Annotated in this window: 84 protein-coding genes, 1 tRNA gene and 1 riboswitch (1 of these 86 running past the window's edge); of the genes, 43 read left to right on the top strand and 42 right to left on the bottom strand. The window is 67.5% G+C overall.

The genetic code is table 11. The features are described from left to right. Positions 1 to 862 precede the first annotated feature (862 nt). Positions 863 to 2851: a M23 family metallopeptidase gene (locus GWI72_RS19810; RefSeq protein WP_161678129.1), complete on the top strand. Its 1989-nt coding sequence runs from the start codon at positions 863 to 865 to the stop codon at positions 2849 to 2851. A 165-nt stretch (positions 2852 to 3016) separates the two neighbouring features. Here GWI72_RS19810 and clpB read toward each other — a convergent pair whose 3' ends face one another. From clpB to GWI72_RS19780, 6 genes are all read right to left on the bottom strand, one after another. After that, complete coding sequence (clpB, locus tag GWI72_RS19805) at positions 3017 to 5614, bottom strand: ATP-dependent chaperone ClpB (RefSeq protein ID WP_161709738.1); 2598 nt, start codon at positions 5612 to 5614, stop codon at positions 3017 to 3019. 365 nt (positions 5615 to 5979) lie between these two features. Further along, a complete protein-coding gene (locus GWI72_RS19800) occupies positions 5980 to 6915 on the bottom strand; it encodes a DUF4167 domain-containing protein (protein ID WP_161709737.1) in 936 nt (311 codons plus the stop codon). Between the two features lie 426 nt (positions 6916 to 7341). Further along, positions 7342 to 8187: a peptide chain release factor N(5)-glutamine methyltransferase gene (gene prmC / locus GWI72_RS19795; protein WP_161678123.1), complete on the bottom strand. Its 846-nt coding sequence runs from the start codon at positions 8185 to 8187 to the stop codon at positions 7342 to 7344. Continuing rightward, positions 8187 to 9260, bottom strand: a complete 1074-nt coding sequence (gene prfA, locus GWI72_RS19790; RefSeq protein WP_161678121.1) for a peptide chain release factor 1 — start codon at positions 9258 to 9260, stop codon at positions 8187 to 8189. Before prfA ends, prmC begins: the two co-directional genes overlap by 1 nt. A 57-nt stretch (positions 9261 to 9317) precedes the next feature. Beyond that, positions 9318 to 11585, bottom strand: a complete 2268-nt coding sequence (gene ptsP / locus GWI72_RS19785; RefSeq protein ID WP_161678119.1) for a phosphoenolpyruvate--protein phosphotransferase — start codon at positions 11583 to 11585, stop codon at positions 9318 to 9320. Positions 11586 to 11658: 73 nt separating this feature from the next. Further along, positions 11659 to 12909: an aspartate kinase gene (locus GWI72_RS19780; protein WP_161678117.1), complete on the bottom strand. Its 1251-nt coding sequence runs from the start codon at positions 12907 to 12909 to the stop codon at positions 11659 to 11661. A 227-nt stretch (positions 12910 to 13136) separates the two neighbouring features. Here GWI72_RS19780 and ubiG point away from each other — a divergent pair, with 227 nt between their 5' ends. Together ubiG and GWI72_RS19770 are read left to right on the top strand one after the other, a co-directional pair. Next, positions 13137 to 13907: a bifunctional 2-polyprenyl-6-hydroxyphenol methylase/3-demethylubiquinol 3-O-methyltransferase UbiG gene (ubiG, locus tag GWI72_RS19775; protein ID WP_161678115.1), complete on the top strand. Its 771-nt coding sequence runs from the start codon at positions 13137 to 13139 to the stop codon at positions 13905 to 13907. Positions 13908 to 13921: 14 nt separating this feature from the next. Further along, positions 13922 to 14611 carry an alpha/beta fold hydrolase gene (locus GWI72_RS19770; RefSeq protein ID WP_161678113.1) on the top strand — a complete coding sequence of 230 codons (690 nt, stop codon included), beginning with the start codon at positions 13922 to 13924 and terminating at the stop codon, positions 14609 to 14611. 91 nt (positions 14612 to 14702) lie between these two features. Here the strand turns inward: GWI72_RS19770 and GWI72_RS19765 are convergent, their stop codons facing one another. After that, positions 14703 to 16460, bottom strand: coding sequence for a PHA/PHB synthase family protein (locus GWI72_RS19765; RefSeq protein WP_244314433.1), 1758 nt, complete (start codon positions 16458 to 16460; stop codon positions 14703 to 14705). A gap of 448 nt (positions 16461 to 16908) precedes the next feature. Between GWI72_RS19765 and GWI72_RS19760 the strand changes: the two genes are divergently transcribed. Next, on the top strand, positions 16909 to 17598 hold the full coding sequence (locus GWI72_RS19760; protein ID WP_161709735.1) for a phasin family protein: 690 nt from the start codon (positions 16909 to 16911) through the stop codon (positions 17596 to 17598). A gap of 222 nt (positions 17599 to 17820) precedes the next feature. Here GWI72_RS19760 and GWI72_RS19755 read toward each other — a convergent pair whose 3' ends face one another. The 4 genes from GWI72_RS19755 to GWI72_RS19740 all read right to left on the bottom strand — a co-directional run bounded on the left by GWI72_RS19755 (position 17821) and on the right by GWI72_RS19740 (position 20371). Then, positions 17821 to 18345 carry a DUF1178 family protein gene (locus tag GWI72_RS19755; protein WP_161709734.1) on the bottom strand — a complete coding sequence of 175 codons (525 nt, stop codon included), beginning with the start codon at positions 18343 to 18345 and terminating at the stop codon, positions 17821 to 17823. Positions 18346 to 18360: 15 nt separating this feature from the next. Further along, positions 18361 to 19191, bottom strand: coding sequence for a carbon-nitrogen hydrolase family protein (locus tag GWI72_RS19750; protein ID WP_161709733.1), 831 nt, complete (start codon positions 19189 to 19191; stop codon positions 18361 to 18363). A 9-nt stretch (positions 19192 to 19200) separates the two neighbouring features. Further along, positions 19201 to 19458 carry a glutaredoxin 3 gene (grxC, locus tag GWI72_RS19745; RefSeq protein ID WP_161709732.1) on the bottom strand — a complete coding sequence of 86 codons (258 nt, stop codon included), beginning with the start codon at positions 19456 to 19458 and terminating at the stop codon, positions 19201 to 19203. A 121-nt stretch (positions 19459 to 19579) separates the two neighbouring features. Continuing rightward, positions 19580 to 20371, bottom strand: a complete 792-nt coding sequence (locus GWI72_RS19740; protein ID WP_244314432.1) for a ComF family protein — start codon at positions 20369 to 20371, stop codon at positions 19580 to 19582. Positions 20372 to 20794: 423 nt separating this feature from the next. On the opposite strand from GWI72_RS19740, the gene GWI72_RS19735 reads away from it, so the two are divergent. Beyond that, entirely contained in the window at positions 20795 to 21700 is a 906-nt protein-coding gene (locus GWI72_RS19735) for a class I SAM-dependent methyltransferase (RefSeq protein WP_161709731.1), read from the top strand. 10 nt (positions 21701 to 21710) lie between these two features. Here GWI72_RS19735 and GWI72_RS19730 read toward each other — a convergent pair whose 3' ends face one another. The 4 genes from GWI72_RS19730 to GWI72_RS19715 form a co-directional block, all read right to left on the bottom strand. Next, positions 21711 to 21932, bottom strand: a complete 222-nt coding sequence (locus GWI72_RS19730) for a Flp family type IVb pilin (protein ID WP_161678099.1) — start codon at positions 21930 to 21932, stop codon at positions 21711 to 21713. Between the two features lie 41 nt (positions 21933 to 21973). Continuing rightward, on the bottom strand, positions 21974 to 22378 hold the full coding sequence (gene mutT, locus GWI72_RS19725) for an 8-oxo-dGTP diphosphatase MutT (protein ID WP_161709730.1): 405 nt from the start codon (positions 22376 to 22378) through the stop codon (positions 21974 to 21976). A 75-nt stretch (positions 22379 to 22453) separates the two neighbouring features. Further along, on the bottom strand, positions 22454 to 23695 hold the full coding sequence (gene argJ, locus GWI72_RS19720; RefSeq protein WP_161678095.1) for a bifunctional glutamate N-acetyltransferase/amino-acid acetyltransferase ArgJ: 1242 nt from the start codon (positions 23693 to 23695) through the stop codon (positions 22454 to 22456). 206 nt (positions 23696 to 23901) lie between these two features. Next, entirely contained in the window at positions 23902 to 24765 is an 864-nt protein-coding gene (locus GWI72_RS19715) for a peptidylprolyl isomerase (RefSeq protein WP_161678093.1), read from the bottom strand. Positions 24766 to 25041: 276 nt separating this feature from the next. Here GWI72_RS19715 and secA point away from each other — a divergent pair, with 276 nt between their 5' ends. Continuing rightward, positions 25042 to 27831, top strand: coding sequence for a preprotein translocase subunit SecA (gene secA, locus GWI72_RS19710; protein ID WP_161709729.1), 2790 nt, complete (start codon positions 25042 to 25044; stop codon positions 27829 to 27831). A gap of 304 nt (positions 27832 to 28135) precedes the next feature. Next, the gene (locus GWI72_RS19705; protein ID WP_161678089.1) at positions 28136 to 29338 is read left to right on the top strand and encodes an adenylate/guanylate cyclase domain-containing protein; all 1203 of its coding nucleotides are present in this window, start codon (positions 28136 to 28138) and stop codon (positions 29336 to 29338) included. 170 nt (positions 29339 to 29508) lie between these two features. Here GWI72_RS19705 and GWI72_RS19700 read toward each other — a convergent pair whose 3' ends face one another. Then, entirely contained in the window at positions 29509 to 30132 is a 624-nt protein-coding gene (locus GWI72_RS19700) for a L,D-transpeptidase (RefSeq protein WP_161678087.1), read from the bottom strand. A 177-nt stretch (positions 30133 to 30309) separates the two neighbouring features. Further along, positions 30310 to 31230, bottom strand: a complete 921-nt coding sequence (locus tag GWI72_RS19695) for a sugar kinase (RefSeq protein WP_161709728.1) — start codon at positions 31228 to 31230, stop codon at positions 30310 to 30312. Positions 31231 to 31438: 208 nt separating this feature from the next. Between GWI72_RS19695 and GWI72_RS19690 the strand changes: the two genes are divergently transcribed. Next, a complete protein-coding gene (locus tag GWI72_RS19690) occupies positions 31439 to 32239 on the top strand; it encodes an alpha/beta fold hydrolase (RefSeq protein WP_161709727.1) in 801 nt (266 codons plus the stop codon). Positions 32240 to 32250: 11 nt separating this feature from the next. Beyond that, positions 32251 to 33264, top strand: a complete 1014-nt coding sequence (locus GWI72_RS19685; RefSeq protein WP_161709726.1) for a hypothetical protein — start codon at positions 32251 to 32253, stop codon at positions 33262 to 33264. A gap of 4 nt (positions 33265 to 33268) precedes the next feature. Here the strand turns inward: GWI72_RS19685 and GWI72_RS19680 are convergent, their stop codons facing one another. Together GWI72_RS19680 and GWI72_RS19675 are read right to left on the bottom strand one after the other, a co-directional pair. Then, positions 33269 to 34459, bottom strand: coding sequence for an NAD(P)/FAD-dependent oxidoreductase (locus tag GWI72_RS19680; protein WP_161709725.1), 1191 nt, complete (start codon positions 34457 to 34459; stop codon positions 33269 to 33271). A gap of 266 nt (positions 34460 to 34725) precedes the next feature. Then, a complete protein-coding gene (locus GWI72_RS19675; RefSeq protein ID WP_209000192.1) occupies positions 34726 to 36771 on the bottom strand; it encodes a methyl-accepting chemotaxis protein in 2046 nt (681 codons plus the stop codon). A 106-nt stretch (positions 36772 to 36877) separates the two neighbouring features. Here GWI72_RS19675 and GWI72_RS19670 point away from each other — a divergent pair, with 106 nt between their 5' ends. After that, positions 36878 to 37840: a DMT family transporter gene (locus tag GWI72_RS19670; protein WP_348272724.1), complete on the top strand. Its 963-nt coding sequence runs from the start codon at positions 36878 to 36880 to the stop codon at positions 37838 to 37840. Here GWI72_RS19670 and GWI72_RS19665 read toward each other — a convergent pair. After that, on the bottom strand, positions 37794 to 38690 hold the full coding sequence (locus GWI72_RS19665) for a YihY/virulence factor BrkB family protein (RefSeq protein WP_244314431.1): 897 nt from the start codon (positions 38688 to 38690) through the stop codon (positions 37794 to 37796). The two genes, GWI72_RS19670 and GWI72_RS19665, sit on opposite strands and share 47 nt — an antisense overlap. Positions 38691 to 38928: 238 nt before the next feature. Between GWI72_RS19665 and GWI72_RS19660 the strand changes: the two genes are divergently transcribed. The 3 genes from GWI72_RS19660 to GWI72_RS19650 all read left to right on the top strand — a co-directional run bounded on the left by GWI72_RS19660 (position 38929) and on the right by GWI72_RS19650 (position 41963). Further along, the gene (locus tag GWI72_RS19660) at positions 38929 to 40626 is read left to right on the top strand and encodes an acyl-CoA dehydrogenase family protein (protein ID WP_161709723.1); all 1698 of its coding nucleotides are present in this window, start codon (positions 38929 to 38931) and stop codon (positions 40624 to 40626) included. A 270-nt stretch (positions 40627 to 40896) separates the two neighbouring features. Then, a complete protein-coding gene (locus tag GWI72_RS19655; protein WP_161709722.1) occupies positions 40897 to 41475 on the top strand; it encodes an NAD(P)H-dependent oxidoreductase in 579 nt (192 codons plus the stop codon). A 98-nt stretch (positions 41476 to 41573) separates the two neighbouring features. Continuing rightward, positions 41574 to 41963 (top strand): YkvA family protein, encoded by a 390-nt coding sequence (locus GWI72_RS19650; RefSeq protein ID WP_161678073.1) that lies wholly within the window; start codon positions 41574 to 41576, stop codon positions 41961 to 41963. 19 nt (positions 41964 to 41982) lie between these two features. Here GWI72_RS19650 and GWI72_RS19645 read toward each other — a convergent pair whose 3' ends face one another. The 4 genes from GWI72_RS19645 to GWI72_RS19630 form a co-directional block, all read right to left on the bottom strand. Then, positions 41983 to 42435, bottom strand: coding sequence for a translation initiation factor IF-3 (locus tag GWI72_RS19645; RefSeq protein ID WP_161678071.1), 453 nt, complete (start codon positions 42433 to 42435; stop codon positions 41983 to 41985). Positions 42436 to 42650: 215 nt separating this feature from the next. After that, positions 42651 to 43187: an RNA 2',3'-cyclic phosphodiesterase gene (gene thpR, locus GWI72_RS19640; protein ID WP_161678069.1), complete on the bottom strand. Its 537-nt coding sequence runs from the start codon at positions 43185 to 43187 to the stop codon at positions 42651 to 42653. Positions 43188 to 43439: 252 nt separating this feature from the next. After that, a complete protein-coding gene (locus GWI72_RS19635) occupies positions 43440 to 44492 on the bottom strand; it encodes an aldo/keto reductase (RefSeq protein ID WP_161709721.1) in 1053 nt (350 codons plus the stop codon). Between the two features lie 89 nt (positions 44493 to 44581). Then, positions 44582 to 45226, bottom strand: a complete 645-nt coding sequence (locus GWI72_RS19630; RefSeq protein WP_208995992.1) for an arylesterase — start codon at positions 45224 to 45226, stop codon at positions 44582 to 44584. Positions 45227 to 45413: 187 nt separating this feature from the next. Here GWI72_RS19630 and GWI72_RS19625 point away from each other — a divergent pair, with 187 nt between their 5' ends. The 3 genes from GWI72_RS19625 to GWI72_RS19615 all read left to right on the top strand — a co-directional run bounded on the left by GWI72_RS19625 (position 45414) and on the right by GWI72_RS19615 (position 49642). After that, positions 45414 to 46127, top strand: a complete 714-nt coding sequence (locus GWI72_RS19625) for an ABC transporter ATP-binding protein (RefSeq protein ID WP_161678063.1) — start codon at positions 45414 to 45416, stop codon at positions 46125 to 46127. Then, positions 46124 to 48703, top strand: coding sequence for an ABC transporter permease (locus tag GWI72_RS19620; protein ID WP_161709720.1), 2580 nt, complete (start codon positions 46124 to 46126; stop codon positions 48701 to 48703). Before GWI72_RS19625 ends, GWI72_RS19620 begins: the two co-directional genes overlap by 4 nt. A 186-nt stretch (positions 48704 to 48889) precedes the next feature. Then, entirely contained in the window at positions 48890 to 49642 is a 753-nt protein-coding gene (locus GWI72_RS19615) for a Bax inhibitor-1/YccA family protein (protein WP_161678059.1), read from the top strand. Between the two features lie 127 nt (positions 49643 to 49769). Here the strand turns inward: GWI72_RS19615 and GWI72_RS19610 are convergent, their stop codons facing one another. Further along, on the bottom strand, positions 49770 to 50165 hold the full coding sequence (locus GWI72_RS19610; RefSeq protein WP_161678057.1) for a DUF2794 domain-containing protein: 396 nt from the start codon (positions 50163 to 50165) through the stop codon (positions 49770 to 49772). Positions 50166 to 50661: 496 nt separating this feature from the next. On the opposite strand from GWI72_RS19610, the gene GWI72_RS19605 reads away from it, so the two are divergent. After that, on the top strand, positions 50662 to 51180 hold the full coding sequence (locus GWI72_RS19605) for a GNAT family N-acetyltransferase (protein ID WP_161678056.1): 519 nt from the start codon (positions 50662 to 50664) through the stop codon (positions 51178 to 51180). Between the two features lie 163 nt (positions 51181 to 51343). Continuing rightward, positions 51344 to 51883: an inorganic diphosphatase gene (gene ppa, locus GWI72_RS19600; RefSeq protein ID WP_161678054.1), complete on the top strand. Its 540-nt coding sequence runs from the start codon at positions 51344 to 51346 to the stop codon at positions 51881 to 51883. Positions 51884 to 51926: 43 nt separating this feature from the next. On the opposite strand, the gene GWI72_RS19595 is transcribed toward ppa, so the two are convergent. Genes GWI72_RS19595 through GWI72_RS19580 form a run of 4 tightly spaced genes read right to left on the bottom strand, consistent with a single transcriptional unit; the run spans position 51927 to position 53758 of the window. Continuing rightward, the gene (locus GWI72_RS19595; RefSeq protein WP_161678052.1) at positions 51927 to 52346 is read right to left on the bottom strand and encodes a metallopeptidase family protein; all 420 of its coding nucleotides are present in this window, start codon (positions 52344 to 52346) and stop codon (positions 51927 to 51929) included. Positions 52347 to 52376: 30 nt separating this feature from the next. Continuing rightward, a complete protein-coding gene (locus GWI72_RS19590) occupies positions 52377 to 52634 on the bottom strand; it encodes a hypothetical protein (RefSeq protein WP_161709719.1) in 258 nt (85 codons plus the stop codon). Between the two features lie 3 nt (positions 52635 to 52637). Next, the gene (locus GWI72_RS19585; RefSeq protein ID WP_161709718.1) at positions 52638 to 53165 is read right to left on the bottom strand and encodes a disulfide bond formation protein B; all 528 of its coding nucleotides are present in this window, start codon (positions 53163 to 53165) and stop codon (positions 52638 to 52640) included. 14 nt (positions 53166 to 53179) lie between these two features. Next, on the bottom strand, positions 53180 to 53758 hold the full coding sequence (locus tag GWI72_RS19580; protein WP_161678046.1) for a YqaA family protein: 579 nt from the start codon (positions 53756 to 53758) through the stop codon (positions 53180 to 53182). 194 nt (positions 53759 to 53952) lie between these two features. Between GWI72_RS19580 and GWI72_RS19575 the strand changes: the two genes are divergently transcribed. The 4 genes from GWI72_RS19575 (at position 53953) to GWI72_RS19560 (ending at position 57030) form a co-directional block, all read left to right on the top strand. Next, positions 53953 to 54039 (top strand) — tRNA-Leu (locus tag GWI72_RS19575). Positions 54040 to 54182: 143 nt separating this feature from the next. Beyond that, positions 54183 to 54737, top strand: a complete 555-nt coding sequence (locus GWI72_RS19570; RefSeq protein WP_161709717.1) for a hypothetical protein — start codon at positions 54183 to 54185, stop codon at positions 54735 to 54737. A 145-nt stretch (positions 54738 to 54882) separates the two neighbouring features. Beyond that, positions 54883 to 55404: a cupin domain-containing protein gene (locus GWI72_RS19565; RefSeq protein ID WP_161678042.1), complete on the top strand. Its 522-nt coding sequence runs from the start codon at positions 54883 to 54885 to the stop codon at positions 55402 to 55404. 60 nt (positions 55405 to 55464) lie between these two features. Then, positions 55465 to 57030: a CYTH and CHAD domain-containing protein gene (locus GWI72_RS19560; RefSeq protein WP_161709716.1), complete on the top strand. Its 1566-nt coding sequence runs from the start codon at positions 55465 to 55467 to the stop codon at positions 57028 to 57030. 103 nt (positions 57031 to 57133) lie between these two features. Here GWI72_RS19560 and phnF read toward each other — a convergent pair whose 3' ends face one another. Further along, positions 57134 to 57868 carry a phosphonate metabolism transcriptional regulator PhnF gene (gene phnF, locus GWI72_RS19555; protein WP_161709715.1) on the bottom strand — a complete coding sequence of 245 codons (735 nt, stop codon included), beginning with the start codon at positions 57866 to 57868 and terminating at the stop codon, positions 57134 to 57136. Positions 57869 to 57982: 114 nt separating this feature from the next. Between phnF and phnG the strand changes: the two genes are divergently transcribed. The 10 genes from phnG (at position 57983) to phnN (ending at position 65984) form a co-directional block, all read left to right on the top strand. Further along, entirely contained in the window at positions 57983 to 58477 is a 495-nt protein-coding gene (gene phnG / locus GWI72_RS19550) for a phosphonate C-P lyase system protein PhnG (protein ID WP_161709714.1), read from the top strand. Further along, entirely contained in the window at positions 58477 to 59103 is a 627-nt protein-coding gene (phnH, locus tag GWI72_RS19545) for a phosphonate C-P lyase system protein PhnH (protein WP_161709713.1), read from the top strand. Before phnG ends, phnH begins: the two co-directional genes overlap by 1 nt. A gap of 3 nt (positions 59104 to 59106) precedes the next feature. Next, the gene (locus GWI72_RS19540) at positions 59107 to 60255 is read left to right on the top strand and encodes a carbon-phosphorus lyase complex subunit PhnI (RefSeq protein ID WP_161709712.1); all 1149 of its coding nucleotides are present in this window, start codon (positions 59107 to 59109) and stop codon (positions 60253 to 60255) included. Continuing rightward, entirely contained in the window at positions 60252 to 61193 is a 942-nt protein-coding gene (locus GWI72_RS19535; RefSeq protein ID WP_161709711.1) for an alpha-D-ribose 1-methylphosphonate 5-phosphate C-P-lyase PhnJ, read from the top strand. The genes GWI72_RS19540 and GWI72_RS19535 overlap by 4 nt, the downstream gene beginning before the upstream one ends. 8 nt (positions 61194 to 61201) lie before the next feature. Beyond that, on the top strand, positions 61202 to 61978 hold the full coding sequence (gene phnK / locus GWI72_RS19530) for a phosphonate C-P lyase system protein PhnK (RefSeq protein ID WP_161678143.1): 777 nt from the start codon (positions 61202 to 61204) through the stop codon (positions 61976 to 61978). A gap of 8 nt (positions 61979 to 61986) precedes the next feature. Next, positions 61987 to 62688 (top strand): phosphonate C-P lyase system protein PhnL, encoded by a 702-nt coding sequence (phnL, locus tag GWI72_RS19525; protein ID WP_161709710.1) that lies wholly within the window; start codon positions 61987 to 61989, stop codon positions 62686 to 62688. Between the two features lie 19 nt (positions 62689 to 62707). After that, positions 62708 to 63343: a DapH/DapD/GlmU-related protein gene (locus GWI72_RS19520; protein WP_161709709.1), complete on the top strand. Its 636-nt coding sequence runs from the start codon at positions 62708 to 62710 to the stop codon at positions 63341 to 63343. An 85-nt stretch (positions 63344 to 63428) separates the two neighbouring features. Next, complete coding sequence (locus tag GWI72_RS19515) at positions 63429 to 64157, top strand: DUF1045 domain-containing protein (RefSeq protein ID WP_161709708.1); 729 nt, start codon at positions 63429 to 63431, stop codon at positions 64155 to 64157. A gap of 24 nt (positions 64158 to 64181) precedes the next feature. Beyond that, positions 64182 to 65324, top strand: a complete 1143-nt coding sequence (locus GWI72_RS19510) for an alpha-D-ribose 1-methylphosphonate 5-triphosphate diphosphatase (protein WP_161709707.1) — start codon at positions 64182 to 64184, stop codon at positions 65322 to 65324. A 42-nt stretch (positions 65325 to 65366) separates the two neighbouring features. Then, positions 65367 to 65984, top strand: coding sequence for a phosphonate metabolism protein/1,5-bisphosphokinase (PRPP-forming) PhnN (phnN, locus tag GWI72_RS19505; protein ID WP_209000191.1), 618 nt, complete (start codon positions 65367 to 65369; stop codon positions 65982 to 65984). Between the two features lie 78 nt (positions 65985 to 66062). Here phnN and GWI72_RS19500 read toward each other — a convergent pair whose 3' ends face one another. From GWI72_RS19500 to urtA, 6 genes are all read right to left on the bottom strand, one after another. After that, positions 66063 to 69008, bottom strand: a complete 2946-nt coding sequence (locus GWI72_RS19500) for an AsmA family protein (protein WP_161709706.1) — start codon at positions 69006 to 69008, stop codon at positions 66063 to 66065. 77 nt (positions 69009 to 69085) lie between these two features. Then, entirely contained in the window at positions 69086 to 69781 is a 696-nt protein-coding gene (gene urtE, locus GWI72_RS19495; protein ID WP_161709705.1) for an urea ABC transporter ATP-binding subunit UrtE, read from the bottom strand. 165 nt (positions 69782 to 69946) lie between these two features. Continuing rightward, positions 69947 to 70690, bottom strand: coding sequence for an urea ABC transporter ATP-binding protein UrtD (gene urtD, locus GWI72_RS19490; protein ID WP_161678016.1), 744 nt, complete (start codon positions 70688 to 70690; stop codon positions 69947 to 69949). A 3-nt stretch (positions 70691 to 70693) separates the two neighbouring features. Continuing rightward, the gene (urtC, locus tag GWI72_RS19485) at positions 70694 to 71851 is read right to left on the bottom strand and encodes an urea ABC transporter permease subunit UrtC (protein ID WP_209000190.1); all 1158 of its coding nucleotides are present in this window, start codon (positions 71849 to 71851) and stop codon (positions 70694 to 70696) included. Continuing rightward, positions 71848 to 73476, bottom strand: a complete 1629-nt coding sequence (urtB, locus tag GWI72_RS19480) for an urea ABC transporter permease subunit UrtB (RefSeq protein WP_161709704.1) — start codon at positions 73474 to 73476, stop codon at positions 71848 to 71850. Before urtB ends, urtC begins: the two co-directional genes overlap by 4 nt. 314 nt (positions 73477 to 73790) lie before the next feature. After that, the gene (urtA, locus tag GWI72_RS19475; protein WP_390807073.1) at positions 73791 to 75062 is read right to left on the bottom strand and encodes an urea ABC transporter substrate-binding protein; all 1272 of its coding nucleotides are present in this window, start codon (positions 75060 to 75062) and stop codon (positions 73791 to 73793) included. Positions 75063 to 75404: 342 nt separating this feature from the next. Between urtA and GWI72_RS19470 the strand changes: the two genes are divergently transcribed. The 8 genes from GWI72_RS19470 (at position 75405) to GWI72_RS19435 (ending at position 84500) form a co-directional block, all read left to right on the top strand. Continuing rightward, entirely contained in the window at positions 75405 to 78827 is a 3423-nt protein-coding gene (locus GWI72_RS19470; protein ID WP_161709703.1) for a hybrid sensor histidine kinase/response regulator, read from the top strand. Next, a complete protein-coding gene (locus GWI72_RS19465) occupies positions 78820 to 79770 on the top strand; it encodes a response regulator transcription factor (protein ID WP_161709702.1) in 951 nt (316 codons plus the stop codon). The genes GWI72_RS19470 and GWI72_RS19465 overlap by 8 nt, the downstream gene beginning before the upstream one ends. Before the next feature lie 76 nt (positions 79771 to 79846). Further along, positions 79847 to 80236 (top strand): MbcA/ParS/Xre antitoxin family protein, encoded by a 390-nt coding sequence (locus GWI72_RS19460; RefSeq protein ID WP_161709701.1) that lies wholly within the window; start codon positions 79847 to 79849, stop codon positions 80234 to 80236. Further along, positions 80233 to 80931, top strand: coding sequence for an RES domain-containing protein (locus GWI72_RS19455; protein WP_161709700.1), 699 nt, complete (start codon positions 80233 to 80235; stop codon positions 80929 to 80931). Before GWI72_RS19460 ends, GWI72_RS19455 begins: the two co-directional genes overlap by 4 nt. A 95-nt stretch (positions 80932 to 81026) precedes the next feature. Continuing rightward, positions 81027 to 81258, top strand: a riboswitch (cobalamin riboswitch). A 35-nt stretch (positions 81259 to 81293) separates the two neighbouring features. Then, positions 81294 to 81737, top strand: coding sequence for a DUF1636 family protein (locus tag GWI72_RS19450; RefSeq protein WP_209000189.1), 444 nt, complete (start codon positions 81294 to 81296; stop codon positions 81735 to 81737). Continuing rightward, complete coding sequence (locus tag GWI72_RS19445) at positions 81734 to 82501, top strand: ABC transporter ATP-binding protein (protein WP_161709699.1); 768 nt, start codon at positions 81734 to 81736, stop codon at positions 82499 to 82501. The genes GWI72_RS19450 and GWI72_RS19445 overlap by 4 nt, the downstream gene beginning before the upstream one ends. 18 nt (positions 82502 to 82519) lie before the next feature. Next, positions 82520 to 83455, top strand: coding sequence for an ABC transporter substrate-binding protein (locus GWI72_RS19440; RefSeq protein ID WP_161709698.1), 936 nt, complete (start codon positions 82520 to 82522; stop codon positions 83453 to 83455). Continuing rightward, entirely contained in the window at positions 83433 to 84500 is a 1068-nt protein-coding gene (locus GWI72_RS19435) for a FecCD family ABC transporter permease (protein ID WP_244314430.1), read from the top strand. The genes GWI72_RS19440 and GWI72_RS19435 overlap by 23 nt, the downstream gene beginning before the upstream one ends. Positions 84501 to 84523: 23 nt before the next feature. Here GWI72_RS19435 and GWI72_RS19430 read toward each other — a convergent pair whose 3' ends face one another. The 4 genes from GWI72_RS19430 to GWI72_RS19415 form a co-directional block, all read right to left on the bottom strand. Further along, the gene (locus GWI72_RS19430; protein WP_161709697.1) at positions 84524 to 85678 is read right to left on the bottom strand and encodes a DUF1513 domain-containing protein; all 1155 of its coding nucleotides are present in this window, start codon (positions 85676 to 85678) and stop codon (positions 84524 to 84526) included. Continuing rightward, positions 85659 to 86789: an imelysin family protein gene (locus GWI72_RS19425; RefSeq protein ID WP_161709696.1), complete on the bottom strand. Its 1131-nt coding sequence runs from the start codon at positions 86787 to 86789 to the stop codon at positions 85659 to 85661. The genes GWI72_RS19430 and GWI72_RS19425 overlap by 20 nt, the downstream gene beginning before the upstream one ends. Before the next feature lie 2 nt (positions 86790 to 86791). Next, the gene (locus tag GWI72_RS19420) at positions 86792 to 88348 is read right to left on the bottom strand and encodes a di-heme oxidoreductase family protein (protein WP_161709695.1); all 1557 of its coding nucleotides are present in this window, start codon (positions 88346 to 88348) and stop codon (positions 86792 to 86794) included. A 100-nt stretch (positions 88349 to 88448) separates the two neighbouring features. Then, positions 88449 to 89735, bottom strand: a complete 1287-nt coding sequence (locus GWI72_RS19415; RefSeq protein ID WP_161709694.1) for an imelysin family protein — start codon at positions 89733 to 89735, stop codon at positions 88449 to 88451. Between the two features lie 342 nt (positions 89736 to 90077). Here GWI72_RS19415 and GWI72_RS19410 point away from each other — a divergent pair, with 342 nt between their 5' ends. Continuing rightward, a complete protein-coding gene (locus GWI72_RS19410; protein WP_161709693.1) occupies positions 90078 to 90560 on the top strand; it encodes a tellurite resistance TerB family protein in 483 nt (160 codons plus the stop codon). Then, positions 90557 to 91264: a glutamine amidotransferase gene (locus GWI72_RS19405; protein WP_161709692.1), complete on the top strand. Its 708-nt coding sequence runs from the start codon at positions 90557 to 90559 to the stop codon at positions 91262 to 91264. Before GWI72_RS19410 ends, GWI72_RS19405 begins: the two co-directional genes overlap by 4 nt. Positions 91265 to 91278: 14 nt before the next feature. Here GWI72_RS19405 and GWI72_RS19400 read toward each other — a convergent pair whose 3' ends face one another. Together GWI72_RS19400 and pyc are read right to left on the bottom strand one after the other, a co-directional pair. Continuing rightward, positions 91279 to 92040, bottom strand: a complete 762-nt coding sequence (locus GWI72_RS19400) for a TSUP family transporter (RefSeq protein ID WP_161677983.1) — start codon at positions 92038 to 92040, stop codon at positions 91279 to 91281. A gap of 344 nt (positions 92041 to 92384) precedes the next feature. Continuing rightward, entirely contained in the window at positions 92385 to 95828 is a 3444-nt protein-coding gene (gene pyc, locus GWI72_RS19395; RefSeq protein ID WP_161709691.1) for a pyruvate carboxylase, read from the bottom strand. Positions 95829 to 96570: 742 nt separating this feature from the next. Here pyc and GWI72_RS19390 point away from each other — a divergent pair. After that, positions 96571 to 99061 carry the 5' portion of a helicase-related protein gene (locus GWI72_RS19390; protein ID WP_161709690.1) on the top strand. It continues 662 nt past the right edge of the window, so 2491 of the gene's 3153 nt are visible here — the first part of the coding sequence; the start codon lies at positions 96571 to 96573; its stop codon lies off the right edge, out of view.

Raw genomic sequence — 99061 nt, 5'->3', positions numbered from 1 at the left:
AGAAAGTAGCGTACCTGCCGTAACTCTTGCTCCGCGCCAGGCCCCTCTCGAGACCCAGCCGCGCAAGAACAACGCCGGCCACGCTTCCCTTCCTTCAAAATCCTAATTGTCAAAGAACCGGGCAAAGCCCTCAACCTTTCGGGACGAACTGTCCGTGCCTCCGGAGAGGGTCTGGACTGCTCTGTCTGTCAGGCAGAACCGACGGTCAGTGGCGCGTCACCAGTTGGCAGCGCCGCCGTCGATGGGTGGGTTATACGCAGACCCCATTTCCGAGTCAACACAGATTGTCAAAAAAGATTCACATGGCGAAAAGCCGCAGAATCCGTTGCGTCCACGCGCCCTGCAGGCCTGTGGGAAACCTCGTTTTCCCGGCTTAGCCTGCAAATTTCTTTTTTGCCCCCTCCCCGTTAACCGGCCTTAATCATGCCGGAAAAGGCCGTTAGCCGGGATGTCCGGTGCCATCGGCGCCCGCATCGGCGCCCGCACCGGCACGACCGGGCTCCTCGCCCCGCAGGCGTGGCGTCCGGCGCGTCCGGTCGGCGCCAGATGGAGCCAGATGGAGCCAGATGGAGCCGGTTGACGCCGGCACCGCGGCAAGGGGGCCGCCTGACGGCACGGGGGCCATGCGGGCCCGGACCGGACAGGCCGGCCCTTGACTGACAGTCCGGCACCGGCCCGGATGCTGCAGCGTTGACCTTTCCCGGCCGAGCCTGCATTTTTGCGTCGGCCACAGGTCAGCCTGCGGTCCGCCGGTGCGACCGGACCAGAAGCGAAGAGAGAACGACAGCCCCGGCGGGCACGGGCGGACAGGGCTCCTGTCCGGCTTCACCTCCAGGGAGCTGCCATCAGGATAAGGCGATCCATGCATCTGGGCCCGTTCCAGTCCCACGCACATCCTTCCGTCGACCTGGGCGAGACCCCGCCGCTCGTCGTCTATGACGAGCGCAACGCCCTGCCCGACCGGCGCAAGGTCAGCCTGCGCTGGCTCACCGGCACGGTGCTCACCGGCCTGACCTCGGTGATGCTGATGGGGGGCGCCCTGATGGCGGCGCTTGACGGCCAGTACCGGGTCGCGGCCGCCACCAATCCCGAACCGGATCCGGCCGCGGTCGCCAGCACCCTCACCTCCGGCACCAAGGGCGACCGGGTCTCGCGCCGCTCCGCCCAGTTCACCAACCGCCAGGTGATCCCCGTCAACGTGATCACCCGCGTCGGCGACCGCGACTTCATCAAGGCCAAGCCCTATGTGCTGGTGAATGCGAGCCTTGCCAGCCGCAAGACGCCGGAGCTGACAGCCCGGATCCCGGAGTTCAACCCGCTGCAGATGTTCTCCGACGGGCAGAAGGCCGCGACCGACCGCGCGGTCTCCGACGGCATCTACTCCGCCCGCGCGGAAGGCGAGTTCAGCATCACCCAGTCCGATTTCCCCGTGAACAGCCCGATGATCGACCTCGCCCTGACGCCGGACGAGGCCGCCGTGGCCCGCGAGGTCAGCGCCTCGGCGCAGATGCTGGCAGACGACAGCATCGACATGGCCGGCCGGACCATCGTCGATCCGGGCCGGTTCGACTTCAGCCTGGCGCGCCTGTCCGACTTCGACCGGCTGCAGGTCCGCATCACCCAGGAAAACGTGTCCTTCGTCTCCAAGCAGGAAGACGAGACGGTCATGGTCGGGATCGACGAACGGATCCTGCCGGTGCTGGAAGGTCAGGACCTCAAGGACCTGCTCGTCGACAACGACGCCTCGGATGTGGAGGCGGAATCGATCCTGGCCGCCTTGCGGCACGGGGCCGGTGTCGTCGAGGTGAAGGAAGGCGAGCGCCTGCGCATCGGCATGGCGGCGGACCCCAACACGCCGGGCCGCATGCGGCCCGAGCGCGTCAGCATCTACGGCGAGCGTGATCACAAGGTCACGGTGGCCCGCGCCGACAATGGCACCTATGTGGTCGCCGCGGCGCCGACCGACGTGATGGGCGACGCCATGGCAGACGCCTTCGCCGAGGCCAGCCGGGCGGCCACCAGCACCAGCGGGTCCGTGCCCTCGCTCTATGAAGGCATCTACCTGACCGCGCTGGAGCAGGAGATCCCCGAACCGCTGATCGGCGAACTGGTCCGCGCCTTCTCCTATGACGTCGACTTCAACGCCCGCGTCCAGCCGGGCGACGCCATCGAGGTCTTCTACGGCCTGACCGAGGACGGCACCGACGAGCCGGCAGAAATCCTCTACGCCTCGCTCACCACGAGTTCGACCTTGCGCCGGCTCTACCGCTTCCGCACGCCCGATGACGGCGAGGTCGACTACTATGACGAAGCCGGACGCAGCGCCAAGAAGTTCCTGATGCGCAAGCCGCTGTCCGGCGGCGTGTTCCGTTCGGGCTTCGGCATGCGGCGCCACCCCATCCATGGCTTTGCCAAGATGCACACGGGCGTCGACTGGTCGGCATCGCGCGGCGTGCCGATCATGGCCGCCGGCAACGGCACGGTCATCAAGTCGGAATGGGTGTCCGGCTACGGCAAGCGCGTCGAGATCCGCCACGCCAACGGCTATGTCACGACGTACAGCCACATGAACGACTTCGCCAAGGGCATCGTCGAGGGCACCCGGGTCACCCAGGGCCAGATCATCGGCTACATCGGGTCGACCGGCCTCTCCACCGGCCCGCACCTGCATTACGAGGTGCTGGTGAACAACAATTTCGTGGATCCGATGCGCATCCGCCTGCCGCGCGGCCGCGTGCTGGAAGGCGAGATGCTGGCGGCCTTCGAGGAGGAGCGCGACCGCATCGACGCCCTGCTCGACCGTGGCCCGCGCAGCTCGCGTGTGGCCTCGGCCAGCACGGTCGCCCGCTGAGGGACGCCCTGCCCGCCCGCGCCTGACCCGGAATTCACACCGCAGACCGGACAGAAAAACGGCCCGCACGCGCGGGCCGTTTCCGTTTCTGCGCTCTGCTGTCGATCAGTCAGCTGTCGATCAGGCAGCTGTCAGTCAGGCAGCTGTTGATCAGGCAGCTGTCGATCAGGCCGCCACCGACTGGTCCGCCGTGCGGCTGAACAGCAGACGATCGGTTCCGGCCGAGACGGAGATGTGGTCCCCGTCCTGGATCTCGCCGGCAAGGATCTTCTCGGCCAGCGGATCCTGCACCTCCTTCTGGATCACCCGCTTCAGCGGACGGGCGCCATAGGCCGGATCATACCCCTTCTGCGACAGCCAGCCGACCGCGCCCTCGTCGAGATCGAGCCGGATCTTCCGGTCGGCCAGCAGCGACCGCAGGCGGCCGAGCTGGATCTCCACGATGGAGGCCATCTGGTTGCGCTGCAGCCGGTGGAACAGCACGATCTCGTCAAGCCGGTTGAGGAACTCGGGGCGGAAATGACCGCGCACGACCTCCATCACCTCGCTGCGGACAGCATCGGAATCCTGCCCCTCGGGCTGGCTGACGAGATACTCGGCCCCGAGGTTCGAGGTCATGATGATGAGCGTGTTGCGGAAGTCCACCGTCCGGCCCTGGCCATCGGTCAGCCGGCCGTCATCCAGCACCTGCAGCAGCACGTTGAAGACATCCGCATGGGCCTTCTCGATCTCGTCGAACAGCACGACCTGATAGGGGCGCCGCCGCACGGCTTCGGTCAGCGTGCCGCCTTCCTCGTAGCCGACATAGCCCGGAGGCGCGCCGATCAGCCGGGCCACGGAGTGTTTCTCCATGAACTCCGACATGTCGATGCGCACCATGGCCGTGTCGTCATCGAAGAGGAACGAGGCCAGCGCCTTGGTCAGCTCGGTCTTGCCGACGCCGGTCGGCCCGAGGAACATGAACGAGCCGATCGGCCGGTTCGGATCCTGCAGGCCGGCGCGGGCGCGGCGCACGGCGGTCGACACCGCATGAATGGCTTCCGCCTGCCCGACCACACGGCGGGCCAGCTCGTCCTCCATGCGCAGCAGCTTGTCGCGTTCGCCTTCCAGCATCTTGTCGACCGGAATGCCGGTCCACTTCGACACCACCTGGGCGATGTGGCTGGAGGTCACGGCCTCATCGACCATCGCCCCTTTCTGCAATGCGGATGCACCTTCGGCCAGCTTGCGCTCAAGCTCCGGGATGACGCCATAGGCAAGCTCGCCGGCCCGGGCGAGATTGCCCTGGCGCTGCGCCTTCTCGAGTTCGCCGCGCGCCTGGTCGAGCTGTTCCTTCAGCTTCTGCTCGGAGGTCAGCTTGGCCTTCTCCGCCTGCCAGCGGCCGGTGAGCTCGGCCGACGCCTGCTCCAGCTCCGACAGCTCCTTCTCGAGCTTGCCCAGACGGTCGAGCGTGGCCGCATCGCTTTCCTTCTTCAGCGCCTCACGCTCGATCTTGAGCTGGATGATGCGGCGGTCCAGTTCATCAAGCTCTTCCGGCTTGGAATCCACCTGCATGCGCAGACGGCTGGCGGCCTCGTCCATCAGGTCGATCGCCTTGTCCGGCAGGAACCGGTCGGTGATGTACCGGTTGGAGAGGGTCGCGGCCGACACGATGGCGCTGTCTGTGATGCGCACCCCGTGATGCAGCTCATACTTCTCCTTGATGCCGCGCAGGATGGAGATCGTGTCCTCGACCGTCGGTTCACTGACAAAGACCGGCTGGAAGCGACGGGCAAGGGCCGCATCCTTCTCCACGTGCTTGCGGTACTCGTCGAGCGTGGTGGCACCGACGCAATGCAGCTCGCCGCGCGCGAGCGCAGGCTTCAGCAGGTTGGAGGCATCCATCGCCCCATCCGCCTTGCCCGCCCCCACCAGCGTGTGCATCTCGTCAATGAACAGGATCACGCCCCCGGCGGCCGCCTCGACCTCCGACAGGATCGCCTTCAGCCGTTCCTCGAACTCGCCGCGATACTTGGCCCCGGCGATGAGAGCGCCGAGATCCAGGGCCAGGAGCTGCTTGTCCTTCAGCGATTCCGGCACATCGCCATTGACGATGCGCAGGGCCAGGCCCTCGGCGATGGCCGTCTTGCCAACGCCCGGCTCGCCGATCAGCACCGGGTTGTTCTTGGTGCGACGCGACAGCACCTGGATGGTGCGGCGGATCTCCTCGTCGCGGCCGATCACCGGATCAAGCTTGCCGTCACGCGCCACCTGGGTCAGGTCGCGGGCATATTTCTTCAGCGCGTCATACTGGTTTTCCGCGCTGGCCGACTGGGCGGTGCGGCCCTTGCGCAGGGCGTTGATCGCCTGGTTCAGCGCCGCCGGCGTCACGCCCGCGCGCGCCAGGATCTTGCCCGGCTCGCTGTCGGCATCCATAGCCAGCGCGAGCAGCATGCGCTCGACGGTGACGAAACTGTCGCCCGCCTTGTCGGCGAGCTTCTCGGCCTGATCGAAGAAGCGGGCCGTCGGCGCGGCCATGTAGAGCTGGCCCGAACCGCCCGACACCCTGGGCAGCTTTTCCAGCGCCCGGTCGACCTCGGCCTTGGCCTCGCGCGAACGCCCGCCCGCACGGTCGATCAGACCGGAGGCCATGCCTTCGGGATCGTCGAGGAGCACCTTCAGAATGTGGTCGGGAAGAAACTGCTGGTGTCCCTGCCCCAGCGCATAGGTCTGGGCCGACTGGATGAAGCCGCGCGCCCGCTCGGTGAATTTCTCGATGTTCATCATGACCTCCTTGCCGCCGGTCCACCCGAAGCATGGCCGGCGTATCGGACTGCGGCCCCCGGCAAGCGGGCGACCGCGCCATCCTTGCGATGGCCTCTCCGATATAGTGTTGCAAATCGACAACAAAAGGGGGAGGCCCGGCAACTCCGGATCTTTCCTAACAGCCGAGGCTCGCCTGGCGCTGGAGCGATCCCCGACCTGTGCCGCCGGAGGCGGAACAGGTCGATATGGGGCGGGGCAGTCCCGTGCCGGCGCCGGAACGACAAGACGGCGCCCGGGGACCCGGACGCCGTCTTGAGGATTGGTCGGACAGGACAGGCCGGCAAGGACGTGCCGGCAAGGGCTGGCCAGTCAGGACAGGCCGGTCAGGCGTCGCTGCCCGCGACGGCCTCGGCGTCCTTCGGACGGCGCGGGCGCGGGGCGCGGCGGACCCGCGGCTTGGCCTCGCCGGCCTCGCCTGCATCCGCTTCCGGTGCGGCGGCAACGGGCTCGACAACCTCGGCCGGTGCGGCCTCGGCCTCGTCCGCGCCGCGGCGCTGGCCACGACCCCGGGTGCCACGCAGACGGCGGCGCGGCTTGTCATCCTCGCCCCCCTCGTGCCCGGCATCGAACACCTGGTCTTCCGCCTCGTCATGGGCGACCGGGCCGCGGGTGGCCTGACCGCTCAGGTCGATCACGGGCATGCTCTCGATGAAAGGCTGCGGCGTGTCGGCGGTGACATAGTCCACCGGACGGGCCGCCCGTTCGTAGCGCTCGCCACGATCCCGGCGGTCGCGGTTGCCGCGCTCCGGACGGTCGCCACGCTCGGCACGATCGGGACGATCGCCACGCTCCGGGCGCTCGCTCCGCTCGGGGCGCTCGCCCCGGTCCGGACGCTCGCCCCGGTCGGGACGGTCACCTCGGTCGTACCGCTCGCCCCGCTCCATGCGGTCGGGACGTTCGCCGCGTTCAGCCCGCTCGGGGCGTTCCGCACGATCGGACCGTTCGGGGCGATCGATCTGCTCGAAACGCTCGCCGCCGATGTCCTCGTCGTCCTCGTCCTCATGCGCCCCGTCGAACCGCAGGCCATTGGCGGACAGCATGTTGGGTTGGGCAGCCGCAACGATGCGCAGGTAGTGCTCGGCGTGCTGGAAATAGTTTTCCGACATCACACGGTCACCGGCTGCCTGGGCATCGCGGGCCAACTGCTGGTACTTCTCCGCGATATGCAGAGCCGTCCCACGGATCTTCACGTCCGGTCCGTTCGATTCAAACGTCCGGTTAAGCGGGTTGGGTCCCTTGCGGCCACCCCTGCCACGCATACGCTGCTTGTTTTGATTTCCTGGTCTCATCCTGCCGTTATCTCTTAAGGGAACGGCGACCGGCACCCGGCCGATCAATCACGTGGCGTCGCCTGCACACCTCCGGTCGTGACCGCCATGACGACAGATCAGCGCCCGGCGGCCAAACGCCCGCCTGTTAGCAAAGCCCGATGCGACCGCTCCGTCCCGTAGAATGAGACTGCGTTCGCCATCATCTGCGACAGACCGAATGCCGGAGCTTTTTGAAATTCATCGGTTCCCAAAACGCGTCGCGATCGTTTGGCCCGATATCCCCGTCCAGGCTAGATCGCCGAGCAGGCAGTATAGTCCTGCCCCGATTGCGTCATTCCGGCTTCGGCGAGGTGAAACTAGCCCGTTCCCGGCAGATTTCCAAGCCCTTTTTCCGCACAAAAAGACCGGTTTCAGTCAGATCTTCCAGCCCAGCACAACGCGATCAAGGCCGGCCAGATCCTGAACGATCTCAATGCGTTGAAAGCCGGCTGCGGCAAACAGGCCTGCCACGGACGCACCTTGTGCGGCTCCGATCTCGCATGCCAGCAGCCCGCCGTGGCGCAGAAGGTCATGACATTGCGGCGCAAGAACACGATAGGCATCAAGCCCGTCCGCACCGCCGTCGAGCGCCAGAATCGGGTCGTGATCACGCACGCCGGGGTCCAGTGCAGCGAGCTCCGCGTGGCTGATGTAGGGCGGATTGCTGACGATCACGTCAAGCCCGGGCGCAAGCGCAGCCGCGTAGTCGCCCTGCAGGAACAGGACCCGCCCGGCGAGACCGTGCCGCAGGGCGTTGCCGCGCGCCGTCGCCAGCGCATCGGGCGACAGGTCCACCGCGAGCGCCAGTGCCAGCGGCAGCCGGCCGAGCAGCGCCAGGCAGATCGCCCCGGTGCCGGTGCCGAGATCGGCAATCCGGAGCGGGGCCTCGGGAGAGACGCGGGCCAGCACGGCCTCGACCAGGATCTCCGTGTCGGGCCGCGGCTCCAGCGTGCCGGCGGAGAGCGCAAGCTCGAGCCCGAAGAACTCGCGCCGGCCAAGGATGCGGCCGACGGGCATTCCGGCGAGACGGTGCTGCAGATGCGCCTCGGCCAGGGCCGCACCTTCCCCCGACACGGCCTCGTCGGGATCGAGCACCAGCGAGGCCGGATCGATGCCGAGGGCTGCCGCCGCCAGCAGGCGGGCGTCGAGATCCGCAGTCGGCAGCCCGGCCGCCCGGAACCGGTCGCGCAGATGGCGGTAGAGGCGACCGCGCGTCTGCATCACCCCTCCTCGGCCGCCATCAGCGTGGCCTGATGATCGACGATGAGCGCCTCGATCACCTCGTCCAGCGCCTCGCCGGACAGGATCTGCTCCAGCTTGTAGAGGGTCAGGCCGATGCGGTGATCGGTGACACGGCCCTGCGGGAAATTGTAGGTGCGGATGCGCTCGGAGCGGTCACCGGAGCCGACCTGCAGCCGGCGGGTCTCGGTGCGCTCGCTCGCGGCCTTCTCGCGCTGCGCGTCATAGATGCGGGCGCGCAAGAGCTGCAGCGCCTTCGCCTTGTTCTTGTGCTGCGACCGCTCGTCCTGGACCGCCACCACGATGCCGGTGGGCAGATGGGTGATGCGCACGGCGGAATCGGTCGTGTTGACGTGCTGTCCACCTGCCCCCGAGGCGCGGTAGGTGTCGATCCGCAGGTCGGCGTCGAGGATCTCCACATCCACGTCCTCGGCCTGCGGCAGCACGGCCACCGTCGCCGCAGAGGTGTGGATGCGCCCGCCCGATTCGGTTTCGGGCACCCGCTGCACCCGGTGCACGCCGGACTCGAACTTCAGCCGGGCAAAGACATTCTCGCCCGTCACCGAGGCAATCACTTCCTTGAAGCCGCCCACCTCGCCCGCGCTGGCCGACAGCAGCTCGACCTTCCAGCCGCGCAGGTCGGCGTATCGCTGATACATGCGGAACAGGTCCCCGGCAAAGAGCGCGGCCTCATCGCCGCCCGTGCCGGCACGCACCTCGAGGATGGCGTCGTTCTTGTCGGCCGAATCCTTCGGCAGCAGGCCGATGCGCACCGCCTGGGTCAGCTCGGCCACCCGGGCCGTGAGCGCCTCGCGTTCGGCCTCGGCCAGCTCCCGCATCTCCCGGTCACCGGCCGCCTCGGCGATCATCAGCTCGGCCCCGGCCAGCTCCTCCTCGGCCTTGCGCAGCGCCCGCACGGTGGTGACCAGCGGATCCAGCTCGGCATACTCGCGCGACAGGCGGACATAGGTCGCCGCGTCCGGATTGGACGACATGCGGTGCTCGATTTCGGCGAAGCGGACGAGAAGGGTATCGAGTTTGGCTTGCGCAAGCATGCGCGCATCTCCTTGGCCGCGCGGCCAGTCCGGCGCGGGCACAGGGTGTATGGGTGTCTAGAGAGCGACGTCCTGTTCGACGGCAAACTGGCGTAGGAACTGGCGCAGGTCCTTGTCGGGATGGCCCGGCTCGAGACGCGGCAGCAGGCGCGCCTGCAGGCGTCCGAGATCGAGGCTGCGGACCATCGCCTTGACCGGCCCCAGCGCAGCCGGAGACATGGACAGCGACCGGAAGCCGATGCCGACCAGCGCCATGGCCTCGAGCGGCTTGCCGGCAAGCTCGCCGCACAGGGTCACGGGCACATGGTGGCGGGCAGCCGCGTCCGTGATTGCCTTCAGCGCCCGCAGGAAGCCGGTGCCGAGCGTGTCGTAGCGGTCGGCAACGCGGGTGTTGCCGCGGTCGACCGCGTTGAAGAACTGGAACAGGTCGTTGGAGCCGACCGAGACGAAATCCACCGCCTGCATCAGCTCTTCCAGCTGGAACAGCAGCGACGGCACCTCGATCATCGCCCCGAGACGGATGACGTCCGGCACGCCGTGACCGTGACGGCGGGAATGGCGCAGTTCCCGGTCCACCAGCTCCTTGGCGCGATGGAACTCCTCGACCTCCGACACCATCGGGAACATGAGCTTGAGCTCACGCCCGGCGCCGGCCCGCAGCAGCGCGCGGACCTGGGTGCGCAGCAGGCCGGGACGGTCAAGACCGAGGCGCAGCGCACGCCAGCCCATCGCCGGGTTTTCCTCATGGATCGCCCGGAGATACGGCAGCACCTTGTCGCCGCCGATGTCGAGCGAGCGGAATGTCACCGGCTTGCCACCGGCCGCATCAAGCACCTGGGTGTACTGGTTCTGCTGGTCGGACAGCCGCGGGAAGGACGAGGCAACCATGAACTGCAGCTCGGTGCGGAACAGCCCGACGCCGACTGCCCCTGATTCGGACAGGTGCGGCAGGTCGACGAGCAGGCCGGCATTCATCTGCAGCGCCACCTCGACCCCGTCCTTGGTTACCGAGGGCTTGGCGCGCAGGCGCCGGTATTCCGCCTGGCGCCGGGCCCGGAACCGGACCTTCTCGGCATAGGCATCCTGCACGTCGGTGGCCGGGCGCAGATAGACCTCGCCCGAGGCCCCGTCGACGATGATCGCGTCGCCGGCATCGGCGAGGCTGACGATGTCCTGCACCTGGCCGACGGCGGCAATGCCGAGCGCCCGGGCCACGATGGTCACGTGGCTGGTGGGGCCGCCTTCCTCGAGCACGACGCCGCGAATGCGGTCGCGCCCGTAGTCGAGCAGCTCGGCGGCGCCCATGTTGCGCGCGACGATGATCGCATCCTTCGGCAGCACGCCGGTGGACGACCCGTGCTGGCGGCCCATCAGCTCGCGGATGAGCCGGTGCGCCAGGTCATCCAGATCATGCAGCCGCTCGCGCAGATAGGGATCGGTCTGGCGCAGCATGCGGGCACGCATGTCGCTCTGGACCTTTTCCACGGCAGCTTCCGCGGTGAGGCCATTGTTGATGGCCTCCTCGATCTTGCGGATCCAGCCCTGGTCATAGGCAAACATCCGGTAGGCCTCGAGCACGTCCCGGTGCTCGCCCGACTGGGCCATGTCGCCGCTGGACAGCAGGCTGTCGATGGACAGGCGCAGACGGCTCACGGCGCCTTCAAGGCGTGTGCGCTCGTGGTCCGTGTCCTCGGCGATCAGGTTGGTGACGACGACGCGCGGCTCGTGCAGCACGACGTGGCCGAGGCCGACGCCATCGGCAAGCCCCACCGCCTCGAAGCGGATCGGCCGCGACAGGTCGAGACCGGTGCCCGGCTTGGCAATGGCCTCCAGCTCGCCGGCAGCGACCATTTCCGCGATGACCATCGCGGTGGTCTGCAGCGCCTCGACCTCGTCCTCGTAATAGGTCCGGTGCGACTTGTTCTGCACCACCAGGACGCCGAGCGTCCGGCCGGCCCGCAGCACGGGAACACCGAGGAAGGAATTGTAGGCCTCTTCGCCGGTCTCCGGCAGATAGGCGAAGGCGGGATGGGCGCGGGCGTTGGGAAGGTTGAGCGGCCGCGCTTCGGCGGCGATCAGGCCGACAAGGCCCTGACCGACGCGCAGCGATGCCTGGTGCACCGCCTCGCGCTTGAGACCTTCGGTGGCATAGAGTTCCAGCACGCCGTCGGCGCGCAGGATGTACACGGAGCAGACTTCCGCGACCACGTTGGCCGCGATCAGCACCACGATCTTGTCAAGCCGCTCCTGCGCGTTGATCGGCTCCGCCATGACTTCGCGAAGCCGCCGGAGCAACAGGCGCGGACCGGCCAGATTGCTGCGCATCGTCAGCTCCGTTCCTGTCGGCGGGGCGGGCAGCCGGCGGGCATCCCCGCCAGCGCATTCCCCACGGTGAGACTTATCCGTCCAATCCGTATAGCGAATGGAGAGTCCGCACCGCAAGTTCCGTGTAGGCGGAATCGATCAGCACCGAGATCTTGATCTCGGAGGTGGTGATGGCGCGGATGTTGATGCCCTTCTCGGCCAGGCCGCGGAAACACTGGGCTGCAACGCCGGCGTGCGAGCGCATGCCGATGCCGATGACCGACACCTTCACCACATCACGGGCACCCTCGATGCCGGCATAGGCCAGCTCGGTGCGCTTGTCCTCAAGCACCTTCAGCGCGCGCTCGTATTCCGATTCGGGCACGGTGAAGGTGATGTCGGTGGTCTTGCCGTCCGGCGAGATGTTCTGGACGATCATGTCCACGTTGATGTTGGCATCCGCCAGGGGGCCGAACACGGCGCCCGCAACACCCGGCTTGTCCGGCACGTTGCGGATGGAAATCTGGGCTTCATCCTTGGCAAAGGCGATGCCGGTCACGACTTGCTGTTCCACGAGCTCATCCTCGTCGCAGATAAGGGTTCCGGGGGGCAGACCATCCTTGCCCGTCTGCGGGGCATCGGGATCATCGAAGCTGGAGCGCACGAAGGTGCGAACGCCATGCACCATGGCCATCTCGACCGAGCGGACCTGCAGCACCTTGGCACCGAGCGAGGCCATCTCGAGCATTTCCTCGAAGGCAACGCGGTCGAGACGGCGGGCCTTCGGGACAATGCGCGGATCGGTCGTGTAGACGCCGTCGACATCGGTGTAGATGTCGCAGCGATCCGCCTGGATGGCGGCCGCAACCGCCACGGCGCTGGTGTCGGAGCCGCCACGGCCAAGGGTCGAGATGCGGTTGTCGGGGGCAATGCCCTGGAAGCCGGCGATCACGGCGACCTGGCCCTGCTTCAGCCGCTCGATCAGGAAGGACCCGTCGATGTCGGCGATGCGGGCCGCGCCATGCGAGCCGTCGGTGCGGATCGGGATCTGCCAGCCCTGCCAGGACCGGGCGTTGATGCCCATCTCCTGCAGCACGATGGCGAGGAGGCCCGAAGTCACCTGTTCGCCGGAGGCGACGACCGCGTCATATTCGCGCGCGTCATGCAGCGGGGCAGCTTCCCGGCACCAGGCCACGAGCTGGTTGGTGGCGCCCGACATGGCGGAGACGACGACAGCCACCTCGTGGCCGGCATCGACTTCGCGCTTCACGTGACGGGCCACGTTGCGGATACGTTCGATATTGGCGACGGACGTGCCGCCGAACTTCATAACCAGTCGGGCCATCTGGGTCCTGGTCTTCACTCGCGAGGGCCTGTGGGCGCGGCAACCGCGCCCGGCGGATCGGGCGAAATCCATACAGCCACACGGCCCCTGCTGCAACACCGCGCCTTGACAAAGTGCCCGCGAGCGAGAAGGTCATCCGCACGGCGCAAGCCCCGCGTAAGACACCACGCAAGACAGGAAGCCGGTTCACGGCTTGCCGCAGGACATGACCGAGGAAAGGACCAGCCATGAGCCCCAATGCCAGCCCCACCAGTGCGGGCACCGTTGACGAGCGCGAGGTGGCCCGGTTTTCCGCGATGGCGGCGGAATGGTGGAACCCGGCCGGCAAGTTCCGGCCGCTGCACAAGTTCAACCCGGTGCGCCTTGCCTACATCAAGGAGCAGGTCTGCGCCCGCTTCGGCCGTGATCCGCGCGCCAGCGACGCCTTCAAGGGCCTGCGCTTCCTCGACATCGGCTGCGGCGGCGGTCTCCTGAGCGAACCGATGGCCCGGCTCGGCGCCGAGGTGACGGGCGCCGACCCCTCTGCCGTCAACATCGAGGTGGCGAAGCTGCACGCTGCCCAGTCCGGCCTGAACATCGATTACCGCGCTGCGACGGCAGAGGAGTTGGCAGCGGCCGGCGAGACCTTCGACGTGGTGCTCAACATGGAAGTGGTGGAGCACGTGGCCGACGTGCCGCTGTTCCTGGGCGAAGTGTCGCGCATGGTGCGGCCGGGCGGGCTGATGTTCGTGGCCACCATCAACCGTACGCTGAAAGCCTATGCGCTGGCGATCGTCGGGGCGGAATACGTGCTGCGCTGGCTGCCGAAGGGAACCCATTCCTATGACAAGCTGGTGCGCCCGGCCGAGATCGAGGGCCCGCTGGCGACGGCGGGACTGGAGATCCTCGACCGCAACGGCGTGACCTACAATCCGCTCACCGACACCTGGAACAGGTCGCGCGACATGGACGTCAACTACATGCTGCTGGCCGGCCGCCCCGGCACGGCCGGTCGCTGACGGGACGGCGCGAGATGGAACCGATTGTCCTCATTCCCGGTCTGCTCTGCACCGAGACACTCTACGCGCCGCAGATCGTGGCGCTGGCGGACCGGCCGGTGCTGGTCGCCGACCACCGCCGGCACGACAGCATTGCGGCCATCGCCGCCGACATCCTGGCGGTGGCGCCGGAGCGTTTCGCCCTCGCCGGCCTGTCCATGGGCGGCTACATCGCGCTGGAAATCCTGCGCGCCGCGCCGGAGCGGGTCAGCCGGCTGGCGCTGCTGGACACAAGCCCGAAGCCTGATGCGCCGGAACAGGGCGAACGCCGCCGCGTGCTGATCGAGCTGGCCGAGACGGGCAAGTTCGGCAAGGTGCCGCATCTGCTCTATCCCGGCCTTGTCGACGCCAGCCGGGTGGATGACGAGACGCTGAAGGCGACCGTTGTGGAGATGGCGCAGGAGACCGGCGCGGAGGCCTTCGTGCGGCAGCAGCGCGCCATCATGGGCCGGATCGATTCCCGCCCCTCGCTGGCCGCCATCGCCGTGCCGACACTGGTGCTGGTGGGAGACGGCGACACGCTGACGCCGCCGCAGGTTGCCCGGGAGATGCATGCGGCGATCTCCGGCAGCCGGCTCGCCGTGATCCCCGGCTGCGGCCACCTGTCCACGCTCGAGGCACCCGGCGCGGTCACCGCCGAGCTGCAGGCCTGGGCGAAGGCCTGACAGGCGCGGATCGGCAGAGGCCGATGCCCGGGTGGAAGCCCAGACCGAAGCCCAGACCGAAGCCCGGACGCAAACAGGACGTGGCGCAGGATCAGGGCATCAGCACATAGGTGCCCGGCGCCGGCCCGAGCGGCACCAGCCCGGCCTCGGGCCGGCCCATCGGTGGCGGCGCGACCTTGGCACCCGCGCGGGCCGCGAGCCAGTCGGCCCATGCCTCCCACCAGGAGCCCTCGCGCTGCTCCGAGGCCGCCAGCCAGCCGTCCGGATCGAGATGCAGCGCGTGCTGGGGCGTTGTCAGGATGCGGTAGCTCCGGTTCCTGTGCCCGGGCTCGCTGACGATGCCGGCATTGTGGCCACCGACGGTGAGCACGAAGGTCACCTCGCTGTCAGCCAGATGGCGGATCTTGAAGACCGAGCGCCAGGGCGCGACATGGTCCTGGTCCGTGCCGACGGCAAAGATCGGCGCCCGGATGTCCTCGACGGACACGGCCTGCCCCTCCACCCGGTAGCGCCCCTCGGCAAAGTCATTGTGCAGGAACAGCTGGCGCAGGTATTCCGAGTGCATCCGGAAGGGCATCCGCGTGCCATCGGCGTTCCAGGCGAGCAGGTCGAAGATCGGGGCACGCTCGCCCATCAGGTATTCATGCACCAGACGCGACCAGATGAGATCGCGGGACCGCAGCAGCTGGAAGGCACCCGACATCTGCGCCGTGTCGAGATAGCCCTGTTCCCACATCAGGTCCTCGAGAAAGGACACCTCGCTCTCGTCGATGAAGAGCGTCAGCTCGCCCGCCTCGGTGAAGTCGGTCTGGGCTGCAAACAGCGACAGGCTGGCGATGCTCTCGTCGCCGCGATGGAACAGGCCGGCCGCCGTGATCGACAGCAGGGTGCCGCCGAGACAATAGCCGGCCGCATGCAGCCGCGGCGCACCGGTAATGGTCCGCACCGCCGCCACGGCCGCCTCGACGCCCAGCCGACGGTAGTCATCCATGCCCAGATCCCGGTCCTCCGGACCCGGATTGCGCCAGGAGATCATGAACACCGTGAAACCCTGGCTGACCAGATGGCGAACCAGCGAGTTCTCCGGCGACAGGTCGAGGATGTAGTATTTCATGATCCACGCCGGGACGACCAGCACCGGCTCGGCCTTCACCGCCGGCGTCGCGGGGGCGTACTGGATCAGCTCGATCAGGTGATTGCGGTAGACGACCTTGCCCGGCGTGATGGCCAGCGTCTCGCCGGGGCGGAAGGCCTCGCTGCCGGCCGGCGGACGGCGGGTGCCGAGGCGCTCGAGATCCTCCAGGGCATGGCGGGCGCCGCGGACCAGGTTCATGCCGCCCTCGTCCAGCGTCCGGCGCAGCACGTCCGGATTGGTGGCCGGAAAGTTGGACGGGGCCACCAGATCAAGCATCTGCCGGGTGACGAAGTCCACGATCCGCTCGTGATGGGGGGACACACCCCGCACGCCGGTCATGGCGTTGGACCACCACTGCTGGGTGAGAAGGAACGACTGCGCATAGAGATTGAACGGCCAGGTGGCCCAGTCCGCGCCGCGGAAGCGCCTGTCCTGGGGCGAGGGCTCGATGCAGGCGGCGGCGGTGCCGCCGTTGGCGGCACACTCTGCTGCAAACCGGAGCAGCCGCTGCGTCGTCCGGACGGCCTGTTCCGCAAGGAGGGCCTGCTTGCCCGGCAAGACGGCAAGATGCATCAGCCAGTCGGCATAGGCCTCGGCGAGGGCACCGGGCGAGACGCCGCCGGTAACCCGGGCAAGACAGGCGCGTGTGGCGCGGTCCAGGAGCTCCGCAGTGCCGCTCTCCAGCGGTCCCTCCCCGACCGGCAGGCCAGGCAAGGCGGACAGTCCCGACAGCCCAGAGAACCCAGAGATCCCAGACAACCATGACGTCCCGGGCGCAAGGCCTGCCGGACGGCGTGAGACCGGGCGCCCGTCCGGATCGGGCCCCGGCGCGGCGGGACCTGCACCGGACGCGTGCGGACCGGACAAGTGGGACGTGGAGGAAAGCGGACTGGGGGCCGCTGGCGCTGGCAGTGATCCGGTCTGCTGTGACATCGGCTGTCTCCTTCTGCCCCACCAGGACACGCGTGGGCGCCAGTTTTTCGCACCGCAAAACCGCGCGCCATGAGCCAGATCAAACCGGGGACACGAAGGGCACGTTAGACTGGAGGCCTGACATCCTTATCATCAAAGTGACGCCTTGGGCGTGTATCGACGCGCTGCAGCAATCCGCCGGGGACGGAGCAGGCGTCCGGACCCTGAAACCGAGCGACGGGAGGCAGGCATGACACATGAGGACAGCAAGCAGACCAGGGACACGGCGTTTCTCTCCGGCATGGATGCGCTCCTGCCCCAGTCCTGGCTCCCGGCGGGGCTCGGCGGCCTGCCGCGCAACTGGAGCTGGGCCGAGCGCAGCGACCGGATCGAGGACCGGACCTTCCGCTGCATGGAAGACGTGCGCCGCCGGATGGTGACCAACGCCGAAAAGGCGATGACCAGCCACATGGACTTCGTCACCCACCGCCTCAATGCCGACCTCGACTATGTCCGCAGCCTCACGGCCTGCCGTCTGCCCGACGAGGCGATGCGCACCATGCAGTCCTTCCTGCGGACCCTGTGGCAGGACTATGAGAGCCAGGCCCAGCGCTCGCTCGAACTCTGGAAGGACAGCGTCTCCGAGGGCGCGGCCTGCGCCGAGGCCCTGACCGAAACGGCGGTCGAGGCGGTGGTCGAGATCGAACACGCCGCGGAAGAGGAAGTGGCGCTGGCCGCGCCCTCCGCCCCGGCGGAGACTGCCGCGCATCGCACCACGGACGCCGAGGGGAACGCTCCGCTCCGCACGGAGGCCGTGACGCCGGCCGACGCGTCGGCCCCGGCCATGGCCGCGACACCCGCCCGCAAGGCACCGGTGCGCAAGGGCAGCGGCCCTGCGGCCCCGCGCAAGGCCCCCGCCAAACCGGCCGGCGCGGCCTGACGGACAGCCCGCCGGCCGGACCCTGAAGCCTGACGCCTCATGCCTGACGGACAGATCGGGACGCCGTCAGGCGGCTAGTGGACGTTTTGGCGGACGTGTCGCCGGCCGTGTTGTGGGACCTGTTGTGAGACGTGTTGTGGGGCGACAGCCCCCCGCACTGGAACGGCGGACGCGACAGGGGCAGCAGCAGGGCGCGCGGTGGCTGGGTCCGCCGCGCCGACCTCAGTTGCGGTCGTCGGGCAGCACCGGCAGCGGCAGGATGCTGATGCCTTCCTCGAGCAGCGAGCGCGCGTCATCGGCGTTGGTCTCGCCATAGATGTTGCGGTGATCGGTTTCGCCGTAGTGCATCTTGCGCGCTTCCTCGGCAAACGAGGACCCGACATAATCCGCATTGGCCGTCATCTGCGCCCGCAGTTCGCGAAGCTTGCCGACCAGCTCGGCATAGCGCGCGTCGGAGGGGATGAGGGCCGCGCTGGACGTGCCGTCGACCCCGGGCGTGACCGGCTCGGGCGCAGGCACGGCGGCGGGTGACGGCCCGGCCGCGACAGCCGCTGCCGCCTGCTGGCGTTCCTCCCGTTTCTCGGCGGTAGCAACCGCTGGTGCCATCAGCGCCTTGGTCACCACGGGCGACCCGCACACCGGGCAAGACACCAGACCGCGCGCGCTCTGCGCGTCATAGTCACCGGAGTTGCGGAACCAGGCCTCGAAGCCGTGGGCATTGTCACACAGGAGAGAGTAGCGGATCACGCGCCGGATCCTCCTTCACTGGCCGGACAGCGCAAAGCTGCGCTCGTTGGCGATGGCGGGAATGCGCTGGCGCGCCTTCAGCGACTCCTCCGGATCAATCTCGGCCAGAACGACGCCGGGCTCGTCGTGGTCAAGCTCGGCGATCACGTCTCCCCAGGGGCCGACGATCAGGCTGTGGCCGAAGGTCTCGCGGCCGTCCGCATGGGTGCCGCCCTGGGCAGCCGAGACGACGAAGGCGCCGTTCTCGATCGCCCGTGCGCGCTGCAGCACGTGCCAATGCGCCTGACCTGTCTGGCGCGTGAAGGCAGCCGGCATCGTCAGCATGGCGGCGCCGGCCCGGGCCTGGCTGCGGAAGATGGCAGGAAAGCGCAGGTCGTAGCAAACCGCCATGCCCATGGTCAGCCAGGGGAGCGCGGCAAGCGTGCTCTGCTCGCCGGGCCGGTAGGTGGCGGATTCGCGCCAGCTTTCCCCGTTCGGGAGGTCCACGTCGAACATGTGGATCTTGTCGTAGCGGGCAAGGATGCTGCCATCGGGCCGGATCAGGAAGGCGCGGTTGGCGACCTGTCCGTCCGGCAGGAGGATTGCCAGCGACCCGGCATGCAGGTGGATGCCCAGCTCGGCTGCCAGTGCCCGGAACCGGGACAGGGTCGGATCCTGCTCCTCGAGCGTGATCTTTTCCATCAGGTCGGCCCGGCTGCGCTCGAGGATGTTGGTCATCTCGGGCGTCTGCACGTAATGCGCACCGGCCGCAGCCGCCTGCCGGATCAGCGCCTCCGCCTGCGCGATGTTGTCGGCGACGGAGCGGGAGGAGCGCATCTGCACGCAGGCGGCGGTAAAGCGGGTCATGGCAGGGCCTCAGCGGTTCAGCAGCGGATCGAGCTTGCCGGACCGGTCCAGCTCGTGCAGGTCATCGCAGCCCCCGACATGCATGGCGTCGATGAAGATCTGCGGGAAGGTGGTCCGCCCGTTGGCGCGACCGATCATCTCGGCGCGCAGCTCGGGACGAAACGTGGCGTCATGCTCGGTGTAGCGCACGCCCTTGCTGTCGAGAAGCCGTTTCGCCGCGACGCAATAGCCGCAGCCCTGGCGGGTATAGATGGTCACATCAACCACGTCGAAACTCCTGAACGGCCGCGCTCTGCGCGGTCCTGCCTGAGCGGCTTATATTGCCCCTTCCGCTAGCGGCACAAGAGGCGCTCCGGATGGCCGCTCCACGGCCCTCATGCCGGAAAGCCTAGAGCTCATTGGTTACCGGATCGGCAATGGCGAAGGTCAGCACGTCGACCCGGCTGGCACCGGCCTGCCGCAGGACGCGGGTGCAGGCCGACAGCGTCGAACCGGTCGTGAGCACGTCATCCACCAGCACCACCGGACGGCCGAGGAGGCGTGGCCGCGCGGCATCGGGGACGGCAAAGGCTCCGCGGACATTGGCATGGCGCTCGCGGGCGGTCAGGCCGACCTGCTGGCGCGTCCGCCGCCGCCGCTCCAGCGCATCCAGCACCACGGGCACCCCGCTCGCCGCCCCGACCGCCCGGGCGAGCAGGGCGGCCTGGTTGAAGCGGCGCTGCCAGAGACGGAACCGGTGCAGCGGCACGGGGACCAGCAGCGTCTCGGGCGTCAGGATCTCGCGGCCATTGCCGGCCATGAGCCTGCCCATGACGCCTGCAACATCGCGGCGCCCGCCGAACTTCAGCGCCAGGACCAGGTCCCGCGCCGGCCCCTGATAGAGTGTTGCCGCCCGCGCCCGGTCGAACAGCGGCGGCTCGGCAATTGCCCGGGCACTGAGCGCCCCCTCGCCCAGATCATGCGACAGGGGCGTGCCCAGCCGCGCGCACCAGGGCGCCGAGATGAAGGGCATGCGTGTCCAGCACTCCGGACACAGGCTGCCATTGTCCGCCGTGACAGCCTCGCAGACCGGGCAGCGGGGCGGCAGCAGCACGTCGAACCCGGCCACCAGGGTCCGGCGCAGGCCCGACAGGACCATGCCGAGAGCAGGACGCAACCGCGATCGGGCAAACTCAGACATTGCAGGCTCCATCAGGGCCAGGCTCCATCAGGGCCAGGCTCCATCAGGGCCAGGCTCCATCAGGGCCAGCCTCAATCAGGGCAAGGCTCCATCAGGGCCAGGCCCGATCCGGACCGGTCGGGACACGGCCGGCGATGGCCCCGCACCGCAGGCGGCGTGCCCGCCCCGAGGGACGGCCCAGTTTCCGGACGCAAGGATCAGCCTAGCACGTTCTGCCGTTTCCGGTTGCACTTCCCGCCCGGCACGTTGCCGCCGCATTCCCGGCCCCGAGCTTTGCAGGTGCATTCCCTGTTTTGACCTTTACAGGGGCATTCCCTGTTTTGACCTTTACAGGTCGGGCAGCATATACGGAGGCAAAGCCCGGCGGGCGCTGTGCCGACGGCCCGCCGCTCCCCGCAAGGACCTGCCGCAAGGAACCGCCCGATGGCCGAGATGGATCTGTTCGACCGAACGCTGCTGGCCAGCCGCCGCCGCCGCGCGCTTGCTGCCCGGACCGACGGAGCCGACTTCCTGCTGGCGGCCGTCGTCGAGGATCTGGCTGACCGGCTGGCCGCCGTGACGCGCGTGTTCGACACGGCGGTCGATCTCGGGGGGCACACCGGTCGCCTCACTGCGGGCCTGCGGGACAGCGGCCGGGCGAGCCAGGTGCTGCGCGCCGACCTGTTTCTCGCCGACCCCGGCCTGCCGCCGCCGGATTTCATCTGCGATGACGCCCTGCTGCCGCTGCGCGACGGATCCATCGGCCTGATCGCCTCGGCCCTGTCGCTGCAGCTGGTCAACGACCTCCCCGGCGCGCTGATCCAGATCCGCCGCGCGCTGCAGCCGGACGGCCTGTTCCTGGGGGCGGTGCTGGGCGGCGACACGCTGGCGGAGCTGCGCGACTGCCTGATGCGGGCCGAACTGGACGTGACCGGCGGCGCAGGCCCGCGCGTGGCCCCCTTCGCCGACACGCGTGACCTGGGCGCACTGCTGCAGCGGGCGGGCTTCGCGCTGCCGGTCACCGACACGGACCGGCTGACCGTGCGCTATGACAGTCTCTTCGGGCTGATGCAGGACCTCAAGGCCATGGGCGGGACCTCGGTGCTGACCGAGCGCAGCCGCAAGCCGCTGCCGCGCGCGGTGTTCCTGCGGGCGGCCGAGCTTTATGCCCGCGACCACGCCGACGCGGACGGTCGCATCCGCGCCACGTTCCAGATCGTCTATCTGTCGGGATGGGCCCCGCACGAGAGCCAGCAGAAGCCGCTGAAACCGGGCTCCGCCCAGATGCGCCTGGCCGATGCGCTGGCGGCAAGTCCGCGGCAGGCCGGCGGGAACGCCGCGGGCGACTGACGCGCCCGCCTCACTTGCTGAGCGTATCGCCCTTCAGCGTGTCGGCGATCGTCGTGAAGTCGTTGAGGATCTCGTCGCGGATCACCATCAGCGTGGTGACGATGGCCAGCGAGATCATGGCAACCAGCAGGCCATACTCGACCATGGTTGTTCCGCGCTCGTCGCTGAGGAAGCGACGGGCAAGAGAGCGGAAGCGGCCCAGAGGGCGAACGGCACGGCTGCGAGCGGACATCCCTGCTCTCCGGCAGCCAGTCCTTGGCTGCGATACGCGTTTCAGGCGCCGACCAGCCCGATCAGATGGGGGATCAGCGGTTCATCGGCCGGAGGCATGGGATAGTCGCGCAACTTGCCGGCCCGGACCCATTTCAGGGCCTGACCTTCGCGCGACCGGGGAGTGCCTTCCCACCGACGACACACGTAGAGTGGCATGAGGAGGTGAAAATCTTCGTAAGCGTAACTGGCGAAGGTCAGCGGCGCGAGGCACGCTTCCTTAACGCTGATGTCGAGCTCTTCGGCGAGTTCCCGGATGAGGCTTTGTTCGGGCCGCTCGCCCGGCTCGATCTTTCCGCCCGGAAACTCCCACAAACCTGCGAGATTCTTGCCCTCCGGACGCCGTGCAATCAGGATCCGCCCGTCGGGGTCGATCAAGGCGCAAGCAACGACGAGAACAATCCGCATGACCATGTGTTCCAATTCTGGACAATACCGGGCGCCGGCAGCGCAGCGCCCGGTCAATGCTGCAACGACAGCGGATCAGCTCCGGTAATCGCCGTTGATTTCAACATAGGCCTTGGTGAGATCGCAGGTCCACACGCGGGCCGTGCCGTCACCCAGTCCAAGGTTGACGCGGATTGCAATGTTCTCCTGCTCCATGACCGCAGAGGCGGCAGCTTCGGAGTAATCAGGATCCCGCTCGCCATCGACCGCCACCCGCACATCGCCGAACCAGATCGCCAGGCGATCGCGGTCCGCCGGCTCGCCGGCCTTGCCGACCGCCATGACCACACGGCCCCAGTTGGCGTCCTCGCCGGCGATCGCGGTCTTGACCAGCGGCGAATTGGCGATCGACAGCGCGATGCGCTTGGCGGAGGCGTCGTTGACGGCGCCCTCGACGCGAACCTCGACGAACTTGCGCGCGCCCTCGCCGTCGCGGACGATGTGGTGCGCCAGGTCCAGCATGACCTCACCGAGCGCGGTGCGGAAGGCGGACAGGCGCGGGTCAGCCACGTCGGCAATCGTCGGGGCCCCGCGCGCGGCCGCCTTTCCGGTGGCAAACAGCAGCGCCGTGTCGGACGTGGACGTGTCGCTGTCGACCGTGATCGCGTTGAAGCTGCCGCCGACCGCCTCGGACAGCAACGCCTGCAGCACCGGCGCGGCAATCGGCGCATCGGTGAAGAGGAAGGACAACATGGTGGCCATGTCCGGCGCGATCATGCCCGCACCCTTGGCGATGCCGTTGAGCGTGACCGGCGTGCCGCCGAGATCGACAGTCCGCGTGGCCACCTTCGGGAAGGTGTCGGTCGTCATGATCGCCTTGGCCGTCTCGAGCCAGGAGCCGGCAGCCGCCCCGGCCACCAGCGCGTCGATGACCCCGGTGAACCGGTCGGCCGGCAGCGGCTCGCCGATCACGCCGGTGGAGGCCAGATAGATCTCGCTGTCGGCACAGCCGACCGCCTTGCCGACGATGCCGGCGGAGAGCTCGACCGCCGCCTTGCCCTTCTTGCCGGTGAAGGCATTGGCATTGCCGGAGTTGACGAGCAGCGCCCGCGCACGGCCGGTCGGCAGGTTGGCGCGGCACCAGTCGACCGGGGCCGACGGGCACAGCGACCGGGTGAACACGCCCGCCACCTCGGTCCCTTCATCAAGCAGCACGAGGAGGACATCGGTCCGCCCCTTGTACTTGATGCCGGCCGCAGCCGTGGAGAAGCGGACGCCCTCGATCACCGGCATGTCGGGGTAGGACTTGGGGGCGAGCGGAGAAATCTCGGTCGACATGATGACCTCGTGAACTGGAAAGGCAGGGCAGAGTTGCCTGACGGGCGAAAGCAGCGCAACCGCTTTCACATCCCGCACAGGCAGCTGCGCACAGGCATTGCTGCCCCGCCCGGTGGTCGCGGACACCGGGCGGGAACGACAGGGGAATAGCCCGAACGGGCCGGATCGGGCCGGATCGGCCGGATCGGGCTGGCGCCGGACGGCGGTTACTGCTGCGCCGGCTTGGCCGGGTCGGCGGCCGGAACGTCCGGCTTGACGATCTCGACCTTGTTGGCGGCCTTCAGGTCCGTCATCAGCTTGGTGTAACGGTCACGCATGAGCTTGTTGCGCAGCCCATCCTGCACGTCCTCGAAGGCCGGCGCCGGCTGGATGCGCTTCTCGTCGACCTTGAGCACGTGCCAGCCGAACTGGGTCTGGACCGGCTCCTTGGTGTACTTGCCCGGCTCGAGGGCGAAGGCTGCCGTCTCGAACTCCGGAACCATACGGCCCTTGGTAAAGAAGCCGAGATCACCGCCGGCCGCTGCAGACCCGTCGCTGGAGTTGGCCTTGGCCAGCTCGGCGAAGTCAGCACCGCCGTCGAGATCCTTGATGAGCTTCTCGGCCGCTTCCTTGGTGTCGACCAGGATATGGCGTGCCCGCACCTCTTCCTCGCCCTTGAAGGTGGCAAGCTCGGCGTCATAGGCAGCCTTGAGGTCGGCCTCGGTGATCGTGGCTTCCAGCTTCTGCGAGACATAGGCGTTGCGCAGGGCCTGGGTGGTGAGGAACTTCACCTGGCGCTGGAAGTCCTCGTCCTTCTGCAGGCCTTCCTTCTCCGCTTCCTTGGCCAGCAGCGTCATGTCGACCAGCACGTCGGTCAGGATCGAGCGCCACTGGGCCGGCGGGAACCGCTGCAGCTCGGCGCCGAGGTCACGGGCGGCGAAGGCGATGTCGGCTTCGGTGATCACGGTGTCGCCGACCCGGGCGACCACGTCGTCAGGCTGCTGCGCCGACAGCGACGTTGCGGAAAGCGTCAGCGCGGTGGCCGCGATCAGGGCGGAGCGCAGCGGCTGGCGCAGGAAGGAACGGAACATGGGGTGTCCTTGTATCTGAACTCTTGAACGCATGCCTCGGGAGATCGAGGCCGGCAGGCGCTGCAAACTTGCGCAAACCGGCGGCGTTGACAAGCATTCGACCCCCTCTTATCTGTCGAACGGCGCGTCAGAACCCTGACGCCACGCCGTGGTCATGCCTTGCCCACCGCTCTCCAAGGGGCAGCGGGCAGACCATGGATCGCAAATGAGATTTTTTTGAGGGCAGCGCCGGATCAGACCGATCCTCCGTCGCCCGCCATCTGGAAGGACCGCCACATGGCCGGCCTTGGCGCACTAGCACGTAAGATTTTTGGCTCCTCGAAGGACCGCAAGGTCAAGGCGCTCCGCTCGAAGGTGGCTGCCATCAACGCCCTCGAAGGCGAGTTGAAGGCGCTGTCCGACGACGCCCTGCGAGCCCGCACCCGCATGTTCCAGGAACAGGTCGCCAAGGGCACGAGCCTGGACGAGCTGCTGGTGCCTGCGTTCGCCACGGTGCGCGAGGCCGCGCGCCGCGCCCTCGGCCAGCGTCACTATGACGTGCAGCTGATCGGCGGCATGGTGCTGAACGGCGGCCAGATCGCCGAAATGCGCACCGGTGAAGGCAAGACGCTGGTGGCAACCGCGCCGGTCTATCTGAATGCCCTGACCGGCAAGGGCGTGCATGTGGTGACGGTGAACGACTACCTCGCCCAGCGCGACGCGCACTGGATGAGCAAGGTCTACAACTTCCTCGGCCTCAGCGTCGGCGTCATCGTGCACGGCCTGTCGGACGAGGAACGCCGGGCGGCCTATGCAGCCGACATCACCTACGGCACCAACAACGAGTTCGGGTTCGACTACCTGCGCGACAACATGAAGTACGAGCGCGCCTCGATGGTGCAGCGCGGGCATCATTTCGCCATCGTCGACGAAGTGGACTCGATCCTCATCGACGAGGCGCGGACGCCGCTGATCATCTCCGGCCCGCTGGAAGACCGCTCCGAGTTCTACAACACCATCGACGCCTTCATCCCGATGCTGGAGGCCGGCGACTACGAGCTGGACGAGAAGCAGCGCAACACCTCCTTCACCGAGGCAGGCAACGAGAAGCTGGAGGCCCTGCTGCGCGAGGCACAGCTGCTGCGCTCCGATTCGCTCTACGACGTCGAGAACGTCTCGGTGGTGCACCACCTGCAGCAGGCGCTGAAGGCGCACAAGCTGTTCCAGCGCGACCGCGACTACATCGTGCGCGGCGGCGAAGTGGTGATCATCGACGAGTTCACCGGCCGCATGATGCCGGGTCGGCGCTACTCCGAGGGCCTGCACCAGGCGCTCGAGGCCAAGGAAAAGGTCCGGATCCAGCCGGAGAACCAGACGCTGGCCTCCATCACCTTCCAGAACTACTTCCGCATGTACGAGAAGCTGGCCGGCATGACCGGTACCGCCTCGACGGAAGCGGACGAGTTCATGGACATCTACGGGCTCGAGGTGCTGGAAATCCCGACCAACAACCCGGTCAAGCGCATCGATGATGACGACGAGGTCTACCGGACGGTCGACGAGAAGTTCAACGCCATCGTCGAGCTGATCGACGACTGCAAGAAGCGCGGCCAGCCGATCCTGGTCGGCACCACCTCGATCGAGAAGTCGGAACTGCTGGCCGAGCGGCTCAAGAAGCACGGCTACCGCCAGATCGACGTGAACGATCCGAACGCCTTTGCCCCGCTGTTCGACGGCGACGACGGCACGGCGCGCGAGAAGATCTTCGCGGTGCTGAACGCCCGCTACCACGAGCAGGAAGCCTTCATCATCGCGCAGGCCGGCCTGCCGGGCGCGGTCACGATCGCCACCAACATGGCCGGCCGCGGCACCGACATCCAGCTCGGCGGCAACGCCGAGATGCGCATCGAGCGTGAGCTGGCCGACGTGCCGGAAGGCGAGGAGCGCAAGGCGCGCGAGGCGAAGATCCGCGCCGAGGTCGAGGCGCTGAAGCAGAAGTCGCTCGCCGCCGGCGGTCTCTACGTGATCGGCACCGAGCGGCACGAGAGCCGCCGCATCGACAACCAGCTGCGCGGCCGCTCCGGCCGTCAGGGTGACCCCGGCCACTCCAAGTTCTTCCTGTCGCTGCAGGACGACCTGATGCGGATCTTCGGCTCCGACCGGATGGACTCCATGCTGCAGAAGCTGGGCCTGAAGGACGGTGAGGCGATCATCCATCCGTGGATCAACCGCGCCCTTGCCAAGGCGCAGCAGAAGGTCGAGGCGCGGAACTTCGACATCCGCAAGAACCTGCTCAAGTTCGACAACGTGATGAACGACCAGCGCAAGGTGGTGTTCGAGCAGCGTGTCGAGCTGATGGACGGCACCGACATCGCCCAGACCGTGACCGACATGCGGTACGACGTGATCGAGGATCTGGTCAGCCGCCACATTCCCGAGCGCGCCTATCCCGAACAGTGGGACACCGTCGGGCTGCAGGAGGAGGTGCGCAAGATGCTCGCCCTCGACCTGCCGATCATCGACTGGGCCAAGGAAGAGGGCATCGCCGACGAGGAGGTGAAGGATCGCCTGCGCAAGGCCGCCGACGAGGTGATGGAGAACAAGATCGCCCGCTACACGCCGGAGATCATGTCCCAGGTCAAGAAGGCGATCCTGCTGCAGACGCTCGACAATCTGTGGCGCGAGCATCTTGCCAACCTCGACCACCTGCGCTCGGTGGTCGGCTTCCGCGGCTACGCCCAGCGCGACCCGCTGCAGGAGTACAAGACCGAGGCCTTCTCGCTGTTCGAGAGCATGCTGGCGCAGCTGCGCCAGGTGACGACCTCGCAGCTGATGCGCGTCGAGCTTGTCACCCAGCAGCCGGAAATGCCGCGCGCCCCGACCGAGATGCACCCGCATCACATCGACCCGCTCACCGGCGAGGACGAGGAGGCGCGGCCGCAGCAGCAGGCCGCCGGCGCCTTCAGCGCAACCGGCGTTGCCCGCGATCCGAAGAACCCCGCCACCTGGGGCTCGGTCGGGCGCAACGAGCCCTGCCCCTGCGGCTCGGGCAAGAAGTACAAGCACTGCCACGGCGCCTTCGTCTGACCGGACAGGGCAACGACAAGAAAGGCCGGCCTTGTGCCGGCCTTTTTTTGACCGCCGGCAGACCTTCCTCCGTCATCCCGGACGAGCGCGAAGCGGAGATCCGGGACCGGAGAGCCAAGGTCTCTCCGGGTATAACGAATTGAATTATAAAGGCCTCGACTCTCCGGTCCCGGCTCGGCGCTGACGCTTGGCCGGGATGACGACGGTGAGGTCGAGGTTTGTCAGCAGTCTGACGCCGGCCTTTGACTTTTCGGGCTTTGGCAAGCAAGGCTGGTGGTGCCGGCCCGTTCACAGAGAAATCGCGATGCAGACGAACGAGAAGATCGAGGGTGTCGAGGACTGGCTGATCAGCCTGGCACTCGGCACGCCGACCATGGCGACGATGTTCGAGGGCCTCTGCCAGCGCCTGTGCCAGATGGGCATCCCCGTTGACCGGGCCTTGCTCGCCTGGGCCACGCTGCACCCGCTGATCGAAACGGAAAGCGTGTTCTGGCGGCCCGAGACGCCCGTGGAGCACGAGAAGTTCCGGCACGAGCAGGAAGAGACCGAGGCCTGGCTGAAAAGTCCGATGCGCCGGGTCTGGCGCAACGGCGAGCGGCAGTTCCGCCGGCAGCTTGATCGCAGCGCCCCGGACAGCGAGTTCCCGCTGCTTGCCGAGCTGAAGGGCCAGGGTTTCGCCGACTATCTGGTCCTGTCGACCCCCTTCGAGCTGCCATCCGTCGAGGAAAACCACGGCAACACGGGGGTTCTGGTCAGCTGGGCGACACGCCGTCCCGGCGGCTTCACCGATGCCGACATCTCTGCCATTGGCTATCTGCAGAAGCGGCTGGCGCTGGCCGTGCGCGCCAATGTCCAGGCCCAGATCACCCGGACGGTGGCGGAGACCTATCTCGGCCGCTGGGCCGGGACACAGGTACTGAACGGCCAGATCCGCCACGGCGACGGACAGAGCATCGAGGCCGTGATCTTCTATTGCGACATGCGCGAATCAACCGCACACGCCGAAAAGCTCGGGCCGGACCGCTACCTGCGCCTGCTGAACCGTTACTTCGATGCCACCGCCGGCGCGGTGGAGGCGCAAGGGGGCGAGATCCTCGACTTCATCGGCGATGCGGTGCTGGGCATCTTCCCGATCGCCGCCGAAGGGCTGCAGCCGGCCGCCGCCCGGGCCCTGGCAGCAGCGAGGATGAGCGCCGCCCGGCTGCGGGCGCTTGATGTCGCCGATCTGCTGGAGGGCACCGCACCGCTGAAGGCGGGCATTGCCCTGTCGGTCGGGCGCGTGATGTTCGGCAACATCGGCATCGCCAACCGGCTGACCTTCTCGGTCATCGGCCAGACTGTCCACGCCGCCGCCCGCATGGAAGCCCTGACCAAGGACTTGCGTCAGCATGTGCTGCTGACGGAGGACATCGCCGGATATGCCGGGCGGGACGCGGAACCGGTTGGCGACTTCCATCTCGCCGGCTTCCGGGATCCCCGCCCGCTCTTTGCGCTGCGGCTGGCCTGAGGGCAGCCCGACGGGCGCGACTGCTGCCGAGCCCGGAGCGGAGCTGCCGGCCCCATCCTCTTTGAGCCCGGCTTTGCCGGGAACAACGGGATTTTGACCGGCTTTGCCGGAAACAACGAAACTTTGACCGGCTTTGCCGGAAACAATGAGATTTTGACCGGCTGTGCCGGTCAGCGAATGATCACGGTCGCTCCGACCGGCACCTGGCTGTAGAGGTGTTCGACATCGTCGTTCCACATGCGGAAGCAGCCGGAGGACACGGCCTGGCCGATGCTCCAGTCCTCGTTGGTGCCGTGGATCCGGTAGATCGTGTTGCCGAGGTAGAGCGCGCGTGCGCCCATCGGATTGTTTGGTCCGCCGGGCATGAAGGCCGGCAGCTTGCGGCCCTTCTTGCGCTCGCGGGCGATCATTTCCGGCGGCGGCGTCCAGCCCGGCCACTCCGCCTTGCGGGTGACCTTCTGCACGCCCTGCCAGGTGAAGCCGTCGCGGCCGACACCGATGCCGTAGCGCATGGCCTCCCCACCTTCCAGGACGTGGTACAGGGCACGTGCCTCGGTGTCGACGATGATGGTTCCCGGGGCTTCGGGACCGTTGAAATCGACCACCTTCCGCTTGAACTTGCGCCGGGCGATCTTGCCGGCAACCTCGGGCGTGACCTTCAGCTCCACCCATTCCTGCGTCACCGGATCGAAGAACTTGTTGTCCGCAAAGGCGAGCGCAGGGGCCGGGGTCAGCGGCGGCAGGGCAAGACCCGCGCAGAGCGCAAGGATGGGAAGGCGAAGGCGCAGCCGCATGGCAGGGGCTCTCAGTTGGGGTGTCACGAAACCGGTGGATCCGGCAGCCAGACCGCGTCCGGCCGCATCGGCATGCGGCCGGCTGATCTCACTGTCTTTTTTCCGGAGTTATGGTGAACAAACCGTTACGTTCCGTCAATTGACGCAACGGTGAACCCGGAACCGGCCCGATGCGCCTCAGCGCGCGAGGAAAGCCTCGACCTCCGCCCGGCGCGGCAGCGGCGCGACGGCACCATAGCCGGTGACGGAGAGGGCCGCGGCGGCATTGGCATGACGGGCGGCGGCAAAGGCGTCGCCGGTCGCCAGATACTCGGCAAGGAAGGCACCGTCGAAGGCATCCCCGGCGCCAGTCGCATCGACCGCATCGACCTTGTGCGCCCCGAAACGTTCGCGCCGGTCGGCGGTGGCAACCAGAACACCGTCGCTGCCCATGGTGAGGGCGACGATCCTGGCACCGAGCCCGAGCAGCTCGTCGGCGATGCCATCGGCATCCTGCGCGTCGCAGAGCTTCTGCGCGTCGTCCAGACCCGGCAGGACAATGTCGCTGAGGCCGATGGTGGCGCGGATGACGGCGCGGGCGCGGGCCAGCGGCCACAGCGCCAGACGCAGGTTGGTGTCATAGGAGACCAGCCGCCCGGCCGCGCGGGCCGCATCGGCCGCCGCAAAGCAGGCATCGCAGGCCGAAGGCGAGATCGCCTGGCTGATGGCGGAGAAATGCAGCACCTTCGCGCTGGAGATGAGATCCAGCGGCAGGCTGCGGGGGCTCATCCGGCTGGCGGCCGATCCGGCCCGGCGATAGGAGAAGGTATGGCCGGCCGGACCATGGGTGACGAAATAGAGCCCGGTCGGCGCATCAGGGTCGGAGGGCACGGCGGAATGGTCGATCCCCTCGGCCGTCCACAGTCCCCGCAGGCTGTCGCCGAAAACATCCGCCCCGAGCGCCGTCGACATGGCCACGCGGAGGCCCTGGCGCGCAGCCGCGACGGCCGTGTTGGAAACGTCCCCGCCGAACCCGGGGTGATAGGCCCCGCCGGCGTGGTGCTGGTTGAGCTCCACCATGGGTTCGCCAAGGCAGACAAGATCGATGGCAGCGGTCATGAAGGGTTCCACGGCAAGACTGATCGAACCGGCAGCGGGCCGGAGTGGCGGGAGACCGCCATTTAAATCGATTTAGTCCACTCTGCCGTCCCTGTCCATCCGTCCTTTTGCCGAAGGGATGGCACCAGCACCCGCGCCGCCGGCTGCTTTCCTTTGGCGCCGGCCACCGCTATCAGTGTGCCGAGATGATTGCGACAAGGAACCGACCATGTCCAGCCCGGCCAGTCCGCTTCTGCCCCAGAGCAGGGCCTCCCTGCCCCATCACGTCCAGGGCGACGGCGCCGGCGCCCCGATCGTGCTGCTGCACGGATTTGGTGGCGACCACCAGACCTGGCTGAACATCCAGACGGGCCTGTCCACCCGCCGGCGGACCATCGCCTTTGATCTGCCGGGCCACGGCAAGGCGCTCGACTGGCCGACGATCGGCAACGCCGGTGTTTCCGCCAAGGCCGTGATCCGGTCTCTGGAGGCGCTGGATCTCGCGCCGGTGCATCTGGTCGGCCATTCCATGGGCGGCGCGGTGGCGGCGCTGGTCGCCATGCGGGCACCGGAACGCGTTGCCAGCCTCACCCTTCTTGCCCCCGGAGGTTTCGGCACGGAGATCAACCACAAGCTCCTGCGCCGCTATGCCCAGACCGCCGACGAGGCCGCGCTGGAACCGCTGCTCGAGCAGTTCTTCGGCTTCGGCTTCCGCATGCCGCGCCTCTTTGCCCGCCATGCGGCCGAGCTGCGCCAGCGGCCCGGCGCCATCGAGGCCCTGACCACCATCGTCGAGGACATCCTGGACGGCGACGGGCAGAAGACCCTGCCGCGCGATGCGCTTGCCGACCTCGGCATGCCGGTGAAGCTGATCTGGGGCCGGCAGGACCGGGTGCTGCCGGTGCATCAGGCGAACGCCCTGCCGGGCACCATTGCCTGCCACCTGTTCGACGGCATGGGCCACATGCCGCATCTGGAGAACCCGCAGGCGGTGATCCGGCTCATTCTCGAAGCCAGCGCGGCGCGATAAGGGGGCGGACGATGAGCACCAGATCCGCCCTGCCCGTTCCCACTGTTCCGGGCTGGCACAGCACCCCGGTGGAGCCGATCCGCTCCGACGGCCCGCTGGACGCCATCGTCACCGCCGTCTCCGGCTACCGGCCGGCCGACATGGCCGTGTGGTTCAATTCGCTGAAGGCAACGGGATTTGCCGGGCGCATCTTCGTCGTCGCCTATGACGTCGACGCCGAGCTGGTGCGCTGGATGGAGGCGCAGGGCGCCGTCGTCTTCACCTATCGCCAGGATGGCCCGCGCTACCGCTACAGCCAGCTCGACGAGGAACTGGCCGACCATCTCGACGGCCGCAAGCTCAGGGTCGACGGCCGCTGGACCTGGACGCGCCGCATCCTGCGCTTCCGCGACAAGATCCACGACCGCCGTTTCTTCCACTCGAGCGAACTCCTGCGCGACCACGCCGAGCGCACCGGCGAGACGTTCCGGTTCCTGGCCTTCTCCGACGCCCGCGATGTGGCGTTCCAGTGCAATCCCTTCGACTGGATCGCCGCGAACCTGCCGGCGGACAAGGACCTGCTCGCCTCGGTGGAAGGCATCACGCATGACGATCCCTGGAACCACCGCATGACGATCAAGGCCTTCGGCAAGCACGCGCTGCGCCGTGTCGCGGGCAAGCCGGTGATCTGCTGCGGCTTCTTTGCCGGCCGGTTCGAGCCGATGCTGGAGCTGATGCTGGCGAACTACTACTTCGACCAGAGCAAGCGCATCGGCGACCAGATCGCCTTCAACCAGCTCCTGTCCTTCGGCGCCTTCGGCCGGATCACGCTGCTGACCGACTGGCAGCAGCCTTGGACCCTGCACGCCTGCACGCTGATGGAACCGTCGAAAAGCCCCGGCGCCTTTGCCGACCCGGCAACGCTGCCGCGCTTCGAGGACGGCGTGGTCCTGACCCGGGCCGGCGAGCGCTTCGCCGTGATCCATCACTATGACCGGGCCCCGGCGGTCGAGGCCCGGTTCAAGGCGCTCTACGGCACGCCATGATCCGTCAGGCTGCGGCGGGCAGAAGATCGGCGCGCCAGGGCTCGCCGATCGCCTTGCGGGCCATCATGTGCGAGCGCGGCGAGTTGATGCTGTCGACGGCAATCAGCCGGCCTTTCTGCAGATAGGCGACGTAGAACTTGTCCTCGGCCGGTTCGCCCACGGTGACGACCTCGTCATAGCCTTCCGACAGGCCCGCGATCTGCAGCTTGACGTGATACTGGTCGGACCAGAACCAGGGCAGCGGATCATAGTCCACCTCCTGACCCAGGATCGACTGGGCGACGACCTTGGCCTGGTCAATGGCATTCTGCACGCTTTCCAGCCGCACGGAGCGGTCATAGCGCGGCAGGAAGAAGCGGGTGCAGTCGCCGGCGGCATAGATGTCCGGATCGCTGGTCTGTCCGCCGCCATCGACGAGGATGCCGTTGTCGGTCTCGAGCCCGGCCGCCTCGGCCAGCGCGTCATTCGGCTCCGCACCCACGGCCATCAGCACGAGGCCAGCCGGGACCAGGCTGCCATCAGCGAGACGGACGCCGGTGACGGCCCCCTCCGCGCCCTCAAGGCCCGAGAGGCCCGTGTCCAGCCGCAGGTCGACGCCCTTCGACCGGTGCAGCGCCTCGTAGAAGGCGGAAATGACGGGCGAGACGACACGTTTCAGCACGCGGTCCTGCGCCTCGATCACCGTGACCGTCTTGCCCATGGCGCGTGCAACGGCGGCAACCTCGAGACCGATGTAACCGGCGCCGATCACGGCCAGACGCTCCTGTGCCGCCAGGGCCGACCGGATCCGGTCCACATCGGCGATGGAGCGCAAGGTCAGGATACCGGCGAGATCGGCGCCCGGCACCGGAATGCGGCGCGCCCGCGTGCCGGTTGCCAGCACCAGCTTGTCATAGGGCACGCGCTCACCCGTCGACAGGACGACGGCGTGACCATCGCGGTCAATGGCGGCGACTTCGCTCCCCGTGAGGAGATCAACTGACTGTGTCTCGTAAAAGGCTGCGGGTCGCAGCCACAGGCCTTCTGCGTCCGTTTCCCCGGCGAGGAATTTCTTCGACAGCGGCGGGCGCTGGTAGGGCGGATGCGCCTCCTCGCCAATGAGGCGGATGGACCCGGCATGGCCGCCCTGACGCAGCGACTGGGCGACCTGGGCGCCGGCCTGACCGGCGCCAACGATGACGATGCTGTCCTGCATGACCACTCCTGTCATGGGTAATTCCGACATGCGAAGCCGGACAGGGATAGCGGAGCGCCGCGCCCAAGGCAAAGGCGTTCCGGCCCGGGCCACGGCAAACGGGGGATAGAGTGCACGGCCGGCGGGGGAAGAACCAGACAGGAGGAACCACAACGCGAAGGCGCGCGACCCTTGGCCGCGCGCCCCACGAAAACATGACCCGGAAGTGGCCCGGAGAGGGAGCCCGGATCTGCAGCCCGGTCAGGCAGAGTGATCAGGCAGAGTGATCAGGCCGCGCGGACCCCGTCAAGGAACTGCCGCACCTCGCGCCGCAGCAGGGCCGCCTGCTCGGAGAGCACCTTCGACAGGCGGTCGACCTCGTCGCCCGAGGCCCGGGCATGGTCGGTCGCGCTGACGACGGCGGTCATCCGGTCGGCGCCCTCCTCGGAGCGGTTCGAGGCATCCGCGACGTTGCGGGAAATGCCCGACACGGCGCGGTCCTGCTGCTCGACCGCCTGAGCGACGGCGGAGGCTAGCCCGTCCATGTCGGCGATGATGTCGCGAACTTCCGAAATCGCGGTCACGGCCCCGGCGGAGGCGCTCTGGATGGCCTCGACCTGCTTGGCGATGTCCTCGGTCGCCTTGGCGGTCTGGTCGGCGAGCTGCTTCACTTCCGCCGCCACGACCGCGAAGCCCTTGCCGGCCTCCCCTGCACGGGCGGCCTCGATGGTCGCGTTCAGCGCCAGCAGGTTGGTCTGGTTGGCAATGTCGCGGATCAGGCTCATGACGGCGCCGATCCGGTCGGCGGCGCTGGAGAGGTCCTGCATGGTGGAGAAGGTGCTGTCGGCACCGGCCACGGCCCGCTTGGCAACCTGGGTCGAGCGGCCGGCCTGCGAGGCGATGTCGCGGATCGAGGCGGCAAGTTCCTCGGTCGCCCCGGCGGCAGAGGTCACGTTCTGCGCCGCGACGCGGACGCTGTTGCCGGCCTGGTCGGCAAGGGCGGCCACCTCGTCGGATGCGGTTTCCACGGCGCTGGAGGCCTTGTCCAGATCCCGGGAGGCGTGGTCGAGGCTGTCGAGCGAGCGCTGCACCGCGGCCTCGAAGTTGGAAATGATCGCCTCGAGCCGGGCCACGCGGGCATCACGGCCCTCGTTCTCCCGGGCCTGCTCCGCCGCGAGGCGGTAGCGCTCGGCCGCGTTGTCGCGGAAGACACGCACGGTCCGAACCATCGCGGAAATCTCGTCGCGGCCAGTCCCGGCCGGCAGCTGGATGTCGGTCTTGCCGGAGGCCAGCACCTCCATCGAGGTCTGCAGGCTGGCGAGAGGCGCTGCAATCGAGCGTCCGATCATGATCGCAAGGCCGGAGAGCACCACGACCAGCGCGCCGATGACGCCATACATCACCTTGGAGGACAGGGTGCGGATCTCTTCCAGCTCGCTGCGTGCAGCCGCATCGCCGGTCTGGGCGGCGGTCAGCAGCGCCTCGATATGCGGCGGCAGCAGGCCAAAGAGGTCCTCCGCCAGCGTGATCTTGGTCTGCCGGTCCTGGAGCGCGGCGGCGTAGGCATCGAAGGCAGCCTTGTAGGCGGTCATGTGACCCTCGATCTCGGCCTTCACCTCGTTCGGGATGTAGACGCGACCGATCAGCTTCTGGAACACGGCATAGGACTTCTCGAAGGCCTCCCGCAGGTCCGGCTTGCCGCCCGACTGGGTAAACCGGCTTTCCGACAGCTGCACGTCCATCACGGTGCGCGCGAGCTTCTCGAAGTCCGAGTTGCCGCCGAACTTCAGCTCGTCGTCGATCCGGGTCTTGGCCTTGCCGGACAGGTCGGCCAGCTGGGCGCGCAGGCCGGAGGCCGCATCGAAGCCGATCGTCTCCTGCACGTCATGCAGCTGGTTGAAGGCACCGACGATCCCGTCCAGCGTGTCGGCGATGTCGGCCGTCTGCGCGGACAGTCCCGCTGCTGCCGGGATCTGGCGCACCTGGGCAAGCCGTGCGACCGTTTCCTGATGCCCGGCCAGCAGGGCAGCATGGGCGGCGTCGGAGGGGGCGACCAGGTAGCCCTTTTCCAGCAGCCTCAGGTCGTCGGCTGCCACGAGCAGGTCCAGCGTCGCGCGCGACAGGGCCGTGTTCTCACCCGAGGCGAGGAATGCGCTGTCCACACGCGACTGGCTCCACCAGAACACCGAGCCGACAGCGATCAGGCCGAGGGTCGAGATCAGGCTGAGGATGATGATCCGGAACCGGACAGTCATGCCGGACAGGAGGCCGGCCCCTTCAGCGACGGCATCCGGTCCGGTGACAGACGAGGGGGATTGAAAAGCACGGCTCATTGCGCGAAACCCTTAACAACCGTCCGCAAGGACAGCTTTCGTGTCCGCTCGACCATGGCGCGGGAGCAGTTAACATCCGCTCAACACGCTACGTCATTTTCAAGTCGTGAAGAGCCCAAATTCTATTCAGTTTGGATTCGGTCCAGGCCATAAACAGTGGACACTCCGCGTGCAAAAGCCAATTCTTGCAACCATAGCGCCAGGTCTTTTCGTTTTGCTCTGGTCGACAGGCTTCATTGGCTCGAAGCTGGGCGCGCCCTACGCAGATCCATTTGTCTTTCTCTCGGTAAGATACCTTGCTGTACTTCCCTTCCTGCTTGTCTTCGCAGTTGCAGCAGGATCAAAATGGCCAAACAACACGCCGGCAATCCTGCACTGCATTGTCACCGGCATGCTTGTTCACGGGATTTATCTCGGTGGCGTCTTCTGGGCAATTGATCGCGGCATGCCGGCCGGCGCCAGCGCGCTGATGGTCGGACTGCAGCCGGTGCTGACGGCCCTGGCGGCCGGGTGGCTGCTCGGTGACCGGATCGGCCCGCGCCACTGGGCCGGCATGGCGCTCGGCTCGCTCGGGCTGGTGCTGATCGTCGGGCCGAAGCTCGGCCTCGACGGATCGGGGATCACGATTGCCACGATCACCGCGATGGCGGCGGCCGTTCTCGCCATGAGCTTCGGCACCGTGTACCAGAAGCGCTTCGTGCCTGCGACGGATCACGTCACCGCCACGGTGTGGCAGTATGTCGGCGCGCTGATCGTGTCGCTGCCCATGACGCTCGGAGAGAGCTGGCAGATCGACTGGAGCCCGCAATTCGCGTTTGCGCTGGCCTGGCTGGTGCTCGTGCTGTCGATCGGCGCCATCCTGCTGCTGATGTACCTGATCCGGGCCGGCGCCGTGGCCGAGGTTGCCTCGCTGTTCTATCTGGTGCCGGTGGCCACGACGATCGAGAGCTACTTCCTGTTCGGCGAGCGGCTGGCGCCGGTCCAGATCGCCGGCATGGGGCTTGTGGTGGCGGCGATCCTGCTCATCCGGCGGAAGCGGACCCCTCCCCCGCCCGCCGACGCTGTCTGATCCGGCGCGCCCGCAGCAGGGATGCGTTGAGCTCGCCGCCGGCCAGCAGCGCCAGCGCCACCATGTACAGGAACACGAGCGCCGTCATGACACCGGCCAGCCCGGCGTAGGTGGAGACATAGTTGGCATAGGTCGCCAGATACATGCCGAACAGCATGCCGGAGCCGATCCAGAGCGCAAGCGTCAGCAGGACGCCGGGCAGGATGTCGAGAAGCTGCCGCCGACCGGCCGGCAGCACCACATGCACCACGAGAAGGCCGGCCGTGCTGATGAGCCCCGCCACCACGTAGCGGGCGACATGGAGCTGGTCGAACCAGGCGGCCAGCGCCGGCGCGAACCGTTGCGCGGCCGCCATCGCCAGCGGGGCAAGGACGATGAGCAGCGTGAAGGCGATGAGGGCAACGGCCCCGAACAGCACCACCAGGATGGACTGCAGGCGCAGGACGAGGAAATTCCGGGTCTCTGTGACCCGGTAGGCGCGGTTGAGGGCGACACGGACGGCGCTGACGCCGTTCGAGGAGAACCACAGCGCGGCGATGACGCCGAAGGTCAGCAGGTCGCCGCGCGGAACGGTGAGCACCTTGCTGATCTCGTTGGCGACCGGGGCCGCGACCGCATCGGGCCAGGCATCGAAGATCAGCTGCGACACCCGCGGCGCGGCCTCGCCGAAGCCCAGAAAGCCGGCAAGTGCTGCGATGAAGATCAGGAACGGAAACAGCGCAAGGAGAGTGGACAGCGCCACATGGCTCGCCATCGCCCAGCCATCATCGGTGTTGAAATGACCGAAGGCGTCGGCAAGGACACGATAGGCATCGCGCAAGGGGGCGCTGAGGGCGGGCCGGGGCATCATGCCCTGATCTCGCCTGTCGCCGGGGCCGGCGTCAACCCTGCCACGCCGGGCCGCCGGACGCGGCACCGCAGCAGTCCCGGGCGGCGCCAGCCACGGGCCCGGACCAGCCCCTGAGGCAGAAAACCGCGGCCGTCAGCCAAAAGGCGTACATCCACAGCCCTCGACAAAGCGTAAGGTGCAACGCAACATGCTTGCCGGATTTCGACGCCGCGAACAACAAACGCAAAGGGACGGACCCATGACCACTGCCCTCAACCGCGCCAGTGCCCCGACTGCGCCCGGAGACGAGCTTCTGACGCAGACCCGCGCGGCCGTCGAAACGATCAGCTCGCTGGTCGACACGGCCACGCGCCGCGTGCGCGAGGCGGTCAGCAAGGGCGGCAAGATCTCGTCCGAGCTGGTGGACCGCGAGCAGCGCGCAACCCACGGCCTCGCCTGGCTTGCGACCTATGGCGAGGCGCTGCGCCAGCTGGACGCCTATCAGCTGCGCCTGCGCGAGCAGGGTCGCCACGGCGAGATCGAGGAGCTGATCGTCCGGCTGGGCTTTGCCGAGTATCTGGCGCAGATCTTCGGCGGCATCCCGATGAACCAGGGCGAATTCGTCCGCCTCGGCGATCTGGGCCTGAGCGCGGCAGAGATCGCCGCTGCCCGCACACCGGCCATCGAGCAGCTGATGGCGGAGGGCAACACGCCGGCCGTCCGCGCCCGGCTGGCGGAGCTGATCCGTCACCAGGCCTCCCGCTCGACCTTCGGCGACAGCGGTCTTGACGCGACGCTGGAACAGATCCGCGGCGAGATGCGCCGCTTTGCCGAGGACAAGGTGGTGCCATACGCGCATGAGTGGCACCTCAGGAATGACTACATCCCGCTCGAGGTCATTGCCCAGATGGCCGAGCTTGGCGTCTTCGGCCTGACGATCCCGGAGGAATACGGCGGGCTCGGCCTCGGCAAGGAGAGCATGTGCGTCGTCTCCGAAGAGCTGTCGCGCGCCTACATCGGCGTCGGCTCGCTGGGCACCCGCTCGGAGATCGCAGGCGAGCTGATCCTGTGCGGCGGCACGGAAGAGCAGAAACAGAAGTGGCTGCCGCTGATCGCCTCCGGCGAGATCCTGCCGACGGCCGTCTTCACCGAGCCCAACACCGGCTCCGACCTGGCCTCCCTGCGCACCCGTGCAGTGCTGGACGGGGATGTCTGGAAGATCTCCGGCAACAAGACCTGGATCACCCATCCGGTCCGCGCCGACATCATGACCCTGCTGGCCCGCACCAACCCCGAAGAGCCGGGCTACAAGGGCCTGTCGATGTTCATCGCCGAAAAGCCGCGCGGCACCGACGAGGACCCGTTCCCGGCCGAGGGCATGTCCGGCGGCGAGATCGAGGTGCTCGGCTATCGCGGCATGAAGGAATACGAGATCGCCTTTGACGGCTTCGAGGTGAAGGCGGAAAACCTGCTCGGCGGTGAAACCGGCCAGGGCTTCAAGCAGCTGATGCAGACCTTCGAGGGGGCCCGCATCCAGACCGCAGCCCGTGCGCTGGGTGTCGCCCAGGCGGCGCTGGACCTTGGCCTGCGCTATGCCGAGGAGCGCGTCCAGTTCGGCAAGGCGCTGATCAACTTCCCGCGCGTCTCGGACAAGCTGGCGCTGATCACGGCCGAGCTGATGATTGCCCGCCAGCTGACCTATTTCTCGGCCTGGGAAAAGGACTCCGGCCGGCGCTGTGACCTCGAGGCCGGCATGGCCAAGCTGCTCGGTGCCCGGGTGGCCTGGGCGGCGGCGGACAACGCGCTGCAGATCCATGGCGGCAACGGCTTTGCGCTGGAGTACCAGATCAGCCGTGTTCTTTGCGATGCCCGCATCCTCAACATCTTCGAGGGGGCCGCGGAAATCCAGGCCCAGGTCATCGCCCGCCGGTTGCTGGAAAGCCGCGCGCTGGACTGACCGACCCCGGACCTCTCGCCTCCCCGCACCATGTCGGACATGGCGCACCTGCGGCCGTTGCCCGGACCTCCCGGCAGCGGCCGCCGCGTTTGCAGCAAGCGCGGAGAGGCCGGCGGATCAGGCCGGGCATCCGGGATGCCTGCACCGCCTCGACGGGGCTCTGGCAGAGGTTGATGCGGACACTCCCGTGGTAGAACGGGCCAAGACACCCCGGACCAGCCGCTCCGGGCCCACAACGGGATGCAGCACCCCACGCAAGGAGGCCCAACCATGCCGAGACGTATCCTCGTTCTCAGCGGTCATCCGGCCGAGGCCAGCCTGACCGAGGCCCTGGCAGAAGCCTATGCCGAGGGGGCCCGCAGCAAGGATCACGAGACCCGTTCCTTCTCGCTCGCCCGCATGCAGTTCAATCCCGACTTCACAGCCGGATACGGCGGACAGCAGCCGCTCGAACCGGATCTGCTGGCGTTTCAGGAGGCCGTGGCCTGGTGCGACCATCTCGTCATCGCACATCCGCTGTGGTGGGGGCTGATGCCGGCACGGCTCAAGGGCCTGTTCGACCGGACGCTGCTGCCGGGCTTTGCCTTCCGGTACGAGGCCGGCAGCCCGTTCCCGGCCAAGCTTCTGAAAGGCCGCAGCGCCGAGGTGCTGGTGACGGCGGACACGCCGGTCTGGTGGCTCTATCTGGTGCTGCGGGCCGGCGGCTACCGGGCCATGAAGAGCCAGATCCTGGGCTTCTGCGGTTTCCGGCCGGTGCGCTTCAAGACCTTCGCTCCCGTGCGCGGATCGACGCCCGAACGGCGCCAGCGATGGCTCGAGACCGCACGCCGCCTCGGCGCCCGGGCTTGACGCTGTTGCAGCCGTCACGAGAACTTCCCATATGGTCATCATGATGGGGGCGGGTGCGGCAGCGGGTCTGCCCGACGGCGCCCGACAGGAGACACCGGATGCGCGCACGTGTAGACGACCTCGGCTTCGATCCCGAGATCCTTGGACCGGAGCTTGGCTCCGACGAGCAGAAGATCAGGAGCCTGCGTCAGCGGCTGCTGGCCACGGCCCGCAAGGCGGCCCGCCAGGTTCCGTTCCTCGAGGACGTGATCGCCGGCTATTACTGCGCCATGGATCCGGCCACGCCGACCAAGGTGCGGGCGACGACGCTGGCGGCGCTGGCCTATTTCGTGCTGCCGGTCGACATGATGCCCGACTTCCTGATCGGCATCGGCTTCGGTGACGATGCGACCGTGCTGATGGCCGCGCTCGCCATGATCCGCACCCACATGCGGCCGGAGCACAAGGAGGCAGCGCGCGCTGCCCTGCAGGACAAGGACCAGCTGTAAGGCGTTGCGGCGGGCCGGATCAGCCCTCGGCGCGGCGCCAGGTGCCCGAGGAGCGGCCCGCCACCAGCCAGTAGATCGCGCCGGCGACGAAGCCCGCAGCCAGCGCCACCGTCGTGCCTGGCCGCAGGCTGGAACCGCCGGCGGCATCATCCGGGATCGGCCCGATGTCGCCGATCCCCCACAGGGCCAGCGCGATCAGCCCCCCGACGGCAACATGATAGAGAAAGCTGCGCCAGCGGAAGGCTTCCGCCAGCACGATGGCAAGGGCGGCGGGAACGAAGGCCAGCGCCCCGATCAGCGCGGCCGAGACAAGCCCCGTGGCCACCACCGCTCCGGCAAGACCCGGCTCCGAGGTGTCGGACAGGCCCTGGAAAAAGCCCCAGGCAAGGAATACGCCCGCGCCCGTCAGCCCCAGAATGAAGCCGAGGACGATCCGCACCGCCTGAAGCACGAGCCCTGCACCGCTGACCATCCTGTCACGCCCTCGCCTGTCCAGTTTTCGCCAGCCCGGTTTTCGCCAGCCCGGTTTTTCGCCAGCCCGGATTTCGCCGGCCCAGCTTCTGCCGGCCTAACGCCGACCGGCCAGACCCAGCCTTGCCGCATCCCGGGCGGCCGCAAGGCGTCCTGCCGGATCAGGGCGGCATCGGCCCGGGCGAACCGGACCGGCTGCGCCCCCTTGATAGCCGGTCAGGCCGCGAGCGGGAAGGCTTCCTCGACCAGATACGGGCCGCCGCCGATGCTGGCACGGGATGAATAGAGCACGAAGCGGCCGGCCAGGAAGGGCGGGGCCTGGAAGTCGCCCCGTTCCATCAGCCAGCGCGCCACCTCCTCGTTGCTCGCCGTCTTGCAGCGCGCGATGGTGACATGCGGCGTGTACTTGCGCCGCTCCGCCGGCAATCCCAGCCGCTGCAGGATGCGCTCCTGCTCGCCCTGGAGCTCGGCCAGCTGCGGCGTCGGCTGGACGCGCGCCCAGACCGCATGCGGCTTGCCGTTGCCGAAGGAGCCCAGACCGCTCAGCCGGATCTCCACCGGCTCGCGCCGCACGCGTGACAGCGCGTCTGCCACCTCGTCGGCCGTGCGGTCGTCGATGTCGCCGATGAAGCGGAGAGTGATGTGGTAGTTTTCGGGGTCAATCCAGCGGCTGCCCTTGAGGCCACCGCGGAGCATGGACAGGTACATGCCTGTCTGGGCGGGTATTTCAAGACCCGTAAACAAGCGCGGCATCGGGCAGATCCTCCGCTGTCGCTGACACGATCATTGAGGGGGCAGTTTGCCGCACTGCGCAAGAAAAATCTCAAACCCCTGAAAAACAAGAGGATCTGACCGACCCGACCGCGGCAGCTGCCGCGCGGGCCAAGCGTGATTCGGACAACCGGCCTGTCTTGTTCCACAGGCCGGCTGCCATCGCGGGCATCGCGACCGGAGCCGCAGGCGCCAGGCGCCAGGGGTCAGGCGCCAGGGGCCAGACGCCAGATGTCAGGGGCAGGGATTGCCGTGCAGCTGGTGCAGCGCGTCGATCCGCTCCAGCACGTCGGCCGGCAGGGTCAGGTCCGCCGCCCCCAGCGCGGTGTCCAGCTGCGCCAGGCTGGTGGCGCCGATGATCACGCTGGTCACGAAACTGCGCGACAGGGCAAAGGCAATCGCCATCTGCGACGGATCGAGCCCGGCCTCGCGGGCCAGGTCGACATAGGCGTTGATGGCCGCTTCGGCACCCGGCTTCTCGTAACGCTGCAACCTGTTGAACAGCGCCTTGCGCGAGCCGGCCGGCATTGCACCGTTGCGATACTTGCCGGTGAGATACCCCTGCCCCAGGGCGGAATAGGCAAGGAGACCGACACTCTCGCGGAGGGCCACTTCGGCCAGCCCGGCCTCGAAGGTCCGGTTGACGAGATTATACGCATTCTGGATCGAGACGACACGCGACAGGCCCTTCAGCTCCGCCGCCTTCAGATAGGTCATCGTGCCCCAGGGGCTTTCATTGGACAGGCCGACATGCCGCACCTTGCCGGCCTTCACGAGGGCCGTGAGTGCCTCGAGCGTTTCCTCGATCGGCGTCTCGTCGGACAGGATCTCCGGATCGGCCCAGCGGGTGGGATTGGAGCCGAAGCCGGAGACGTTCCGCTCCGGCCAGTGCACCTGGTAGAGGTCGATGCAGTCGGTCTGCAGGTTGGCAAGGCTGCGGTCGACCGCCTCGTTGATCTGGCGGGCCGTCAGACGGCCCGGCGAGCCGTCCTTGCGGAAATGGGTCATGTCCGAGCGGCCGACGACCTTGGTTGCCACGACCACCTTGTCACGCAAGCCCCGCGCCTTGAGCCAGGTGCCGATGATCCGCTCGGTGCGCCCCTGCGTTTCCGGGCGCGGCGGGATCGGGTAAAGCTCGGCGGCGTCGAGGAAATTGACGCCGGCGGCAAAGGCTCGGTCAAGCTGGGCATGGCCCTCGGCTTCGGTGTTCTGCTCCCCGAACGTCATGGTTCCAAGGCAGATGTGGCTGACCGCAAGGTCGGTGCGGCCGAGACGGCGAAGTTCCATCGATAGGTCCTGGTCTTGAGCTCTGAGGCGGGGGCAACAGGCTGGGGCAACAGGCCGGACGCGGGAAACCGGCGCGAAGGGAGGAGAGCCTACGACCCCTGGCGGACTCGGCCGATCAGCTCTTCCGCCAGCGGTAGCACACCGCGAACGATGACGGAAACCCCCTCGCCGGTCGGATGCATGCCGTCGGGCAGGTTCAGCTCCGGCTTCATCGCAACGCCCTCAAGGAAGAAGGGATAGAGCAGCGCGCCATGGGCGGCGGCAATGTCGGCGAAGATCGGATCGAACGCGCGGGCATAGTCCTCGCCGAGATTGCGCGGTGCCAGCATGCCGGCCACCAGAACCTTGACGCCGCGCTGCGTCAGCCGCGCCACGATCGCGTCGAGATTGGCGCGGGTGGCGGCCGGATCAATGCCGCGCAAGGCATCGTTTGCCCCAAGCTCGAGGATGACCGCATCGGCCGTCGGCGGCACCGACCAGTCGAGCCGTGCAAGGCCGCCGCTGGACGTGTCGCCGGACACGCCCGCGTTGATCACGGAAATGTTATGCCCCTTTTCCTTCAGGGCGCGCTCGAGCTGCACGGGAAAGGCCTCTGCCGCCGGAAGCTGGTATCCGGCCGACAGACTGTCGCCAAGGACAACGATTTCGACGGGTTCGCCGCCGCTCGCCACCGGTGCCGACGGCGCGGCCGGGGACTGGGCGAATGCGGTGACGGGCAGGGCCAGGGCTGCCATTGACACAATCAGATACAAGAACGAACGCATGACGGTCTGGAACACTCCGTGGTTTGGCCCCATTTTCTCGCGCAACGTCGCGGCCGGGTCCAGCGGACATCGCACCTGACCCCGCCCGAAAGCCGCCTGAACAGGAGCAGACCGATCGGCCCGCACGGGCGCGGCTGCCGTCTATATAGGGACGACCATGACATCTGGACCAGCCATCTCCCTCAAGGATGTCCACCTGACCCTCGGCGACGGCGCCGGCAAGGTCCATATCCTCAAGGGCATCGACCTGGAGATCGCCACCGGCTCGTCGGTCGGTCTGGTGGGCCCGTCGGGATCGGGCAAGTCGACCCTGCTGATGGTGATGGCCGGCCTCGAGCGCGCCGACCGGGGGCAGGTGCAGGTGGCAGGCTCCGACCTCTCGCCGATGACCGAGGACCAGCTTGCCCGCTTCCGCGGGCGCAACGTCGGCATCATCTTCCAGTCGTTCCATCTCGTCCCGAACATGACCGCGCTGGAAAACGTGGCCGTGCCGCTGGAGCTGGCGGGCGACCGCGACGCCTTCGCCAAGGCCCGTGCCGAGCTCGAAGCCGTGGGCCTTGGCCACCGGCTCACGCATTACCCCGCCCAGATGTCGGGGGGCGAGCAACAGCGCGTGGCGGTGGCCCGTGCGCTGGTCGTTGAACCGGCAATCCTCATTGCCGACGAGCCGACCGGCAACCTCGACGGCAGCACCGGCGAGCAGATCATCGAGCTGATGTTTGCCGCCCGCGCCCGCCACAACGCCACCCTGGTGCTGGTGACGCATGATCCCGGCCTGGCCGAACGTTGCGACCGGGTGGTGCGGCTGCGCTCCGGCGAGATCGAAAGCGAGCGCGCCGGCACGCCGCAACCGGCGAGGCTTCCGGCATGACCGCCTTCGTCCCCCCGTCGGCCGAACAGGCGGCAACCTGGCGCCTGGCCCTCCGCTTTGCCCTGCGCGAACTGCGGGGCGGCCTGCGCGGCTTCTACATCTTCATCGCCTGCATCGCGCTCGGCGTGGCCGCCATCTCCGGCGTCACGTCCGTGTCCCGCTCCATGACGGAAGGCATCGCCAGCGAAGGCCAGACCATCCTCGGCGGTGACCTGTCGTTCCGTCTGGTGCACCGGGAAGCCGACACCGCCGAACGCGCCCATATCGACAGCCTCGGCGAGACCTCGCGGGTCGCCACCCTGCGCGCCATGGCGCGCAAGCCGGACGGCAGCGACCAGGCCCTCGTCGAGCTGAAGGCCGTGGACGGCGCCTACCCGCTTTACGGCAGCTTTGCCATCGAAGGGGGCGGCGACCTGGCCGCCAAGCTGGCGACCGGTCCGGACGGGATTGCCGGAGCGGTCGCGGACGCCTCGCTTCTGGGCCGCCTCGGCCTTGCGGTGGGCGACACGGTTGCCCTCGGCCGCGCCACGGTGCGCATCACCGGCATCATCGCCAGCGAACCGGACAAGCTGTCGGAAGGCATCGAGTTCGGCCCGCGGCTGATGCTGTCCGACACCGCCCTGCCGGCCACCGGGCTGGTGCAGCCGGGCAGCCTTGTCAACTGGTCCTACCGCGTCCGCCTGCCCGAGGGGACGTCGGACGAAGACACGCGGGCCCGCATGGACGAGGCGCGGGAGAAATTCCCGGATGCCGGCTGGCGGGTGCAGTCGCGCGCCAACTCGGCCCCTGGCCTGCAGCGCAACATCAGCCGCTTCTCGCAGTTCCTGTCCCTTGTCGGCCTGACGGCGCTGGTCGTGGGCGGCGTCGGCGTCGCCAACGCGGTGCGCTCGTTCCTGGAGACGAAGCGGGAAGTGATTGCCAGCTTCAAGTGCCTGGGCGCCACCGGCAACCTGGTATTCTCGATCTATCTCATCCAGGTCATGCTGATTGCGGCCATCGGCATCGGCATCGGTCTGGTGATCGGAGCGGCCTTGCCCTTCGTCGCCGGTGCAGCGCTGGCCGGCGTGCTGCCGATCCAGCTGGCACTGTCGATCTATCCGTTCGAGCTGGGGCTCGGCCTCCTCTACGGGCTGCTCACCGCCCTCGCCTTCGCCCTCTGGCCGCTCGGCCGGGCGCATGACATTCCCCCCACGGCCCTCTTCCGTGACCAGGTGGACGCGCGCCGCAGCGCGCCACGCAAGCGCTATCTGGTCGCCACGGCCGTTGCAGCCGCAAGCCTGGCCGCAATCGCGATCTTCCTCGCGCAGGACAAGCGCATCGCGCTGATCTATGTCGGCGCCGCCGCCGGTTCCTTCCTGCTGCTGATCGGGGTTGCCCGGGCGATCATGGCGCTCGCCCGTCGCGCCCCGGTGGTGCGCTCCACCGCGCTCAGACTTGCCATTGCCAACATCCATCGGCCGGGAGCCCTCACCCCCTCGGTGGTGCTGTCGCTCGGCCTCGGGCTGACCCTGCTGGTGGCGCTGGCGCTCATCGACGGCAACCTGCGGCGCGAACTGACGTCCACCATCGCGCAGAAGGCCCCGAGCTTCTTCTTTATCGACATCCAGAGCGCCGAGCGCGATGCCTTCGAGGTGCTGCTGAAGCAGGAGGCCGGCGACGCGACGATCCAGAGCGTGCCGATGCTGCGCGGCCGGCTGACCAAGGTGAACGGGGTCCCCTCCGACCAGGTGAAGGTGTCGTCCGATGCCGCCTGGGTGCTGCGGGGCGACCGGGGTATCACCTATGACAGCAAGATGCCCGCCAACTCGAAACTGGTGCAGGGCAGCTGGTGGGGCGAGGGCTACAGCGGCGAACCGCTGGTTTCCTTCGACGAGGAGCTGGCCACCGGCCTCGGACTGAAGATCGGCGACACCGTCAGCGTCAACGTGCTGGGGCGCGAGATCACGGCGCGTCTGGCGAACACGCGCACGGTGGAATGGGAAAGCCTCGCGATCAACTTCGTGATGGTGTTCTCGCCCAACACCTTCGCCGGTGCCCCGCATGCCCACCTGATGACCGTCACCTGGGATCCGGATGTCGGCGCGGAGCGGGAACTGTCGCTGCTGAAGACCGTGTCCACCTCGTTTCCGACGGTGACCTCGATCCGGGTCAAGGACGCGCTGACCCAGGTCAATTCCATCGTCGAGCAGCTGGCCCTCGCCATCCGCTCGGCCTCGTCGATCACCCTGATCGCCAGCGTCCTCGTGCTGGCGGGCGCCCTGGCGGCCGGCAACCGCAGCCGGATCTACGACGCGGTGATCCTGAAGACGCTCGGCGCCACGCGGGGCCGGCTGATCTTTGCCTATGCGCTGGAGTATGCCCTGCTCGGCCTTGCGACCGCGCTGTTCGCGCTGATGGCCGGAGCAACCGCAGCCTGGTTCGTGATCACCAACGTGATGGGCGGCAGCTTCGTGCTGCTGCCGGCCACCGCGATCGGCGCCGTGCTGGGCGCCCTCGTGCTGACCGTCGGTTTCGGCCTGATCGGCACCTGGCGGGTGCTGGGCAAGAAGCCGGCGCCGGTGCTGCGCAACCTCTGATGCCGGACGGCCGGCACCCGCGGCGCGTCAGCCGCGGCGGGTGCCGGTTCCCGCCCCAACATGAACGATCTGTAATGGTTTTTTCGTAGGGGGCGTCTTGTTCAGGTAACGCAATTTTCCCATATTCTGTGCCAAACGGGTTTGGAAGCCTTCGCTTCCACGTTACCGACAAAAGGGGAAACTGACATGTCGACGTTCGACCGGAACAACCAGACGCCCTACGCGGTCGCCGGCCGCTACGCCGATGCCGGCATCGATGAGGGCCTGCGCTCCTACATGCTGGGCGTTTACAACTACATGACCCTGGGTCTGGCCATCACGGGCCTGTTTGCCCTGGGCGTGGCCAACTTTGCCATGGATTCCTCGGGCCAGCTCACCGCTCTCGGCCAGGCGCTCTACCTGAGCCCGCTGAAGTGGGTCGTGATGCTCGCCCCGCTGGGTATGGTGCTGTTCCTGAGCTTCCGCATCCAGTCGATGAGCGCCGCCACCGCGCAGCTGACCTTCTGGGTCTATGCCGCCGTGATGGGCGTGTCGCTGTCGTCGATCTTCATGGTCTACACCGGTGGCTCGATCGCCCGGGTGTTCTTCATCACCGCCGTTTCCTTCGGTGCCCTGAGCCTGTTCGGCTACACCACCAAGAAGGACCTGTCGGCCTGGGGTTCGTTCCTGTTCATGGGTCTGATCGGCATCGTGCTGGCCTCGCTCGTGAACATCTTCCTCGAGTCTTCGGCCCTGCAGTTCGCGATCTCGGTGATCGGCGTGCTGGTCTTCGCTGGCCTGACCGCCTATGACACCCAGCAGATCAAGGAAATGTACTACGCTGGCGACGACAGCGAAGTGGCTGCCAAGAAGTCGATCATGGGCGCGCTGCGTCTGTACCTCGACTTCATCAACCTCTTCGTGATGCTGCTGCAGCTGTTCGGCAGCAACCGCGAGTAATCCGGTCACACCGGAAAGAGCGAAGGCCCGGGCATCGCCCGGGCCTTCTGCTTTTGACACGTCCTTTTGTCATCACGGACGCGACTGCCAACCGCTGGCGTGGTCCTGCACCGGCTGGTGGGCACACTCAGGCATCAACCAGACGCAGGTGCCGTTTCTTCTCGAGCACCCGGAGAACGGTGGCCAGCTCATGGCCGCGCTTCAGGATCATCCCGTTCGTCGCCACCACGCTGTAGGCGCCCTGACGGCGCGCCAGCTTCGGGTCCTTCTCGATGCGGTAGAGCGGCATCTCGCTGGAGCGGCGGAACACCGAGAAGACGGCCCGGTCGCGCAGGAGGTCGATGGCATAGTCGCGCCATTCGCCATCCGCCACCATCCGGCCATACAGCCGGAGGATCTGGTCCAGCTCGCGCCGGTCGAAGGCGACCACGGGCCGGGCTGGAGGGGGCTGGGATCCGGCGAGCGGGATGAGGTCACTCCGCTCGCCGCCACGTTCGGATGCGTCCGTATCGCTGTCGTTCATGGCGCCTCCTGCTGTCGGGCGACCCGCCCGAGAGACCCTTCGGACCAGACTGCCGGTCGCAACCGCAGCCCGTCACAGGACCGTCATGATGCGCCGCCCGACGCACGCTTGGCAACCCTCGATCTGGCTTGCCGGCAAATCGGCAAGGACAGCGCAGGAGGGCTGAAAAACCTTGGTTTTGCCTCATTTGAGCCCTTCACAGGCCAAAAACAGCACCCATATTAAGACCATTCCTCGTCCGGTCCGGACAGGCCAGGTTCCCGGTACGCATTAGCCCCCCAGCCCCCCGGGGCCCGAACCTTCCGGACACAGTGCTCGCGTACTCGGGCGAGGCACCTGAAGGGCCGGCCTCGTTGCCGGCCCTTTTCATTTCGGGCAGGCCGCATCCCGCTCCACGCGTCGCCCGACGGTCCATTACCGAAAAATCCTGCCTTCGCTGCGCGCCGCCGGTGCGTTTGCTTTTGCCAGTTGCCGCAAGCGCTGTATCATCCGGCGCATGAACACGCAGCTCGTCGAAACCCGTCCGGCCCGTCAGGGGGATGCAGCCGCCCTGGCTGACGTCCACGCCGCAGCATGGCGTGGCGCCTATCGCGGCCTGCTCGATGGCCTTGATCTGGAGCGGCTGGTGACCAACCGCACGCCGCGCTGGTGGGCGGATGCTCTGGCCCGCGGCGTGCGGATCGACCTGATCGAGGTCAGCGGCGAGGTCGCCGGCTATGCCACGTCCGGCCCCTGCCGCATGCGCGGCCTGCCCGCTGCCGGCGAGATCTACGAACTGTACCTGCATCCGCATTACCAGGGCCTCGGCTTCGGCCGGAAGCTGTTCGAGGCGGCCCGCGCCAGTCTCGAAAGCCGCCGGCTTCCCGGCCTCGCGGTGCGGGTGCTCGGGGACAACACGCCGGCCTGCGGCTTCTACCGGGCCCTCGGCGGCCGACTGACCAGCCGCAGCTGGCACACGACCGGCGGGCGCAAGCTGGAACTGCTGGTCTACTGCTGGCCCGCGCACCCGTCCTGATCGCAGCCGCGTCGCCCGCCAGCCGGAAACCTTCCTCGCGGCCCCCTTCCGTCGCCTCTCCAGCCTTGCGGCCGCCGGCTTTTCCTTGCAGCGCAACACTTGGTGCTTGCGCAGATCATCGCGGACTGCAATAGACCTGCGCACCAACTCAAGGAGCAATCCCATGCGTATTGATGCCGTGCCGATTGGCAAGAACCCGCCGGAAGAAATCAACGTCATCATTGAAGTCTCCGTCGGTGGCGAGCCGATCAAATACGAGATGGACAAGGCTGCCGGTGCCATGTACGTGGACCGCTTCCTCTACACGCCCATGCGCTACCCGGGGAACTACGGCTTCGTGCCCCACACCCTGTGCGGCGACGGCGACCCGATCGACGTGATCGTGGCCAACCAGCGCCCGATCGTGCCGGGCGCGATCATGAGCTGCCGCCCGATCGGCGTGCTGATCATGGAAGACGAGAGCGGCCAGGACGAGAAGATCATCGCCGTCCCGAGCTCGAAGCTGACCAAGCGCTACGACAAGGTGCATTCGGTCGACGACCTGCCCGCGATCACCATCGCGCAGATCAAGCACTTCTTCGAGCACTACAAGGATCTCGAGCCCGGCAAGTGGGTCAAGGTCACCGGCATCGAAGGGCCGGACGTCGCCCGCAAGCTCATCGTCGAGGCGATCGAGCGCGCCAAGGCTGAAGAGGCCAAGTAAGCGCGTCGCGCCTGATTTCGACCTTCAGATCGAGGCCGCACGGTCAGTCCGCTGCGGCCTCGATTGCTTCCATGTCCTCGTCGGACAGGCCGAAGTGGTGCCCGATCTCGTGCACGAGCACATGGGCAATCACGTCGCCGAGGCTTTCCTCGTAGCCGGCCCAGTAGTCGAGGATCGGCCGGCGGAACAGCCAGATGCGGTTGGGCTCCTGACCTGTGAAGACCGCGCCGCCCGTCTGCGGCAGGCCCGATCCCTGGAACAGTCCGAGCAGATCGAAGGGATCCTCGAGCCCGACGCTGTCCAGCATCTCGTCCGTGGGGAAATCCTCGATGCCGATCACGAGATCACGGCAGAGGGCACGGAACTCGTCCGGCAGGCCGGCATAGGCCTCGGCGGCAATGGCCTCGAAGGTGGCCAGATCCGGCGCGCTGAGGCCGGACCAGAGGGAAACGGAATCGCTCACGTCGCAAGTCACCTGTGCTGTGGCCAACGGTCACTTCACATAGGTGACGAACAGATAGATGAGAAGCCCCACGGCGAAGACGAGACCGAGGCCGCGGCCGATGCGCGTGCCCCAGACCTCGATCCGGTCGTCCTGGTTCTTGTCCGCCCCGCCGAAGTGATCACGGGCATGGGTGGCCATGCGCCGCGCCGACGAGCCGACAATGGTCTCGCTTTCCGCCTCGACCCGGGCCAGCGCCTTGCGCGCCTCCTCGGCCCGTGCCCGCTCCCGCCGTTCCCGCTCTCCCATGGCTCAGCTTCCCTTCCGCGCCGTGCGGGCAAAGAGTGCCGCAGCCAGGGCCAGAAGCGCAACACCCCCGGAGGCAACGACGTTCCAGCCGGCAAAGGACAGGCCGAGCAGCCGCCAGCTGGCCTCGGTGCAGGACACCACCCGGGTCGTCTGGAGCGCGTGCAGCATGGTGGCCGCCGAGGCCGGAGCCCCGGAACCGCCACCGCAATCGCTCGGTCCGGCCCAGAACTGCCACTCCGCCCCGGCCTGATAGACGCCGAGGCCCGCACCATAGGCAAACACCGCCGCCACGAGCAGGAGCAGGAGCGCCGCCGCTCCATGGCGCCGGGTCAGCAGCGCCGCGAGCGCCACCAGGGCCAGTGGCAGGCCGATGTAATAGGGGATGCGCTGCTCGAGGCAGAGCTTGCAGGGGCTGTAGCCGCCGATGAGCTGGAAGCCCCATGCCGCGGCGATCGCGGCGCCCCCGCCCACCAGCACCACGCTGTTCGCAAGCAGGGCGAGGCGGGACGAGCGGGTGCCGAACGCGGACATGGGAGACCTCTCCTTCAGATGAACTTGATCAGCGCGAAGCCGCCGAAGAGGAGCACGACGAAGACGGTGAAAACAAGGCCAAGCCGCTTCTCGATGAAGTCGCGGATCGCCGGCCCGAAGAAGTAGAGCAGGCCCGCCACCATGAAGAAGCGCATGCCGCGCGAGATGATGCTGGCCGCGAGGAAGACGGGCATCGACAGCCCGGTGGCCCCGGCCGAGATGGTGATCACCTTGTAGGGGAAGGGCGTCAGGCCGGCGAAGAAGACGAACCACCAGCCCCATTCGTTGAAGACGGCGCTGAACTCGTCGAACTTGTCCATGTAGCCGTAGAAGTCGAGGATCGGCCGGGCGATCTGCTCGAACAGGAAGGCACCGATGAAATAGCCGGCCACACCGCCCAGCACCGAGGTCACGGTGCAGAGAAAGGCATACCACCAGGCCTTCTCGCGCTTGGCGATGACCATGGGGATCAGAAGAAGATCCGGCGGGATCGGAAAGAAGGAGCTTTCGATGAAGGAGACAGTTCCGAGCGCAGAGGGCGCGCGCGGTCCGGAGGCAAGGGACAGGGTCCAGTCGTAAAGTCGTCTCAGCATGGCAACCTGGCAATTCGATGAAACATGCTGCCCTCAATAGCCGGGCCGCACAGTCTTGTCACGGCACGGCAGCGGCCGGAGCGGAAAATTCGCTGCACCGCAGCATCGCGGAGCGCCTGCCGGCATCGGGGAAACCGGCGGCAAAGCGATTGACGCCCTGCCCGGCGTGGCTATAGTCGCGCACCACGACACAGGCCCCTGTGGCGGAATTGGTAGACGCGGCGGATTCAAAATCCGTTTCCTGTGAAGGAGTGCCCGTTCGAGTCGGGCCAGGGGCACCATCGGCCGTCCGCGCGACGTCGGACATGGTGCCTGACGCCTGGAAGGCGCATCCCCAAATCCCGATCTGTCGCAGCAGCCCCTTGAGCTTGCAGCACAAATCCCTAATCTGGCAGCCTTGAGCAGACACCGGAGGGAGACCCGAGTGGGGCAGGCAAAACGCAAGAAGGAAGCCGGAAGCCGCGTGTCCTGGTGCCGGACCTGCACCTATTGCTGTGACCTGCCCGAGATCGGCCCGCTCGACAAGCCGATGTACCGGCCCTGCCACCACATCAAGGATGGCGGCTGCGGCATCTTCGGCGCTCCGGAGCGCCCTGCGGCCTGCCTTGCCTATCACTGCGCCTATCTGTCGGCCCGGGTGACGAACGCGCCGGACCGCAACCGGATCCCGCACCCGCTCGACGCGGGAGCCTATTTCCACCGTGACCCGATCGAGCGGGTCTACGTGCTGTTTGTCGATCCGGCCCGTCCCCAGACATGGAAGGCCAGCGACATAGTGCCCTATCTGCGCGAGCGGATCGGCCAGGGCTTCGAGGTGCTGATCTTCGACCGGGGCCGGCGCATGGTGGTCACCTCGCTGCCGCTGTTCGAGGCAATCCTGGCCCGCGACATCGTCGCCTTCGCCGAAAGCGAAGGCCGGCCGCATGACATCGAGAGCTGGGCGCAAGCAGCTCCGAGGTATAGCCGACAAGTTGATTGAAACCGGCGACCATTGATTAACCGCTTTTGCAATCAGAAGCCTCGTCCAGCCGCCGATAAACCTGACTGAAATCAGGGGTGTGCGACACCTGTTGTCGCAACAGGTGCCCGCAAGAGGCACCAAGGGACATCGACGAGGCGAGATCATGACGATTGCTGAAAACGGCAGCTTCAGCTTTGCTGCCAGTGACCAGACAGACCCGAATGGCACGATCAGGATCGTTTCGGAGCCGCCCGCCTTTGCCTATGCCGCCCTGACCAAGACCTCGCTGCGCAGCGCGCCCATTCGCAAGGACTGGATCATCGACGGCACCCCGCAGGCCCGGCTGGACAGTCTGTCGATGGGGACCAACGGCTGGTCCTCGACCGATCACTGGGATTGCACCGCCGGCCGGTTCCACTGGCATTTCTTCTGGGACGAGACGGTCCTGTTCCTCGAAGGCGAGGTCCATATCACCGACGACAGGGGCAACACCTATGTCGGCCGGCCGGGCGTGAGCATGATGTTCCCGGTCGGCACCCACGCGATCTGGCATGTGCCGGTCTATGTGCGCAAGATCGCCTTCAACCGCCGCCCGATCCCCTGGGCCGTGTCGATGGCGATGAAGGTCGATGCAAGGCTGAAGCGGTTGTTCCAGCGGAGCGACAGCAAGCCATTTGCCGGCTAAGAAAAGCGCACCTGTTGCATCTTTCTGGACAGCCGCACAGGCCTTGTCTAGAACCGGATCATGGGGACGACACACAGGGAAATCGAGCTCAAGCTCGAACTGACACCGGGCACCGCCGAAGCTCTTGCTGGCCTCGGCGTTCCTGAAGGTTTTGGCCGGGGCAAGGCGCGCACGCAGCGCCTGCGCTCGATCTACTTCGACACGCCCGACACGGCGCTGGCCCGCGCCCGGATCGCCGCGCGCGTCCGCCTCAAGGGCAAGACGTGGATCCAGACCGTGAAACTGCCCGGCGACCCGGCGGGCAGCGGCCTGCACACACCCCGGGAGTACGAGGTCAAGGTCCCCTCGGCAGAGTTTTCGCTGGACGCCGTTCCAGATGAGGACGTTCGCGCGGAAATCGCCGCGGCCCTCGGCGGCCAGAGCCTCGCGCCCCGCTTCGAGACCGTGATCGAACGCAGCCAGCGCGACATCACCGCGCCCGATGGCAGCCTGGTCGAGGTGGCGCTGGACATCGGCGAAATCGTCGCCGGCCCGCGCCGCCAGCCCCTGCAGGAGCTTGAACTGGAGCTGAAATCCGGCCAGATCGAGGGGCTCTATGCCATTGCCCGCGCCCTGGTCGGGCCGCTGCCGTTCCGCTTTTCGGCCCTGAGCAAGGCGGAGCGCGGCGACCGCCTCGCCCGGGGTGAGGATGGCGTGCCGGCAGCCCATCCGGCGCTGGCCGAACCGGTCGACCTCAGCAGCGGCCTGACGGCGGAGCGGGCCTATCACGCGATCCTGCGCTCCTGTTCGCACCAGATTGCCGAGAACCGCATGGCCTGCCTGGCCGGGGATGACCCGGAAGGACCGCATCAGCTTCGGGTTGGCCTGCGCCGGCTGCGAACGGCCTTGCGGCTGTTCCGCCCCCTCGTCAACCCGCGCAGCACCGGTGCTCTCGATGCGGCCGCCCAGCGTCTTGCTCTCGGCATCGGGCGCCTGCGCGACCTGGATGTGCTGTCGGCCGATATCGTCGCGCCGCTGCTCGCCATCGCGCCGGAGCGTGTCGATCTGGCCCGTCTGGACCGGCATCTCGACGGCCTGCGGGCGCAAAGACGGCAGGATGTACAGGCGCTGCTGGTCAGCCAGACCGTCAACGACCTGCTGTTCGACCTGGCCAGCTACACCGAGACGCGCGGCTGGCTGTCGTCCGAGGACATCGAGCAGAGCGAACGGCTCGCCGTACCGGTGGCGGAGTTTGCCCGCTCGGCGCTCGACGGCCAATGGCGCCGGGTGCAGAAGTACGGCAACCGCCTCGACAGCCTGACGATCGCCGAGCGGCACGACATGCGCAAGGCGCTGAAGAAATTCCGCTACGGCCTCGAGTTCTTCGCCGGTCTCACGCCGAAGGGCGAGCGCAAGAGCTACCTCAAGCGACTGAAGTCGCTGCAGGACGTGTTCGGCTATCTCAACGACGTGGCGATGGCCGAGATGCTGCTTGACCTGCCGCTGCCGGACGGCACTGCGGCCACGGACCTGGCCCAGGCTGCCGGCTTCGTCATCGGCTGGCACGAGGCGGAAGCCCGACACGCCTGGCAGCACGCCCAGGACTCCTGGGACGAGGCCAGCCGGGCCCCGAAATACTGGCGCTGACGGTCTGCCACTGACGGTCTCGCACTGACGCAGCCACACCGCACCCCCGGCGCAGTGCCGGGGCCGAAGTTCGGTTGGACCGGTCTTCAGGTGGGGTCGGCGTTCAGTTGGGCACGACGATCTGGATGCGTTCGGCCGCAACCCGGGCGCGGCCATACTGGATGCGCCGGCCGTCCGGATCGAGATTGACGCTTTCCATGATCAGCACCGGCGTGCCGAGGGCCACCTCGAGCAGGCGGGCGTCGTCGGCGTCGACCAGCTCGGCGCTGATCCGCGTTTCCTTGCGCGTGTAATCCTCGACACCGCCACGCTTCAGCGCCGCCGTCAGAGAATTGGTCTCGGCATAGTCGCGCAGCAGGTTCGGGAACCGGGCCTGCTCCACCCAGGCCGCGCCGACCATGAGCGGCACGCCGTCGACGACACTCAGCGTGTCGAGGCGCAGCAGGAGGGTTCCGACCGGAACCTCCAGCCATCCGGCCAGCAACGCATCTGCCTCCTCGACGGCCGAGCCGATCAGGCTGCCACCGGGCTCGCGCGACTGGCTGGTGATGATTTCGGAAAACCGGGTCCGCGCCGTGATGGGATAGGAGACCGGCTGGGCCGTGACGAAGGTCCCGCGCCCCTGGTCGGCCCGCAGGATGCCCTCCGCCGTCAGCGCCGCAATGGCCCGCCGGACCGTGTGGCGGTTGACCCCGAAGCGTTCGGCGATCTCCGTTTCGGTGGGCAGCCGGCTGCCCTGTTCGAAGGTGCCCGACGCCACTTCGGCGCGCACCCACTCCGCAATCTGCCGCCAGACGGCTATGCCGGCGCCCCGGTCGATGATCACTCGCTGCGTCATGGGTTCGTCATCAATTTTCGCTATCTGTCAGTCAATCTAAAAATTCGTCTATACAAGTATACAAATCAAGTCTAGATACGGATCGCCCGATCCAGACCGCCGAGGAGAACGGCCATGCCGCACCAGGCCCCGCCCCCATCCGCATCCCCCGACGACTCCCCTGACGCCTCCACCGAGGCCCGCCGCCGCCTCATGGCCGCGCTCGCCACAGCAACGCCGGACCGGCTGGCTGCCGCGCTCGCCCCCTTTGCACCGCTGCCCGCCCACGAGCTGGTGCGCGCGCCGGAAACCGGCCTCGTGATGGTGCGCGGCCGCATGGGCGGAACCGGTGCCCCCTTCAACCTCGGCGAGGTCACCGTCACGCGCTGCGTCGTCCGGCTTGAGAACGGCATCGCCGGATCGTCCTATGTCATGGGCCGCTCGAAGCAGAAGGCCCTGCATGCCGCCCTCGTCGACGCCCTCTGGCAAAGCCCCGACCTGACCGAGGCGGTGGAACGCGAGATCCTCGCCCCGCTCGCGTCCGAAGCCGAGGCGGCGGACGCCACCGTCCGCGCCGAAACAGCCGCCACGAAGGTCGACTTCTTCACCATGGTTCGCGGAGACGACTGATGACTGCCCGCCCGCTCTCCGTCACCGCCACGCTCAGCCCGGGTTTCACCGATCCGGTGCATCAGGGCCAGCAGGTCTTCCGCGCCGTGATGATGGCGCTGGCCCGGCCGGGCCGCCCGACGGCACTTGAGACCTTTGCGCTCAAGCCACCCGCCCCGCTGACCCCGGCACTCGCCGCCATGGCCCTCGCCCTGGCCGACTATGACACGCCGCTGTGGCTTGATCCGGCGCTGGCCCGGACAGATGCCGTCGGCCAGTTCCTGAAGTTCCACACCGGCGCGCCGGTCGTGACCTCCCCGCTGGAGGCGACCTTTGCCCTGATCAGCGACGCCCGGACGCTGCCGGCCCTGTCGGGCTTCGCGCTTGGCACGCTGGAATATCCGGATCGCTCGACAACGCTGCTGATCGGCGTCGACAGCTTCACGGGCGGCAAGGCCGTGACCCTGACCGGTCCGGGCATCGAGACGACGCAGCCGCTGCGCATCTCGCCCGTGCCCGTCACCTTCTGGGACCAGGCTGAGGACAACACCCGCCTGTTCCCGCGCGGAGTCGACATGGTCTTTGCCGCTGGCAACGAGATCGTCGGCCTGCCCCGTTCCACCACCATCACCCGGTCGGAGGCCTGAACCATGTATGTTGCCGTCAAGGGTGGCGAGAAGGCCATCCGCAACGCCCATCGCCTCATGGCCACCAAGCGCCGGGGCGACCGGTCGGTTCCCGGCCTGACGCTGGACCAGATCGCCGGCCAGCTCGCCATTGCCGTGGCCCGTGTCATGGGCGAAGGCTCGCTCTACGATGAGGGTCTGGCAGCGCTGGCCATCAAGCAGGCGCGCGGCGACCTGATCGAGGCCGTGTTCCTGCTGCGCGCCTACCGCACCACGCTGCCGCGCTTCGGCTACAGCGAGCCGGTCGACACAGGCGCCATGCTGGTCGAACGCCGCATCTCGGCCACCTTCAAGGACCTGCCGGGCGGCCAGCTGCTCGGCCCCACGTTCGACTACACCCACCGTCTGCTCGACTTCAAGCTCGCCGCCGATGGTGAGCTGGACACGCCGCTCACGGCCGAGGTGACCGAGACCGCCATGCCGCGCGTCACGGATCTCCTCAGCGGTGAAGGCCTGATCGAGGAGGATGTGCCGCCGGTAGAGGACACTGCGGTGGGCGACCTGACGCGCGAACCGCTCGGCTTCCCGGCCGGTCGCGACCTGCGGCTGCAGAACCTTGCCCGGGGCGACGAGGGCTTCCTGCTGGCGCTGGCCTATTCCACCCAGCGCGGCTACGGCCGCACCCATCCCTTCGCCGGCGAGATCCGCTATGGCGCGGTGGAGGTGGAGTTCTTCGCCGAGGAACTGGGCTTTGCCGTGCCGCTCGGGCGCATCAAGGTGACCGAATGCCAGATGGTCAACCAGTTCAAGGGCTCGGCCAAGGTCCCGCCGCAGTTCACGCGCGGCTACGGCCTCGTCTTCGGCCAGGTCGAGCGCAAGGCCATGTCCATGGCCATGGTCGACCGGTCGCTGCGCTGCGAGGAGCTGGGCGAGGAACGCACCGCGCCGGCGCAGGACGAGGAATTCGTGCTGTCGCATTCGGACAACGTCCAGGCCACCGGTTTTGTCGAGCACCTGAAACTGCCGCACTACGTCGATTTCCAGGCCGAGCTGGATCTGGTTCGGCGCATGCGCGGCGAGTGGTTCGACCGGCAGGCCGCCGACCAGGCTGCGGCCCATGAGGCCATCGGCGCCACGACGACCGACGGAAGCGAGAAGGAGGCCGCGGAATGACCGCACAGTCCATCACCGAGACCGAGGGCGAGTACAACTTCGCCTATCTGGACGAGCAGACCAAGCGGATGATCCGCCGTGCCATCCTCAAGGGCATTGCCATTCCCGGCTACCAGGTTCCCTTCGCCGCCCGCGAGATGCCCATGCCCTACGGCTGGGGCACCGGCGGCGTGCAGGTGACCGCCGCCGTGCTGGGCCGCGAGGACACGCTGAAGGTCATTGACCAGGGCTCCGACGACACCACCAATGCGGTCGCGATCCGTGGCTTCTTTGAAAAGACGGCGCAGGTGAAGACCACCTCGGCGACGAAGGACGCCACCATCATCCAGACCCGGCACCGCATCCCGGAGAAGGAGCTGACCGAGGACCAGATCCTCGTCTTCCAGGTTCCGATCCCCGAGCCGCTGCGTTTCCTGGAACCGCGCGAGACCGAGACCCGCAAGATGCACGCGCTTGAGGAATATGGCCTCATGCATGTGAAGCTTTACGAGGACATCGCCCACCACGGCCGCATCGCCACGACCTATGCCTATCCGGTGAAGGTCGCCGACCGCTACGTGATGGATCCCTCGCCGACGCCGAAATTCGACAATCCGAAGATCGACAACATGAAGGCACTGCAGCTCTACGGCGCTGGCCGCGAGAAGCGCATCTACGCCATCCCGCCCTACACCAAGGTCAAGAGCCTCGACTTCGACGACCATCCCTTCGAGGTGCAGAAGTTCGACAAGCCCTGCGGCCTTTGCGGCGCGCGGCATGTCTATCTCGATGAGGTGGTGCTCGATGACAAGGGCGGGCGCATGTTCGTCTGTTCCGACAGCGACTATTGCGAGGAACGCCGCGCTGAAGGGCATGTCGGCGACATGGCCGCCAATCCGGCAGCATCGCATTTAGCCGGCAAAGCATCCGGCGCAGCCAAGACGGAGGCGGGCGAATGACCGACTTTCTGAGCGAAGAGCCCCTGCTGCGGGCCAGCGGCGTCACCCGCTTCTACGGCGACCGCCTGGGCTGCCGTGATGTCTCCTTCGAGCTGTGGCCGGGCGAGGTTCTGGCCATCGTCGGCGAGAGCGGATCGGGCAAGACCACTCTCCTGAACTGCCTCGCCACCCGCCTCGCCCCGACCGCCGGTGCCATCGAGTACCGCATGCGCGACGGCGCGATGCGCGACCTGTTCCAGCTGACCGAGGCCGAGCGCCGCTTCCTGATGCGCACCGACTGGGGCTTCGTGCACCAGAACGCCGCCGATGGCCTGCGCATGACCGTGTCCGCCGGGGCCAATGTCGGCGAGCGGCTGATGGCTGTCGGCAACCGCCACTATGGCAACATCCGCGGCACGGCGCTTGACTGGCTCGAGCGCGTCGAGATCGACGGCACCCGCATCGATGACGACCCGCGCGCCTTCTCCGGCGGCATGCGCCAGCGCCTGCAGATCGCCCGCAATCTCGTCACCGGTCCGCGCCTTGTGTTCATGGACGAGCCCACCGGCGGTCTCGACGTGTCGGTGCAGGCGCGCCTTCTGGACTTGCTGCGTGGCCTCGTGGCCGATCTCGGCCTGTCGGTGGTCATCGTCACGCATGACCTCGCTGTCGCCCGCCTGCTGTCGCATCGCATGATCGTCATGCGCAATGGCGAGGTGATCGAGACCGGCCTGACCGATCAGGTGCTGGACGACCCGCAGGCGCCCTACACCCAGCTTCTCGTCTCTTCCATCCTCCAGGTCTGAGGTCATCCATGCGCACCCGTCTTTGTCTCAATGACGTCGGCAAGACCTTCACCATGCACCTGCAGGGCGGTCTGGCCATTCCCGTGGTGGCTGGTGTCAGCTTTGCGGTGGATGCCGGCGAATGCGTCGTGCTTGGCGGCCCGTCCGGCGCCGGCAAGAGCTCGATCCTGAAGATGATCTACGGCAACTACCGCTGCGAACGCGGCCAGATCCTGGTCACCGAGGACGAGAAGATCGTCAACATCGCCAGTGCCGCCCCGCGTCAGGTGCTGGCCCTGCGCCAGAAGACCATCGGCTATGTCAGCCAGTTCCTGCGCGTCATCCCGCGCGTGTCGGCCGAGAACGTCGTTGCCGAACCGCTGATCGCCCAGGGCACCGGCGAGGCCGCCGCCCGCAAGGTCGCACGCGACCTGCTGGCCCGGCTGAACGTGCCGGAAGCCCTGTGGGGCCTGCCGCCCGCCACCTTCTCCGGCGGCGAGCAGCAGCGCGTCAACATCGCCCGCGGCTTCATCGCCCACTACCCGCTGCTGCTGCTGGACGAGCCGACCGCCTCGCTGGACGCCGCCAACCGCGCGGTGGTGATCGACCTCGTCAACGAGAAGAAGCAGCAGGGCGTTGCCATGCTCGGCATCCTGCATGACCTCGACGTGCGCGAGGTCATCGCCGACCGCGTTGTCGACGTTTCTGGCTTCTCGGCCCGGGCGGCCTGATCGGACAGGGGAACTGGCGATGGACAGCGTCAAGACACAGGCCAAGCTGGCGGAAACGGTGGTCCATGCCACCGTGCGCCAGCGCGAGGTGACGATCGGCCGGCACTGCGAGGTGCTGGCCCACTCCCGGCTGGAATATGCCAGCATCGGCGACTTCAGCTATCTGGGCGAATATTGCGAGGTGGCGGATACGGTGATCGGCAAGTTCACCGCCATCGCCAATTCGGTGCGGATCGGCGCGCCGAACCACCCGATGGACCGGCCCTCGCAGCACCGCTTCACCTATTGCCCGGAGTATTATGACCCGGCCGCCAGCCGTGACGCCGGCTTCTTCGCCGAGCGCCGGGCTGCCCGTGTCCTTGTCGGCAATGACGTGTGGATCGGCCACGGCGCCATCCTCCTGCCCGGAGTGACCGTGGGCGACGGCGCCGTGATCGCCGCCGGTGCCGTCGTCAGCCGCGATGTGGCGCCCTACACCATCGTCGGCGGTGTGCCCGCGCGGCGGATCCGTGACCGCTTCGCGCCCGGGATCGCGGAACGGCTGTCCCGCATCCGCTGGTGGGACTGGCCGGATGAGCTGATTTTTTCCCGGCTCAGCGACTTTCAACAGGCGGACATCGCTGCCTTTTGCGATAGCTACGATCCGGAGCGCTGATCGCCGCAAGATTGTCATCGAACCGACACGCTCGCCCTCTAAGCGCTCTGCCAGTATCAGGAAGTCGTCCGAAAGTTAGCCATCCATGCGTTATGCCGTCTATTACACCGCCCCCGTCGATGCGGAGCTGACCCGCCTGGGTGCCACATGGCTCGGCCGCGATGCCGTGACGGATACGCCGCTGACGCAGCCGGAGGTCGACGGGCTGACGGCGGACGAGGTGGCAAGCCTGACGACCGATCCGCGCCGCTACGGCTTCCACGCGACGCTGAAGGCACCGTTCTCGCTGAAGGATGGCGTCAGCGAGGCCGATCTGGTCGACGGCTTCCGCCGCTTCTGCGCCCGCGCGGCCGCCTTCGAGATCCCGGCCCTGGACGTGACCCTGCTCGGCCGTTTCCTCGCCCTGACGCCGCAGCCGGCGAGCGCCGACATCAATGCCTTTGCCGCCGCCTGCGTCACCGCCTTCGAGCCGTTCCGCGCTCCCCTCAGCGAGGCCGACATCGCCCGGCGCATGGCCTCCGGCCTCAACGCCCGCCAGCAGGAGCTGCTGGCTGCCTGGGGCTATCCTTACATCTTCGAGGACTTCCGCTTTCACATGACCCTGTCGGTGAAGCTGGATGACGATGTCGCGCGCGCCGCGCTGCAGCAGGCGGCCGAGACGTATTTCGCCTCTGTCATCCGCCGCCCGCACGCCATCGCCAGCCTTGGCCTCTTCCGCGAACCCGAGCGCAACGCCCCCTTCAGGATGGTGGAGGTGCTGCCGCTCACGGGCGCGCTTTCGCCCGCCGAGCCGACGCTCGGCCAGGCGCTCTGACCCTTGCTTCAGGATGATCCGCTCATGACCGAGATGACCCACAGCTTCCGCAACGCCCGCCTCGTGCTTCCCGACGAGGTGATCGAGGGCAGCCTCGACACCCGTGCCGGCCTGATCTCCGGGATCGCCACCGGCCCCTCTGCCCATGGCCATGACTGCGAGGGCGACTATCTCATCCCCGGCCTGGTCGAGCTGCACACGGACCACCTTGAGGTGCACTACGCCCCGCGTCCGAAGGTGCGCTGGAACCCGGTCTCCTCCGTGCAGGCCCATGACGCCCAGATCGCCTGCGCCGGCATCACCACCGTGTTCGATGCCCTGCGCATCGGCATGGACGAGGACGCGGACCTGCAGGCGGCCGACATGCGTCTGCTGGCTGATGCGATCGAGACCGCCCAGGCCGAGAACCGCCTGCGTGCCGATCACTTCATCCACCTGCGCTGCGAAGTGTCCGCGCCGGACGTGATGGAAGGTTTCGAGATCTTCGGCCACGACCCGCGCGTCAAGCTGATCTCGCTGATGGACCACACGCCGGGCCAGCGCCAGTTCGTCTCCCTCGACGCCTACAAGCTCTACTACAAGTCCAAGAAGGGCTTCACCGACGAGCAGATGGCCGAGTTCATCGAGAAGCGCCGCGCCCGTGCCGATGACATCGCTCCGCGCAACCGCAAGCTCCTGTCGGTCATTGCCGCCGAGCACGGGATCATCATCGCCAGCCATGACGACGCCACGGTGGCGCATGTGGACGAGGCGATCAGCCTCAACACCCGCATCGCCGAATTCCCGACCACCCTGGAAGCGGCCCGCGCCTCCCATGCGGCCGGCATGGGCGTGCTGATGGGCGGCCCGAACGTGGTGCGTGGCGGCTCCCATTCGGGCAACATCTCTGCCCGGGCCCTTGCCGAGGACGGCTGCCTCGACATCCTGTCGTCGGACTATGTGCCGGTGTCGCTGCTGCAGGCGGCATTCCAGCTCGCCGACGAGATCGACAGCCTGACGCTGCCGAGGGCCATCACCATGGTCACCTCGACCCCGGCGGACATGGCCGGCCTGCACGATCGCGGCCGCCTCGTCGAGGGCCGGCGCGCCGATCTGGTGCAGGTGCGCATGGTCGGGTCCGTGCCGGTGGTGCGTGGCGTCTGGCGCGAAGGCCGCCGCGTCGCCTGAAGCAGAAGTCGCCGGAAGGCGGACGTCCAGACGGAGCCGGACATGACCGACATCGCAGCAATGGACAGTCTCGAGACCGGACGCCGGGCTCCGGTCGGTCCCGGCCGGCTGATCCTCGTCGTCGGGCCGAGCGGCGCGGGCAAGGACACGCTGATGAACGCGCTCCGGGCCGACCTCAGCGCCGATCCCCGCTTCGTCTTCACCCGCCGCCTGATCACCCGCGCCGCCGACGGGGCGACCGAGGATCACGACGTCATCGACCGGGCCGAGTATGACCGCCGCTGCGCCTGCGGCGAGGTCGCGCTGGCCTGGGAGGCGCATGGTCTCGGCTACATCCTGCCGCCGAGCGTCGACACCGCCGTGCGGCAAGGCCTCACGGTCATCGCCAACGGCGCCCGGCGCGCGCTGCCGCTGGCGCAGGCCAAGTATGCCCATGTCCGGGTGCTGCTGATCACCGCCCCACGCGAGATCCTTGCCGAGCGCCTCGCTGCCCGCGGCCGCGAAACGCGGGAGCAGATCGAGGCGCGCCTCGATCAGGCCGACCTCGACATGCCGGGGATTGACGGCCTTATCCGCATCGACAACACCGGCACCATCGCCGAGAGCGTCGCGCTCATGCGTCAGGCACTCGCCGTTCCGGCCGCCCCCGTGCGCGCCTGATCTGTACCGGTCTGATCTTTCCTGGCCTGATCCGTGCCGGCCTGCCCGCTGCAGACCCGCACCCGGCCCTCCGACCGATCAGGGAGGCGGAGGGGCGACCGGCTGCTCGGGGATGACGACCGGACCGGACTGGGCGCCGGACGCCGTCTCGCCGGTCTGCAGGCCGGGCACCCCGAGCGACCCGAGGAAGCCTTGCGGCAGGCCGAAGCCCTCTTCCACCGCCTTCAGCACCTCCTGGTCATTGACCTCGCCGTCCAGAACCTTCTGCACGTCGATCTGGGTGCGGCCGCCGGTGGCCTGGTCGAGCAGCCGGCCGGCAGTGGCCGTGAGCACGTCCTCGGGCTTGGCCCGCAGCAGCTTGACGAAGCCCCCGCCCAGCTCTTCCAGCTGCTGGTAGGCGGCCGCCGGATTTTCCAGGATGCCCTGGATGTCCGGATAGATCTGCGGCTTGGCCCAGGGTCCGCGAATGACGATGGGCACGCCGAGGCCGCCCATCTGCTTGTCCTCACCCTTCTTGCGCGGCTGCGGCGCGATGCCCTCCAGCACCGGCACGATGCGGGGTTCGACGCGCCAGTCGAGCGTCATCGCCGGCATGTCGGTGGTGCCGCCGCCGGTCATCTGCACCAGAGGTCCGGTCATGACGAGATCGCTGCTGACCGCCACGCCGTTCTGCAGCGAGAAGGAGGCGCTGAGGCTGTTGAAGTCGGTCTGGTTGTCTTTGGCCGTCTGCCAGCCGAGCAGCGTTTCCACCGCAAGTCCGCGCACCATCTTGGGAATGTTGACGCCGAGAATGGCGCCGTCCGTGAAGCCGACACGGGCCGAACCAGCGAGATTGCCCACCAGTTCGGCCTCGCTGCTGCCCTGGCTCGAGAGATCGAACGACAGGGCCGCGACACCCTGCAGCCAGGAGAGGCCCGTGGCGTCGCGCAGGAAGTCGCGCCCGTTCAGGCCGGCAAGCTCGAGGGTCGCGCCGATGCGCGGCTGGCGCGCTCCCCCCTCGATCGACAGGTTGCCCTTGCCGGTGCCGCCATAGAGGGCCATGCGCTCAAGGCTCGCGGCGAGTGTCCCGTCGAGGATCGTGACCGCAAGCGCGCTTTCGCCGATGCGGATCTTGTCCCACGTGATGGCGCCGGCCGTGAGCGTCAGGTCGGCATCGACTGCGCCAAGCCCGCCGAAATCGACCGGCGTGTTGCTCCAGCCCCCCGGCGCCGCCGCGCCGGCGCGCGGGGTCTTGCCACCAGCCCCGCCGCCGCCTGTCGTCGCGGCCCCGAGATAGGGGTCGAGCGGCAGGCTCTCCAGCGCCAGCGTGGCGGTGAGTTTGGGAACCGCGCCGAAGCGCAGGCTGCCCTCGCCCGTGCCCTTTATGCCGTCCAGGGCAAAGCGCGCGCCCGCAAACCGGACCGCCTCCGGCGCGAGCTGCAGCTGGCCAGCCAGTGAAAAGGCCTTGAGCCCCTCGCCGCGTGGCAACGGCCGGCCGAGCCAGCCGAGCAGAGCGCGCAGGTCCGCCGTCTCCACGAGCAGGTCCCCCGACACGCCTTCGGCGCCGGTGACGCGCCCATCAAAGCCGAGCGTCACGCGCTGGCCCTGGGCACGAATGTCGATCGGCGCGGGCAGTCCGGCCAGCATCGGTGCCGGCGTGACCTTGCCGCGGATGGCAAAGGGCTCGCCGCGCCAGCTGACCTGGCCCGTCACGCCCACGGGCTTGCCCAGACCGTCGAACTTCGCCGTCATGTTGAGCCCGGTCAGCGCATCGGCAGACGGATCGCCGCCGGCGAGCGAGGCAAGACCAAGGCCGGTCACCCGGCCGTCCTTGAGGGTGACGCTGCCGGCCAGCTCGAGGCTTGCGAGCAGTTCGGCCGTGCTCTGCCCGGAAGCGGCAAAGGTGAGGTCGGTCGCGAAGGAGCCTTCGGCCGGAAGGCTGCGGCCGGTCAGGGTCAGGATGTCGGCAAGCGTGCCGCCGGTGGACTGCACCCGTCCGGTGATGCGCGGCGCCTTGCCGCCGAGCTCGGCCTGGGCCGCCCCGGAGAGGGCAAGGCTGCCGACCCCGAGCGTCGCCTCATGCACCAGGACTTCCGCCGGGCTCGCGGCAATGCGCCCGCCAAGCTTCACCGCCCCGGCCAGCGCCGGCGCGGCATCCGCACCAAGACCGGCCAGCAGCGTCGCATCGGCCAGCGAGGCAGCCTCACCGTCCAGCCTGAGATCAAGCGCAAGCGGCGCCAGCCCGAGGCTGCCCTTTGCCGTCAGGCTCGCCTTGCCGGAGGACAGGGTGGCCGCAACCGCCGCCGCAGCGCCGCCGGCAAGCTTCACCGGGGAATCCGCCTCGGCGGCAATGGTGAGGGCCTGGCCCTCCCAGACGGCCGTGCCGGTCAGCTTCGCCGGCCCGGAGAGATCGGGGACGGAAAGGCGGGCGTCAACGGCGGTGAGCGCGAGGGTACGGCCACTGCGCTCGTCAGCGTAGCTCAGCTCTCCCTGGCGGATGACGATGTCGTCGAAGCCGATGCGGGTCAGACCCGCCAGTTCCTGCACGGCGGCCTGATCGCCACCGGTGACTTCCACCGGCGGGGTCTCGGGCCCGGCCTCCGGCGCCGGCGCCGGACCACCGAACTGGGTGAAGACGCTCTCGATCCGCTTCATGGGCTGGCGCGGCGCCCAGCTGGTCCGTCCCTCGGCGTCCACCGTCAGGGCCAGACGGGGGCTGTCGAGCCGGACCCCGGTGACCTGCACCGCGCCGCCGACCAGGGCACCCCAGGCCAGCGAGAACTGCACCGCCTCCGCCTGCGCGAACTCGAGGCCTTCGGCCCCGCCTGCACCGGCAAGGCCGACATCGCTCGCCGACAGGGTGAGGGTCGGAAGCAGGGAGATGGCAACGGGACCGTCGATGCGCAGATGCCAGCCGGTGGCCGCTTCCAGCTCCTGCACGACCCGCGCCTTGATGGCATCCCTAGGCAGGAACAGGGGCAGCACGACGGCAGCCGTCCCGACGAGCAGCCCGGCCCCGGCCAAGGCGATCAGCGCACGCTTCATCCCGTCCTCCGCAATCGAATCGCGGCTAGTCTAGGCCAAAGCATGTCAACAGCGTGACCTTGAATTGTCGAAGCTGCCTAGACCGTGAGATGACGGCGCACCTGCGCCTCGTCCAGCTCGGCCCGGACACCGGACATGACGACCTCCCCCCGGTCCATGACCGCAAAACGGTCGGCGAGATCGCGGGCGAACTCGAAGTACTGCTCGACCAGCACGATGGCCATGGTGCCCTGCTGCCGCAGCCAGTCGATGGCCCGGCCGATGTCCTTGATGATCGACGGCTGGATGCCCTCGGTCGGCTCGTCGAGAATGAGCAAGCGCGGCCGGGTGACGAGGGCGCGGGCAATGGCGAGCTGCTGCTGCTGGCCGCCCGAAAGGTCGCCACCGCGACGCGACAGCATCGCCTTCAGCACGGGGAACAGATCAAAGATCTCGCCCGGGATCCGGCGGTCGCGCCAGGCCAGCGGCGCATAGCCGGTCTCGAGGTTTTCCTTCACGCTCAGGAGCGGGAAGATCTCGCGCCCCTGCGGCACCACCGCGATGCCCAGCCGGGCGCGCTGGTGCGGCGCGAGCCTGGAGATGTCCTGCCCCTCCCAGAGGATGCGGCCGGCGCTGATGCCCTGCTGTCCGGCAATGGCGCGCAGGGTCGAGGTCTTGCCCACGCCATTTCGCCCCATGACGCAGGTCACTTCCCCCACCTTCGCCTCCAGCGACACCGCCTTCAACGCCTGTGCGGCCCCGTAGTGCAGATCAATCTTCTCAACGCTCAGCATGGCCTGCTCCGAATTCGCCATCAAACGCCACCGCCTGTTTTCGCCCCCCGTGGAGGGAGGTCCGGAACAGACCGACCGTCGCGCATTGCCTTCCAGCTCGCCGCGGCCTCCTCTCCCCCCCTTGAGGGGGAGAGGACGGCCAGACAAACCGGGCGGTCCATTGCCTCACCGCCCCAGATAAACCTCCACCACCCGCTCGTCCGACGACACATGGTCGATAGACCCCTCGGCCAGCACCGATCCCTCGTGCAGCACGGTCACCTTGACGCCCAGCGCGCGGATGAAGGTCATGTCGTGTTCCACCACCACGACCGAGCGGGTCTTGTTGATGTCGCGCAGGAGATCGGCCGTCTCGGCGGTCTCGGCATCGGTCATGCCGGCTGCCGGCTCGTCGACCAGAAGCAGCTGCGGTTCCTGCGCCAGCAGCATGCCGATCTCCAGCCACTGCTTCTGGCCGTGGCTGAGGTTGGCGGCCAGATCATCCCGCCGACTGCCAAGCCGGATCAGCTCCAGCAACTCCTCGATGCGAGCCCGTTCGGCCGGGCGCAGCGCGTGGAACAGGGTCGAGAACGGCCCGCGCGGCGCCTTCAGCGCCAGCTCCAGATTGTCCCAGACGGTGTGGCTCTCGAACACGGTCGGCTTCTGGAACTTGCGGCCGATGCCCAGCTCGGCGATCGCGGCCTCGTCCAGGCGGGTCAGGTCCGTGTCGCCGGCAAAGAACACCTCGCCGCTGTCGGGCCGGGTCTTGCCGGTGATGACATCCATCATCGTCGTCTTGCCCGCGCCATTGGGGCCGATGATGGCCCGCATCTCGCCCGGCTCGATCACCAGAGAGAGGGAGTTGAGCGCGCGGAACCCGTCGAAGGAAACGCTGACGCCGTCGAGATAGAGAAGGCTGGACTGGCGCATGGCTTACTCCGCCGGTTGGGGCTTGGCTGCCGGGGGGGGTGCGGCATCGGAGGTCTGGTTGCCGCGCCGCGGCATCCGGCGACGGACCATGGCCACGAGACCGACCAGCCCCTTGGGCAGGAACAGGGTGACGATCACGAACAGCGCCCCGAGGGCAAACAGCCAGACCTCCGGCAGCACGGCCGTGAACCAGGTCTTGCCGTAATTGACCAGCACCGCGCCGACGATCGGCCCGAACAGCGTGCCGCGCCCGCCGACGGCAACCCAGATGACGGCCTCGATGGAGTTGGCCGGCTCGAACTCGCCCGGGTTGATGATGCCGACCTGCGGCACGTAGAGCGCGCCGGCCAGCCCGGCCATCATCGCCGACAGGGTCCAGACGAACAGCTTGTAATGCTCCACCCGGTAGCCGAGGAAGCGCGTCCGGCTCTCGGCATCGCGCACCGCCACCAGCACCTTGCCCAGCTTGGAGCGGGTCACGGCACGGGCCAGCAGGAAGCACAGGATCAGGGCCAGCCCGGAGGCAACGAAGAGCGCCGCGCGCGTCCCGTCCGCCTGGACCGGGAAGCCGAGGATGTCCTTGAAGTCGGTGAGGCCGTTGTTGCCGCCAAAGCCCATGTCATTGCGGAAGAAGGCGAGCAGCAGCGCATAGGTGAGCGCCTGGGTGATGATCGACAGATAGACCCCGGACACGCGCGAGCGGAAGGCAAACCAGCCGAAGATGAAGGCCAGCACGCCTGGCACCAAGAGCACCATCAGCAGCGCAAAGGGGAACATGTCGAAGCCGTACCAGTACCACGGCAGCTCCTGCCAGTTCAGGAACACCATGAAGTCCGGCAGCACCGGATCACCATAGACGCCGCGCGGACCGATCTGGCGCATCAGGTACATGCCCATGGCATAGCCGCCGAGGGCAAAGAAGGCACCGTGTCCGAGCGAGAGGATGCCGCAGTAACCCCAGACCAGATCCACCGACAGCGCCAGCAGCGCATAGGTCAGGTACTTGCCCATCAGGCTGACCGCATAGGTCGGCACATGCAGCGGATGGTCCGGCGGCAGCAGCAGGTTGAGCGCCGGCACCGCGACAATGACAAGGCCGAGGATGGCCAGGAACAGCGCCGCCTGACGGTCGAAGGCGCGCAGGAGGAAGGATGTGATCATGCTTCGACTGCCCGGCCCTTGAGGGCGAACAGCCCGCGCGGACGCTTCTGGATGAAGAGGATGATGAAGACGAGCATGAGGATCTTGGCGAGCACGGCCCCGGCATAGGGTTCCAGGAACTTGTTCACGACGCCAAGGGTCAGCGCGCCGACCAGCGTGCCCCAGAGATTGCCGACCCCGCCGAACACCACGACCATGAAGCTGTCGATGATGTAGCCCTGACCAAGGTTCGGCGACACGTTGTCGATCTGCGACAGCGCCACCCCGGCAATGCCCGCGATGCCGGAGCCTAGACCGAAGGTCAGCGCATCGATCCAGGGCGTGCGGATGCCCATCGAGGCCGCCATGCGCCGGTTCTGGGTGACCGCGCGGGTGTAGAGGCCGAAGGGGGTCTTCTTCAGCACGAGGATCAGCCCGGCGAAGACCAGCAGCGAGAACACCACGATCCAGAGGCGGTTGTAGGTGATGGTCAGCTCGCCGAGCTGGAAGGCACCGGACATCCAGTCCGGATTGCCGACTTCCCGGTTGGTCGGGCCGAAGATGGAGCGCACGGCCTGCTGCAGGATCAGCGACAGGCCCCAGGTGGCCAGCAGGGTCTCCAGCGGCCGGCCATACAGGAAGCGGATGATGCCGCGCTCGATGCAGATGCCGATCAGCGCCGTGACGAGAAAGGCAAGCGGCAGGGCAATCGCCAGCGACCCGTTGAAGAGGCCCGGCGCGCTGCTGCGGATCACTTCCTGCACCATGAAGGTCACATAGGCCCCGATCATCACCATCTCGCCATGCGCCATGTTGATGACCCCCATCACGCCGAAGGTGATGGCAAGGCCGATGGCCGCCAGCAGCAGGACCGAGCCCAGCGAGATGCCGGACCAGATGTTCTGCCCCGCGTCCCACAGCGCCAGCTTCTGGTTGATGCCGCTGATCGCCCGCGTCGCGGCCTCCCGCACCGGCTCGGAGGTCGAGGCGTCGCCGGCCACGGCCGTCAGCACCGACAGGGCGTCACGGTCGCCGCGCTCGGCCAGAACCCGGATCGAGCCCAGCTTCAGGGCGTCGTCGGCGCTCCCGGACAGCAGCACCGCCGCCCGCGCCTCGTCCATGGCCTTGCGCACGCGCTGATCGGTCTCGGCGGTCATGGCCTGGTCCAGAAGCGGCAGGGCGTCGCCGTCGCGCGACTTGAAGATCGCCTCGGCCGCCGACAGCCGCACGGACGAGTCGGGCGCCATCAGCGTGAGCCCGCCCAGCGCGGTGCGGATGACGCGACGCAGGCTGTTGTTGACCTTGACCTTGGTCAGCGCGGCAGGGGGAGCCGTGCCCAGCGCCGCGCCGGTCAGCGGATCGGTGAGCGCCAGATCCGCCCCGGACCGGACGCCGACCACCACGAGACCATCGCTCTTGCGCTCGTAGAGATTGCCCTCGGCCAGCGCCTCGAGCGCAGGCGCAACCGCCGGATTGCCGGTTGCAGCCAGCGCACCGATCTGCGCCTCCGTTTCCTTGAAGCCACCCTTCGCCAGCGCATTGACCAGCGGGCGAAGCGCCTCACCGTCTTGCGCCCGGCCGGCCGTCTGGACCATGCCGCCCAACACCAGCGCCAGCAGGCAGATCATCAGATTTTTCAGAGACATATGCGCCACCAGGCTGGAAGGATTTGGGATTGGGCCAACATGCACGCCATTTTCAGCATCCAGCTCCGTGTCACCCCGGCCAAGCAACGCGAGAGCCGGGGCCCACTCGCTTCCAGAGCCTTGCAGCAAGGTCAGACGCCACCGAATGGAGCACAGGTGCGCAGGTGGATTGATCGAGCGGAAAAAAGCCGCTCTGCAAACGAGTAGGCCCCGGGTCTTCGCTCCGCTCCGCCCGGGGTGACACGGAGAACTTTTCAGCGTCTCGAAAGTCCCCTTCCCGGACATCCGGAAAGGGGACCTCGCTTACGCTCACATCAGCTGCCGGAGCCGCCGCACTTGCCGGTCTTGACGTTGAAGTTTCCGCAGGACAGGGGCGCACGCCAGTCGGCGATCAGGTCCTTGGAGCCTTCGAGATAATCGGACCACTCGTCGCCCACCACGAGGCCCGGGGTCTGCCAGACGGTCTCGAACTGGCCGTCGGCCTGGATCTCGCCGATCAGCACCGGCTTGGTGATGTGGTGATTGGGCATCATCGCCGAATAGCCGCCGGAGAGGTTCGGCACGGACACGCCGATGAGCGAGTCGATGACGGCGTCCGGATCGGTGGTGCCAGCCTTTTCGACGGCCTTCACCCACATGTTGAAGCCGATGAAATGAGCCTCCATCGGATCGTTGGTCACGCGCTTCTCGTCGCCGATGAAGGCGCGCCAGCTCTTGATGAACTCGGCATTGACCGGGTTGTCGACGGACTGGAAGTAGTTCCAGGCGGCCAGGTGACCAACCAGCGGCGCGGTGTCGAGGCCGGCGAGCTCTTCCTCACCCACCGAGAAGGCGACGACCGGGATGTCTTCGGCCTTGATGCCGGCGTTGCCCAGCTCCTTGTAGAACGGCACGTTGGCATCGCCGTTGATGGTCGAGACCACCGCCGTCTTCTTGCCGGCCGACCCGAAGGCCTTGATGTCGGACACGATCGTCTGCCAGTCGGAATGACCGAACGGCGTGTAGTTGATCATGATGTCCTCGTCCTTGACGCCCTTCGACTTCAGGTAGGCCTCAAGGATCTTGTTGGTCGTGCGCGGATAGACGTAGTCGGTGCCGGCGAGCACCCAACGCTCGACGCCTTCCTCGTTCATCAGGTAATCCACGGCCGGGATCGCCTGCTGGTTGGGCGCAGCACCGGTGTAGAACACGTTGCGCTGGCTTTCCTCGCCCTCATACTGGACCGGATAGAACAGGATCGAGTTCAGTTCCTCGAACACCGGCAGCACCGACTTGCGCGACACCGAGGTCCAGCAGCCGAACACGGCCGAGACCTTGTTGACGGAGATCAGCTCGCGCGCCTTTTCGGCAAACAGCGGCCAGTCGGACGCCGGATCGACGACCACGGGCTCGAGCTTCTTGCCAAGCACGCCGCCCTTCTTGTTCTGCTCCTCGATGAGGAACAGCATCGTGTCCTTCAGCGTGGTCTCCGAAATCGCCATCGTGCCCGAGAGCGAGTGCAGGATCCCGATCTTGATCGTCTCCTCGGCCATGGCGCCGCCGATCATGGTCGATGCCATGAGCCCCGCGAGCGTGAGACCTGCCATGCGGCTCGTCAGCTTCATCATCTGTCTGTCCCCTTCTGTCCCCGACTGACTGTCCGGGGCCGGTGTCGACCCGTGTCGCATCCCGTACCGGCCCGCCGGCTGGTTTGGTGCAGCCGTCGAAGGGATCGTGCGCCGCCATACCGCAACGCAACATACGTCGATTGACGTAAGCCCCCTGCGTCATCCGTGCCGCTGCCTCTGCGGCAGGCAGGCAAAGCGGCACGAACCCTGCAAAGGCGGGGACAGAAGCGCGTAAAGCGGCTGGCGGGACGGCCGAGGCCCGTCCCGCCCCGCCGGAACGGCTCAAAATTGCAGCAGATGCCCAGAAGGGAGGCGGATGGGATGACCGCGCGCCAGCGCATCCTGCCGGTGCGGCGGCATTACAACCAATGGGTCAACAACCAGACCCTGGAAGACTATGCGCTGCGCTTCACGGCCAAAAGCGCCCGTCGCCTGTCCAGCCGCGCCATCTCGCACACAGCCGGCGGCGCGATCGCGTTTCTGGCGCTGGAAGCCATCGGCGGGGCCATCACCCTGTCCTACGGCACGGCCAATGCCTTCGCGGCGATGCTGGTCGGCTGTCTGGTGCTTCTGCTGGTCGGCTGGCCGATCGCCCGCTCGGCGATGCGCCATGGCGTCGACATCGACCTGCTGACCCGCGGCGCCGGGTTCGGCTACATCGGCTCGACGCTGACCTCGCTGATCTATGCCAGCTTTACCTTCATCCTGTTCGCCATCGAGGCCTCGATCATGTCGAGCGCGCTCGAATACGCCTTCGGCCTGCCGTTGTGGATCGGCTACATCGTCAGCGCGCTGGTGGTGATCCCGCTGGTCACCCATGGCATCACGCTCATCAGCCGATTCCAGATCCTCACCCAGTCCTTCTGGGTGGTGCTGAACATCCTGCCCTTTCTCTTCATCGCGGCAGCCGACTGGGATGCGGTCGGCACGTGGCTCGGCTTTGCCGGGATCGACCCGGCCACCGGAACACCGCGACCGCCGCATTCCAACCCCGTCGATCTGATGCAGTTCGGCGCCGCCTCGGCGGTGATCCTGGCGCTGATGGCCCAGATCGGCGAGCAGGTCGACTTCCTGCGCTTCTTGCCGCCCGGCGAGAAGCCCGGCCGCCTGCGCCGCCTTGCCCTGTTTCTGGCCGGCCCCGGCTGGGTCATCATCGGCCTGCCGAAGCTGATCGCCGGGTCATTCCTGGCCGTGCTCGTCCTCTCCGCCGGCGTCCCGGTGGCGGAAGCGGACGAGCCATCGCGCATGTATGCGGTCGCCTTCGGCTACATGCTGCCGTCCGAGCAGGCTGCCGTGCTGCTGATGGCCGCCTTCGTCGTGGTGGCGCAGCTCAAGATCAACGTGATGAATGCCTATGCCGGGTCGCTGGCCTGGTCGAATTTCTTCTCCCGCCTCACCCATTCCCATCCGGGCCGCGTGGTCTGGCTGGTCTTCAATGTCGGCATCGCGCTCCTCCTGATGGAACTCGGCATCTACGGCCTGCTGGAGGAAACGCTCGGCGTGTTCTCGATCATCGCCATGGCCTGGCTGTCGGCGATCTCGGCGGACCTGTTCGTGAACAAGCCGCTCGGACTGTCGCCCCCCGGCATCGAGTTCAAGCGGGCGCATCTCTACGACATCAACCCGGTCGGCACCGGCGCCATGGGCGTTGCTGCCATCGTCGCCCTGCTCGCCCACTACGGCGCCTTCGGCCCGACGGCGGCCGCACTCGCCACCTTCATCGCGCTGGCGCTCGCCTTCGTGCTGGCGCCGGCCATCGCCTGGGCAACGGGCGGCAAGTACTATCTCGCGCGCAAGCCGCGCCGGCACTGGCAAACGAAGACGGCCATCACCTGCTCGATCTGCGAAAACCCGTTCGAGCCCGAAGACATGGCCTATTGCCCGGCCTATCAGGTGCCGATCTGCTCGCTGTGCTGTTCGCTGGATGCGCGCTGTCATGACAGCTGCAAGCCCAAGGCCCGGCTGAAGTATCAGGCGCGCAGCGTCGCCGAGGCCACGCTGCCGTCCTGGATCCTGGCCCATCTTTCCACCCGGCTTGGCCGCTATCTGATGACCGCCATACCGGTCATCTCCGGCATTGCCCTGATCCTGACCGTGATCACCCACCAGGCCGCCACCAGCCTGCCGCCGGGCGCCGATGTGGTCGGCCGGACGGTGGCGCTGATCTTCGTCGTCTTTGCGATCTCGGCCGGGGTGGGCATCTGGTTCCTGGTGCTGGCGCATGACACCCGCAACGTGGCGGAGGAGGAATCCCTGCGCCAGAACTCGCTGCTGCTGAAGGAGATCGAGGCGCACCGCAAGACCGACGCCGCCCTGCAGAAGGCGAAGGAAGCGGCCGAGGCCGCCAACCTCGCCAAGAGCCGCTATGTCATCGGCCTCAGCCACGAGCTGCGCACGCCGCTCAACGCGGTGCTGGGCTATGCCCAGGTGCTGGAACGGGACGAGGCCATCCCGCGCGAACGCAAGGCCTCGATCCGCGTCATCCGCCGCAGCGCCGAGCACCTCTCCGGCCTGATCGACGGCTTGCTGGACATATCCCGCATCGAGGCCGGCCGGCTGCAGGTGGACATGGCCACGGTCAACATCCACGAGTTCCTCGACCAGATCGTCGCCATGGTGCGGCTGCAGACCCAGGCGGCCGGCCTTGCCTTCGCGTTCCGCAAGGCACCCAACCTGCCGACGCTGGTGCGCACCGATGAAAAGCGCCTGCGCCAGATCCTCGTCAACCTGTTGTCGAATGCGGTGAAATTCACCAGCTCCGGCACCATCACGCTGGAGGTCGGCTACCGGTCGCAGGTCGCCACCTTCCGCATTTCCGACACCGGCACCGGCATCGGCGAGGAGGACATGACCCGCATCTTCGAGCCCTTCGGGCGCGGCAGCGGCGAAAGCGTCGCCCGCACGCCCGGTCTGGGGCTGGGGCTGACGATCACCAAGCTGATGGCGCAGACCCTCGGCGGGTCGCTGGCCGTGACGAGCCGTCCCGGTGAGGGCAGCACCTTCGAGGTGCGGCTGATGCTGGCCGCCCTTGCCGACCAGCAGCCGCTGGTCTCGCCCGAACGCCCCGTCGCCGGCTACACCGGCCCGCGCCGCCGGATCCTCGTCATCGACGACAATGCCGATCACCGGGCGCTGATGGTCGAAATCCTCGCCCCGCTCGGCTTTGACGTGGAACTGGCCGCCGACGGGCCGCAGGGCATCGACAGCGCCTTCCGCACCAGGCCGGACCTGCTGCTGGTCGACATTTCCATGCCCGGCATGAACGGCTGGCAGGTGGCAAGCCTCTTGCGCCAGCGCGGCCTCACCGCACCCATCGTCATGCTCTCGGCCAACATCGGCGACACGGCCCTGCGCCCGGCCGGCGAACCGGCGCATGACGACGCCCTGTCGAAACCCGTCGATCTCGCCCAGCTCCTGGACCGGATCGGCCGCCTGCTGGGCCTGAGCTGGACCCGGGCCGGCGATGCCCCCTCCTTGGTCCCGGCCCCTGTGGCGCCATCCCCGGCCGTGGTCGGCGAGAACGACGCTGCACCGGTTGCAGCCGCCTCCCTGTCATCACGGCACATCCGCGACCTGATCAGCCTCGGCGACATCGGCTATGTCCATGGCATCGAGGCCAAGCTCAGCGAGCTGGACAGCGCGGGCGCGGATGCCGCTCTCATCGCCCGTCTTCGCACAAGCATCGAACAGTTCGACTTTGCCGGCTATCGCAAGATCCTCGAGGACACAGCCCCCCATGACTGACGCCGCCGGATCCCCCGCTGCCTCGCGCGACATCGTCCTCGTGGTGGACGATTCCCCCGAGACCCTCGGCTTCCTGACAAAGGCTCTGGAGACCTCCGGCGTCACCGTGCTGGTCGCCACCTCCGGCACCGCCGCGCTGGCCATCTGCGACCGCATCACGCCGGACATGGTTCTGATGGACGCGGTGATGCCCGCACCCGACGGCTTCGAGACCTGCCGTCTGCTCAAGGCCCGGCGCGGGCTGGAGCATGTGCCGGTGATCTTCATGACCGGCCTCAGCGAGACCGAGCATGTGGTGCATGCGCTGGAAAGCGGCGGCGTCGACTTTCTCACCAAGCCGATCAATCTCGACGAGCTGCAGGCCCGCATCCGGGTGCACCTTGCCAATGCGCGCCAGGTCCAGAGCGCGCGCATCGCGCTCGATGCCGCAGGCCGGCACCTGATCGCCGTCAGCGCGGACGGCAACATCAAGTGGTCCACACCGCAGACCAGCCAGGTTCTCGAAGCCCTGGACCGAGGCACGGTTGCTGCAGGCGAAACCGCGCTGGACCGTATCCGAACCGCGCTGGCCGGCTGGATCGCCGCCGCAAGCCGACAGGCGACGGGACGGCCCGACCCGCTGGTGCTCGATCTCGGGCCCGCCGGCCAGTATGAATTCGCCCCCATCGGCTCGATCAGCGCCGACGAGCACCTGTTCCGCCTGACCAGCGCCAGCCACCCCGGCCAGACGGACGCCCTGCGCCAGCGCTTCGGTCTCACGCCGCGCGAGGCGGATGTCCTGACCTGGATCTCGCGCGGCAAGTCCAACAAGGACATCGGCGACATTCTCGGCCTCAGCCCGCGCACGGTGAACAAGCACCTCGAGCAGATCTACGTCAAACTCGGTGTCGAGAACCGCGCCTCCGCCGCCGTCCGGGCCAGCGAGGTGCTTAGGGACCTCTAGCCGGATCATTTGACCTTGTATTCTGGTCCATATGATCCATCTTGAGCGTATCGACGCTCACTGGCACGGTGACCGCATGGAAGCTGCTCTCAAGCCCCGGCCCGTCGACGACCTTCAGGCCGTCGGCCTCAAGGCCTACAGCCGCATTGCCGACGCCTGGTCGTTGACGGTTCGCGAGGCCGCAGGTCTGTGCGACATGTCGGACTCCTCCTGGAAACGCGCCAAGTCCGCGAACTTCCGGGGCGAGCTGACCCGCGATCAGCTGTTGCGCCTCAGCGCCCTCATCGGCATCTACAAGTCGCTGCAACTCTACTTCAGTCCGGATCTTGCCGACCGCTGGATCAGGCTGCCCAACACCGGGCCGGAATTTGACGGCCAGCGCCCGGTCGACGCGATGATCGACGGCGGCCTGCCGAAGATCCTCAGCGTGCGGACCTATCTCGATGCCCTCCGAGGTGGCGCGTGAAGCTCACCGCGATCGCCGACCGCGCCCTGATCCGGCTGATCTCGAAAACACACCACAAGCCGCCCGTGCTGCGCGGTCTTGTCGACAGCGACCGGGAAGCGGAAATCCTGGCCGAGCTGGAAGGCCTGACCAATGCGCGGCTGAAGGCCGAGCGGGAGGGCAGCCCCGGCATCGACAGGCGGGAGCTGGCGTTCCTCCGCCGCAAGGCCGATCTCGCCCTCTATGGCGAGACCCACATCAACGCCGCGTTTGTCTACACGCGGCCGACCGGCAACCGCTTCAACGCCGGCGACCGCGGCGCGTGGTACTGTGCCTATGATCCACTGACCTCTGCCGCCGAGGTGGGGTTTCACCGCACGCGGGAACTCTCCTACATCGGCCATTTCCACGCGGAAGCCGCCTATGTGGAACTCCTCGCCGACTTCATCGGCGACTTCCCGGACCTGACGGACACGCCCGAGCACCCGGCGCTGGCGGCGGAACCCGCGGCCGGCTATCCGGCTGGCCAGGCGCTGGCGGCCACTCTGCGCCGTCAGGGACATCGCGGCCTGCTCTACCCGTCCGTGCGCCAGCCGGGCGGCCGCTGCTTCGTCGCCTTCGATCCCGGCATCATCCAGAACGTGCGGCCGGGCGCCAGCTGGACATTGCGCTGGTCGGGCACGCCGCACTTCTCCGTCGAGATGGACGCCGGCTAGGCAGTCCGCGCTTGTAACGTAATTACATTACATGTACACACCGGGTGGTCTTGTCCAAACCCGGTGGCATTGCCTTGACAACACACGCCCCTGCCCTGATCATTCACCGTGATGGTTCCCGGCGAACAAGCGCTTCGCCGGGTGAAAAGGGAACACGGTACGGTGTAGCCAACAGGCGCCAAGTCCGTGACTGCCCCCGCAACTGTAGGCGGAGAGCCGACCCCAGACAGCCACTGTCCCAAGTGCCGTACGACCGGCACGGGATGGGAAGGCAGGGCAAGGCGACGACCCGCAAGTCAGGAGACCTGCCATCACCGATCCACAACAGCCACCGGGCGGGGTGTCCCGGAAGGAGCAACACGGTGACCATTCAACGGCCGATCAAGGCCCAATCCCCTATGGCCGGAGATGACCGGCATCCCGCACAGCAGACGCACGAGCTGGTGGTCTGCGTGACCTGCCGCCCGCGCGGCAGTGAAGAGCGTCCCGGCAAGGCGCTTCTGGCAGAGCTTGCGGCACAGATGGCCGCAGATGCCGCCTGGCGCGTCGGCGGCATCGAGTGCATGGCCGCCTGCGGCCGGCCCTGCGCCATCGCCCTCCAGTCGCAGGACAAGACCACCTGGCTCTTCGGTGACATGGAGCTCGCCGATGCCGAGGACATTGCCCGCTTTGCCCGCCAGTACGAGGAGCTTCCCGACGGCTGGTGCAAGGCCTCGGAGCGGCCCGGCAAGCTGGCCCGCACCGCCCTCGCGCGCATCCCCGCCTCCGGCCGGGTGCTTCCCCCGGATGCCGATGCCTGCACATGAGCGCGCCCTTTTTCGAGGCGGAAGGCCTCTGCTGGGGACCGCGCGGCCGGCCTGACCTTCTGGCCGACATCAGCCTCACGCTCAACCAGGGCGAGGTGCTGGCGATCTGCGGTGCCAACGGAGCCGGCAAGTCGTCGCTGCTGCGGCTGCTCTACCGCTTCCATCGTCCCCGCCGCGGGCATGTCCGGCTGGAAGGCACCGACATCTGGAGCCTGCCCGCCCGCGATGTCGCCTGCCGGATCGCTGCCGTACTGCAGGAGCAGCCGACGGATTTTGCCCTGACCGTGCGCCAGATCGTGGCGCTCGGGCGTCTGCCGCATCAGCGCGGTCTCAGCGCGGCCGGGTCGGCCGACCGCGATGCGATTGCCCATGCGCTCGCCCGCCTGCATCTCAACGCTCTGGCCGAACGGCCCTTCGGCACCCTGTCGGGTGGCGAGCGCCAGCGCGTGATGGTGGCCCGGGCGCTGGCCCAGGCCCCCAAGCTTCTGATCCTGGACGAGCCGACCAACCACCTCGACATCCGCCACCAGCTCGAGCTGATGGCACTGCTGCGGGGCCTCGGCCTCACGGTGATCACCACCCTGCACGACCTGACGCTCGCCGCCGAATATGCCGACCGGGTGCTGCTGCTTGCCGGCGGCCGCGTCCTGACCGAAGGCGCCCCGGCCGAGGTCTTCACCGAAGCCCACATCGCGGGCGCCTTTTCCGTGCGCTCGCGGATCGATCTCAGCGGGCAACACCCCCGCTTCTCCTTTCACCTCTGACTGAAGAGACCCACTGACATGCGTCTGAAACTTGCCCTTGCCGCCTTCCTGCTCTCCACCGTGGCCGCCGCGGCCTATCCGGTGACCGTGAAGAGCTGCAACCGCGACGTGACCTTCGAGGCCGCGCCGAAGCGCGCCATTTCCAACGACGTCAACCTCACCGAAATGATGCTGGTGCTCGGCCTGACCGACCGCATGGCCGGCTACACCGGCGTGTCCGGCTGGAAGACGCTGGATGAGGAAATGCGCAAGGGCGTTACCGAGCTGCCCGAGCTTTCGGAAAAATACCCGACCAAGGAAGTGCTGCTCGGCGCCGAGGCCGACTTCTATTTCGCTGGCTGGAACTACGGCATGAAGGTCGGCGGCGAGGTCACGCCCGAGACCCTCGCCCCCTTCGGCATCCAGGTCTACGAGCTCACCGAAAGCTGCATCCATATCGGCCCGAAGGAGAAGATCTCCATGGCCGACATGTACAACGACCTGCTCAACCTCGGCCGCATCTTCGGCGTCGAGAACAAGGCAAAGGAATTGGTCGCCGGTTACGAGGCAAAGCTGGCCGAGGCCACCGCCAAGGTCGACAAGTCCAATCCCTTGCGCGTCTTCGTCTATGACAGCGGCGAGGACACCCCCTTCACCGCCGGCCGCTACGCCATGCCGACCGCGCTGATCGAGGCTGCCGGCGGCAAGAACATCATGGATGACCTGGACAAGAGCTGGGCCACCGTCGCCTGGGAGCCCGTGGTCGACCGCAACCCGGAAGTGATCGTGATCGTGAACTACGGCAACGTCACCGCCGAGCAGAAGATCGCCTTCCTCAAGGCCAACCCGGCCTTCGCCAATGTCGATGCCGTGAAGAATGACCGCTTCGTGGTGCTCGAATATGTCGAGGCGACGCCTGGCCCCCGCAACATCCGCGCCGTGGAGAAGCTCGTTGACGGTTTCGCTGGAAAGTGAGGCAGCGGCCGCCGTCCCGGGCGAGCAACACCGGCTCTGGCCGGTGCTGCTCACCGGCGTGGTCGGCCTGGGCCTCCTCGTCCTTGCCATCCTGACCGCCGTCGCCGTGGGGGCCATTTCCGTGCCCCTCGGCGATGTCGCCGGGATCGTGGCCAACAAGCTCTTGCCCGGCTCCGTGACCAAGACCTGGACAGCGGCCCGGGAAGCGATTGTCTGGGACATCCGCTTCCCCCGGGCGCTGCTCGCCGCCCTCGTCGGGGCAGGACTTGCGGTCACCGGCGCGGTGCTGCAGTCGGTCACCCGCAACCCCCTCGCGGATCCGCACCTGCTCGGCATTTCGTCGGGCGCGGCCTTCGGCGCGATCCTGGCGCTGCTGCACACGGGGCTGTTCCTTGGCCTCCTGACCGTGCCGCTGCTGGCCTTTGCCGGTGCGCTGGTGGCAACCGCCATCGTGCTGGGCGTGGTGAAGGTCGCCCGCGCCGGCTCGCCGGACCGGCTGGTGCTGGCGGGCGTCGCCGTCTCCTTCATCATCATGGCGCTGGCCAACATCCTGATCTTCCTGGCTGACCCGAAGGCCACCCACACGGTGGTGTTCTGGATGCTGGGCGGGCTTGGCCTCGCGCAATGGAACCACCTGATCTACCCGCTTGCGGTGCTGGTGCCCTGCGGCCTGTGGCTGTGGTTCAAGGCCGGCGCGCTCAACGCCGTTACCCTGGGCGACGAGACCGCCTCGACCCTTGGCGTCCCTGTCACGCGGCTCCGCCTGTCGGTGTTTGTCGCCGGAGCGCTCGTCACGGGGGTCTGCGTCGCCTTCTCCGGCATCATCGGCTTCGTCGGCCTGATGATGCCGCATCTGGTGCGCCTGATTGCCGGGGGCGACAATGCCCGCGTCATCCCGCTGTCGGCGCTGGCCGGAGCCCTGTTCCTGATCCTCGCCGACATCTGCGCGCGCGTGATCATGGCGCCCGAGGACATGCCCATCGGCATCGTCACCGGCCTCGTCGGCGGGGTGTTCTTCATCTGGCTGATGGCGCGGGAGCGCTAGGGACAGGCAACCAGATGGCCGTGTTACAGCGCAGCCATGTGATTGTCCCAGGACACGCCGGCCGGCCGGGCATAGGGCTCGGCCGCCGGTTCGCGGCCCGACCCAAAGGCGAGACCACCCGCACCATCGGAAACCAGGAACCCGTCGTCGAGCGGGGCCAGCCCGCAGACATCCGCAATCGGATGGCTGCCGACCGGCGTTCCGTCAGCGGCCGACAGATAAAGCACATGGCCGCCGCGCGGACTGGACAGGGCGACGAGCCCGGCCGGTGCATTCACCGCCACCGAGCCGACATAGTTGCCGAGCCGCTTCAGCAATCCCTCGGGCACATCCACCACCGACAGGCCGCCCTCCCGGGACAGTCTGGCGACCAGGGGCGGGGTCAATCCCGCGTCGCCCTCGAACTGTCCGCCGATCCAGACTGATCCGGCCACATCCAGCGCCATGTGGCGCAGTGACACTTGAGACAGGTCCGGCGGCAGCCGGAACAGCCCGAGCAGATCCCCGCTCGCAGCATCGATGCGGGCGATCGACGGCTGCATCCGGTCGAGATTGAGCATGTCGCGCCCCGTGACCGGATGCGTGTCGATACCGCCATTGGCGACCACCAGCACCCGGCCTTTCTCGGCCAGCAGGATGTCATGCGGCCCGACGCCATGGGTGTCGAACTCGCCGATCCGGATGAGGCGCTCCCCGCTTGCATCATAGACGCCGACGCGGCCGCGCGTTTCCTCGCCCACGGGCCCGAATGCGTTCTCGACCGCATAGACCAGCCGGCCGTCGCCAGAAAACACCCCGTGGCCGTAATAGTGACGCCCGGGTTCAGCGCTCGTCACCTGTGGCGCCTGGCGTTCTTCGCGGTCGACAAGCATCAGGAACTGCCCCGGCCGGCGCGCGAAGGTGACGAAGCGGCTGCGGTCCGGCGACAGGGCGATGCCATGGCCACGGTCGGGCAGCGGCACGTCCAGCACGTCCCGCCCGTCAGCCGTCAGGATCGCGACGGCATGGCGTCCGTCCGCATTGCGCCGCGCGCTGGCAAAAAGCGGCTCATCCGGATCGCCCGCCCCGAGGGCCGCCGCCGTGCGATGCGGCAACAGCGGCAGGAGACCGGCTGCGGCAAGGCCGGAGAGAAAGCTGCGGCGGTTCAGGACCGCCGCCTCAGTCCCCGTCCAGCGCATTGAAGCCTCCGGAAAGGTTCAGCGACCCGGCGAGATTGAGCGCCACCGTGTCGCGCAGGCCTTTCAGCACGAGCGCGACATAGGACAGCCCGGCGTGCGTCTCCGGCTCGGCAAGGGTCACCCGCATCGGCTCGCGCAGGCGCGCCAACGCCTTCAGCGCATTGCCGAACTCGAATTCGAGCGAGGCCGGGATCCAGGTCCCCTCACTGTCGAGGCCGCGCTCGTAGCCGCCTGCCTTCAGCGCTTCCGCCAGCCCACTGATCTCCGCCGACAGATAGGCGAGCGTGAAGCCGGAGCGGGCAAAGGGAAGGCGTCCGGGCTTGGCACTGTCCGGACCAGAGCCCAGCGCCGGCAACAGATCCTGATCGCGGACGATGACGAAGCCGGTGACGATCGCGTTGAAGATCAGCTCCGCCGCCTCCTTGTCGCTTTTCAGCAGCGGCCGGTCCGGTCCGGGGGCAAGCAGCTCCCCGGAAAAACCGGCCGGGTCAGCCCAGTCCCGGGCCAGATCCCCGGCAAGGCTGGCCACATTGCCGGCAATGGCGAGCGCATAGGCACAGGAAAAGGCCGCATCCGGATCGCCCGTGCCGCCCAGGGTCACCCTCCCCTCCTCGTCAAAGGCAACGAGCTGGAGTGCCGTCAGCCCCTGCACGGCGACGCTCTTGCCCGCCAGCTGCCCTGCCGTGGTCGCGGTCGCGTCCCTGTCGGCGAGGATCCTGCGCACTTGCCGCTGGGCGACGCCGCGCGCATCCGGCAGGAAGGCCAGCCGCTCCAGCCGGTTGGCCTCGGCAAGCGGGCCGAACCGGAGGAAACCAATGCGGGCGAAGGAGGCCAGCGTCGCCCCGTAGACGGCCCGGAACTCCTCGCGGGCGCTGTCATCGCCGGCGGCACAGGCCCCTTGCACGGCATCGGGAAGGCGTGCCGCATCGCTGGCAAACCGGCCCATGGCCGGGCGGATGTAGCCCTCAAGGCTGGAACGCACATAATCCCCGTAGGAGGCCGCAACCTGAGCCGGCTGCCCGACCTGAACAGGCTGAACAGTCGTTTCACCACGCGCGCCCCCGGCCGTCAGCAGGGACAGGGCAACGAGCGCGGCGGGGATTTTCAGCATGGTTACAGCGACTCCAGGAAGCGGATCAGCGCCGCGCGGTCATCGGGCGCAAGGCCAACGACGCCGTCGCGCGCGGCCTCAGCCTCGCCGCCATGCCAGAGCACAGCCTCCAGCAGCGACCTTGCGCGGCCGTCATGGAGGAAACGCGTATGCCCGCTGACCGTTTCCGTCAAGCCGATGCCCCACAGCGGCGGCGTCTTCCATTCGCGGCCATCCGCATCGCCGTCCGGCCGGTTGTCCGCCAGCCCCTCGCCCATGTCATGCAGCAACAGGTCGGTGTAGGGCCAGATCAGCTGGAACCGGTGCGCCGGATTGGCCGCCTCGCGCGAGGTGACGTATTTCGGCGTATGGCAGGAGGCGCAGCCCAGCGTGCTGAACAGCGCCTTGCCGCGCAGCACTTGCGGGTCATCCACCTTGCGCCGCGCCGGCACCGCGAGGTTTTCCGAGTAGAAGGTGACCAGATCCATCACAGGATCGGGCGCTTCCGTCGGCCCCAGCCGCTCCTGCTCGCCGGTCGGCAGGGCGCGGCAGGCGGTCTGCGCGGTCGTGCAGTCGCCATAAGGGTCGGGATGATCCGGCGTTGAAATGCCGATGTCGCCGGAAAACGCGCCAGCACTCTGGACGCGGACAGTGGGCGTCGTCGCCTTCCAGCCAAACCGGCCGGGCACCGTCTCGCCAGTCTCAGCATCAAGCACCAGGTTCGGCCGGCCGGAAATCCCGTCGCCGTCGCGATCCTCCGGGTCGGCCTTCGCCAGGATATCGCCCGGATGGATCGCCTCCAAGAGGCCCAGACCGATCATCGGCGGCGCCACGCGCGGCGAGATCATCGTGTCCGGCTGCATCGGGCCATAGGCGAGATCAACGGCGGCATAGACCGGCTTCTGCAGCGTCACGACCTCGCCGCCGCTCAGGGTCACCGGGATGTCTTCATACGTGATGGCCATCCGGCCTTCGCCGGAGAGGCCGGTCACGGCAAAGGTCTGGAACTGGCCGCCATAGGTTGGCTCCGGCACGGACTGGATCTTGCGCGCCGCCAGCGCCTCCCGCTCGGCGTCGGTGCGCGGCGGCACGGAGAGCCGCAGGAACAGCGACACGGCCTCGTCACCCGGCAGCGGCGGCTGGCCGCGACCATCCTTCAGGTGACACCCCTGACAGGACCGGGCGTTGTAAAGCGGCCCCAGCCCGTCGGAGGCCTGTGTTGACGAGGGCGCTGCCACCCAGAGCTTGCGGAAGATGCCGTTGCCGATCCGGAACGTCTGCTGCTCTTCAAAACTCAGATTGGCCGTCGGATGCGAGAAGGCATCGCGGTTGATGCGCTTCTTCGACGTCGCCGCCCCGGCGCTCATGGCCTCGAAAGCCTCGGGCCTGGAGAAATCCTCCGGAGCCCTCAGGATCTCGCCAACCCGCGCCCGGTCCGCATCCGTGAGGTCGGTGCGGTGGGACAGGTCGATTGCCTGCCCAGGCGCAATCATCAGAGAGGCGACTGCCAGGCCTGCGGCTACCATGGTCACCCGAGCCAGTCGCCGCACGGCAAGCCCGGCCGGAACATCACGTGTCATCTTCAGGACCACCCTGGTCGGATCCGTGGCCAGCCGGGATCCCTCTCACCACCGGCAGCCTCCCGGGCGGCCGTCCGCCACCCGGGGAGGTCATTGGGGCTTACTGGAACACCGCCGTGGGATTGTCGAGGCTGTCGGAGCCCTCAAAGGCGATGGCTTCCAGACCAAGTGCCGCCACCACGCGTTCGATCGATTTGGTCTGGTCCACCAGCGCATCGACGGCGGCCTGGACCACGGCGTTGCCGTCCTTGTTGCCCTCGCCGATCATCTGGTCATAGGCCTCGACGGTCTCCGCACGGGTTTTCAGCGCCTCGAAGGCGGCGAGCGTGGCGTCGAGCTTGACCTTCATCTCCTCGGCCAGCTTCGGGTCCTTCGCCGTCACCAGTTCGTGCAGCGAGGCGCCGCTCAGCCGGGTGCCGTCGATGCGCGTGTAGGTGCCGAAGTACACGTTCCGGATGCCGACCACGTCATTGTAATGCGACATGTGGGTGTTGTCGGAGAAGCAGTCATGCTCCTCTTCCGGATCGTTGAGCATGAGGCCGAGCTTCATGCGCTCGCCCGCCAGCTCGCCGTAGGACAGCGAGCCCATGCCGGTCAGGATCGTCGCCAGACCGCCGGCCTCGCCCTTGGCCTTCAGCTCCTCGCGCGCCGCGCCGCCCGGGGCCCAGGCCCTGGCCATCTCCTCGAGATCGGCGACCAGCAGGTCGGTGGCAGCCAGAAGATAGGCAGCGCGGCGGTCACAGTTGCCGCCGGTGCAGTTGGCCACGTCAAAATCCGTCGCCGGGCGGTTGCCGGCCCCAGCCTTGGTGCCGTTCAGATCCTGCCCCCAGAGCAGGAATTCGATGGCGTGGTAGCCGGTGGCGACATTGGCCTCCACCTCGCCGGCTTCCTGCAGCCGGTCGGCGAGCAGGCCAGGGGTGATCGCGGTCGCGTCGATCTCGACCCCACCCACCTTGAGCGACCGGTTGGCGATGACATTGGCGGTGAAATAGGCGTTTTCTTCGGAGCTTTCGCCGTAGGACGCCACGTCGACATAGTCGATCAGACCCTCGTCCAGCGGCCAGGCATTGACCTTGCCTTCCCAGTCATCGACGATGGCGTTGCCAAAGCGGTAGGCTTCGGTCTGCTGGTAGGGGTTGCGCGCCGCGATCCAGGCCTTGCGCGCCGCCGCGAGCGTGTCCGCGTTCGGCTTGGCGACCAGCGCCTCGACGGCCTGCTTCAACGTCCGCGCGGACTGCAGCGCATCCGCGTAGGCGGCCGCGGCGACGTCCTGATAGGTCGCCAGCACCGCGGCCGGAGCGACAGGCCCGGCCAGGGCCGGCGCCGCGACGGGGGCAAGGGTCAAGGCCGTTGCGGCAAACAGGGCAAGGCGGAACGGGCGCAGCATGGCGGGTCTCCTGGGTTCGGACAAGGGTCCCCGCGACAGCCTGTGGCCGGCAAAGGACCGGACAGTCCGGCCCCGGCATCCGCTGCGGGAACGCACGCGCGGCACCAAACAATTCATGACCACGTGTGTCAAGTTAATGTCCTTGAGAAATCAATAGTTTGGAACTGATCTAAATCCGCCGGACCGGAGCAACTGTGGCCTAAGTGCCGCAACTTCCTCGCAAATCGCCAGCGGCACGCCATATAACAAGGGACGGTAAGGAAAATGCCTTATGCTTCCCGCCCAGAGGTCGAGGCAGGGGCACCGCGGCCACAAGATGGTCGTCAGCAACGGACAACACGCATGCTTTCATCGCTCAAGCGCTTCATCAAGGAAGTGACATTCGGAGAAAGCGAAGGGCTCACCTTCGCTGACGACGACCAGCGCCTTGCCGTTGCCGCCCTGTTGATCCACGTCATCAGCGTGGATGGCGACATGGATGAGGCGGAACACAAGAAGCTCACGGACACCCTGCGCGATCACTACGCGCTGACCAGGGAAGATACGGAGGAGCTGATCCGCCTCGCCACCGACCGCGACAATGAAGCCGTCGATCTGTACGGGTTCACGTCGGTGCTCAAGCGCAAGACCGACGAGGCCGAGCGCCACGCCATCATCGAGATGATGTGGCGGCTGGTCTATGCCGACGGTCACGTGCACGAGTTCGAGGACAACACGGTCTGGCGCGTCGCGGAGCTGCTCGGCGTCTCCTCGCGCGATCGCATCGCCCTGCGCCAGAAGGTTGCCCAGGAACAGGATCTCGAGGGCGACAAGCAACAGTCGTGAGCGAACAGCGCATTCTGATCGTCCTGCATCAGGAGACCTCGTCGCCGGGCCGGGTCGGCCATGAACTCCAGCGGCGCGGCTTCCGTCTCGACATCCGCCGGCCACGGTTCGGCGATCCGCTGCCGCATGACATGAGCCGGCACGCGGGCGCCGTGATCTTTGGCGGTCCGATGAGTGCCAACGATCCGGACGCCTACATCAGCCGCGAGATCGACTGGATCGGCGTGCCGCTCAGGGAACAGAAGCCCTTTCTCGGCATCTGTCTCGGGGCACAGATGATGGTGCGCCATCTCGGCGGCACGGTCGAAAGCCATCCGCGCGAGCTGGTCGAGATCGGCTACTATCCCCTCCGCCCGACAGATGCCGGCCGATCGCTGATGACCTGGCCGGGCAAGGTCTACCAGTGGCACCGCGAAGGCTTCAGCCTGCCCTCGGGGGCCGACCTCCTGGCCACGGGCGATACCTATCCCAACCAGGCGATCCGCGTCGGCCCGCGCGCCTACGGCATCCAGTTCCACCCGGAACTGACCCACGCGATGATGGTGCGCTGGACGACGAAGGGCGCGCCGCGCATGGAACAGCCGGGAGCGCAGGGCCGGCAGGACCATTTCGCCGGCCGCTTCATCTTCGACCAGGCGGTCCGCCAGTGGCTGGATGACTTTCTGGACCTTTGGATCGGCCGGGCCGACACGCCGGCGCCCTGAAGCGCAAGGCCTCGTTACGCCGGCCACATCCGGACCAGCACGCGGATGCTCATGGCAAAGCACATGATCACCGTGATGGGGCGGATGATCCTGGCTCCGCCGGTGAAGGCGAAATGGGCGCCGAGATAGGCCCCCGCCACCTGCCCCAGGATCATGACCCCGCCGGCCAGCCAGGCGATTTCTCCGAACAGGACGAAATAGCCGAGTGCCGCCAGATTGCTGGTCACGTTGAACAGCTTTGCATGCGCCGTGGCCATGCGGATCGGCATGCCGCGCAGCAGCACGAGGGACGTGGCCATGAAGGACCCGGTGCCAGGGCCGAAAAAGCCGTCATAGAAGCCCAGCACGGGCGCGACGGTACCGCTGTAGCGGCCCGCACTGATGCGCGGCGCACGCTCCTCGTCGAGATTGCGGGCAAAGAACAGGAAGTAGATCCCGATCGACACCAGCAGCACCGGGATGAACAGGACCAGCAGGTCCGCATCCACCTGCTGCAGCACGACGCCGCCCAGCACGGACCCGGCAGCAATCGCCGCAAGCGCGGGCAGATTGGCCGGCACCGACACCATCTTGCGACGGATGAAATAGACTGCCGCCGTCATGGCGCCGAAGCTGCCCTGCAGCTTGTTGGTCGCCAGGGCGGTCGCCGGCGGCACGCCGACCAGCAACAGCGCCGGAATGGTCAGCAGGCCGCCACCGCCGGCAATCGCATCAACCCAGCCCGCCACCAGGGCAACGGCAAACAGGATGGCGAGAATTTCGGAGGAAAATTCCATCGACGACGCCCCAGGCCGACGTGTCCCCGCAGCGCCGGGACAGGGCAATGTTCAAGACTGCAGGTCCACCCGGTGCTTCCGCACTGACCTCGACCTGTCGATCCGGCTCGACGCCAGACGCATCGGTCATCCCCGCCTTGTGCGGAGGTAACCGGTGAAGCTGTAGCAGCCCCCGGACAGCCCGACCATCGGATTCCGGCATGCCGCCCCCTCCTCGGTTGCCCCGGGCGAAGCTTAGCGCGAGACCCGCGGTGACGACACGAGCGCTGCGAAACGGAAGCAGCGCCAACAAAAAGGAGAGGCCAGCGGCCTCCCCTGTCATCGTGTGTCGCTCCGATCAAGACTCACGCCTTGTAGACGACCAGCAGGTCCTTGGCGTCGATCTGGCTGCCGGGCGTGACGAGGACTTCCGAGAGGATGCCATCCCGCTCCGCATGCAGCGCGGTTTCCATCTTCATCGCCTCGATCGACAGCAGCACGTCGCCGGCCTTGACCGACTGGCCGGCCGCGACCGCGACAGTGGAGATGACGCCCGGCATCGGCGCGCCCACATGGGCCTCGTTGCCGGCCTCCGCCTTGCGGCGCAGGGCAGCCCCGGAGGCCCCATGGGCGCGATCCGGCACCTTGACGATACGCGGCTGGCCGTTGAGCTCGAAGAACACCTTCTTCTCGCCCTGCACATCCGTCTCGCCGACAGCCTGGCAGCGCACCACGAGGGTCTTGCCCGGCTCAAGTTCGACGAAGATCTCCTCGCCCACATCCAGTCCGTAGAAATAGACCGGGGTCGGCAGCACCGAGGTCGGCCCGTACTGGACCTGCGCCCTGGCGAAATCGGTGAAGACCTTCGGATACATGAGGTAGGACGCCAGAGCCTGGTCATCGATGTCGATACCGGTCTTCTCGGCCGCCTCCTTGCGCCGCGCCTCGATGTCCTCCGACTTGAGGAGCGACCCCGGCCGGACGGTGATCGGGGTCTCGCCCTTCAGCACCTTGTCCTGCAGCGCCTTCGGCCAGCCAGCCGGCGGCTGCCCCAGGTCGCCGCGCAGCATCTGCACGACCGAATCCGGGAAGGCCACGTCCTTGTCCGGGTTGACCACATCGGTCACGGTCAGGCCCTGGCTCACCATCATCAGCGCCATGTCGCCGACGACCTTGGACGACGGCGTCACCTTGACGATGTCACCGAACATCATGTTCGCGTCGGCATAGGCCTGCGCCACCTCGTGCCAGCGGGTCTCAAGGCCAAGCGAGCGCGCCTGCTCCTTGAGGTTGGTGAACTGGCCACCCGGCATCTCGTGCAGATAGACCTCGGAGGCCGGCCCCTTCAGGTCGCTCTCGAAGGCCGCATACTGATGGCGCACCGCCTCCCAGTAGAACGAGATGCGGCGGATCGCATCGGCCGACAGGCCAGGATCGCGGTCGGAGCCCTTCAGCGCCTCGACAATGGAGCCAAGACACGGCTGCGAGGTGTTGCCGGAGAAGGCGTCCATCGCTCCGTCGATGGCATCGACACCGGCATCGACCGCCGCCAGGACGGTGGCGCCGCCAATGCCCGACGTGTCGTGGGTGTGGAAATGGATCGGCAGGCCGATCTCTTCCTTCAGCGCCTTGAACAGCACCCGCGCGGCGGCCGGCTTCAGGAGGCCGGCCATGTCCTTCACGCCGAGGATATGGGCACCCGCCTTCTCGAGCTCCTTCGCCAGCCCGACGTAGTACTTCAGGTCATACTGCGGCCGCGCGCTGTCCAGGAGGTCGCCGGTGTAGCAGAGCGTGCCCTCGCAGAGCTTGTCCGTCTCGAGCACCGCGTCGATGGAGACGCGCATGTTCTCCACCCAGTTCAGGCAGTCGAACACGCGGAACACGTCGACACCGGCCGTCGCCGCCTGATGCACGAAGAAGCGGACCACGTTGTCGGGATAGTTGGTGTAGCCGACGCCGTTGGAGCCACGCAGCAGCATCTGCAGCAGGATGTTGGGGGCCTTCTGCCGGATCAGCCGCAGACGCTCCCAGGGATCCTCGGTGAGGAAGCGCATGGCGACGTCGAAGGTCGCCCCGCCCCAGCATTCGAGCGAGAACAGCTGCGGCAGGCCGCTGGCATAGGCATCGGCGATGGCGACGATGTCATGCGTGCGCATGCGCGTGGCCAGCAGCGACTGGTGGCCGTCGCGCATGGTCGTGTCGGTGACGAGCACCTGCGGCTGCGCCTTCATCCAGTCGGCAAAGCCGCGCGGGCCAAGCGTGTCGAGCAGGTTGCGGGTGCCCTCCGGCTTGACGTCGCCGAAATCCGGCACCACCGGCGCCGCCGCATCCTTGCCGGGACGCGGCCGCCCGCGGGTCTCGGGATGACCATTGACGGACACGTCGGCAATGTAGGTCAGGAGCTTGGTGGCGCGGTCCTGCCGCTTCACCTGCGCAAACAGCTCCGGCGTGTCGTCGATGAAGCGCGTGGTGTAGTTGTTGGCGCGGAAGGCCGGGTGACCGATGATGTTCTCGAGGAACACCAGGTTGGTGGCAACGCCGCGGATGCGGAACTCGCGCAGGGCGCGGTCCATGCGCTGGCAGGCCTCTTCGGCACTCGGTGCCCAGGCCGTGACCTTTTCCAGCAGCGGATCATAGAACCGGGTGATGACCGCGCCCGAATAGGCCGTGCCGCCGTCGAGGCGGATGCCGAAGCCGGTGGCACCGCGGTAGGCGGTGATGCGGCCGTAGTCCGGGATGAAGTTCTGCTCCGGGTCTTCCGTTGTGATGCGGCACTGCAGGGCATGGCCGTTGAGACGCACGTCGGCCTGCGCCGGCACGCCGCTGGCCTCGGTGCCGATCGCCGCACCGCCGGCAATGCGGATCTGCGCCTTGACGATGTCGATGCCGGTGACCTGTTCGGTGACCGTGTGCTCGACCTGCACGCGCGGATTGACTTCGATGAAGTAGATCGCGCCCGTGTCGGCATCCATGAGGAACTCGACCGTCCCCGCGCCGCAGTAGTCGACTGCCTTGCCGATCTTCAGACCGTAGTCACACAGCTCCCGCCGGCGATCTTCGGAGAGATAGGGGGCCGGCGCCCGTTCGACGACCTTCTGATGCCGGCGCTGGATCGAGCAGTCGCGCTCGAACAGGTGCACGAGGTTGCCATGGCTGTCGCCCAGGATCTGCACCTCGACGTGGCGCGCCCGCTGGACCAGCTTCTCCAGATAGATCTCGTCCTTGCCGAACGCGGCCTTGGCCTCGCGCTTGGCAGCCACGACCTCACGCACCAGCGTCGCCTCGTCGCGGATGACGCGCATGCCGCGGCCACCGCCGCCCCAGGACGCCTTCAGCATCACCGGGTAGCCGATGCCCTCGGCCAGCTTCTTGATCTCTTCCAGATCGTCCGGCAGCGGATCGGTTGCCGGCATGACCGGCACGCCGGCCTCGATCGCAAGGTTGCGCGCGGCCACCTTGTTGCCGAGCCGGCGCATGGTCTCCGGCTGCGGCCCGATGAAGATGATGCCGTTCTGCGCGCAGGCCTCGGCGAATTCCGGGCTCTCCGACAGGAAGCCGTAGCCGGGATGGATCGCATCCGCGCCCGACAGCTTGGCCACGCGGATGATCTCGTCGATGGACAGGTAGGCCTCGATCGGACCCAGCCCCTTGCCTACTTGATAGGCTTCATCTGCCTTAAATCTGTGCAGGGCGAGCTTGTCCTGCTCCGCGAAGATGGCCACGGTTTTCAGGCCAAGCTCATTGGCCGCACGGAATACACGGATTGCGATTTCTGACCGGTTGGCGACAAGTATCTTGCGGATGCTCAAGCCCGTACCCTCCCTCGGATTGACGGCGACAACTCATACAAAGGGATGATGTGCAAGGAAAGGGCCAGTATCGCTGACCTATCGGTCAACGATCCTCCAGATCACCCCGACGCCCCAATTCGGGACACCTAAGTTAAAACCGGGATCAGGCACAACAGTTTCATCAGAAACCAATCAGACGGCACATCGATCATCTGGTGGGCCTTGGCGGACGCCCCCCCAGATCCGGGAGGAACAGGACAGGAACGGAGCCTGATCCGCGATTCGTCCGCGCTGCGTTCCCTTTCGGTGCCGAAGGTTGCAAAGCGGGGTTGCAAGATTTCCGGCCGGCTTAACCAGATCTTGACGCTTGACGGGATTCGCCCGCGGACTCGAGTCCGAGTCGAAGGACGCGCCAAATCCTTGAGCAGATTCACGATTTCGTACGAAGACCTGTCGCGGGAACAAGATGTCGTAGGGAACGAATCCTGAATCGTCCAATGTCAGCGATTCGGACTTTCTTTGTTCCAGACTCGTTCTGCGTGCATCCGGACGCTGCCGGCACAGGACGAAAAGAGGGCAGGACAGAGCGCAACCGGCTGTGCTAGACAGCCCTTCGACCCGGCCTGATCCAGCCTCGCGTGACGCGGGCGGGAGCGGATCCAGAACAGCGGATCCCGGACACCGGCCCTCACAGTCAGGACCCAAGCGGCACCTCCCGGGGGCCGTCAACCGCCAAGGCCGCAACGAAGCACCCGCCGCGATGCCTCCGATCAAGACCCTGCCGTTGCCCCCGGCCGCCCGGGCGAAGACCGTCACGGCCGTGCTCGGCCCGACCAACACGGGCAAGACGCATCTCGCCATCGAACGGATGCTGGCCCAGCCATCCGGACTGATCGGCCTGCCGCTGCGCCTGCTCGCCCGCGAGGTCTATGCCCGTCTGGTTGCCCGCGCCGGCGAGGCGGCGGTGGCACTGATCACCGGCGAAGAAAAGATCATCCCGAAGACGCCCCGCTTCTGGGTCTGCACCGTCGAGGCCATGCCCCTCGACCTCAACACCGAATTCGTCGCCATCGACGAGGTCCAGCTCGCCGCCGATCTCGACCGCGGCCATGTCTTCACCAACCGGATCCTCAACCTGCGTGGACGGTCCGAGACCCTGCTCCTTGGTGCAGCAACGATCCGCCCGCTGCTCGAGAAGCTGATCCCCGGGCTGAACGTGGTGACCCGCCCGCGCATGTCGGTGCTCACCTATGCCGGCTCGAAGAAGATCACCCGTCTGCCGACCCGCTCGGCCGCCGTCGCCTTCTCCGCCTCAGAGGTCTATGCCATCGCCGAGCTGATCCGCCGCCAGCGCGGCGGCGCGGCCGTGGTGCTGGGCTCGCTCAGCCCGCGCACGCGCAATGCCCAGGTCGAGCTGTTCCAGAACGGCGACGTGGACTATCTCGTGGCGACCGACGCCATCGGCATGGGGCTCAACCTCGACGTCGACCACATCGCCTTTGCCGGCAACCGCAAGTTCGACGGCTACCAGTACCGGGCCCTGACCCCGGCCGAGATGGCCCAGATCGCCGGACGTGCCGGACGGCACATGCGCGACGGCACCTTCGGGGTGACCGGCCGCGTCGATCCGCTCGACGACGAGCTGGTGGAGAACATCGAGAGCCACCGCTTCGATGCGCTGAAGGTGCTGCAGTGGCGCAACAGCCAGCTCGACTTTGCCTCGCTGACGAGCCTGCGCGAGACGCTCGACCTGCCGCCGCGCGAAGAGGGACTGACTCGCGCGCCGGTCGGGGACGACATCCAGGCTCTGGAACATGCCGCGCGCGATCCCGATATCCGGGACATGGCCACGGGCCCGGCACGCGTGGAACTGCTGTGGGACGTGTGCCAGGTCCCGGACTACCGGAAGATCGCGCCGGCGAACCATGCCGACCTGTTGACCCACCTCTACACGTTGCTCGTGCGCAACGGCCACGTCGACGAGGACTGGTTTCAGCGTCAAGTGGCTTTCGCTGACAGGGTAGATGGTGATATCGACACTCTGGCGAACCGGATTGCGCATATCCGCACCTGGACATTCGTGGCCAACCGTGTCGACTGGCTGAAGGATCCCGCCTACTGGCAGGGTGTCACCCGCGGCATAGAAGACAGACTGTCGGACGCCTTGCACGAACGCTTGACCCAGCGCTTCGTGGACAGGCGGACAAGCGTATTGATGAGACGTTTGAGAGAGAACGCCATGTTGGAAGCGGAAATCACGCAAAGTGGAGACGTGCTCGTGGAGGGCCAGCACATTGGTCGTCTGCAGGGCTTCCGCTTCGCACCGGACGCGGTTTCGGACAGCCCCGAAGGCAAGGCCGTCCGCGCCGCCGCCCAGAAGGCGCTGGCCAGCGAGATCGAGGCACGCGCCGACCGGGTGTCGCGCGCGGCCAACGAGGATTTCGTTCTCTCCAGCGACGGCACCATCCGCTGGCAGGGCGAGCCGGTCGCCAAGCTGACCGCCGGTGACGACGCGCTTGCGCCGGGCTTCGTGCTGCTGGCCGACGAGCATCTGACCGGTCCGGCCCGCGACAAGGTGCAGGACCGCGTGAACCTGTGGGTCAAGGCCCATGTCGGCACCCTTCTGAAGCCGCTGATCGACCTCAAGGACGCCGAAGGCCTTGAGGGCCTGGCGCGCGGCATCGCCTTCCGCATCTACGAGAGCCTCGGCATTCTCGAGCGTCAGGACGCGGCCAACGAGATCCGCCAGCTCGACCAGGACATGCGCGCCTCCATGCGCAAGCTGGGCGTGCGCTTTGGCGCCTACAACATTTATGTGCCGGCCCTGCTGAAGCCGGCGCCGAGCCAGTTGCTCGCCCAGCTCTGGGCGCTGAAGCACGGCAGCCCGGACATGCCGGGCCTGGCCGAGCTGCCGCAGCTCTCGGCCTCGGGCCGCACCTCGATCACGGTCGATCCGCAGATCGACAAGGCACTGTACAAGGTCGTGGGCTTCCGCGTCTGCGGCCCGCGCGCCGTGCGCGTCGACATCCTTGAGCGGCTGGCCGACCTGATCCGCCCGCTGATCGCCTGGAAGCCGCTCGATGCCTCGGTCACTCCGCCGGAGGGCGCGATTGCCCAGGGCGGTGCCTTCACCGTGACCGTTGCCATGACCTCGCTGCTCGGCTGCGCCGGCGACGACTTCGCGGAGATCCTGAAGTCTCTCGGCTACCGCGCGGAAAAGCGCGAGATCCAGCGCCCGGTCGCGGCCAAGG

Source organism: Pannonibacter sp. XCT-53, from assembly GCF_009915765.1.
Classification (GTDB): Bacteria; Pseudomonadota; Alphaproteobacteria; order Rhizobiales; family Stappiaceae; genus Pannonibacter; species Pannonibacter tanglangensis.
Note: the sequence above shows the minus strand (reverse complement) of the source record. Positions and strands in the feature narration are given on the sequence as shown.

Bases quoted from the DNA above. Each gene is read 5' to 3' on its own strand.
- GWI72_RS19810 (WP_161678129.1), top strand. From the start codon at position 863: ATGCATCTGGGCCCGTTCCAGTCCCACGCACATCCTTCCGTCGACCTG.
- clpB (WP_161709738.1), bottom strand. From the start codon at position 5,614: ATGAACATCGAGAAATTCACCGAGCGGGCGCGCGGCTTCATCCAGTCG.
- GWI72_RS19800 (WP_161709737.1), bottom strand. From the start codon at position 6,915: ATGCGTGGCAGGGGTGGCCGCAAGGGACCCAACCCGCTTAACCGGACG.
- prmC (WP_161678123.1), bottom strand. From the start codon at position 8,187: ATGCAGACGCGCGGTCGCCTCTACCGCCATCTGCGCGACCGGTTCCGG.
- prfA (WP_161678121.1), bottom strand. From the start codon at position 9,260: ATGCTTGCGCAAGCCAAACTCGATACCCTTCTCGTCCGCTTCGCCGAA.
- ptsP (WP_161678119.1), bottom strand. From the start codon at position 11,585: ATGCGCAGCAATCTGGCCGGTCCGCGCCTGTTGCTCCGGCGGCTTCGC.
- GWI72_RS19780 (WP_161678117.1), bottom strand. From the start codon at position 12,909: ATGGCCCGACTGGTTATGAAGTTCGGCGGCACGTCCGTCGCCAATATC.
- ubiG (WP_161678115.1), top strand. From the start codon at position 13,137: ATGAGCCCCAATGCCAGCCCCACCAGTGCGGGCACCGTTGACGAGCGC.
- GWI72_RS19770 (WP_161678113.1), top strand. From the start codon at position 13,922: ATGGAACCGATTGTCCTCATTCCCGGTCTGCTCTGCACCGAGACACTC.
- GWI72_RS19760 (WP_161709735.1), top strand. From the start codon at position 16,909: ATGACACATGAGGACAGCAAGCAGACCAGGGACACGGCGTTTCTCTCC.
- GWI72_RS19750 (WP_161709733.1), bottom strand. From the start codon at position 19,191: ATGACCCGCTTTACCGCCGCCTGCGTGCAGATGCGCTCCTCCCGCTCC.
- GWI72_RS19740 (WP_244314432.1), bottom strand. From the start codon at position 20,371: ATGTCTGAGTTTGCCCGATCGCGGTTGCGTCCTGCTCTCGGCATGGTC.
- GWI72_RS19735 (WP_161709731.1), top strand. From the start codon at position 20,795: ATGGCCGAGATGGATCTGTTCGACCGAACGCTGCTGGCCAGCCGCCGC.
- GWI72_RS19730 (WP_161678099.1), bottom strand. From the start codon at position 21,932: ATGTCCGCTCGCAGCCGTGCCGTTCGCCCTCTGGGCCGCTTCCGCTCT.
- mutT (WP_161709730.1), bottom strand. From the start codon at position 22,378: ATGCGGATTGTTCTCGTCGTTGCTTGCGCCTTGATCGACCCCGACGGG.
- argJ (WP_161678095.1), bottom strand. From the start codon at position 23,695: ATGTCGACCGAGATTTCTCCGCTCGCCCCCAAGTCCTACCCCGACATG.
- GWI72_RS19715 (WP_161678093.1), bottom strand. From the start codon at position 24,765: ATGTTCCGTTCCTTCCTGCGCCAGCCGCTGCGCTCCGCCCTGATCGCG.
- secA (WP_161709729.1), top strand. From the start codon at position 25,042: ATGGCCGGCCTTGGCGCACTAGCACGTAAGATTTTTGGCTCCTCGAAG.
- GWI72_RS19705 (WP_161678089.1), top strand. From the start codon at position 28,136: ATGCAGACGAACGAGAAGATCGAGGGTGTCGAGGACTGGCTGATCAGC.
- GWI72_RS19700 (WP_161678087.1), bottom strand. From the start codon at position 30,132: ATGCGGCTGCGCCTTCGCCTTCCCATCCTTGCGCTCTGCGCGGGTCTT.
- GWI72_RS19695 (WP_161709728.1), bottom strand. From the start codon at position 31,230: ATGACCGCTGCCATCGATCTTGTCTGCCTTGGCGAACCCATGGTGGAG.
- GWI72_RS19690 (WP_161709727.1), top strand. From the start codon at position 31,439: ATGTCCAGCCCGGCCAGTCCGCTTCTGCCCCAGAGCAGGGCCTCCCTG.
- GWI72_RS19685 (WP_161709726.1), top strand. From the start codon at position 32,251: ATGAGCACCAGATCCGCCCTGCCCGTTCCCACTGTTCCGGGCTGGCAC.
- GWI72_RS19680 (WP_161709725.1), bottom strand. From the start codon at position 34,459: ATGCAGGACAGCATCGTCATCGTTGGCGCCGGTCAGGCCGGCGCCCAG.
- GWI72_RS19675 (WP_209000192.1), bottom strand. From the start codon at position 36,771: ATGAGCCGTGCTTTTCAATCCCCCTCGTCTGTCACCGGACCGGATGCC.
- GWI72_RS19665 (WP_244314431.1), bottom strand. From the start codon at position 38,690: ATGATGCCCCGGCCCGCCCTCAGCGCCCCCTTGCGCGATGCCTATCGT.
- GWI72_RS19660 (WP_161709723.1), top strand. From the start codon at position 38,929: ATGACCACTGCCCTCAACCGCGCCAGTGCCCCGACTGCGCCCGGAGAC.
- GWI72_RS19655 (WP_161709722.1), top strand. From the start codon at position 40,897: ATGCCGAGACGTATCCTCGTTCTCAGCGGTCATCCGGCCGAGGCCAGC.
- GWI72_RS19650 (WP_161678073.1), top strand. From the start codon at position 41,574: ATGCGCGCACGTGTAGACGACCTCGGCTTCGATCCCGAGATCCTTGGA.
- GWI72_RS19645 (WP_161678071.1), bottom strand. From the start codon at position 42,435: ATGGTCAGCGGTGCAGGGCTCGTGCTTCAGGCGGTGCGGATCGTCCTC.
- thpR (WP_161678069.1), bottom strand. From the start codon at position 43,187: ATGCCGCGCTTGTTTACGGGTCTTGAAATACCCGCCCAGACAGGCATG.
- GWI72_RS19635 (WP_161709721.1), bottom strand. From the start codon at position 44,492: ATGGAACTTCGCCGTCTCGGCCGCACCGACCTTGCGGTCAGCCACATC.
- GWI72_RS19630 (WP_208995992.1), bottom strand. From the start codon at position 45,226: ATGGCAGCCCTGGCCCTGCCCGTCACCGCATTCGCCCAGTCCCCGGCC.
- GWI72_RS19625 (WP_161678063.1), top strand. From the start codon at position 45,414: ATGACATCTGGACCAGCCATCTCCCTCAAGGATGTCCACCTGACCCTC.
- GWI72_RS19620 (WP_161709720.1), top strand. From the start codon at position 46,124: ATGACCGCCTTCGTCCCCCCGTCGGCCGAACAGGCGGCAACCTGGCGC.
- GWI72_RS19615 (WP_161678059.1), top strand. From the start codon at position 48,890: ATGTCGACGTTCGACCGGAACAACCAGACGCCCTACGCGGTCGCCGGC.
- GWI72_RS19610 (WP_161678057.1), bottom strand. From the start codon at position 50,165: ATGAACGACAGCGATACGGACGCATCCGAACGTGGCGGCGAGCGGAGT.
- GWI72_RS19605 (WP_161678056.1), top strand. From the start codon at position 50,662: ATGAACACGCAGCTCGTCGAAACCCGTCCGGCCCGTCAGGGGGATGCA.
- ppa (WP_161678054.1), top strand. From the start codon at position 51,344: ATGCGTATTGATGCCGTGCCGATTGGCAAGAACCCGCCGGAAGAAATC.
- GWI72_RS19590 (WP_161709719.1), bottom strand. From the start codon at position 52,634: ATGGGAGAGCGGGAACGGCGGGAGCGGGCACGGGCCGAGGAGGCGCGC.
- GWI72_RS19585 (WP_161709718.1), bottom strand. From the start codon at position 53,165: ATGTCCGCGTTCGGCACCCGCTCGTCCCGCCTCGCCCTGCTTGCGAAC.
- GWI72_RS19580 (WP_161678046.1), bottom strand. From the start codon at position 53,758: ATGCTGAGACGACTTTACGACTGGACCCTGTCCCTTGCCTCCGGACCG.
- GWI72_RS19565 (WP_161678042.1), top strand. From the start codon at position 54,883: ATGACGATTGCTGAAAACGGCAGCTTCAGCTTTGCTGCCAGTGACCAG.
- GWI72_RS19560 (WP_161709716.1), top strand. From the start codon at position 55,465: ATGGGGACGACACACAGGGAAATCGAGCTCAAGCTCGAACTGACACCG.
- phnF (WP_161709715.1), bottom strand. From the start codon at position 57,868: ATGACGCAGCGAGTGATCATCGACCGGGGCGCCGGCATAGCCGTCTGG.
- phnG (WP_161709714.1), top strand. From the start codon at position 57,983: ATGCCGCACCAGGCCCCGCCCCCATCCGCATCCCCCGACGACTCCCCT.
- phnH (WP_161709713.1), top strand. From the start codon at position 58,477: ATGACTGCCCGCCCGCTCTCCGTCACCGCCACGCTCAGCCCGGGTTTC.
- GWI72_RS19540 (WP_161709712.1), top strand. From the start codon at position 59,107: ATGTATGTTGCCGTCAAGGGTGGCGAGAAGGCCATCCGCAACGCCCAT.
- GWI72_RS19535 (WP_161709711.1), top strand. From the start codon at position 60,252: ATGACCGCACAGTCCATCACCGAGACCGAGGGCGAGTACAACTTCGCC.
- phnL (WP_161709710.1), top strand. From the start codon at position 61,987: ATGCGCACCCGTCTTTGTCTCAATGACGTCGGCAAGACCTTCACCATG.
- GWI72_RS19520 (WP_161709709.1), top strand. From the start codon at position 62,708: ATGGACAGCGTCAAGACACAGGCCAAGCTGGCGGAAACGGTGGTCCAT.
- GWI72_RS19515 (WP_161709708.1), top strand. From the start codon at position 63,429: ATGCGTTATGCCGTCTATTACACCGCCCCCGTCGATGCGGAGCTGACC.
- GWI72_RS19510 (WP_161709707.1), top strand. From the start codon at position 64,182: ATGACCGAGATGACCCACAGCTTCCGCAACGCCCGCCTCGTGCTTCCC.
- phnN (WP_209000191.1), top strand. From the start codon at position 65,367: ATGACCGACATCGCAGCAATGGACAGTCTCGAGACCGGACGCCGGGCT.
- GWI72_RS19500 (WP_161709706.1), bottom strand. From the start codon at position 69,008: ATGAAGCGTGCGCTGATCGCCTTGGCCGGGGCCGGGCTGCTCGTCGGG.
- urtE (WP_161709705.1), bottom strand. From the start codon at position 69,781: ATGCTGAGCGTTGAGAAGATTGATCTGCACTACGGGGCCGCACAGGCG.
- urtD (WP_161678016.1), bottom strand. From the start codon at position 70,690: ATGCGCCAGTCCAGCCTTCTCTATCTCGACGGCGTCAGCGTTTCCTTC.
- urtC (WP_209000190.1), bottom strand. From the start codon at position 71,851: ATGATCACATCCTTCCTCCTGCGCGCCTTCGACCGTCAGGCGGCGCTG.
- urtB (WP_161709704.1), bottom strand. From the start codon at position 73,476: ATGTCTCTGAAAAATCTGATGATCTGCCTGCTGGCGCTGGTGTTGGGC.
- urtA (WP_390807073.1), bottom strand. From the start codon at position 75,062: ATGGCAGGTCTCACGCTCGCGGGGCTCATGGCATCGACCATGATCGGC.
- GWI72_RS19470 (WP_161709703.1), top strand. From the start codon at position 75,405: ATGACCGCGCGCCAGCGCATCCTGCCGGTGCGGCGGCATTACAACCAA.
- GWI72_RS19465 (WP_161709702.1), top strand. From the start codon at position 78,820: ATGACTGACGCCGCCGGATCCCCCGCTGCCTCGCGCGACATCGTCCTC.
- GWI72_RS19460 (WP_161709701.1), top strand. From the start codon at position 79,847: ATGGAAGCTGCTCTCAAGCCCCGGCCCGTCGACGACCTTCAGGCCGTC.
- GWI72_RS19445 (WP_161709699.1), top strand. From the start codon at position 81,734: ATGAGCGCGCCCTTTTTCGAGGCGGAAGGCCTCTGCTGGGGACCGCGC.
- GWI72_RS19440 (WP_161709698.1), top strand. From the start codon at position 82,520: ATGCGTCTGAAACTTGCCCTTGCCGCCTTCCTGCTCTCCACCGTGGCC.
- GWI72_RS19430 (WP_161709697.1), bottom strand. From the start codon at position 85,678: ATGCGCTGGACGGGGACTGAGGCGGCGGTCCTGAACCGCCGCAGCTTT.
- GWI72_RS19425 (WP_161709696.1), bottom strand. From the start codon at position 86,789: ATGCTGAAAATCCCCGCCGCGCTCGTTGCCCTGTCCCTGCTGACGGCC.
- GWI72_RS19420 (WP_161709695.1), bottom strand. From the start codon at position 88,348: ATGACACGTGATGTTCCGGCCGGGCTTGCCGTGCGGCGACTGGCTCGG.
- GWI72_RS19415 (WP_161709694.1), bottom strand. From the start codon at position 89,735: ATGCTGCGCCCGTTCCGCCTTGCCCTGTTTGCCGCAACGGCCTTGACC.
- GWI72_RS19410 (WP_161709693.1), top strand. From the start codon at position 90,078: ATGCTTTCATCGCTCAAGCGCTTCATCAAGGAAGTGACATTCGGAGAA.
- GWI72_RS19400 (WP_161677983.1), bottom strand. From the start codon at position 92,040: ATGGAATTTTCCTCCGAAATTCTCGCCATCCTGTTTGCCGTTGCCCTG.